The organism is Acutalibacter muris (assembly GCF_002201475.1).
GTDB lineage: Bacteria > Bacillota > Clostridia > Oscillospirales > Acutalibacteraceae > Acutalibacter > Acutalibacter muris.
Genome location: NZ_CP021422.1, coordinates 2,777,260 through 2,887,435, shown reverse-complemented (window position 1 = coordinate 2,887,435; position 110,176 = coordinate 2,777,260). Strand labels below are relative to the sequence as shown.

Here is a 110,176-nt window from a genome sequence, read left to right as displayed (position 1 = left end):
AAATCTCCAACGGCAAGTGGTGCTGGTTCTCGCGGGGGATCGGCGGCACGTCGGCGCTGGACTATCTGATAAAAGTGAAAGATGTACCCTTTCTGGAGGCGGTGGAGAGGATAACAGGGCAGGCGGCAATTCAGCCGCCTGTTTTTGCGTCCAGAACTAAGCAGGAAAAGCCAAAGGTGCTGCTGCTCCCCAAAGCCAGTCAGAACAGTGACCGTGTAATAGATTATCTGGCTGGGCGCGGGATAGACCAGGAACTTATCAGTTTCTGTGTACAGTCAGGGCGGCTCTATGAAAGTGAACCATACCACAATGCGATTTTTATTGGACTGGATAAAGACGGTAAGGCCCGGTATGCCAATCTGCGGGGTATCGGCTCAGACTTCATCGGCGATGCCAACGGCAGCGACAAGCGGTACTCCTTTGGGATTCCTGCCGCCGTTCAGAGCGACACCCTCCACCTGTTTGAATCGGCCATCGACCTGCTATCCTTCGGTACGCTCCTAAAGATGGAGGGTATCGACTGGCGGCGAGATAACTTGTTGTCGCTGGCCGGTGTATACAAGCCGCGAAACCGGGTAGAGGATAGCACCCTGCCCGCCGCGCTGAAACAGTACCTTTCAGACAATCCCCACATTCAAAGGGTGTTCCTGCGCATGGACAATGACCCTGCCGGACGGCTGGCGGCTCATACCATTCAGACGTTACTCGCAAAGCAGTATGGCCTTGCCAGCACGACCCGGTTCCCGCCCCGGGGCAAGGACTATAACGATTATCTCTGTATCCGGCGCGGCCTCGCCATCACCAAGCGCAAAGAGAGGAGGAAAGAGCGGTGAAAACCTATGAAGTTACCATCACGGAAACGCTGCAAAAGACCGTAGAGATCGAAGCGGGCTGCCATGCCGAAGCCGAAGGTTTAGTCAGAACAGCGTGGAAAAACGGCGTTCATGTGCTGGACGCGGACGCTTTTACCGGCGTGGATATCAAGTCGGTATTGAAGCCGCGCAGCCGGGGTCATGAACGCTGACCTCATTTTTCGGTCAGTGTCCCCCATGTTCGACCCCTCGGGGCGAACGGGATGTACTATACCAGCAAGCATCGCCTTTTGGGGACAAAAGGCAGCTTGTCAGGGGAAAATCCCCTGAAACCCCTTTGGAAAGGATGGTTAAATTTGAACAGCAGGAATATCGAAATCAAGGTGCGACTCAACCGCAAAGAAGCGGAATCGCTGAATAAGCGCGTCCGCAAAAGCCGCCTGTCCCGTGAAGCATATCTGCGCCACCTTATCAATGGCAGCGTCCCCCGCGACGCTCCCCCGCCTGATTACTTCTCAATGATGAGGGAACTGTACCGGGTAGGCAATAATCTGAATCAGATCGCGCAGAAGGCCCACACGCTGAATGTGCTGGACGTGCAGCGGTACGACGCCAGTGTGCGGGAGTTTGAATCAGCGGTGAAAAAGATCACGGAGGCTGTTGTCCTGCCCCGTCCCATGGAGTAGTCCATGGCTACCACTTCTATCTGGCGTGTCAAGGGCTGGCTGCTGGCGCTGGTGTTCTATCTTCACTACGAAGCGCCGCCCGACGAGCAGAACTTCCCCATGGTCATGGAAATGCTGCGGGCAGCGGAGGTGCGCGAGGACGACGACACCTATCAATCCCCGCTGGACGAGCTGTTTGAACGGCTGGAAATGCGCGACCCGGAGCATATCGCGGTGAAATATTATAAGGACTATCACTCCGGCAGCGCTAAGACCTTGAAATCCATCCAAATCACCCTGGCGGCAAGGTTGGAGAAATTCAACCTTCGCTCGCTTGCGGCACTGACCGCCACGGATGAACTGTACTTGCCCTCCCTGGGTGAGAAAAAGGTGGCGCTGTTTGCGCTCATTCCTGATAACGACACCAGCTTCAATTTCCTTGTTTCCATCCTATACACCCAGCTATTCCAACAACTGTTCTGGCTGGCAGATTACAAGTACGGCGGTAGCCTGCCCGTGCCGGTGCATTTCCTGATGGACGAGTTCCCCAATGTTTCGCTGCCGGATGATTTTGACAAGATTTTGGCAGTCATGCGTTCGAGAAATATAAGCGTATCCATCATCTTGCAAAATATCGCTCAGCTAAAGGCACTGTTTGAAAAGCAGTGGGAATCCATCATAGGGAATTGCGACGAGTTCCTTTATTTGGGCGGCAATGAGCAGTCCACCCACAAGTATGTGTCGGAGCTGCTGGGTAAGGAAACCATCGACATGAACACCTATGGCCAGTCCAAAGGGCACTCTGGCAGCTATTCCACCAACTGGCAGATCGCGGGCCGCGAGCTGCTGGATGCCGCCGAGGTGCGTATGTTGGATAACCGCTATGCGCTGTTGTTTATCCGCGGGGAGCGGCCTATTCTTGACGAGAAGTACGACATTCTAAAGCACCCTAACGTGACGCTTTCTGCGGATGGCAGAGCAAAGCCATATGAACATGGCAAAACTGATTACGTTATTGCCAGCATATCTTTTGCCGGAAATACGAGTAAGGATTTGCCGGAAATTGCAACTGAACAAACCGATTATGAGCTTCTGTCCGATGAGGACGTGGAAGCTCTATTTTTATGAAAAACGGAGGATTTTACTATGAAGAAAATTGCTAAAAACACTCAGACCACAAAACTGCCCATGCCCGGTAAGGTAAAGAGAGGCTTCCGCTTGTACTGCTCTATGGTGCTGGCTCTGGCCGTACTGCTGGGCTGCTCCATGACGGCCTTTGCCGCTGGCGACCCTATCGCCGTGGTGAACAACCTGTCCGATTTCATCTTCGGCCTGATCCGTGCCGTGGGCTTGATTCTGCTGGGTTGGGGTATTGTGCAGGTCGGGCTTTCCTTGCAGAGCCACGACCCCAGCCAGCGCTCCAATGGCTTTCTGACTTTGGCAGGCGGCATTGTCATTACTTTTGCGAAGGAAATTCTGACCCTTATCACGGGCTAAATGGAGGGGGATCACTATGGAAAAATGCGAGTGCTATATTCACTCTTTGAAGCAGGGCGAAACCCATGTTCTCGGCGAGGCAACCATTATTAAGAAGCTGGGCAACAATGATTATCTGGCGGAATACAACGGCACAAAATGCCATGCGATGTTCAATCCCTTTGCCGGGCGATATTTTGTGGATGATGTATATGGCGTGATCCGTAATGCGCCCGACCGGGACAGTAGATAGGCAGAATATGCAGCATACGGGCGGGCCGCGCTGGACGGCTCGGCCCTATATGCGCGAAAGGAGGAAATCTTTTGTCAGATAATTGGGTCGTACAGAATCTCGAAAACGCTCTGGAAACCTGGAACAGCAAGCTGGCCGAGATTTGGCAGTTAATCACGCAGTCGCCCGAAACCTTCAAGGGCGGCACGATATGGAATGTCATTGTCAATATCCACGGCGCGGTGCAGGCCATAGGGCTGGCGCTGCTGGTGCTGTTCTTTGTGGTCGGCGTGATGAAAACCTGCGGCAGCTTTGTGGAGGTCAAAAAGCCGGAACACGCCTTAAAGCTGTTTATCCGCTTTGCTTTGGCAAAAGGGCTTATCACTTACGGATTGGAGCTGATGATGGCGCTATTCCGAATCGTCCAGGGGATGATAGACACTATTATGGGTGCTGCCGGTTTTGGGGCTGCTTCACGGACGATACTGCCGGACGAAATCGTGACTGCCGTGGAGGACTGCGGTTTCTTTGAATCCATCCCGCTATGGGCGGTGACCCTGATCGGCGGTCTGTTCATTACCGTATTGTCTTTCGTAATGATTATGACCGTCTACGGAAGGTTTTTCAAGCTATATCTTTACACCGCTATCGCGCCGGTGCCACTCTCCACGTTCGCCGGGGAGCCGTCGCAGAATGTAGGCAAGAGCTTTATTAAGAGCTATGCCGCCGTCTGTTTGGAGGGCGCGGTCATTGTCCTGGCCTGCATTATCTTCTCCCTGTTCGCGTCCGCGCCACCAGTGGTAGACCCGGACGCTGCGGCGGTTTCCATGGTGTGGAGCTATATCGGAGAACTGGTGTTTAATATGCTCGTCCTCGTGGGCGCGGTCAAGATGGCCGACCGCGTGGTGCGGGAGATGATGGGATTATAAAGAAAGGAAGTTTTTCTATGGGTTACAATCATGCAATCAGCAGCGACGACCCCCAGGCCGTCGAGAAATTGACCGCAAAACTGGAAGCCTGCCAGAAACGGCAGGAATTTATGAAGTCTGTCAACAGTTTTTACCGCAAAAACGGCACGGCCCATGGGTGCCCCGGCGTATCCGAGGAAACCGCCGAGCGGATGGACGAAGCCGTGCGCACCGGGTATTCCTGGGTAACTGCGCCGTTTCCGTCCTATGAGCTGTCCAATAACAATGCTGAAATCCGCCGCTTGAAGCAGCGGATTGAGCAGCTTTCCGCAAGCCAGGAATTAGGCTATGTGGGCTGGAAGTTTGACGGCGGTGAAGCCGTAGCGAACACGGATAACAACCGTTTGCAGCTTCTCTTTGACGAAAAGCCCACCGAGGAACAACGCACCGCCTTGAAACGCAGCGGCTTCCACTGGTCGCCCAGCGAACAGGCGTGGCAGCGCCAGCTTAATGATAACGCTATCTATGCTGCCAGCCGGTTGGACCTTGTTCGCCCGGAGAGCGGCGAAAGCCCCACCCAGCTTCAGCCGAAAGCAAAACCGTCAAAGGAACAGGAGAGGTAGGTCAATATGGAAGTCAAAATTAACCGTGAGATTCGCAACTATACAGAGAGTATGTTTTTCGGCCTGAGTATGCGGCAGTTCATTTTCTCCATTTTGGCAATCGGCGTTGCCGTGGGGCTGTACTTCTTACTCAAGCCCTATATGGGTACAGAAACCGTGTCATGGGTGTGTATTCTCGGCGCGGCCCCATTTGCCGCACTGGGTTTCATCACCTACCACGGCATGACCGCCGAGCAGTTTATTTGGGCTTGGCTGAAATCGGAGTTGCTGGAACCCCGGCAGATACGGTTTGAAGCTAACAACATTTACTACGAAGCGCTGAAAGATACTCTGACAAAGGAGGAAAATAAGTGAGCATTAAGATCATTCAATCCATGTTAAAGCAGGACAAGGAGCGTTATAGCGTCCCCCGCAAGGTGCAGGATTTCATTCCCATCCGCCGCATTTGGAGCGACGGTATTTTCATGGTGGGCAGCAAGTTTTCCAAGGCATACCAGTTTACGGACATCAACTATCAGGTGGCCAGCCGGGAGGACAAGGAATCCATGTTCCTATCCTATTCTGAGCTGCTGAACAGCCTGGATTCTGGTGCAACTGCCAAGCTCACCATCAATAACCGCAGGCTGAACAAGGCCAATTTTGAGCAGTCCATTCTTATGCCCATGCGCGGCGACGAGCGGGACGTTTACCGCAAGGAGTACAATCAAATGCTGCTGGACAAGGCCACCGGCGCAAACGGTATCATGCAGGAGAAATATATCATTATTACCGTTGCCAAAAAGGATATCGAGGAGGCCCGCACCTACTTTTCCCGCGTAGGCGCTGACCTGATTTCCCACTTTGCGGCCCTCGGCTCCAAGTGCGTGGAGATGAATGCCACAGAGCGGCTGCGCGTTCTCCACGACTTCTACCGCGCCGGGGAAGAAGCGGCTTTCCACTTTGACGCGCATGACATGATGAAGAAAGGCCACGACTACCGCGATTATATCTGCCCGGATTCTATCGAAAAGAACAGCGATCACTTGAAACTCGGCGAGAAGTTTTGCCGGGTTATTTTTCTGAAAGATTACGCCAGTTATATCAAGGATATCATGGTGACGGAACTGACCGATTTTAACCGCAACATGATGCTGTCCATTGACGTTCTGCCCATTCCCACTGATGAAGCCGTGCGCGAGGTGGAGAACCGTCTGCTGGGTGTGGAAACCAACATCACCAACTGGCAGCGCAGGCAGAACGCCAACAACAACTTTTCCGCCGTTGTACCTTATGACATGGAACTCCAGCGCAAGGAAGCCAAGGAATTCCTGGACGACCTGACTACCCGCGACCAGCGTATGATGTTCGCAGTGATTACCATGGTGCTGACCGCCGACACCAAGGAGCAGCTCGACAGCGATACCGAAGCTGTCCTTGCCGTAGCCCGCAAGCATATGTGCCAACTCGCGGCACTGAAATTCCAGCAGCTTGATGGGCTGAATACGGTGCTGCCCATTGGGACAAGAAAAATCAACGCCTTCCGCACTTTGACCACCGAGAGCCTTGCGGTTTTCATGCCCTTTAAGGTGCAGGAGATTCAGGACAAAGGCGGCATTTATTTTGGGGAAAATGCGATTTCACACAATCTTATCATGTGCAACAAGGAAAATCTGCTGAACCAGTCGGCGTTTCTGCTGGGCGTACCCGGTTCTGGTAAGTCTTTCTCCGCAAAGGAACATATCACTTTCCTCATTCTGAATACCGAAGATGACATTCTCATTTGCGACCCCGAAGGCGAATTTGCCCCGCTGGTGCAGGCCATGGGGCCGGAAACCGGGAGCGTAATCCGTGTGGCGGCAGGAGGCAAAGACCGGCTCAATGCCATGTATATGGTGGACGGTTACGGCGAGAACAACCCCATTGTGGAGAAATCACAGTTTATCATGTCGTTGATTGAACAGATAGACAAGAATGGCGTTGGCCCGCAGCACAAGTCCATTATTGACCGCTGCACCGCCGCTGTGTATCAGGAGGCCGCGCGTAACGGCACGGTTCCCACTCTCTGCACTTTGCGGGAAATGCTGCTCAAACAGCCGGAGGAAAAAGCCAAGGAGATCGCACTGTCTTTGGAACTGTTCACCACAGGTTCCTTGGATGTGTTCGGCCACGCAAGCACCGTAGACTTGGACAAGCGGGTGTTGGTCTTTGATATCCACGACCTGGGGACGCAGCTCAAGCCCACGGGCCTGCTGGTCATTACTGATACCATTCTCAACCGCGTTACGCTGAACTGGAAGAAAGGCAAGCGCACTCATGTTTTTATAGATGAATTTCACGTTGTATTCGAGAACGAGTATAGCGGCGCTTTCTTTAACTCCGCATGGCGGCAATTCCGCAAGCGCAACGCATATCCCACAGCCATCACGCAAAACGTGGAATATCTGCTGGATTCTGTGCAGGCCAGCACCATGCTTTCTAACTCGGAGTTTATTGTCATGCTGAATCGGGCTGCAAGCGACCGGGAAAAGCTGGCACGGCTGCTGAATATTTTCGGCGAGCAGATGAGCTATATCACCAACGCCGATGCCGGGTGCGGGCTTATCAAGTACGGCTCGGCGCTGGTGCCGTTTGTCAACCGTTTTCCGAAAGATACAAAGCTATATCAGCTTATGACCACGAAGCCCGGTGAAGGCGTTTTTGGAGGTGAAAGTCGTGAGTGAAAAGCAGAAAATTATGATTGCAGGGGCGGCGCTTTTTGCCGCTCTTTTGCTTTTCTCGGGCGTTATGCTTTGCCGCGAAATAAAGGACAGTCAGCAGAGTGCGCAGGCGTTTGAAACTTTGGCGAAACTTGTGGTAGATAAACCCAAACTGGATATTCAGCTGGACGGTGAGGCTTCTCGACCAGAGGATAAGCCTTCTGCTGACGAGCCCGCGCCGGAAATCACTGCCGCCGAAAAATATGCGGCTATCCATGAGAAGAATAATGATTTTGTGGGCTGGCTCCGCATTGAGGACACGAACATCAATTACCCGGTCATGCAGTCCACTGACAACCCGAATTTTTATTTGAAACACAACTTTGATAAAGAGTATAGCAACTACGGCGTTCCCTATGTGCAGGAAAATTGCGAGTTGGGCGTTTCTGATAACACTATTATTTACGGACACCACATGGACGACGGCTCCATGTTCGCTGACCTGTGCAAGTATGAGAGCGAAGATTTTTACCGGGAGCATAAGACGATTCAGTTTGACACCATGGACGGTTTCGGCAAGTATGAGGTTGTCGCAGTTTTCAAGACGGTGGCTTATTCCAACGAGGGTTTCCCGTATTTCCTCTTTGTCAAGGCTGATAAGCCCGAAGATTTTGACGATTTTATAGCCAAGTGCAAAGAGCTTGCTTTATACGACACTGGCGTTACCGCCGAATACGGTGACAAGCTGATTACGCTCTCCACCTGCGAATATAGCCGCGATAATGGCCGGATGGTAATTGTAGCAAAGAAAACCGAATCGGCCCCGGAGGTGGGCGGCGATGCCTGACATCAAGACGCGGAACGTGGTGAAAGGCAAGGTCAAGGCCATTGACAAGTCCGCCACCGCCGCCCAGCGCATGAAGGACGCTTATATCCGCACAAAACGCAAGGCTGAAAATAGCGTTTGTTCTGCGGAGGATTCACCAAGCGAGTACGCAGCCGACCGTGTTTCAGAGGGTACAGGAACTGTGCTGCATGAAACATACCACCAGCTTCATCGGCAAGGACAAAAGGCGGTTAGCTCTGCCAAGGAGGATATCTCCAAAGCAAAATCACATTTTCATCGTGAGCGTATAACTGACCCGCTGAAAAAGGAAATAAACGTCCGCTCCTACCGCTCCTCAAAAGGAACTGTCAAGACCGTAGGCCATAGCAGGAAAGCCGCTAAGTCGGCGCGACGGTCAGTAAAAACAGCAGAGAAAACTGCCAAGACCACCATCAAAACCAGCCAACAGGCTGCAAAAGCTGCTCAGCGCACCGCCCAGACTGCGGCAAGAGCATCCCACCGGGCGGCACAGGCCGCTCGCGTTGCTGCGAAAGCTACTGTCACCGCGCTAAAAGCGGCAGTCAGGGCTACTGTTTCGGCAGTCAAGGCCATAATCGCCGCAACAAAGGCTTTAATTAGCGCCCTGATTGCTGGTGGCTGGGTGGCTGTTGTGGCGATCATCGTCATTTGCTTGATCGGCCTGCTGGTCGGTTCCTGCTTCGGGATATTTTTCTCCGGCGAGGACACCGGCACCGGGCAGACTATGCGGACAGCGGTGCAGGAAATCAATCAGGACTATGAAGCCCGGTTGGACACAATCAAATCCAGCACCCGGCATGATGTGCTGGAGATGTCCGGCTCCCGCGCTGTGTGGCCGGAGGTGCTTGCCGTGTATGCGGTCAAGACCACCACCGACCCGGACAATGCCCAGGAGGTAGCCTCCATGGATGATTCCAAGAAGGAGCTCCTAAAGGATATCTTTTGGCAGATGAACGAGATATCGTCCCGCGTGGAAACGTCCACAGATACGGTGGTGACTGAAACGGACGATGGGAACGGCCATATTGTTCAGACCACGACTACCACTAACAGGACAACGCTCTATATCCACATCAGCCACAAGACCGCCGATGAAATGGCAGATTATTTCCGTTTCAATGCTGACCAGCGCAAGCAGCTTGCCGAATTGTTGGCAGAGGGCAACCGCAGTATGTGGAGCGCTGTGCTTTATGGTATCGGCACCGGCGATGGCGAAATTGTTACGGTAGCGCTCTCCCAGCTTGGCAATGTGGGTGGTCAACCGTACTGGTCGTGGTACGGCTTCGGCTCCCGCGTGGAGTGGTGCGCCTGCTTTGTCAGTTGGTGTGCTAATGAGTGCGGGTATATCGACGCCGGTGTTATTCCCAAGTTTGCCGGGTGTGGCACCGGTGTCCAGTGGTTCAAGGATAGGGGCTTGTGGCAGGACAGAAACCATGAACCTCGGCCTGGGGATATCATCTTCTTTGACTGGAACGATGAAAATGGACAGGACGGTGATTCCGACCATGTGGGGATCGTGGAGAAAGTCGAGAACGGTGTCGTATACACTGTTGAGGGTAATTCCGGCGATATGTGCCAGGAGAACCGATACACCATAGGGTATTATGAGATTCTCGGATTTGGGACGCCAGCCTACTAGCCAGACAGCCGCCATGAGGCGGCTGCTACATACTTGCTTTTTTGCAGTTGAATCCCTGCCCCTTGTATGTTATAATTGATTTGTAAAGCATAAAAACATACAAGGCGGTGGTAACCATAGAACCCACAAACCTAAAAATCGGAGAAAAGCTGAAAACTCTCCGCACCACCCGCGCCCTCTCCCTGGATGAAGCTTCAGCCCTGACCAATGTGAGTAAGCCCATGCTGGGCCAAATCGAGCGAGGACAGTCCGTACCCACAGTGACGACCCTCTGGAAAATTGCCACCGGGCTGAAAGCGCCGCTGTCCTACTTTCTGGAGGCACCGCAGGCAGAATATACGGTTGTCGGCCCGGAGCCGTCTACGGTAATTCTAGGCGACAGCGGTAAAATGCGGGCATATCCGCTGTTCACCTACGACCCGGTGCGGAGTGTGGAAACCTTTTATATTGAGTTTGATCCAGGGTGCAGACATTCCTCAGAGAAGCATAATGACGGTGTGGAGGAACACATCTTTGTCCTGCGCGGGACACTTCGGCTTGAGCAAAAAGTGGGGTTCCAAGCCCGCGCTGGACGAGCATGGGAAACCGCTGCTGAACGCAAACGGGAAAACTGTGCTCCAAAAATCCTATTCCGTTCTGCAAAATGATTTCTTCGCTGCCATGCGAAAGGCAGGGTATGACGATGTGGAGCGAGGCGAACGCGGCAGCTCCGAGGAACATCTGACGGTGACGCAGTTCAAGGTGCAGCAGGAACAGGCGCGGCTGGCAGAATTCACAGAGCAGAACCGTCAGCAGGAAAAACAGGCAGCAACGCTTGGGAGCAAAATTGAAAAAATCCAGAATCAGCGGGTCGATGTGCGGTCTATCGAAAAAATCGTGGCAACGTCCATTCCCTTCTCATCCAAAGTTGCCGTGGAGCGTGAGGACTTTGACCGACTTTCCACTCTGGCAAAGAAGTATGTTACAGCAGAGAAAAAGGAATCCAAACTGAAAAAGGCGGTGGATGCGGCAAACAAACTGATTGCAAAGCTCAAGGCTGAGATTGACAGTTTGAAACAGGAAATTTCTGATTATAAATCTGTCCACAGCAAGCTCCGTGCGGCAGAATTGGAGCGTGAAAATACGGAGCTACGCGGGAAAGTCCGCAGCTATGAGGATGTAATTCAGCGTAATAATCTGTGGCGATTCTTCCATCCGCTCAGAGAAAAAGCGGTCACGAGGGACGAAGCTCGCTGATTCCTGTGTAGAGCCGGAAAAAACGCATTTTATCGAAGGGGAGCGCGTCGGACAGGGCAGACATCGTCCGGCGCGCTCCTGTTTGAAAATCGCCATTTTTCCCAAGTCAAGAGCCTAAGAAAATCCCCGAAAAACACCCCTATTGCGTGACAGAGCCGCAGAAAGGATAAGCCTATGAGAACAGGACCTACCAAGCAGGAAAAGACCACCGAAATCTATTTTGACGAGAAAGGCCCCACCATCTTCATCCGCACCCACAACACCGACCTCAAAAACAGGCTGACCGCATACAGCCGCAAACACCCTGCCGTCTGCAAGCTGACGGACGTAGACCCGGACACGGGCTGCAAGGAATTTGAGATTGAAAAGGGACGCTTCTCTTTCCGGCTGACCGCCCCATACAGAGAGGAACGCCGCAGGGCGGCAAGCGAAGCGGCGAAAAACGAATAAAAGGGTTTTAGGGCTTCGTTGATTGTTGCGTTGGCAACCCCACCGCAATGGTAGTGCCCTTCTCCGAACTTTTCTCTACCCAAACGGAGCCGCCGTGGAGGTCGGCGATCTCCCATACCAGTGAGAGCCCCAGTCCTGCGCCACCGTATTCCCGGCTGCGAGACTTGTCCACCCGGAAGAAGGGCTGGAAGATACTGCGCTGATACACCTCCGGGATGCCGCAGCCGGTGTCGGAGACGCGGAGCAGGAGCTTTTCCAACTCCTGAGTGACAGAAACCCGTACCGAGCCGCCCGGCCGGTTGTACTTGACAGCATTCTCCGTCAGGTTGAAGATCAGCCGGTAGATCAGTGCATCGCTGCCGGTCATAATGCCGTCGCCCTCCGCCGTCAGCGTGACGCCGAGCTTATCTGAGAGCGGCGCAAGATCTGTGAAGATCTCCTCGATCATGGGAGCGAGCTGGATCCGCTCGTTCCGCGCCACCTGCCGCAGATTGCTCATTTCCAGCAGTGTCCTGGTCATCTGTATCAGCCGTTCCGTCTGCTCACGCAAAAGCGTGAGGAACTCCGCCGTCTCCGGTCGCACATCAGGATGCTCCGCGGAAAACAGCTCCAACTGCGCCTGCATTAGTGCCAGTGGCGTGCGCAGCTCGTGGGCGGCGTTGCCGGTGAACTGCCGCTGGGCGGAAAAGGCGTTGTTCAGCCGCTCCAGCATCTGGTTGAACGAGCGGCTCAGCTGCCGGAACTCCGAAATAGCATCTTCATCGATCCTCATATCGGCAAGATTGTTCAGCTGCACCTGCTCCACCTGCGAGGTAAAGCTGCGCAGGGGCTTGAGAGCGCGTCCGCTGACGAAATAGGCGAGGATGCCGCTGAGCAGCGTTACCGCCGCCGTGATGTACCAGTTGGTGGTGCGGAAGTGCCCCTGCACCCCATCGATGACGATGGTCAACTCCTCGTTGGGCGCTATGAGCTGCGGGTCAAAGCTCGCCGCTCCGCCATCATTCAGGATCACCGTGCCGCCGCCTTGTAAACTGTCCGCAATGGTGTCCATATAGTACACACCGGAGGAGCACAGCAGCAAATTCATGGCCACGCAGGTGATGCCGATGAGCAGGACGGACATCAGCGTGATGCGCCACTGCAGGGAAAGCCGCTTCATTCCTCCTCGCCTCCCATCAGATAGCCCTCGCCGATGCGGTTGCGGATGGGGTCATAGCCCAGCACGGCGCGGAGCTTTTTGCGCAGGGCGGAGATGTGGACGCGAATGGAATTGCTGAAGCTGTCCACGCTATTGTCCCAAACGTGATCCATCAGCTCCTCCTGACTTACTGGCCTTCCTTGATGCACCATCAGGTATTCCAGGATTCCCGTTTCCTTCCGGGTGAGCGTCAGCGTCTGCCCGTTGACGGTGGCGGTACGGGAGCGGGTGTCAAAGGTCAGGCCTCCGCAGCTTAGCAGCACATCCTGCTGGATGAACTGCCGCAATGTCAGGCTGCGGATGCGGGCCTCCAGCTCCGCCAAGTGGAAGGGCTTCGCCAGATAGTCGTTCGCCCCGGCATCCAGCCCCTGCACCTTGTCCTCCACTTCGCTGCGGGCGGAGAGGATCAGCACCCGCGTCTCCCGGTCGGTCTGCCGCAGGGTGCGCAGCACCGCCATGCCGTCCTTTTTCGGCAGATTCAGATCAAGAAGCACCAGATCGTATCGTTCTACGCCCAGAAGCGCCAGCGCCTTTTCGCCGTCATAGCAGTAGTCCACGCTGTAGGCCAGCCGCCGCAGGCTGCGAACGATGGTCTCGCACAGGGCGCGTTCATCTTCAATTACTAAAAGGTGCATGAGAGCCCTCCTTTTTATTTCTTCGTTTTTGTGTTGCTTTCATTATAGCAAAAACAGATAAGGTTTGCGTTAAGTTTTCGTTTTTAACAGAGACTTTAACTCTCCCGCGCTATGATGGGGGCAGAAAATCGGAAAGGGTGATGAAAAATGAGCTGCGGGAAAAAGGCCGCGGCGCAGATCGTGCTGCTGATGGCCGGAGCCGCCATGCTGTGCTTTGGTGTCTGGCGGGGCGAGGCGGCGACAGTGCTGAGCAAAGCAATCAAATTATGTCTGGAGTGTGTGGGCATTGGGTAAAAAGTTTTCAGGCGTTTCACAGACCATGTCCCGCTTCCGGGGCTGGATTCAGGCGGGGGCGACGCTGCTGACCAACCTGCATCTGCCGAACTTTCTCAAGGGCGGACTGTATCAGGGGACGGGGAAGACCGTCTGCGTGCCGGGGCTGAACTGCTACTCCTGTCCGGCGGCGTCCGGGGCCTGCCCCATCGGGGCGTTTCAAGCGGTGGTGGGGTCTTCCAAGTTCAGCTTCTCCTACTATATCACAGGCTTCCTCATTCTGCTGGGCGTGCTGCTGGGGCGCTTTATCTGCGGCTTTCTATGCCCCTTCGGCTGGTTTCAGGAGCTGCTGCACAAAATCCCCACTAAGAAGCTTTCCACAAAAAGGCTGAAGCCGCTGACATACCTGAAATACGCTGTCCTGCTGGTGATGGTTTTCCTGCTACCGGCGTTCCTTGTGAACGATATTGGCATGGGAGACCCGTTCTTCTGCAAATACCTCTGCCCCCAAGGCGTGCTGGAGGGAGCCATCCCGCTGTCCCTTGCCAATTCCGGCATCCGGGCGGCGCTGGGCAAGCTGTTTACATGGAAATTCAGCATCCTGCTGTCGGTGATTGCGCTGAGCGTACTGTTCTACCGACCGTTCTGCAAGTGGCTCTGCCCGCTTGGCGCGTTCTACGCGCTGTTCAACCGGGTGTCCCTCTTCCAGATGAAGGTGGATAAGAATAAGTGCGTCTCCTGCGGGAAATGCGCCAGAGCCTGCAAGATGGATGTGGATGTGACGAAAACGCCCAACCATACCGAGTGCATCCGCTGCGGAATGTGCATCCGCGCCTGTCCGACGAAAGCCGTGTGCTTCCGCTACGGCTTCGGAGACGGTAAAGATAAGGCAAAAGCAGCGGAAACGCTACAGACAAACAACAATAACAGGGAGGAATAAAACGAATGAAGATAAATAGGACGAATACTGCCGGCAGAATTCTGGCGCTGCTGCTTACTGCACTGATGGTGCTCTCTCTGGCAGCCTGCGGCACAAAGGGCGGAGACAAAGTGGACGGAATGAGCAGCGAACCGAAGAATGCCGAGGAAGCGGTTGCCATGTACAAGGAGCTGATGGCGCAGGAAAATGCCATTCTCTCGGAGGACACAGCGCTTTGGGAAAAGGTTTTCATGGCGGCCGACAAGGGCATGACCATGCAGGAGGACGGCAAAAACTATGGTGAGTTCTTGTTGGACACCATCGAAGGTTCCAAAGATCAGTTTACGGAGGATGAGCTGAAGCTGCTCAAGGAGGCGGCGGAGAAGATCCGTGAGATTGAAAACAAGCTGACCATGATAGAGAAAAAGTACCCCGAGGCGGCACAGCAATCTACGGATGGCGCTATGAGCGTGCCCGCAGGCAGCGACATGACCACGCCGCCTGATGACGGCAGCATGCAGAAATTCCCCGCCTTTGAGGGCAAGGACCTGGATGGCAACACGGTGAAGAGCGACGAGCTGTTCTCCGCCAACGCCGTCACCGTGGTGAATTTCTGGTTCACCACCTGCAATCCCTGCGTGGGCGAGCTTTCCGAGCTGGACGCACTGAACAAGGAGCTTGCGAAGAAGGGCGGCGCACTCATCGGTGTCAACACCTTCACATTGGATGGCGATGAAGCGGCAATTTCCGAAGCAAAAGATGTACTGGCCAAGAAGGGCGTGACCTACCAGAATGTGTATTTCGCTTCCGACGGCGAGGCGGGAAAGTTCACTACAAACATTTTTGCCTACCCCACCACCTATGTGGTTGACCGCAACGGCAATATCGTGGGTGACCCCATCGTAGGCGCCATCACGGAAAAGAAGCAGGCGGAGACGCTGCAAAAGCTCATCGACCAGGCTCTTGCCGCCGATATGGGCTGACAAACGAATTTATCTTCTCAGAAAGCCTGCAAATAAAAAATCAAGCCCCCAAAGCAAAAAAGATGGGAGAAAGTGAAAGCAAAAAATGAGTACAGCAAACAGGCCGCCACCGAAAAGCAGCAACCAGAAGGCAAAGATTATTTGCGTCAGTCCATCAAAGGCTCGTCCCAGAGGCCCTTCTCTTTGAGGCAATCCCGGACTCTGCCGTAGTTAATACGCAGGAACTTGGTGCCGCCAGCAGTCATGTAAACGTAGAAAGGCTTGTTCTCGCCACGTTTCTTATCCAGGAATTGGTAAACAGGATCGTCCTCGGGTTTTAGCTGGAGCAGGATGGACATGATGACAAACAGAGTTTTGCGCAGATGAGGCGAGCCGCGTTTGCTGGTCCTGCCCTTGTTGGATTCCCTGGAACCTGAGTCATTTCTGCCAGGGTCAGTGCCGGCAAAGGCCACCAGGGACTTCTGGTGTGCAAAGCGCCGGAGGTCGCCGATCTCCGCCATGAGCTGGCAGAAGGGCCGACGCCCGTCATTTTCATGACGGTTTCGTATTCCGGCAGCTGGGCCGCCAAACGGTTCATTTCAGCGCGGAAGGCCTCGGCTGTGTGAGAAATCGTGTTGAGCTGCGTTATGGCCTCTTTTACCAGCAGTTTGGTGGTATCCGATTTGGGAACCAGCGGGAACAGCGTCCTGGCATTCTCGTGGATTTCGGCGGCTTTTGTCACGCTGAAATTATAGCCATGGCGCTTGCACCATTTTCGGTAACGCTCTGTGAAAGCGTTCAGACTGAGCTTGGCAACATAGTCCACGTGCCAGAAAGTGTTGGCAAAATCCACCCATTTCTGGCTGCCATCAAGCCGTACTGGGCTGTTAAATAAAGACCGCACCCCCGGGTATGACTGCTCCAGCAGGGCAATCAGGTTGTTGGAACAGGCAGTGCGGTTCTTGCTGGCCAGCTGGAACTGGCGGTTCAGGGTCTTGAGTTGATAGCGAATTGTATCCATAGGTGTATATTGCCGCAATTCTTCCCAGTTGTCAAGGGCATACCGGGCAATTTTCTTTGCGTCTGCTTTATCCGTCTTGACGTTACGCAGAGAATTGCCGCCATATTCCCGAATCAGCAGCGGGTTGACTGCCGAGACCCACAGGCCGCTCCTATACAGCACATTGGCGATGGACTCATAATAATTGCCGGTGTGCTCCATGACAACCTTAACTTCACCGTCCAGGACGCTCAATTTTTCCAGGAGACTGGTAAATCCCTGGCTGTTGTGTGCCACATTGAATGGACGGATCACAATATCCGTCTTCGACCGGAGCACCGCTACGGTGCTCCACCCGCAAGAAACATCCACTCCCACAGCGTACATTTCGGAATCCTCCCTGATACATTGATTACAACGGCAATCCATCCTTTTCTCATCACCGATTCCATCTGTTTGCTGACGCGAGTGAACCGTGTAGGCACTCTACCTGCACAAATCGAACGCTGCGAATGGGAGGATGGCTGGCGAACTTTCTTTCGAGCGCTTTGCTCTTGGAAGGATACGCCAGGCCATTGCCCTTCCATTCTAACAGCTTTGGCAACGAGATGTCCCGACACTGTGGCTGGCTGCCACCTTTTGGGGACAAATATATTGTAACAGGAGGGATACACCATGTATGTCGGTTTGTTCAAACAGGACGTTCAGCTTGCTGTTCAGAATCAGATCGGCATAAGCAAGCGGGTCGTTGTAGATCAGATAATCCAGCTCTGACCGCTGGAAGCGGTTATCGGCAACTTCGTTTTCAACGGCGGTGAAGTCAATGGAAATCTGGCTTCTATCGTCAAAAACCAATTCTACGCAGGCTGTGTCTATGTTGAATTGATAGGATATAAGTTTGCTCATGGTCATACCTCCAAGATGATTTTTGAGGTGAATCAGGCGGTCAATTTCCGGGTGATTATTGGCAGGAATCATACCGAAACCCGCTGCAAATCATTCAAAATAAGTCGTTGCGAACGGTTAGTACGTATAAAATAGCTGGCTACAAAACGGCTACAAAATTCGTAAGAAACCTATGTACAGCCCGAAATACGTGGATTATTTGGACAAAATGCGTATCGAGAGTGCATTTTATAACCCTAAATCAAAGCCCAAGACTTGATTATCTTTATGAGCACACTGTCCTGCCTGATTTTGCTGTCTGCCTGCAATAACAACGACAGCGGCAATGACGATAACGACGGGGCAAAATCCGTTGAAATTGATGATTCCGCATTGGAACCGGGTGGGGAGGACAGTTCGGATGTTCAATCGGATGGTGGATTTACCTATACACTGAAAGACCCGGATAATGCCGATGGTATCGTGATTACGCCCAGGGAATAACACATCATAAGCAAATGAAAGAAGGTCTTTTTATGATGGCAGAAACTCAATGGATACATTGCCCTGTCTGCGGCAATAAAACGCGGGTAAAGTTGCGGAAAGATTCAGTTCTGGTAAATTTTCCGCTTTTTTGTCCAAAGTGCAAGAATGAAAGCATTATTAAGGCCAATGGACTAAAGGTTGTCATTCAAAAGGAAAAATGAAAAAAGAGTGGACTATTCCTCCCCACCACTCGGCAGGTTATTATATCCCCAATTTTTCATGTAATCGATCACATCCATAAAACTCTTGCCCAGCTCCGTCAATGTGTATTCCACCCGCGGCGGCACCTCATGAAAATCATGCCGAATAAGGAACCCATCCGCCTCCAACTCCCGCAGCTGCTTTGTCAGCGAGGATTCCGTAATCTCCCCCAACTGCCGCCGCAGCGCGCCAAACCGCCGGATGTCGTGAAAGGCGATGTAGTAGAGGATCTCCAGTTTCCACTTACCGCCCAGGATTTTTTGCAGCGTGGACATGGTTTTGCAGCGCTCAACCGCTTGCTCGGTTTTTCTCATAGGGCAACACCTCTTTGCCAACATTATACCCCATAGCGCCGTATGAATCAAGGTACTACAAAAAAGTACCGTACTTGAATTAATCCCGTATCGGGTTATAATGGGTGCAAACGAAGGCGGTTTTCACCATGAAATTCACCGGAACTATCTGGCGTCCGCCCTATGAAGCGTCCTCGCTGCTGCTGGAAGTCACGGCGGGCTGCACACACCATAAGTGCAAATTCTGTACCCTCTACAATGACCTGCCGTTCAAATTCAGAATGTCGCCCATGGAGGACATCGAGTGCGACTTGCAGGAGGCGCAGCTTTGGCGTACAGATCCCATCGCCAAGCTGACCGCTCGTCTACAGGGCATTCCAGAACAAAAGGGGTTCCAGCGGGCCTTCCTCACCGGGGCAAATCCCTTTGTGCTTAAAGCCAAGCGCCTGCTGGCTATCGCTGAACTTGTCCGCAAATATGTGCCCACGGTGCAGACCATAGGCTGTTTTGCGCGGGTGACGGACATCACGTTAAAGTCCGACAGTGACCTTACCGCGCTGGCCCAAGGCGGGTATGACAGCCTGACCATCGGTATTGAAACCGGTGACGACGAGGCCCTGCGCTTTATGAACAAGGGTTACGCCGCTGCTGATATTGTGGAGCAGTGTACCCGGCTGGACAGGGCGGGTATCCGTTACAATTTCTTCTATCTGGTGAGCATTTCTGGTGCGGGCCGGGGTGAGATAGGCGCGAAGGCTACCGCCGCTGTCTGTAATCAGCTGCACCCTCAGTTAATTGGAGCAAATATGCTGACAATTTACCCGGATTCCGAGCTATATCAAGAAATCCAGCAGGGCAACTGGCAGGAGGAAAGCGAAGTGGAGAAGTACCGGGAAATCCGCACTTTGATCGAAAGCCTTGATATTCCCACGCAGTTTGCCGCGCTGGGAGTCACTAATGCGTTCCAGCTTCACGGCTTCTTGCCGGAGGATAGGGGCGCGCTGATTACGGCAATCAAAAAAATCATTGACACGGTGGGCGAGGAAAAATTGCGGGATTACCGCAGGAACCTCCGTCATCTGTAAGGGGGAATTTATATGCATTTCACTGGAAGAACATGGCGTCCGCCGTATGAATCGCAGTCTGCTATTTTGCAGGCGACTTCCGGCTGCACCCACAACAAATGTACCTTTTGCAGCCTCTACAAAGACGAGAAATTCCGAATGTCCCCCATGGATGAATTTGAGGAGGATTTAGCGGAAATCAAGAGCTATCAGCCCAATGCCCGGCGGGTGTTTCTTACTGGCGCGAACCCTTTTGCCATGAGTTACGATAACCTTAAACTGCGCGCCTTGACCGTCCGGGAATATCTCATCAAATGCCAGTCCATTGCCATGTTTGCCAGTATTCGGGACATTCGGGACAAAGAGGTTTGGCAGCTAAAGAAGCTCCGGGCCATGGGTATCAACGGGCTGAGTATTGGCACAGAAAGCGGTGACGATGAAACGCTCCGGCTGGCAAACAAGGGCTATACGTCCGCTGAAATTTTAGAGCAATGCCACAAGCTGGATGAGGCTGGTATCGAATACTACTTTGTCTATATGACCGGACTGGCAGGGAAAGGAAATGGGCAGCGCAATGCTATCAATTCCGCAAAAGTGTTCAGTCAGCTTAATCCATCCTCTTTATTGCCCCAAATGCAAGCAGGAAATTCTTATACAAGCTAAAGATTCGAAGATAGTAGTCATCAAAGAACCAGACGCATAAGACGCAGAGCCGATGAGTTTGTGAGTAATCACAAGTCGTCGGCTCTTTTGCTTCTTAGGGTTCTTGCCTGGGTGCGGTGTCAATCAAAGATTGGATAGTCGCTTTGGCTACCCTAATCGCACGCTCGTCGCAGGTCGCCAGCTTGCGGATCAAGGCGTCCACCTCGGAATCCTGCGTAGATTTCTCCGGGTAGAAAAGCAAGTCCGGCGATATTGCCAACTCCCGGATCAGCTTGTAAAGTAGGGCATACCCCGGCGTACTGCCATTGTTCTCAAGCCGGTATATGTACCTCTCACTAACTCCGATCCGTTCTGCCAAGGCTTCTACCGTAAGCCCAGCCTCCTGACGAGCAGCTTTCAGTACCGCTCCGAATATTTCAGCTTCATTCTGCACTATAGGTTCACCTCCTACAACCATTATAGAGATTTTGGGAGGTTTGATAATGGCATACAGGTTCAAATTATCATGAACTAATTGTTCTCTGATTTCCGAATTGAATATCTGCACTGACCCCGCCAAATAAAAAAACTTGGTTTTGGCGGGGCGATGTGCTATGCAGAGCCCTCCAAACCCAGGCTTTTGGGATTGGAGGGCTTTCTATGCGCTGGTATGGAGGTGGCCAGCCAAAAAAATCTATCGGCCGGCCCAGGGGCTTTTGCTCCTTGATTCTGAACTGTCAGTCCATATAATTTATGAAGTAAATGCACTTGTACAGCGGCCTGCGCCGCTATGCAGGTGCATTTTTATTTCCAGCGGCGTTTTCCGCTGCCGTGGCCCCCCGGTCAATCTGAACTTTCAAAATTTCAGATTGATTGGAGGAACAGACCTTGGATAAAAACTATCCGAAAAGAAGGAAAGACAAATATAACCCCTACACGATTTGCAAAAGGGACGGCAGGTATTATCTGGCGTTTTCCGATGGGCAAGGGGCTTGGCATGAGCTGGAAATCACTGCTGACTTGTATGGTGCGCTAGACCAGTTTGAGCTTGACGACCTTGCCGCCCTCAATGAGTGGGACAGGCATATTGAACACCTGGAGCAGACAGAGCAGGCCATAAATCGTCGCGCTGTCCACTACCCGGAATCTGTAGAGGATACTGTTTTGCAGAACCTGGAGTATGAGCAGTTACATAAGGCCATCAGTGAATTGCCTGAAACGCAACGGCGCAGGCTGACACTGTACTATTTCCAGGGGCTGACCTACGAACAGATATCCCGACTAGAGGGATGTACAATTATGCCAGTCAAACGCTCCATTGATTCAGCTTTGAAAAAAATCAAAAAAATATTGGCTTGAGGGGCTAAATTTCCCTTTTAAGTGAGGAAGTGGGCAGAGAGAACCGAAAACTCTCTGCCCACTTCCTGTTTTTGGCGGATGGGCCGACCTTTGACAACCGAATACCCATCCGTCAAATACTTTCCCATTACCTTTGTGACGAGCAAAAGCCACCATAGCGGCTGCGCCATGATCTGCCGGTGAAAAGCAACGAAGGGACACTACTTTTCTGACTTCTGTTGTTTCACCGCCAGGGAGCGATTACAGCCAAGCTATAACCATCTGGCGGCTCCCGGTGGGGCGATGACCGGTAATGGGGACAATGATACTCCCGTCCAGCCACAGCCCGAGCGTGATTAGCGATTTTCGGTCGTGAAGCCGTCGCAGGCAATGGGGGCGGTCGCGAGAGAACCTCGCGGGGGTGTGATTCCCGTGGAGCTGGTATGCTGCCAGCCGTTTGATGGGTTATAGAATAGAAATTCAGCCAAGCAGTAGGGCTTCTGCTGCTTGGCTTTACATAGGTGGCTTTGCGCCGCCTATAATCGCAAAGGAGGTCGTTTTTCATGCAAAGAACATACTCGCGCGGCGATATGTACTATGCCAATCTTGGCAAAGGTGTAGGCTCAGAGCAAGAGGGCTACCGCCCGGTGGTGATTATCCAGAACAACGTCGGCAACCGGTTCAGCCCTACGGTCATTATCGCTGCTATTACCAGCAAAGTGGGAGTGAAGCCCCGCCTGCCTACTCACTACTTTATAGATGGCGAGGACGGTCTGGAGCTGCCCTCTGTTATTTTGATGGAACAGCTTCGTACCATAGACAAGCACCGTTTAGGAAAGTACATCGGCCACCTACAACCGCAACACATCGACGGTATGAACCGTGCTCTGGCGGTCAGTATCAATCTTCGCTGTCCCCGTACTATTGGACAACCGGCAGCTCATATAGTGGAAGCGGGGGAGGTGTCCGCTGCTGAAACATAGAGAGTTTGTATATGCCGGCGCGCCAGTTCCGGAGCTGACAGAGCAGGAACACGCTGCGTTTCTGCTGAATGTCCAAAAGGCCGTGCTTCTTTCCTTGGAGCGGCGGGGACTGCTGACTTTATCCCAGCGGCAGCGCTGCATAGTTGAGCTTGAAAAGAGGAATATACAAAGCCAAAAAAACCAGCGCCGAGCATAGCTTGGCGTTTTTACATAGATTTCTTTCGCACATTTGACATAGTGCGGCGCTCAATTTACAATGGGAATAACGGCGGCAATGCCCGCTGGGAAAGGAGTAAAGCCATGAACCGGTATGAACTCATGAACCAGGAATATAAGCTGGTGGACAAGAAAAAGCGCGTAGCCGCTTACTGCCGCGTCTCCACGGACAACGAGGATCAGGCAAACTCATTTGAGAGCCAGCAGCGATATTTTCGCCAGTATATCGAGCGGAATCCTGACTGGGAACTTTATGAGGTTTTCGCGGACGAGGGTATCTCAGGCACGAACACCAAGAAGCGCAAAGAGTTTAACCGCATGATCGCCTGCGCCAAAAACGGCGATTTCGACCTGATCATCACCAAGGAAATCTCCCGCTTCGCCCGTAACACGCTGGACAGCATATTCTACACCCGCGACCTCAAAAAGCACGGTGTCGGCGTTATCTTTCTGAATGACAACATTAACACCCTGGACGGCGACGCGGAGTTACGCCTTGCCATTATGTCCTCCATCGCACAGGAGGAAAGCCGCAAGACCTCCGAGCGTGTGAAATGGGGACAGAAGCGCCAGATGGAGCAGGGCGTTGTGTTCGGGCGCAGTATGCTGGGCTACGATGTGAAGGACGGCAAAATGACCGTCAACGAGGAAGGCGCTAAGGTCGTGCGGCTTATCTTCCACAAGTTTGTCAACGAAGGCAAGGGCACCCATGTGATTGCCCGTGAGCTTCGGGAGGAAGGCGTCCGGCCCATGCGGGTGAAGGAGTGGCAGAACACCGTCATACTCCGGCTGCTGCGCAACGAAAAATACTGCGGCGACTTAGTACAGAAGAAAACCTTTACGCCAGACTTCCTATCCCACGAAAAGAAGTACAACCAAGGACAAGAGGAATTTGTCATCATCAAAGACCACCACGAACCCATCATCTCCCGGGAGCTGTTCGACGAGGCCAACCGCATTTTAGACGAGCGCTCACTCTCCCAGGAGGGCAAGGCCAAGCACAGCAACCGCTACCCTTTCTCCGGGAAAATCAAGTGCGGGTGCTGCGGGGCCAGCTATGTGGCCCGGTACAAGACCCGCAAGGACGGGAGCCGCTACAAGGCGTGGCGCTGCTATGAGGCCGCCACCCACGGCAGTCCTCATGTTGACAAGGCGGGCAATCAGGTGGGCTGCTCCGGGCCGAGCATCCGCAACGAGGACGCAGTTCATATCATGTGCCTTGTCACCAGGGAGTTAAAGCTGAACCGGCAGAAAATCACGGATAATCTGCTCTCCGTTATCAAGTCCATCATCGCCATGGACACCACCGGCACGGGCATGGAAAAACTGGAAACGCAGATAAAAGCCATCGAGGATAGGCGCACCAAGCTCATTGACCTCTATATGTCCGGGGATGTGACGAAAGAGGAATTTACCGCCGCGCGGGCAAAGTGCGACAGTGAAATTGACGGGCTACAATCGGTGATCGACAGCATTGAAAAACAGCAGGAGATGGTACGCCAGCAGCAGGAGCTGATTGCAGAAATTACGAAAGCTATTCAGGAAATCATAAACGGCGTGGAGGCCGAGGACGAGTTTTACACACATATCCTGGATAAGATGGTGGTACATGACCGGGATAACATAGACGTTTATCTGAACCTGCTCCCAATGAAATGGAGCTTTACGGTTGCGACAGTAGCAAAAAAAGCATTTGCCCCTGAAAATGCCTTACTTCGCAAAACGCCGCATTTCAGGGGCTTCACTACCTATATCCGTCAGTATAGCGCTAAGTTCCGGGTAGGGCATGGCGTACCTCTGGCTAAGATACCTTAGGGACGCGCCTATTTCACCGTGTGGCCCGCCATATGTCAAGACGTGATAGAAAAATTTTCCGGGTATTCTGCACCCTACACATAATATACCACCTCCACCTTCTTCATGGCCTTATAAAAAACCATATGGTCCACAAACCCGCGCAGCAGCAGATTCTTCTCCTGGCCAGTCAGTTCCCCCTCCTTCAGCGCCCTGGATACCTCTCTATGCTTTTCCGAGAAAGCAGCTGGGCCGGCACCGGCCGGCCGCTTGAGCTTCTCCAGAGCTTTCAGCACCTCCTGGGTGCGCTTACTGCTGGCGGCTTTATGCTCGCGGTACTCCTCCAGGCTGTCCACACCGGCGGCGTAGGCCTCTTTATAACGGCCAAGGACTGCCTCCTCGCGCCGTAACAGCTGCTCCAGGCGCTGGCGCTCTGCCTCCAGGTCAGTGCGCTGGCGGGGGATAATGTTTAACTTTAAACCGCTCATCTGGTCCTCAATAGAGCCGAGAGCAAGCTCCTCAAGCTTTTTCACCGTGATATAGTGGGACATTTTGCACTTGCCGTGGACATACCGCACGCAGTTCATGCCTGTGCCAGTGAAGCTGAGGGTGCCGCCGCAGGCGCTGCATTTCACCAGGCCCTGGAGCATATGGGAGACCTCCTGGCGCTGGGTCTTACGGGCCGTGCCCCTATAGCGCTTGAGATAGTCCTCCATTCGCCGCTGGGCCCGGTCAAATTCCTCCTGGGATATTATGGCCTCATGCTCGCCCTCCACGATCCTTGTACCCTCCAGAAGGGTGGAGCGGTGGTAATCGTTGGCGCCCTCGCTGCACCAGCGCACCTTGCCGGTATAGACTGGATTTGTCAGGATATACCGTACCGTGCGGTTCTCCCAGGGGCCGCCCCGCTTTGTACGAAGGCCCTGGCTGTTCAGCTTCTTGGCTATGGCTATAATGGGGACGCCGCTTAGAAAGTCGCGGTAGATGACCCGTACAGTGTCGGCCTCCTCGGGAATAACCACAAATGACTTATCTTTGTATGTATACCCCAGGGGGGCGGCGCTTACCGGCAGGCCCCGGCTGGCCCGCTCCGTCATGCCCCGGCGGACCTCCGCGCCAAGGTTCGCGCTGTAGAAGGCGTCGAACCACTCGATGATGCGCTCGATGAGTCCGCCGAAGGGGCCCTCTATCAGGGGCTCCGATATGCTGACCACATCGATGCCGTTTTCCTTTTTCAGAAGGGATTTGTACACGACGCTCTCCTCCTGGTTCCTGGCGAACCGGCTGAACTTCCAGACCAGGATAGTCTCAAAGGGCCGGGGTTTCTCCTTGGCGGCGGCTATCATCCGCATAAAGCCCGGGCGCTTCTCGGCGGTGCGCCCGCTTATGCCGTCGTCCTGGAAGATAAACTCCTCCGGCAGGGCATAGCCGTTCCTCCCGGCGTAATCCCTTATAAGCTTCAGCTGGCTGTCGGGGCTGTACTCCTCCTGGTCATGGGTGCTGACCCGGATATAGGCGGCGCAGATTTTCAGACTGCTCTCCATTTCGACCCGTCCTTTCCGCAGACGGACGCAAAAAAGCGCCCGCCGCTCCCTTATAATTAAACGCGCTTGAAAATGCGTTACTATATATAATAAGAGCAGCAGAGGGTTATGCTGATTATGCGCTGTATACAGAAAATTCTATTTATTGTCAATAGCTTGTTTGAAAATATAGGCTTTGTCCCTCCAGCAACCTGTACAACCCCCTCTGCATATACTATCACCGAAAGGAGCGAAGACAAATGGCGTTGGAGAAATGGACCAGCTACGGAGTTACTCAGGACGGCATTACATTTATGGAGACCACTCTTGTTTGGGACACTAGGCTGAAGAAAATCGTGGATAAGAGTTCAAAGCTGCTTATTCCCGAGGCTGAGCTTGAGCGCCGCAAGGCCGCCATGGAGCCGGTGCCCCTTTACCGATAGCAGAAGACAGCCTAGTGCCCGGAGGGCTTGCGGTCCAGCATATGGTGCTCCGTTCCCAAATCAGCACGGAGGAGCTTTGTAAGCACAATACCCATGGGAATCAGTGCAAGCCAGATTGCCTTTTCCTCTAGGATTGGGCAGAGATAAGTCAGCAGCGCGGCGCCCAGGAGGAAAGCCGAGACCATACCCGCGTGGATTATTCCCCGGCGCAGCGCCGTGCGGTCCTTCTTTCGGATCGCCTTGGCAAGGCCCACCCCGACCTGCCGGATATGATTGGTGCAAAAGGTGGTGGCCATGGGAATTCCCTCCGCCTGACGAAAGGTGTTGTACTGCATGGATGCGAGGAAGTTTACAAGGACCTGCACCACCTGATGGGGCACGGACAGCGGGAGGAAGCCCAGGAGAAACAGTACCGCGGCCTCAAAAATAGTAAGGTAGGTGTCCCAACGGAGAAATCCCAGCTTCTTCACCGGCGAGGGTAATATTTCCGATACAAACGCACCCAGCAGATAAGCAGAAATGGGTATCAGAAAGTATAGTCCGCCCAGCCAGTCGCCCCTCCCGAAGTTTATCGCCATGACCAACACATTGGCGGTCTGTGCGTTGCAGAACACGCCGCCCCGGAGGACATAGGTATAGGCTCCCATCATACCGGCGCTGGCCATGAGCAGCGTGTAGACCAGCTTCTGTTCGCATACCAGATAGTCTTTCTTAGGTTCAGAAATTTGCTTGGTATTCATGAGAATAGCTCCTTAACAGATTTAAAAAGGCAGCCGGCTGTGAAGCCGGCTGCCTTTTTTATTACTAAGCTAAGCACAACCTATAAACGCGGGCATAAGACCTGCCGCCCACAGTGCTCTAAGCTGCGCAAGTTGCCAGCGGGGGCACCCCGCTTACTTGCAGGCTTCCTTCAGCGCGGCCAGCTGCTCCTTGAGAGCCGCCGGGAGCTTGTCGCCGAACTGCTTGTAGAACTCCTCGATGCCCTCGGCCTCCTTGGCCCAGGCGGCCTTGTCCACCACCAGGATGTCCTTCAGAGTGTCGATGGAGAAGTCCTCCAGACCCTCCAGGTTGATGTCCTCGGCCTTGGGTACAAAGCCGATGGGGGTCTCCACGGCGTCCACCTTGCCCTCGCAGCGCTTGAGGATCCACTCGACAACGCGGAAGTTGTCGCCGAAGCCGGGCCAGATGAAGTGGCCGTCCGCGTCGGTACGGAACCAGTTGACGTTGAAGATCTTCGGGGCCTTGTCGCCCAGCTTCTCGCCCATCTCGATCCAGTGCTGGAAGTAGTCGCCCATATGGTAGCCGCAGAAGGGCAGCATGGCCATGGGGTCACGACGCACAACGCCTACGGCTCCCGCGGCGGCGGCGGTGGTCTCAGAGCCCACAACGGAGCCTACGAACACACCGGCGTCCCAGCTGCGGGACTGGTAGACCAGCGGCACGGTGTCGGGGCGGCGGCCGCCGAAGATGATGGCGGACACCGGCACGCCCTCGCCCTTGTCGAACTCAGGGCTGATGCAGGGGCAGTTCTTGGCGGGGGCGGTAAAGCGGCTGTTGGGATGGGCCAGCTTGTTGCCCTCGGCGATAAACTCGGGGCCGTTCACATCGGCGCCCTTCCACTCCTGGGCATTTACAGGCGGGTTCTTGTCAAGGCTCTCCCACCAGACGGTGTTGTCGTCCAGATTGCGGCCCACGTTGGTGAAGATGGTGCCCTTCTGGGTGGAAATAAGGGCGTTGGGGTTACTTTTCATATTGGTGCCGGGGGCCACGCCGAAGAAGCCGTTCTCAGGGTTGATGGCGTAGAGACGGCCGTCGGGGCCCTGGCGCATCCAGCTGATGTCGTCGCCAACGGTCCAGACCTTATAGCCCTTCTCACGGTAGCCCTCGGGGGGTATCATCATGGCGAGGTTCGTCTTGCCGCAGGCGGAGGGGAAGGCGGCGCAGACATACTTGACCTCACCCTGGGGATTCTCGATGCCCAGGATAAGCATATGCTCGGCCATCCAGCCCTCGTTCTTGGCCTGATAGGAGGCTATACGCAGGGCGAAGCACTTCTTGCCCAGCAGCACGTTGCCGCCGTAGCCGGAGTTGACGCTGATGATATAGTTGTCCTCGGGAAAGTGGCAGATGTAGCGCTTCTCCTCGTCAATGTCTACCTTGCAGTGCAGACCCTTCACCCAGTCGGTGCTGTCGCCCAGCACGTCCAGGACCTTCTGGCCGGTGCGGGTCATGATGGACATATTCAGCACCACGTAGATGGAGTCGGTGACCTCAACGCCTATCTTGGCGAGGGGGGAGCCGATGGGGCCCATGGAGTAGGGGATAACATACATGGTGCGGCCCTTATAGCTGCCACGGGCAATGTCAAAGAGCATCTTATAGGCCTTCTCGGGGTCCATCCAGTGGTTTGTCGGGCCCGCGTCCTCCTCCTTCTTGGAGCAGATGAAGGTGCGGCCCTCTACCCGGGCCACGTCGTTGACGGCGGTGCGGTGGTAGTAGCAGTCGGGGAGCTTCTCCTGGTTAAGCTTGATCATCTCGCCTGTTTCGCAGGCCTGACGGCGCAGGTCCTCGATCTGCTCCTCAGAGCCGTCGATCCACACCACATTGTCGGGCGTGACCAGCTCCTTCATTTCCTCAAGCCAGTTGAGGATGGTCTTGTTGTTGGTCATGATTGTATTGACTCCTTTCGCAAATGAAATTGTGTTAGGATAAATTGAAGCACATTTCTGATTTATATTTTATCACAGCACAAAGAAATAATCAATGGGGTTTTTCCAAATTTTGCAGTCTGTTCATTTACTGCTCCCAAAGGGCCACTTGGCCCCGGGCCCGGGTCTTTTCCATGTCGATGAGCCTTTGGTTGCCGCTGCCGCGAAAGTGCAGGTCCAGATCCTTCTGCTCCTCTATGAAAGGGCCGTCTACCAGAAGGTCCGTTTCGGACAGGAGGGCCTGTACGGCCGGATCCTCCGAAGCGGCCAGCTCCTCGTAGGTATAGCCGGTGTAAACCACAACGTCTTTACGGGCACTGTGGACGAGCCGGGCAAGCTCCGCAAGGGCTTCGGCTTGACAGAAGGGCTCGCCGCCGCTTAAAGTGACGCCCTTTAAAAGAGGGTTGCGTTTAAACCGGGCGAAGATATCCTCTACCGCCATTTCCGTGCCCCCCTTAAAGGGGTGGGTCTGGGGGTTATGGCAGCCGGGGCATTTATGGGGGCAGCCCTGAACAAAGACGGCGAGGCGTATGCCGGGGCCGTCCACTATGGATTCCGGCTCAAGGCCCGCCACCTGAAGCTTGGCGGCGCTCACTCCCATGGTATCGCCCTCCGGCCCTCTATGGGCTGCTGCAGGCTGTACCCCAGAGGGGTCAGGGTTATGTAGCCGTCATATAGCCGGTCATAGTCGTTGTCGGACCCAGGGCAGCGCTCCGGCGGGTGTGACGGCGGGTGGTAGAGGCTCTGTCCCTCAAAGCCGGGCTCCGGGTTGGGGCGCTTCTCATAGGCTCCCCGCCAGCGGTTATTACCCAGGGGCGTCCAGCAGATTCCCTTTACAGACGCCAGGGGCAGGGCCGGTATATTGATATTCAGCACCTCTGTAAAATCCTGCTCCAGGTCCAGCAGGTCGAAGATGCACAGGAAGGTCTCCACTGTGCGGTGGTCGTCCGCGTCTATGGGGGCCGACAGGGCGATAGCCTTTACACCCATCATGGCCGCTTCAAGGGCCGCGGCCACCGTGCCCGAGTACAGCAGGTCCTGGGAGAGATTGCAGCCCCGGTTTGGGCCGGCTATCACCAGATCCACAGGGCCCGGCGCGAAGTTCATAAGCCCCAGCCTTGTGCAGTCCGCAGGTGTCCCTGACACCGCCCAGGCCGGCACGCCGTGGGGGAAATCCTCCCGATGGGCGAAAAGGGGCGAATGGAGGGTCACGCCGTGACCGATGGCGCTGCAGTTATTGGCGGGCGCAACTACGGTGACGGCGTGCTCCCGGGACAGGCCCAGGGCCAGGGCCCAGAGGGCGGGGGAGTGGAGGCCGTCGTCGTTGACCAGCAGGAGGTTCATGGCGTCAGGCCTCCCGGTCGCAGGGGCAGCCCATGCCGTGCTTCACCCGGTCCTTCTCCTCGGCGCGCTTGGCGTTGTTCCAGCGGTCAATGGTGCCCACCAGGTACCCGGTGATGCGGCGGATGCGCTCGAACTCGCGGCCTTCGCCCACTAAAATCTCCTTGGTGCCAACGATGCCTGCTTCTTGTCTTGTAGTCATGATAGTTTCCTCCTAAGTTTTTATTATACGTAAATTAGTGATTTATTTGCGCGGTCAAGGGGCGTTAGGCCCCTTGCAGGGTGTGGGGCAGAGCCCCACGACCTTGCCGTAGGGCGCGGCCGAGAGTTCGCTGCGCGAACTGAAGGCTTTATATTACTTCAAAAAATCAGCTTATCAGCCCCGAGTAGTCCGGCACATCGTGGTACTTCTTTCTCAGCTCATCCAGCTTCTCCAGGGGCACCCCCTCGCCGGAGCGCCGCCCGCAGCGGGGGCACACGTCGTCTATTATGCCGTTGTACCCGCAGACCGGGTCCCGGTCCACCGGGTGGTTCACCGAGCCGTAGCCTATGCCCGCCTCCTTCATGCAGCGGATAATGCTCTCGAAGGCGTCCAGGTTCTTGCAAACGTCCCCGTCCAGCTCCACATAGCTGATATGCCCGGCGTTGGTCAGGGCGTGGAAGGGGGCCTCCTTCTGTATCTTCTCAAAGGCGGAAATGGGGTAGTACACTGGCACATGGAAGGAGTTGGTGTAGTAGTCCCGGTCGGTGATGCCCTTTATTATGCCGTACTTCTTCTTGTCTATCCGTGTAAAGGTGCCGGAGAGCCCTTCGGCCGGGGTGGCAAGCAGCGTAAAGTTCAGGCCGGTCTCCTTAGAGAGCTTATCCATACGCTTGCGCATATATGTTATAATCTCAAGGCCCAGCTTATAGCTCTCCTCGCTCTCCCCGTGGTGTTTGCCGGTAAGGGCCACCAAAGTCTCCGCAAGGCCGATGAAGCCCACGGACAATGTGCCGTGCTTCAGGACCTCGGCCACGGAGTCGTTGCGGTCCAGGTTGTCGGAGTCTATCCACACCCCCTGGCCCATTAGGAAGGGGTAGTTATAGGCCTTCTTGCTGCACTGTATCTTGAAGCGGTGAAGAAGCTGCTCCACGCACATATCTATGCGCTGGTCCAGTATCTCGTAGAATTTCTTTATGTCCTTATTGGCCTCGATGCCTATGCGGGGCAGGTTCACCGAGGTGAAGCTCAGATTCCCCCGGCCGCAGGTGGTCTCGTGCTTGCGGTCGTGGACGTTGCCCATGACCCTGGTGCGGCAGCCCATATAGGCTATCTCCGTGTCGTAGTCGCCCTTCTTGTAATATTGCAGGTTGAAGGGAGCGTCGATAAAGCTGAAGTTGGGGAAGAGCCGCTTTGCAGAGACCCTCATGGCCAGCTTGAACAGGTCGTAGTTGGGGTCCTCGGGGTTATAGTTTATACCCTCCTTCACCTTGAAGATCTGCACCGGGAAGATGGGAGTCTCTCCGTCCCCAAGGCCCGCTTCGGTGGCCAGCAGCAGATTCCTCATAACCATGCGTCCCTGCTCGCTTGTGTCCGTGCCGTAGTTTATGGAGGAGAAGGGCACCTGGGCCCCGGCCCGGGAATTCATGGTGTTAAGGTTGTGCACCAGGGCCTCCATGGCCTGATAGGTGGCCTTGTCCGTCTCCCGCCAGGCGGTCTCCTTGGCATAGGCGGCGGCGTCGCTGGCCTCCTCCCAGGTTATCTCCTCAAACCCGCACTCCTTCTGGTGCTGGGGCAGGAAGTCGGCAAAGGACTTGCCATATTTGTCCACATTCTTCATGGTGACCTTATAGTGCAGCTCCAGGGCCGCCCGGTCTATCATGGCCTCGGCCTGGCCGTGGGGCATATCCTTCCGAAGCTGGAAGAACTGTATAAGAGCTTTAAGATACTCCTTATGGTAGGTCTTGTCCACGCCCTGGGCCATGGAGTAGTCAAAGTTGGGCACACTCTGGCCGCCGTGCATCTCGTTTTGGTTGGCCTGTATGGCTATGCACGCCAGCGCCGCGTAGCTGCGGATATCCTTGGGCTCCCTAAGGTAGCCGTGGCCGGTGGAAAAGCCGTTTTTAAAGAGCTTTATCAGGTCTATCTGGCAGCAGGTCTCCGTAAGGGTGTAGAAGTCCTTGTCGTGGATGTGTATGTCGCCGTCCGCATCGGCCTTTGAAAGGTGGGGCGGGATAACGTACTTGTCATAGAAGCTCTTGGCCCCCTCGCTGCCGTACTTAAGCATGGTGCCCATGGCGGTGTCGGCGTTGATGTTGGCGTTCTCCCTTTTGAGGTCCACATCCTCTGCGGGCACGAAGGTCAGGGCCGAGTAGATCTTTACCAGCTCGTCGTCCATCTCCCTAAGGCGCTGGTGCTGGGCCCGGTACAGGATGTAGGCCTTGGCGGTCTTGGCGTAGTCGGCGGCGATGAGCTTCTCCTCCACAACGTCCTGGGTCTGCTCCACGGTGGGAGTGGACTCCATACTCTCAAGCTCCTCCACCACCTTGGCGGTCAGGTCGTCCAGGTCCCTGTCGCTGAAGCGCTCTGTGGCGATACGCACGTTGGCCTTGAAAATGGCCGCCCGTATCTTGGCCGCGTCGAAGCGGACCTGCTCGCCGTTGCGTTTGATAATTTTCTTTGGCATTTTGGAAACATTCTCCTTCCCACGGTGAACGTGGTAATAGCCCCTTTGGGGGGCAGCTTCTATTATATGCCAAACCGGCGAGAAAGTCAACTATATCTTGTGCATTATTTTAATTCATTTTCGGCAATACCCCAATATGTAGAGAACACTTAGGCCCCTAAGGTGGGGCCTAAGTGTGCGGTTTTCGTTGATATTCAGCCGTTTATCGGGATTTTTAATATCCTTCCTCCGCTTTTGTGACGGCTATATTTAGTTCCCGCAGCTGGCCCTCGGTGACAGCCGAGGGAGCTCCCATCATCACGTCCTGGGCGCTCTGGTTCATGGGGAAGGCGATGACCTCCCGGATGAAGGTCTCCCCCGTGAGGAGCATTATCAGCCGGTCCACTCCCGGGGCGGCCCCGGCATGGGGCGGCGCGCCATAGCAGAAGGCGTTGTACATAGCAGGGAACTTGCCCCGCACGTCCTCCTCAGAAAGCCCTACAAGCTCGAAGGCCTTCACCATTATCTCCGGGTCGTAGTTCCGCTCGGCCCCGCTGGCAAGCTCATAACCATTACACACCAGGTCATACTGGCAGGCCCTGATGTCCAGGGGGTCCAGCTCGCCCCGCTCGGCCTTCAGGAGGGCTTCTTTGCCGCCGTGGGGCATGGAGAAGGGGTTATGGCCGAACTGGAGCTCTCCGCTCTCCTCGCCTATCTCGTACATGGGGAAGTCCACTATCCAACATAGCGCGTATTGCTTTTCGTCCATATGCCCGGGGCAGGCTGCGCCTAAAAGCTTACGCGCCACGCCCGCCGTTTTCTGGGCCACAGCCTTTTTGCCCGCGGAGAGCATCACCAGAGAGCCGGGCTGTAAAGCCAGCTCGCTTTTCACTTTTTCGCAGAGGGCCGGGTCGGCGTTTATGAACTTGGCTATGCCCCCGGCGATCTCGCCCTTCTCGTCCAGTTTGAACCAGTAGGTCTTCTGGGCGGTCTGAACCTCCACTTCAGCGCAGAGCTTGTCGATGGCCTTGCGGGTCAGGTCGCAGCCGGAAACGGGTACGGCTTTTATCACGTTCCCCTCAAAGGGCCCAAAGCCGCAGCCGGAGAGGAGCTCTGTCACGTCCTTGATAAGTAAGTCTATGCGCAGGTCGGGCTTGTCGCTGCCGTAGTCCTCCATGGCCTGCAAAAAGGGTATACGTTTAAAGGGCCCCTCAGAGACACGCTGGCCGTATACGCCAAAGTCCCTGAATACCGGCGGCAGCACCGCCTCTATCACCCTGAACACGTCCTCCTGGCCCGCGAAGGCCATCTCCATGTCCAGCTGGTAGAACTCCCCGGGGGAGCGGTCGCCACGGGCGTCCTCGTCCCGGAAGCAGGGGGCTATCTGGAAATATTTGTCAAAGCCGGAGGCCATTAAAAGCTGCTTGAATTGCTGGGGGGCCTGGGGCAGGGCGTAGAATTTGCCGGGGTGCTTGCGGGAGGGCACCAGGTAGTCCCGGGCGCCCTCGGGTGAGGAGGCCGTCAGAATGGGGGTGGTTATCTCCAAAAAGCCCTCCTGCTCCATGGCCCGGCGCAGGGCAGAGACGACTTTGCTGCGCAGGACGATATTGCCCTTCACGTTGGGGTTGCGCAAATCTAAATAGCGGTATTTTAACCTCTGGGACTCGTCCGCGTCCCGGGAGAAGTTTATCTCGAAGGGCAGCTCGTTATACTGGCAGCGCCCCAACACCTCTAGCTTTGTGGGGGTTATCTCTATGTCCCCGGTGGGCTGCTTTGGGTTCTTGCTGGTGCGCTCCCGGACGGTGCCGGTGACGGAGATGGTGGTCTCCTTATTAAGGGCCTTTACCTGAGCCAGAAGCTCCGGGGTCTCAAGGACCACCTGGGTGGTGCCGAAAAAGTCCCGAAGCACCAGAAAGGCTATGCCGCCGCCCACCTCGCGCAGGTTCTCCAGCCAGCCGCAGAGGGTGACGGTTTCCCCGGCGTTCTCCAGACGGAGCTCGCCGCAGTTATGTGTTCTGAGCATATCAAATCACTCCAAATATTTAAAAACTGAGATCGTCCTGGGCTGTGGAGAAGGTCAGGTAGTCGTCCACAAAGCCCTCGCCGACGCGGACCTTTTTGGTCTCGCCGCTGGACATATCTTTAAGCGCGGCCATGCCGGAGGCCAGCTCGTCCTCCCCCAGCACCATGCTGAACTTCGCGCCAATTTTACCGGCATACTTCATCTGGGCTTTTAAGCCCCGGCCGCAGATATCGCAGTCGGCGGTTATGCCGCAGCGGTGAAGGGTGTCTGTGAGCGCCAGGGCCTTTACCTGGGCCTTATCGCCCATGGCGGCGATGTAGACCTCGCACTTATCCTCCTCCGGGAACTCCACCCTTCCCTCCTCCAGGGCCAGCATTATCCTGTCCATACCCAAGCCGAAGCCCAGCCCCGGCGTGGGGCTGCCGCCCATCTCCTCCACCAGGCCGTCGTAACGCCCGCCGCCGCCCAGAGCAAAGCCCAGGCTTTTTGAGGGGAACTCGAACACCGTGCGGGTGTAGTAGTCCAGGCCCCGCACCAGGCCTGGGTCCAGCTCGTATTCTATCCCCAGCGCCGTCAGATACTCCTGCACCTTGCCGAAGTGCTCCCGGCAGTCCGCGCAGAGGTAGTCGGTTATCACCGGGGCGTCCTTCGCAAGCTCCTTGCACTCCGGATTCTTGCAGTCCAGTATGCGCAGGGGGTTGCGGTCAAGCCTTGACAGGCAGGTATCGCAGAGCTTGTCCTTATTCGCCGTGAAATAGTCCTTTAAGGCCTTATGGTACTCCCTGCGGCACTCCGGGCAGCCGATGGAGTTTAGCTGCAACCCCACGTCCTCAAGGCCCAGGCGCTTGAAGGCCGACATGGCCATGGCGATTATCTGTGCGTCCGCTAGGGGCTCCGCCGCGCCGAAGACCTCCACGCCGAAGGTGCGGAACTCCCGCATACGCCCGGCCTGGGGCTTCTCGTACCTATAGCAGGGAAGGTTATAGTAGAGCTTCACCGGGTATCCGGCGTTATAGAGCCCGTTTTCCAGCATGGCCCGCACGGCTCCCGCCGTGCCCTCGGGCCGCAGGGTGACGGAGCGCCCCCCCTTGTCCTCGAAGGTGTACATCTGCTTTTCCACCACGTCGGTCACGTCGCCCATGCCCCGCTGGAACAGCTCCGTGTGCTCAAAGGCCGGGGTGCGTATCTCGCCGAAGCCGTTGAGCCGGGCCTCGCTTATGAGCACCTGCTCCGCCGCCTGCCATCGGCGGGTCTTTTCGGGGGTCAGGTCCTGGGTGCCCTTGGGGGCTTTGGTTATCAGGTTCATTTTTATAACTTCTTTCTATTGCATATTACTGTTAAATTATTCGGCCTTCTTCGGCCGGTACTTTTCGTCGCCGGTCTCTATCCACAGGATAAAGCCGGCTATCTCAGTGCCGGTCCAGCCCTTTTCGCGCAGACCGATTATGAGCCTGGAGCTCTCAGACATATTTATATTTAACGCTCCCTCGTTATTACGGCTTCACAAAGTCTCTCCAGTCCAGGTCCCCGCGCTCCAGCCCGTGGATAAGCACCTCGGCCGTGGCTATATTCGTCGCCACGGGGATGTTGTGCATATCGCACAGCCGCAGCAGGTTCAGCGCGCTGGGCTCGTTGGACTGGGGGTTCAAAGGGTCCCTAAAAAACAGCAGCAGGTCGATCTCGTCGCAGGATATCCTGGCCGCGATCTGCTGGTCGCCGCCCTGGGGCCCGCTTAAAAAGCGCTGCAATTTGAGCCCTGTGGCCTCAGAGACCATCTTACCGGTGGTGCCCGTCCCGCACAGCGAGTGGCGGCTGAGTATGCCGCAATAGGCAATGCAGAACTGTACCATCAGTTCCTTCTTTGCGTCGTGGGCAGTTAATGCAATGTGCATAATGAACTCCTCCCGGTTATAAAAAATACATATTTATATAAAAATATGCTAAAATTTGCCCTATCTCCTAGCCGAGATACCATGCGGGCATGGGCACGCTCTCCCCCTCAAGCCTTGCCGCCGCGCGGCTTAAAGCCAGCCTCCCCGGGGAACTCTCCGGCGCGGGTTTACCCCGCAGAAGGGCCGCCGCAAGGCTGTGGTCCAGGGGCACCAGGGCGCAGAGCTGTATGCCCGCCGCGTCGATAACGCCGTCCAGGTCGCTATAGGCCCCGGTCGCCCGGAAAAGGCCCCGATCGAACTGGTTGATTATAAGCCGCATATCCTTAATATCCAGTTGCTGCAAAAGCAGCCGCACCCTTGCCGCGCTGCGCACGGACACTGGGTCCGGACCACAGAGCACCAGGGCTCTGTCCGCGGCGCAGGCCGCCGACTGGAACCCCATGCCCACCCCTGCCGGGGAGTCCAGCAGCACATGGTCGTAGTATCGCTTTAAAAGGGGTATCAGCCGCCGCATCACCGGTGGACGCACCATATCCTCCACCCGGACCGGGGCCGGCAGCAGGAACAGCCCCCGGGAGTCGTCCTCCGGGTTCTCGGCCCTCCTGTCCCCGGCCTCCTGGCAGGGATAGATAGCCTGTGCGGGGGAGCACCGGCCAAAGACCACGTCGGAGATGTCGTATACCAGTTCGCTCTCCGTGCCCGACAGCCTGTCAAGGCCCCGAAGCCCCGCGTCACAGTCCACCAGAAGGACTCTGCGGCCCCGGGCGGCCAGCGCCCGGCCAAGGCCCACGGCGGCGGTGGATTTACCCACGCCGCCCTTTCCAGAGGTGATTACCGTTGCAATTCCCATGCTGAACACCGCCTTATCATACATCTTACCACATAGAACGTGATTTGTCAAAAACAAAACACGCTTTTTTGAAATTATATTCGCCCTGCACAAATTTGCGGGGCGAACTTTGTTAAATATTTTTTTGTGAGAGTTGGCCGTTAAGCCAACTCTTGTCTCTAGGAGCTGTCTCCTGATCCGTCTCCGTTGTCCCCGGAGCCGTCTCCGTCCTCGCCGCTGCCGTCGGGGGCGGGGGAGGGCGAGGGGGTCGGGGCCGCGCCGCCGGTATAGTAGGGCGTATCAAGGGCCGGCGTCGGGGCCGGCTCGGGGGAGCTGCCCTCCTCCGGGTTATCTGCGGGCACAGAGCCGCCGGTAAAGATATGGTCCGGGATATCGCTGCCGCGCTTGGGAGCGGGTGTGGGCGTGGGTTCGGTCTCTCCGGTCCCCTTGTTATCGCCGCCCTCAGGGCCCTCCGTGGGGGTGGGGGAGGGGCTGGCCTTAGCCTTATCAAGCTCCTCCTTGGTCTTTATTATCTTGCCCTCGTCGTCCACCTGATTGCCCTCCTGGTCGAACTTATTGCCCTCCTTGTCCCAGGTGTAGAACCCGAAGTAGTAGTCCAGCATATCTTTTGCCACGTTCATGGCGTAGGAGCCGGAGCGGCCGTGCTCCAGCACCACGGCCACGGCTATCTTTGGGTCCTCGGCCGGGGCGTAGGCGATGAAGCTGATGTTCTCCTCGGTGCCGCCGTCCTCCCAGTCAAGGCCGGAGGTCTGGGCCGTGCCGGTCTTGCAGGCCACGGCCACCGGGTAGTCTGAGAAGACCCGGCGGGCCGTGCCGGTGAGGGAGGTCTGTATCATGGCCTGGCGCACCACCCCGAGGGCCTCGGGGGAGAGCATGGCGTCGTAGAGCACTTCGGGCTCGTACCGGCGCACCAGATCCTGGCGGGAATAGTCGGTGACCTCCTCCAGGAAGTGGGCCTTCATGCGCACGCCGTTGTTGGCGATAGTGGCCGTATAGGCGGCCAGCTGCATGGTGGTAAACCAGTTGTCCGCCTGACCGATGGCCGCCTGGGCGGTGTTGCCGTCGGTCCATTCATCGCCGCGCTCGCTGTGTATCTGCTGATAGCTCTGGGGGCTGGTCATATTGCCCACGGACTCGGAGAGCTCCACCCCGGTCAGGGACCCAAGGCCGAAATAGTTGGCGTAGGCGTCAAGACGCTTTATGCCCAGGTCCAGGCCCAGCTTGGCAAAGTAGCAGTTGCAGGACCCGGCGATGGCCTCGTACAGGTTGGCCCAGCCGTGCTTGTCGGTACAGTGCAGCTTCAGGTCATGGTACTCGAACACGCCCACAAGGCCCGGGCCGTCGCAGTCATAGAGACCGTCGCCGTCGCTCATGACTCCCTCCTGAAGCCCCGCGATGGCCACCATGGGCTTGAACACCGAGCCGGGGGCGTATACGCCGTTGAGGGCCCGGCAGAAAAGGGACTGGTCCTCGTCCATGAGGGCGGCTGTGCGGTAGTCGCTGTCCGTAAGGTACAGGTTCTCGTCATAACTGGGGTAGGAGGAGCAGGCCAGCACCCCGAAGTCCTCAAGGTCGATGGCCACCGCCGCCCCCGCCCGGCAGTCGTGGGCCCGGTCGTCGCCCTTCAGGCCGGTGTTCTTGTTGGCCTTTATGTTCTGCTCCAGGGAGCGGTTCGTCACCCGCTGCATATTGGAGTCCAGGGTCAGCCGGACGGTGTGGCCCTGCTCGGGCTGCTCCTTGATGGCGGTGGTCACCACGTCGCCGTTCTCGTCGGTGAACACGGCCCTAAGACCCCTGGTGCCCCGCAGGTCCTCCTCGAAAGCGGCCTCGGCCCCCACGGAGCCTATCTTCTCGTCGGGCTTGTACCCGGCCACGTTTTTTTCGCTGTCGTATATCCGGCCGTTCTTCTCCATCTCCTCATAGGTCTTGTCGTCTATAGTCCAGGTATAGCCGATGATATGGGGGGCGATGGTGCCGTCGGGATAGTACCGCTCCACGCTTACCCGGGTCTCTATGCCCTGCCAGCGGTCCTGGTACTCCCCGAAAACCCCCACCGTCTCCGGGGACACGCCGGAGGCTATGACAAAGGGCTCGTATATGGAGAAGTTCTCGGAGGTCATGCAGTACCTTACGGAGGCCACCGTGCGGGTGTCCTCCTTGGAGTGGCCCTGGTAGTGGTAGCGCTTTGAGAGCTCCTCCATGCAGTCGTCGGCGGTGGCGTAGTCCGCCAGGTTCAGGAAGGTTTTCAGGTCTCCGACCTCGTCGTCCTCCTCGCTGCCGTCCTCCTTAAAGCGGTAGTTCCCCTCCTCGTCCAGCTCTATGGGCAGGAGGTCCCGCCAGGATTCCCCCCGCTCCTCCAGAAGGTCGGTGACCTCCAGAATAGTGGAGTTGCGCTGGGAGTCGTCCATATAAAGGGCGTTATAGATGACCTCGTATACCGTGTGGTTTCCGGCCAGCACATTGCCGTCCCGGTCCAGTATCTCGCCCCGGGCGGCGCTTATCTCCACCGCGTCCGTGCGGTTGCTCATGGCCTCCTGAAGATACAGATTGCCGTTTATAAGCTGCCAGTTGGCCAGCTGTAACACATAAATGAAAAAGAAAACGCATACAAACAGGATACAGGCGCCGGTGCGCCCTATCCTTATCCTGGGCAGCTTCAAAGCGCCCACCTCCTTCTATGGCAGCAACTCCTCCCCGGGCAGGGCCTCCGCCAGGGCCCTGTTCAACAGGTACAAGAGCGGCACAAAGATCAAAGTATACAGGTACTTGGGCAGATAGTGCATACGCAGGGCATAGCCCGGCGAGGAATAGTGGAAATAGTAGAAGAAAAGCCACTGGGCCCCAAAGGCGAGCCCCAGGGCCACAATGCCCGTCAGCATAGCCGTCACGGGGTTGACCTGTAGGAAGGTCCTTACAAGCAGGCTTATGAAAAAGCACAGCACACCCATCACCAGGGCGTGAAAGCCCAGAACGCCGGAGTAGCCGAAATCGCAGAAAAGCCCGGCCGCTACGCCGAAGGCCATAGCCCGGGTCTCCTCCTCAAACATGGCTATAACGGCCGCGGCGGGCAGCACCAGCACAGGCCGGGCCCCATACACGTGGGGCAGAAGGCCCGGCGTCTCCTGCAGCATAAACAGCACCAAAAGCTCCAGCACGAAGGCCAAGCTGCGCACGATACGGTTAAGGTCCCTCATTCCGCGTCCTCCTCGCTGTCCCCCGGGTCCGGCTGGGTAACGGTATCGTCCTCCCCCTGGCCGGGGAAGGAGATTATGACCTGCACCTCTTTGACAGAGGCCAGGTCCTCAAAGGGCCGCACCACCGCGTATTTGGACACGTCGGTCTCGGATTTCTCCACGCTCTCCACAACGCCTATCTTCAGGTCCGCGGGGTACACTCCGCCCTCGCCGGAGGTGGTGATTATGTCGCCCTGTGTGAGGGCGGTTTCCCCGGTAAGGTAGTCAAGGCGCAGAAGTCCGGAGCTCGCCATGGTTATGTTGCAGCCGATGAGCCCGCTCTCCCGCTTGTCGATGGAGACGGCGGCCACGTTCACGTTCTCGCTCAGTAAGCACTCCACCTTGCTGGTGGTGGCATAGGCGCTGGTGACCACGCCCACAAGCCCCTTGTCGGTTATCACCGGGTCCCCCTCGCTGACTCCTGAGAGGGTGCCGATACCGATAGAGAACCCGGAGAAGGGGTCGTTGGGGTCCCGGCCTATGACGGCGGCGGAGCGCATCTCGTTTTCGGGCCGCTGCTCGCTTATATGCAGCTGCACCTTCAGGCGCTCATTCTCCTGCTCCATCTGGGTGTAGTCGATGAGCTTGTCATAAAGCTGGCTGTTCTCCTCCTGAAGGGCGGCCACCAGAGCCTTGAGCTCGTCCTTTGTAAGGCCGTCTATGTCTAAAAACTCCGTGACCCCGTCGGTAAGGTCCGTGGCCACGGACTGCATCGGCGTGGACACAAAGCCCAGTATGCTGGCGATAAGGGAGCCGCCGGCCGAGGCGGTGTAGATAATAAGCCCCAAGAGCACCACCACCGTGATGATGAGCACCTTGAAGGAGCCGGCCTTAAGAAAATCTCTCACGGCTTATTTTCTCCGGCTGGTGCGGTAATAGGACTTGGGCAGCTCGATCTCAAGGCTCTTGCCCGTGCCCTCCACCACGCAGTCCAGGGGTCGCTCCGCCACGTGGACGGGTATGCCCGTCTCCTGGCTCACAAGCCTGTCCAGGCCCTTTAAAAGCGCGCCGCCGCCGGTGAGCATAATGCCCCGGTCGATAATGTCCGCGGCAAGCTCGGGCGGGGTCTGCTCCAGGGTCTCCTTTATGGCGTCCACCACCACCATCACGCTGTCCGCAAGGGCCTCTCGGACCTCGTCGGCGTGTATGGTCACGTTCTTGGGAAGTCCGTCCACCAGGTTCCGGCCCTTTATCTCCACAAAGGCGTTGATGGTCTCCTCGGTGGGGAAGGCGGAGCCTATGCGCATTTTGATCTCCTCGGCGGTGCGCTCGCCTATAAGCAGGTTGTACTTCTTCTTCACGTAGGTGACGATGGCCTCGTCAAACTTGTCCCCGGCCATGCGCACGGACACGGCCGTGACAATATCCCCAAGGGATATTACAGCCACTTCAGAGGTGCCGCCGCCGATGTCCACCACCATGCTGCCGGTGGCCTCGGCCACGGGTAAGCCCGCGCCCACGGCGGCGGCCATGGGCTCCTCCATCAGGTCCACGTTGTTGGAGCCCGCCTGGCGCGCAGCGTCCTCAACGGCCCGGCGCTCCACCTCCGTCACCCCGGAGGGGATGCAGATTATTATCCTGGGCCGGGCCAGGGCGCCCGAGCGTAGGGCCTTTTTGATAAAATACTTGAGCATGGCGGCGGTCACGTCGAAGTCCGCGATAACACCGTCCTTCAGGGGCCGCACGGCCACTATTGAGCCAGGTGTGCGCCCCAGCATCTCCTTGGCCTGCTTGCCCACGGCCAGCACCTCGTCGGTGCGCACGTCAACCGCCACCACCGAGGGCTCGCGCATGACTATGCCCTTGCCGCGCATGAACACCAGGGTGTTCGCCGTGCCAAGGTCTATGCCGATATCCTTTGAAAACATGGAAAACATAGAGAGAAAGCTGGAAAATCCTGCCATAAATGACCTGCCTTTCCCCGGCCGGGCCGGTAGCAAATGTAAAGTCGCGCCTACTAAAGTGTTCCCAGGAAATGCCTGGATATTTCAAAATACAACCCATAACTAAACCCATTATACCGCATTTCACCCGGATTCTCAACAAAAAACTTCCAAAGCCCCCTCAAAATCCGGGAATAACCGAAGATGTATAGCTTTTTGGAAGAGATTGGCACAAGATATCCCGCCGTGTTAACAGCCGGTGCTGCCAAATCCCCCTTGGCCTCTTTTGGTGCCGGAAAGTTCCCCGGTCTCCACAAATTCCCCCGGAGCCGCGGGCAGGAACACCACCTGGGCTATGCGCTCCCCGGGCTCTATCACGTAGTCCGCTGTCCCAAGGTTCCGAAGGGGCACCAGCCATTCCCCCCGGTAGTCGCTGTCTATTACGCCCACCCCCTGGGCCACCACAACGCCCCTTTTGGAGCCCAGGCCGCTCCTTGAAAAGACAAAGCCCGCATACCCCTGGGGTATCTCAGCGGCAAAGCCCAGGGGGACCAGGAACACCTCCCCGGGGCGCAGGACCTGGGGGCCGGGTATACAGGCGCAAAGGTCACAGCCCGCGCTGCCGGCCGTCTGGCGGCTGGGCGTAAGGCAGCCCGGCTTTAGTTTGACAAAAGGTATCTCCATGTAAAAGCCTCCAGTTTTCCACATTTCTTGTAAAGCGGCGGTACTTTATCAACATTTTCCACCGGGTTTTCCACATTAAAGCACACCCCGGCGGAAAAGTCCCCGGGTATAGGCGGCGTTTAGGCTTATCCCGCCCCGGAACGCCCGGAAGATTTCCCCACATTCCACAGAGTTTTCCACAGAAAAACGCAGTACCGCAAAGTCGCAGGCCAGCTCCTCCTGCATATCCCCCAGCCAAATTGGCACGCTGTTCAAAAGCTCAACACCGTATTTTCCCCGCTCCCGGCACGTGATAGGAAAGGTTTTCCCCTTGCGGTCGGTGAGACAGCCTGGGGCTTTACACCCCAGGCACCCCTTGGGAGAATTACAGAGGGGGCAGTTCCTGGTGAGCATTAAAGCCTGCCGCCCATAGGCGGTCACGCCCCGCCGGAGCCCCGCCCCAAGGCCGGCAATCTCCCGCCCGGAGAGCTCAAGGCTTACCTCGGCGCTCTCAAGGCCCAGGCTTTCAAAGGCCATAAGGGCGGGGGTGTTGGCGACGTTCAGGGAGAAGCTCCCATGGGCTGTGACGCCCAGCTCCCGGCAGAGCTCAAGGGCCCCCAGGTTCCCGCAGAGGTACTCTGTGAAGCCCTGATCTTTACGCTGCTCCATGAGCTCGCGCAGCTCCCGCTCCCGGCCGAACATGGCCCGGGGCAGGTCCAGTATGAGCCGCAGGCCCATAGCGCGTAAAGCCGAGAGCTTTTCGGGGGCGGTCTCAAGGGGCAGGCAGACCGCCTCGCACTCCCGCATTTCCGGGCAAAACTGCCCTGGGTCCCGCAGGACGGCACGTATGGGGAGGGGGCCCTTAGGCCTTTTGAAGGGGCCGGGGGAGGGAAGGGGCGCATCAGTAAAGGGTATGGGCTTTCTACGCCCCCGGGCCTCCAGCAGGGCCTCAAGGGCCTCCCGGCGCAGCCGGTTCAGCTCTGACACAGGGAGGGGCACGCCCTCCTCCGGCACGGTGACGCTGCGGGCAGTAAAGGGCGTGCCGCCGGTTTTTTGCAGCTGACTTATACAGCGCTCTTTGGGTATACTATTATATATAGGGGCGTTCTGCTGAAGTTTGCCGGCGGCAAACACAGTATGCCCGGCGCAGGAGGCCCCAAGGGTTATCTGGCCGCCCTCAAAGCTTAGAGCCAGGTCCACGGGCACGCTCTGCCGCTCCTTCCTGTAGAGCTCCCGAAGGCCGGAGAGCACCTTTTCCGTGGCGGCGGTCACGTCCTCCTTTGTCCGGGTGCCGAACATCTCCCGGCCCCGCCGGGCGTTGATATAGCCGTCCGTAAAGCCCGAGCGGGAGAACACGGCCCCAAGGGCAGAGGAGAGCTCCTCCGGCACGGGCCGGCCCTCCGCCGCCAGCCGGCAGGCCGCCGTGGCCGCCGCCACATACTCCGGGCGCTTCATGCGGCCCTCTATCTTTGCCGAGCAGACCCCGGCCTTCTGAAGCTCTCCTATACTATTTATATAGCTCAGATCTTTAAGAGACAGATCGTGCCCGGTGCCGCCCGGGGCCCCGAAGGGCAGACGGCAGGGCTGGGCGCACTGGCCCCGGTTGCCGGAGCGTCCACCCAGCAGGGCGCTGAGATAGCACTGGCCGGAGACGCACATACAAAGGGCCCCGTGGACGAAGCCCTCCAGCTCGATATCGCAGCCTTCGGATATCTCCTTTATCTCCGAAAGGCTCAGTTCTCTTGCCAGCACCGCCCTCTTTGCACCCAGCGCCTTCAGGAGCCGCACCCCTGCCGGGGTGTGCAGGCTCATCTGGGTGGAGGCGTGAACAGTAAGGCCCGGGGCCCGCTCCCTTATAAGATGCAGCAGGCCCATGTCCTGGACCAGCACCGCGTCCACCGATATGGAGCAGAGGAATTTCACAAGGTCCAGGGCCTCTGGCAGCTCACTGTCCTTTATAAGGGTGTTCACGGTCACATGGACCCGCACCCCGCGCTGATGGCAGTATCTTACCGCCTCCGAAAGCTCCTCCCGGGAGAAGTTCTGCGCCCCGGCCCTGGCCCCGAACTGGGGCCCACCCAGGTATACCGCCTGCGCCCCGGCCCGCACTGCGGCCTCAAGAGCCGGCCAGCCCCCCGCGGGGGACAGCACCTCTATGGGCTTACTCATCGGCCCGGGTCTCGAAGAAGCTGACCATGCCCTCCTGCTCCATGTCGGGCTCCTGGCGCAGGGGGTTGCCACGGCGGCGTTTTACCGGGGACTTTGGTGCGGCGGGCTTTGACTCAGGCTCCTTGCCCGCCTGGGCCAAGCGCTCCTCCAGAGCGGCCAGTCTGCTGGTAAGCTCCCGGTTCTGGGCCTCCAGATCACCCTCCCTCCGGGAGGGCCCAGAGGCGGCAATAGCGCTCTGGCGCAGGGCGGCGTTCTCGTCCTCCAGGGCCAGGGCCCGGGTCTCGAACTCCTTCAGGCGCTGGATATGCTCCTCAAGGCGGGTGTTCTCCGTCTCCAGCCGGCTGGCCTTTTCAGAGAGGCGCGCGGCCTTCTCGGCCAGCTGCGCGTCCTTCTGGGTGTCCACGGCGGATTTTAGGAGTTCCACCTTCTCCTCCTGCCATAGCTCCGCCTCCACCTCCAGCTCTTCACACCGTTCCCGAAGCTTCGCCGCCAGCTCCGCGTTTTTGTGGCAGTCGTCGCAGATGCTCAGAGCGGCCGTAAGGGCGGCGGCCTCCCTGGTGATAAAGGGGGAGGCGTCCATGACCTGCTTCATCAGGTCGCCCACCTCGTCGGCCAGGGTCTGCATATATTCCTCGCTCTCGCCTGTGATAAGCCCGCAGACCACGCCGTTTATATTCAGACGGACCCGTCGTTTATCCATAAAAGAATCAAATCCTTTCCCCAAGATATATTGGCTATATTTATATTATAGAGCAAAACTAAGCGGGAGAAAAGGGCTTTTTGACAAAAATTTTCTTTCTCTGCGCCCAAATTCCATATTGCGGTTGCATTTTCCGCTAATTTAGTGTATAATCCATATATTACACTTGAGCAGCAAGGCAAGAGGACCTTCCTTTCCCACATATTATACATAATACATATATATTTTATAAGATGGAGGAATGTTGTAATGAATTACTCTTTATCGGTCTTACAGATCAAGGAGGCCATACGGGATAAGCTGTCCCACACCTTTGGCGTATCGCTTCAGAACGCCACCAATGAGGAATATTATAAAGCCGTGGCCTTGATAGTCCGGGAGCTGATGGCCAAGGGCCGCGCGGAGTTCCAGCAGAACGCCGTGCGTACGGAGACAAAGCGTATCTATTATCTGTGCATGGAATTTTTGCTTGGGCGCTCGCTGAAGAATAACCTTTATAACCTGGGCCTTGAGGACAATATGCGTGAGGCCCTCTCGGAGTTTGGTATAAAGCTCGACCACCTGTACGACCAGGAGCCTGACGCGGGCCTTGGAAACGGCGGTCTGGGCCGGCTTGCCGCCTGCTTTCTGGACGGCCTTGCCACCCAGGGGTACCCGGCCATGGGCTATTCCCTTCGGTATGAGTACGGCCTTTTCAAGCAGAAGCTGGTGGACGGCTGGCAGACGGAGCTGCCGGATTTCTGGCTGCCGGGCGGGGCTGTCTGGATGCAGGCCGTGCCTGACAACTCCGTAGAGGTGCACTTTGACGGGCATATCGAGGAGAAGTGGAACGACCAGTACCACTCTGTAAAGCATAAGGACTATACCACCGTCACGGCCGTGCCCTATGATCTGTACGTTTCCGGCAAGGACGGACGGGGAATAAGCCTTCTGCGGGTGTGGAAGGCGGAGAACAACGCCTTTGACATGAACCTCTTTGGGGGCGGCAACTATATGCGCGCCATGGAGCAGCAGACCATGGCCGAGGTGATAACCAAGGTCCTCTACCCCGAGGACGACCACGCCGAGGGGAAGCTGCTGCGCCTGACCCAGCAGTATTTCCTGGTGTCGGCCTCGGTGCAGGATATAATAAGAAGGCACCTCTTTGCCCACAGCAACCTGGACGACCTGCCGAAGCTGGTGGCAATACACCTTAACGATACCCACCCGGTCCTGGCCATACCTGAGATGATGCGGGTCATGCTGGACGAGTGCGGCTATGACTGGGAGTCGGCCTGGGGGATAGTAAAGGAGACTGTGGCCTATACCAACCACACCGTCATGAGCGAGGCCCTGGAGACCTGGAAGTGCGACCTTGTGAAGATGCGCCTGCCCCGTATTTACCAGATAATCGAGGAGATAAACCGCCGGTTCTGGGAGGAGATGAAGTATAAGGGTGTGGACTACGGCAAGATCGCCCGCATGGCGCCAATAAGCGACGGCTTTGTGAGAATGGCGAACCTGGCCGTTATCGGCTCCCACAGCGTAAACGGCGTGTCCGCCCTGCACAGCGATATACTAAAGGAGGACCTGTTCCACGACTTCTACGTGGAGGAGCCCGCAAAGTTCACCAACGTCACCAACGGCATAGCCCACCGCCGGTGGCTCTGCCAGTCCAACCCGAAGCTGTCCGGGCTTATCACCGAGCTTATTGGGACGGACTATATATACGACGCGGATAAGCTCTCCGACCTTTTAAAGTATCAGGACGACAGCTCTGTGCTGGAGCGCCTTGAGAGGATAAAGCACGAGAATAAGGAGCGGCTTGCGGAGCACCTGAAGCGCACCCAGGGTCTGGTGGTGGACCCGGACTCCATCTTCGACGTGCAGGTGAAGCGCCTGCACGAGTATAAGCGCCAGCACATGAACGCCCTGTCCATACTTGCCACATATCAGTGGCTTCTTGACAACCCCAACGCGGACTTTGCCCCCCGCACCTGGTTCTTCGGGGCCAAGGCCGCGCCCGGGTACTATTTCGCCAAACAGATCATACAGTTTATCAGCGCCCTTGCGGACACGATAAATAACGACCAGCGGGTAAACAGCAAGATGAAGGTGGTTTTCGTTGAGAACTATTGCGTCACCTGGGCCGAGACCCTTATACCCGCCGCCGAGATAAGCGAGCAGATCTCCCTTGCGGGCACAGAGGCCTCAGGCACCAGCAATATGAAGTTCATGATAAACGGCGCCGTTACCCTTGGCACCCTGGACGGGGCCAACGTGGAGATACACGAGACCGTGGGGGACGAGAATATCCTGCTCTTCGGCATGACCGCCAGCCAGGTGGAGGAGGTCAAGCGCTCGGGATATAATCCAATGCAGCACTATCAGCACGACCAGCAGATCCGCCGGGCCCTGGACGCTCTGAACCAGGGCATAAAGGGCAAGAACTTCCATGATATCTACCGGGCCATAATCCAGCAGGACCGCTATATGGCCTTGGCGGACTTCCAGTCCTATAGGGCGGCCCAGGACCGGGCCGTGGCTTTGTACCACGACAAGAGGCTTTGGAACCGTATGTCCCTTATAAATATAGCCGGGGCCGGGCGGTTTGCCGCCGACCGGGCCATCCGGGACTACGCCGGGAACATCTGGCACGGCTCTCCGGTGCCGCCGGAGAAGAATTTGGCGGCGAAGATGAGCCTTTAAAATCTCACGGGAAAAATTCACACAACAGGGGAGGGGACTTGTGCCCCTCCCGGCTTATATGCGTGCGCGGCCAAACGGGCTGCCTTTAGGAGGAGTTAAGATGCTGTTCAATTCACGGGATCCGCAGTACCGCTTTCCCACCGGCGCGGTGGAGGCCGGAGGGGTCATACATTTTAGGGTGACCCTGCCAAGGGAGCTGTCCTGCTCCGCCGCTCGGCTCATAGTGGAGCCGGAAAACGAACCTGCCATACTCTGTGATATGTTCTGGTGCGGCATGAACGGAGAGGATAGGGAGTGGTGGGAGTGCGACTTTACCCCGGACCATAAGGGGCTGTACTTCTACCTGTTCGAGGCCAGCACCTGCCGGGGAGTGCAGAGACTCTCCAGAGGGGATCACGGTAAGGCCATCTTCGGCGGCACATACCGCTGGCAGCTGACGGTGTATCAGCAGGGCTTTAAGACCCCGGACTGGCTTGAGGGGGGCGTGATGTACCAGATATTCCCCGACAGGTTCTATAAGGCCGGGGGGGACAAGGGGGAGCTGCCCGCGGGCCGGACCTATCACGAGGACTGGTATGAGCAGCCGGACTGGCGGCCCAACCACGAGGGGCGCATTACCAACACGGACTTCTACGGCGGGGACTTAAAGGGCGTTGAGGCGAAGCTCCCATACCTCAAGGAGCTGGGGGTAACCTGTATTTACTTGAACCCCGTGTTCGAGAGCCACTCCAACCACCGATATGACACGGCGGACTATATGAAGATAGACCCCCTGCTGGGCACGGAGCAGGACTTTAAGGACCTGTGCCAAAGCGCCGGGGAGATGGGCATACGCGTGATGATAGACGGCGTGTTCAGCCATACCGGCAGCGACAGCGTGTACTTCAACCGGGAGGGCCGGTATGAGGGCCCGGGGGCCTATAATTCCATGGAGTCGCCCTACTATAGGTGGTACGATTTCAGAAATTGGCCAAACGAATACAACAGCTGGTGGGGCTTCGATACCCTTCCCAACGTGAACGAGACCGAGGAGAGCTATAACGAGTTTATAAATGGCGAAAACGGTATTGTGCGCAGGTGGCTTCGTACCGGGGCCTCGGGCTGGCGGCTGGACGTGGCCGACGAGCTGCCAGACCTGTTCATCGACAGGCTTTCCGAGGCGGCTAAAGCCGAGGATCCAGACGCCATGGTGCTGGGGGAGGTCTGGGAGGACGCCTCCAACAAGTCGGCCTACGGGGTGCGCAGGCGGTATCTTCTGGGGGGCCAGCTGGACAGCGTGATGAACTATCCCTTCCGGGACGCGATTTTGGGCTTTCTGCTGGGGGGCGACCCGGCGGCCTTCGGGGAGGCAGTGGAGAATATTGTGGAAAACTACCCGCGGCCCTGCCTTCGGCTTCTGATGAACCATATCGGCACCCACGACACCGAGCGGGCCATTACGGTGCTTGGGGGCGAGCCCGCAAACGGCAGGGGCCGGGAGTGGCAGAGCTCCCAAAAGCTGGACCCCAGGCAGCGAGAGGTGGGTGTGCAGCGCCTGAAGCTGGCCGCGGCGATGCAGTATATCCTGCCTGGTGTGCCCTGCATATATTACGGCGACGAGGCGGGCCTTGAGGGTTATAGGGACCCCTTTAACCGGGCCTGCTACCCCTGGGGGCGGGAGGACAAAGAGCTGCTGGATTGGTACAAAAAGCTGGGCAAAATGCGCCGTGAGCACCGGGACATACTGGCCCGGGGCGGCTGCCGGATACCGGCGGCAGAGGGTAATCTGCTGGTCATGGAGCGTTTTGTAGTGCGCGGCGCCGAGGGGGAGGACTGCGCTTTTAGAGAGAGCCTTCTGCTGATAGTCAACCGCAGTGAGCGGCCCCAGAGCATCCTATCTCTGGCGCTGGATCTGTCGAACGCAAAGCCGGTGCTGGGCGAAAATCTCGAGGGCGTGCGGGTCCTGCGTCCATATAGCTGTGCGCTGCTGAAATTCTGCAAAGAAATCAAAACTTCCCCTTGACAAACCGAGTAAAAGGCGCTATAATTGAGAAGTTGAGACAAGCGCCAGTAGCTCAGCTGGATAGAGTGTTTGGCTACGAACCAAAAGGTCGGGGGTTCGAATCCCTTCTGGCGTGCCAGGAATTTCCCTAGAAACTATGCGGTTTCTGGGGATTTTTCTTTTTCCTGGAACCCCCTAATTTCCCCCGCTGACTACTTTTTAAAAAATCGCCCCCAGCCTGACTACCGCCGGAGAGGTACCGCTCCAACTGAATGACGGAAGCGGCTGCGTCCTCCTTTTCTATGTGGGTGTATATGTTGGCGGTCATCTGGATAGTGGTATGGCCCAAGAGATACTGTGCTGTTTTCAGGTCAATGCCCACCCGGTAGAGATTGGTCGCGTAGCTGTGCCGTTACGGTATAATAAGGACAAATCGGAAAACCCATTATTACCAAGGTTGCTCAGGTGTTGTAAAGCGCGCATATGACACTAAATACAGAAACAAATAATGTATACAATACTATATGTTGTTGTTTTCTGAAAGCAAAGAAATCCATGAGCAATCTTAATCAGAGAGGATTTTCGGATTTGCCACCATTCTTTTTCCATTACAATACGCCCTTTGGTGGGGGCAGACTGGGAGGTGATAAGGAACCATTTCACATAAAGGACAAACGGGCAGCAACCCGGTAATACCGATTTTAATTCATATCAGCCGCACAGTAACTGACGGATGTTCAGCTACTGTGCGGCTTTTTTGTTTATAGATAACTCTGCCCTGGTGACGTAGATCGCCAGGGCTTTTTTCATTTAGACAGGAGGCTTTCAAAATGCCGGAAACTTTGAATCTGAATTACTACTACGGGAATGAAGCCGACCAGTACAGCTTCTACCGTATCCCCAAAATCCTATTGACCGACCGCCGCTACAAAGGCGTGTCGCTGGAAGCAAAGGTGCTGTACGGCCTGCTGCTTGACCGCATGGGGCTGTCCGCCCGCAATGGCTGGCTGGACGATAACGGGCGCGTGTTCCTCTACTTCACCCAGGAAGAAGCTATGGCCATGCTGGACTGCGGCAAGGACAAGGCGACAAAGCTGTTCCGCGAATTGGAGGGCATCGGTCTGATAGAACGGAAAAAGCAGGGCCAGGGACACCCAGCCCGGATTTGCGTCAAGAATTTCATTCTGGAGCCGGAACACTCTGCGCCGGTTCAGACTGCGGAAAACCAGCAGTCAAGACTGCTGAAAAACCGCAGTCTGCACCCCTGAAAACCAGCGGTCAAGAGTGCGGAATATCCGCCCCTAATAAAACTGATATAAATAAAACTGAAAATGGAAATCCTGCGTTTCAACAACGAGCTCCTGCGCTCCATCGACCACACCGAAGAGGAATTTATTGAGGTGCTGGCCGAGATCGACGCATATGAGCGCTTCTGCGAGGACCACCCGGACTATCCCAACAACCGGGCCGTGCTGGCCATCGAGAATATCCGGGAGAACTACAGGGAACGGCTTAAGAAACATGATTTTTTGCAGGAAGGGGGCCAGTGAGAATGGTAAAAAATATTAAGAAGCTCTGCCCGCCGGAGAGGTACGCGATAAAATGTCCGTACACCCGAAGGCCCAGCCGAGTGGTGGTGCATAACACCGGCAACGACGCGCCGGCAGAGAACGAGGTCAGTTACATGATAAACCGCGACGATGAGATATCCTTTCACTACGCGGTGGACGGCCAAAAGGCCGTGCAGGGGCTGCCCGAAAACCGCAACGCCTGGGCCAGCGGGGACGGCACCGGCAAGGGAAACATGGAGGGCATACATATTGAAATATGCTATTCTCTCAGCGGCGGCCCGCGCTTTGCGAAGGCCGAGGACAACGCCGCCCAGCTTACAGCAGATATTCTCAGGCGGTACGGCTGGGGCCTTGCCCAGGTGACGAAGCACCAGGACTATGACGGCAAATACTGCCCCCACAGGACCCTTGACCTGGGCTGGGAGCGGTTCAAAAAGATGGTGGAAAAATATTTGAAGGAGGACGATGACATGACAGCAGCAGAGGTTAAAGAGATCATCAGGAAGGAAAACCCCACCTACAACACCCTTGACGAGGTGCCCAGCTACTGGCGAGCTGACATCAAGGAACTGGTGGACAAAGGTATTATTTCTGGCACTGGCGGCGGTAAGCTGGGCCTGACCAAGAGCGACTGCAAGGCCGCTGTGCTTGCCAAGCGCATCAGGGAGAAGCTGTGATGGCCGCCCACATGAAGGAGCAGGTGGTCAAGACCAAGACCCGGCCGGACTTCTCCAAGAAGCTTATTTCGGACATACGCTGGCTTTTGTGGGCTGTTACTCTGGGCGGGCTTTTGTTGGCGGCGTACTGTATCCACAACGGATATGTGGGCTCCCTACCCTGGCTTTCGGCGATGGTGGGCCTGCCCTGGACGGCCCACGGCGTGGTGTGTTCGTTCTACCTGAACATGGCCAAGTCTGACCATAAGGAGGGCGGTATCACCTTTGAAGCCGCAAAAAACGCTGATTTTGATTATAACGGCGGGGACGCCCCCGCCATTTAGGAGGTTACTATCATGAATGAGTTTATAGCGATACTTTTGCAGGCCGTTCTGGTGGCCGCCGTGCCTGTATGCGCGGCGATAATCGGCAATGGCATTAAGGCTCTGGCCGACTACCTGGCCCAGAAGTCTGAGAGTGACGAGGCGAAAAGGTTTCTGGTGGCTGTGGCCGACGCGGTGAGTACCGCTGTCACCTATACCAGCCAGACCTATGTGGACGCGCTGAAGAAGTCCGGCGAGTTCACAAAAGAGAACCAGGAAGGGGCGCTAAAGGTTGCTATAGCCAAAGCTAAGACCCTGCTGACCGAGGAGGCTATAAAATACTTGGAAGGTGCGTATGGCAGTCTGGAGCGTTACCTGGAGGGCAGGATTGAGGCGGAAGTAAGGAATCAGAAGATGGGGGTAATTACTCTCGGTAAAATTTAAGGATATTTGAAAGCCCCGGCTTCTCTCTTTTTCGAGGGAGGGCCGGGGCTTTTTTTATTTTTGAACAACTCTTGACCTTTTGGGCATAGTATGAGATAATAAAGATATAAAAAGTGAAGGGAGACTATCAGTATATGTATACAGCTGTTGATTTATCAAAGTACATCGTAAACAAATGTGTTGCTGATGGCCATCCTATCAGCAACCTACAGCTACAGAAAATCTTATATTATATACAGGTAGAATTCTTAAAGCAAGGTAAAACTGCGTTTACGGATCAGATCGAGGCTTGGCAGTTTGGGCCTGTAGTTCCCAATGCGTACTACTATTTCTGCGGCTTTGGGGCCATGCGCATCACAGAGCAATATGACGGAGCAGCTCAACCGTTAGCGGAAGATATAGATAGCATTGATAACATTGTCCAGGAAAAGTCCACTATGAACCCCTGGCAGGTCGTTGCTGACACTCATAGGCCCGGCGGAGCTTGGGAAAGTATCTATCGAGACGGCGAAGGGAATCATCAGGTCATTCCGTTGGCAGTCATGAGAAAGCTGGGTTAATGGATAAAATGAACGAAGAAACGCAACGACAGACATTTAGAGAGATCTTGTTCTTGCTGGCTTGTCCTAAGGCGAATTTGGCAGATGAGAACTTTCGTACCGATATCTATAAGCAATTAGAGTGTTTGTACATTCCAAAAGAAGGACAGCCTGCTTTTCGACATTTCTATTCCGACATTTTTACTGTGCTCACCATGCTTCAGCGAGGGGATAAACCTGGAACGATAGATACCCTTGGAGAAAACCTTTTCCTTCTTCGCGATATGTACCGCGAAGAAAAGCCTGATACAAAAGACTGCGACATAAGCGATCCACTTCGTAAGCTCTATGACCATGTTAGCTTAGACATTGCCAGAATCAACTATTCAGACCGTGCGGATCGGGAACTGTCCGGCAAAGAGGCGATTTCTGATATTGCGGCAAAAGTGGATAGATTAAATAGTGAGATGGAAAGCGCACATGATGAACAGGAGAATTTGAATTCTGACATCTCTAGTATGAAGGAACGCCTGGACGATGCCAAGAGACTTTCTGACGAGTTTATATCTATCCAGCAGGAAACGAATATATTAAAAGAAAAGTTATCAGATGCACAAAAAGAATACATCTCTATTCTAGGTATATTTGCCGCTGTTGTTTTAGCTTTTGTGGGCGGCAGCATGTTTTCCTCGTCTGTCCTCGAAAGCATGAGTAGCACGAACATTTACCGCATGATTTTTGTTGTAGATTTTTTGGCGTTTGTAGTGGTAAGTCTGGTTTATCTTTTGGTCTCCTTCATTATGGCGATCAATGGAACGCCTAAAACAAAACCAGTCACACGCGCAAAAATCATGCGCTGGTGGAGGAAGAAACGAGGAAAAGCCGAAACAGAAAAGGTTAAAAAATTCTTTCCGATCACAACTATTTACTTAGTCTGTCTTCTGGTGGCCATACTGGACATTGTCGCTTGGGCGGTCGATTTGCGCGGCCTGGTAGACTACTTGACCAGATCCCTACCCTGGCTTAACTAAAGTTAAGCAAAAAGCCCAGGCTTCTCTCTCTTTTTTGAGGGAGGACCGGGGCTTTTTTGTTTTCCGCATTATGCCAGCCGAGCCTCCTCTACATAGACCCTGGCGGCGCTCGGGGTATCGAACCAGTCTAGGTAGATATCTTTCATCCTGGTGCTCTTGAACGTGTTCCCGGGCCTGCTAGAGGCCTCTACGATGTCCACGATGTTGGAACCCCCCGGCTCCCGTCATCGAAAGAAGTGCATACGCAGTAATACGTTTTACCGACTGGGCGCTGGAGCAAAGCCTCTGGCCCTCCTGGGTGACGGAGTTCCTATAGGACTGGCTGCGTATCCATAAATTAGAGTACGCCGGAGACGGCAGGCAGCCCTTTGGCAGGAGCTCCAAAATGTCCACGACATCACCCAGGCAATTATGCTGCTCAAGCGCTGCTGCGGATTTTTGTCCAGGCTTTCATACCGCCCGGAGATACGTAAGACAGTGGAGATGATCCTGGAGGATTACTTTTAGTGGACGGTATGCGCCCCGACGCCATGAAGGACATCTCGGAGGCCAAAGCCATGATGGACCGCTCTGCCTTTACTCTCTGTGCCCGGACGGTCATGCCCTCGGTAACGCTTCCCTGCCATATGTAGCTGTTCCACAGCGTGGAGCCCCAGCGTCACGGCATCACCACCAACACCTACGTCCCCCAGGTGCGGCCAGTGAAGGGGCTGTGCGAGGTACTGTCGGCGGCGGGCAGACGGTGCGCCTTCTTCTACAACTGGGAGCAGCTGCGGGACCTGTCCCGGCCGGACTCTTTGGCCTTTTCCTATTTCTGCCAGGGCGCGGATTTTGGCTATGAGGAGAGCAACAACATGGTGGCGAAGGCCGCGGCTGAGTTTTTGAAAGAGCCTCCGATGGAGTTCGCCTTTGTCTATCTGGGCAATGTGGATGCGGTGGGTCACAAATACGGCTGGATGAGTGCGGAGTACATGGACGCAGTAGAGAAAAGCTGGAAAAATATAGCGGATCTGACCGCCGCCCTCCCCGAGTATACAACGATAGTCACCGCCGACCATGGCGGGCATGAGCGCTCCCACGGCTGCGATACGCCCGAGGACATGACAATTCCACTGCTCATTCAAGGAGAGGGCTTTGCCCCCGGGACACAGCTGGGCAGCGCAAGTATTTTGGACATCGCCCCCACCATAACCAAGCTGCTGGGCGTTCCGGCGGACAGGGAGTGGGAGGGGAAAAGCCTGATTGATAGTTAATGCTGTTCAAAAGAGGTATTCCTCTTTTGAACCAGGCGGCAAAGCCGCCTAGCTTTGAAATCGGTATTTACCGATTTCAAAGTGCATTTACTATAACAGGCCGAACAAGCGGCGGGGGGCCAGACACTATGAAAGAGAAACGGTCAGTTACATACACGATCCTGCTCCTATCTTCAGTTTATTTCGTCAGCTATCTGACACGCAACAGCTATAACGTGGTGATAGCCCAGCTGGTGCGGGAAACCGGCCTGGGGCAGTCCACCCTGGCCCTGAGCGCCACCGGCAGTCTGGTGGCCTACGGCGCGGGGCAGCTTTTGAGCGGCTGCTTCGGCGACCGGCTCCAGCCGAAGGGGCTGCTCATCATGGGCCTCGGGGTCACGTCCGTGATGAACCTGCTGATGGCCTTCTGCCGCCAGCCCGCGCTGATGCTGGGAAACTGGTGCGTAAACGGCCTTGCCCAGGCATTTTTGTGGCCTCCGCTGGTGCGGCTGATGTCGGAGCTTTTCTCCGGCGAGCTGTACGAGAAGGCGGTGATCGGGGCGTGGCCGGTCATAGCGGTCCTGGGGGCAGCAGTGTGCTTGGCGTGTGTCAGGCCGTGGAGAAGGTTTGAATGAAACATTTTATAGTTACCCGTATGGCCTACGGTACGCTGCCTGTGGCCCTCGAAGTATACGGGGCACTCCGTGAAAAACTCGCCCGGCAGTCCGAGTGGGCGGTAGTGCCCGGCGAGCTCTGCAAATATGCCGAGGTCCAGCCCGAACCCAGCCGGACAGCCCCTATGAAACCGAGCTGGCCCAGGGCCGCCGCGGGAGCGTATGAATGATTATACAATTAGCGAGAGGAAAGAGATTGTTGCGCCATTGCGCACAAATATGGCGTAGAGCGGATCTTCCTGTTTGGCTCTCGTGCAAGGGGATTTGCTTTAGGCGGTTTGTATGAGGACTTATCCGAGGCGTTTCACGTAAATTTGGATCTGCTCACCACCGGCAGCCTGGACGAGGATGTCCTCCAGAAAACCAGACAGGAGGAGGTGCTGCTCTATGACCAGCAGGGAATGTGAAATCGGGAAATAAACGAAACTGTTGCCAGATTTGGGGATTCTCTTGCATTGCTACAGGCAGACTTGGATTACAGGAATGGACTGCCTGTTTGACAGCATTGGCAGAGGGGGAATTCGTGGGGGCAAATCAATAAAAAAACCCCCGGAATCTCTCCGGGGGCCTATCATATTGCGTTACCATCCAAGCGCATCTTTGGTTGCTTTGAAACCAATCTTGCAGTTCGTACACATATTACTGCGATTGATACTTCGTTTATTGCTGTTACCGGTGTAGGTCTTATGGCAACTGGGGCAGGTGACTGTAGTGACCCCGGGCATACTGTGGCTGTCCACATTGGCGCGCAGCTTATTCTTACGGAGCTTGGAGCCTATCTGGAGCATACCTATACCATATATAAGAAGGGCGCCGATGCTACTAAACTGCGGGAATAATCCGTAGATATCCATCTGCAGGAGAAAGATATCCCGGTAAAGCGTCAACCCAAAGTCTATAAGTAAGGCCGACCCCATAATAAAACACAAGAGTCTGATAGTATTAGTAGCCGGTTTATCTTTTGCTATGTGCAGGAAAAGCAGCACCAGCAGGATAATAGGTATCACGGTGGTGGCTACATTTACAAGGAACTGTAGAATACCAAATAAACCCGCCGCTTAAAAAGGAACTGGTGAAGAGGCCCAATACCCGGCGATAGTTTACCACAATATGCGCTGCCAGCAGTAGCACGGACAGGGGAATAACTTTCTTTTTCACAGTAGGGTTTTCGCTCCATTGCTTACTGCAAATTTCCCTATACTGGCCCCCTCTTTGCCCGGGGCGGAAAGGGGACGTTCAGCCTCCGCCCGCTGGAACGTGAACTCCTCCAAGGCTTTCCTCCCGGGTGGACACCTAGGGCGTGGTGCTGCGTGAGGATATGCCACGGCTGTTCGGGGAGAAGGTCGACCAGCTGAATGTGACCGCCACCATCAATCTGACCTATACCGGCGGCAATCGGGACGTAATATGCAGGCCCTTGCTGAAAAAAGTACCGGGGCCTCCTCCGGGTCCGTGCTGGAAAAGACAAAGCGACGGAATTTGAAAATGAAATGGCCGCATAGGCTATATTTAATACAGGGCACCGGCCAAACGCAGACGCTCCTTGTCCCATTTCTCTCTTGCATTCCCGCCGCGAAAGTGCTACAATTAGGCTGACAAAATAAATCATTTTATGAAATGAAACGATAGCGCACCATAAAGAAATCCCTTCGCCTGATGGCTATCCTCTTAGCCCTCATCACCGTCCTGTCCGTCCTCCCTATGTCCGCGCTCGCGGCAAACTCCAGCTTCACCGATGTGCCCGAGAACGCCTGGTTCTACAAGCCCGTCACCTACATGGCCGAGAACGGCTACATGTCCGGCACCAGCGGCAGTAAGTTCAGCCCCCACCAGACCACTACCCGCGCCATGTTCGTCACGGTCCTGGGCCGCGGAGAACAAGCTTGTCAACGGCCTTGGCGACAACAAATTCGGCCCCAACAACTACGTCACCCGCGAACAGGCCGCCCTTATTCTGTTCAACTATCTCAAGAGGGACTACACGCTGACGGCAAGCGACGAGCTCCTGAACAAGGCCCCTGGCAAGGCCAGCGTCAGCTCCTGGGCCCTCGAGGCTATGAAGTGGGCCACCAGCGCGGCCCTGATGCGCGGTGACGGGGGCGGCGCCCTGCGTCCCAGATACTCCGCCACCCGCGCCAAGATTGCTACCATTTTCAAGCGCTTTATCGAGATTAAAGACGACCTGGAGGCCAATAAGCCCGATGGACCCTTGGGCTGCGACCATGTGTGGGAGACGACGGAGACTAAGCGGGTTAACGTTTTTTCTGAAGAGAACGTAGAAACCTGGGTTCTTATGAAGGATATGAATCCCATGTCAACCTGCAATGGTTGCGGGATGGATACCTATCAATGGTGTGTCGACAATCGTGATAACTATAAAACTGTAGCTGACGCAACTACCGCGCTCAGCTTTCTTGCCGATGAAACAGGTTGTCCGGCTGGTCATGTTGCACTGAATAACTTTCACGATCTTGACCAAGTCATACCCATCATTGAAACAAAAACTTATGCCGCTGAACTGCCCGTCAGAAAAAAATGCACCCTTTGTGGTACTACTAAACATTGGTCCATCGAGGACATTTCCAACAGAAACATCTGGATAGAACACACCAAGGAAGTTGTTGTTTGTGAGGCATGGGATGAGGAACTTTATATTAAAGAAGACAGCTACAAATATGATGAAAACAACCATGAGATATTCGTTCCTGCTGGCTCTCTGATTGATACTATCCATCATCCTCGTTATATCAACAATGAAGTTGAATACCTTGAAAATATTAACACTGGCGAGAAAATCTATGTCGAAGTGTCTAGTTGTAAACATCCAAAATTTGACCGCAATTATAATGACGAAAGAGGAAATTGTTGCGTTGAATGTAATGCTCGTGTTTTATCAATTAACGAACTTTTTCAATAACTTATAATATTCATGATATATACCGTCCTTTCAAAAACACCCCATCTCAGAAATGTGATGGGGTGCTTTTTTCACTTTCATGTCCGTATGTTGGGGGGCATAATGAAGCTCTCTTTTTTCCCGTTTCTAATGTCTGTCCTTTGCGGCACTATTTTATAGATTCGCCAAATTCTCCATCTGCTTTTGCAGTTCGTCCACAATCTCCTCATTTGTGGACATTCCCCGGGCAATCCCAGTCATATCCTCAACCAGGTTTTGGGTCTGTCCTGCCGCGCTATGCACGCCCTCCGCTGCGCCGCCGATGGCGTCGGAAATATTGGCGATGGAGCCGGCTACCTCCTCCATCGCCTCCCGCAGACGCTCTACCCGGCTATTGAAGGCTTCAATACTTCCCTCTACATAAATTGCATCGTCGCGGTACTGCTTGCCAGACTCCGCCGAACGCTGGAACTGCTCAAGCACTTCATGGCCCAAATACTCAAGCAGCTCCCGGGCGCTGCTTGAAAGATAATCCACCGCCCCGGTGACTACGCCGTTCACCCGCTGGATGTGTCCAGCGGTTTCCGCACAGGAATCAGCCAGGGTGCGTATCTCCCGGGCTACCATGGCAAAGCCCTTGCCGGCCTCTCCCGCCCGGGCCGCTTCAATGGACGCATTGACTGCAATCAGGTCTGTTGATGAGGAAATAGAGAGAATGTCTTCGGTTAAGCTGCTGATTTCCTCAACGCTTTTGCTCTTTTCGATAGCCGTGCCCAACTGGGATATGATTTCCTCTGTCCGCGCTCTAACCGATTCCATATTGTTGCGGGCGGTTTCCTCCACCTTCTCGGCCCTCCCCCGCATTTCCACCGAATATGCTGTGATTTCGGCACACTCCTCTGCCATGTCCTGGGCATCCGCTCGGGTTCCGGCGGCGCTTCCGCTGATAGCTCCGGTGCTTCCGGAGACCTCCTCCAGAGCGGCGGAGAGCTGAGAGGTCAGGCTGGAAAGCGCCTGCACACTGTCGCTGGAGCTATGTATGCGGTCATGTACCTGCCCCACCACTCCGCCCAGCCGCTGGGAGCTGTTCTGCAGTGTTCCTATAGCCTGACGGATTGGGGCAATAACATATTTCTTTACGATGCGGAAGGCAGCCACCACCAAGATGATACCCGCCGTCAGGGTGCAGGCGCTGATTATCAGCGAGGTAAGGTATACGATAAACAGTCTGTCCCGGGCCTCACCTGCCTGGGCGCTGGCTGATGCGTACAATTCGTCTATCCGCTTCTCTGCTGAACTGCCGTAAGACGCCACGTCTCCATTTGCCATGGCATAAGCCTCCTGGGTTTTGCTGTCAGCGCTGGCGCATACCAGCCTTACCAGGGCGTGCTTGAAGGCGTCATAGTCCTCTAAAAGCGCCTGATATGTCCCGCTCTCCTCCTCGGGGACAAAGCTTTCATAGGCCTCCAGCCTTTCGTCCAGTGCCGCCTGCTCGTCTTTGATTTCCTGCACCAGCTGGATCATAGTGGTGTGGTCCGCCGCGACGATATGCGATAGGGCCAGCCGGTGTATTCCCATCATCGACCGCCGTATCTCCTCCAGCTTGGTCTCGCTTGCCATATAGGTATCAACTATGGTGCCTGCGTTGCCATTGACATTGTTGATGCCGAATACAGCCAGTATGTTGGAAAGCAGCGCCACAAGTCCAAGCAGAACAATAGGCAGTATCAGGCGCTGCTGCAGGGTAAGCTTGCCTTTCATTAAATCCCCTCCGAGAAATATTTAGAAATATTTATAGGATATATGCTGCAGTGTAGAACTCTCTATCGTGCCGTAACTCCCTCCACCAGCTTGTCCAGCTGTTCCTGCAACGGAACTTCGGTGGGGTTTCCCTGGGCCATATTTCCGGCGAACTCGGTAACCGGGTCCCAGAATTTTCCTCCCACCCGCTGCAGCTGGGAAAACTCAGACTGGGCCAGCAGTGCTGCGATTGCCGGGGAGCCCTGCACTTCAGGGGAATTTGCCGCTTTTATGTTGGAGGGTCCCTGTCCCCGCACCGCAAAGCGGCGGGACTGCCCTCTCTCGTTGGTAATCCATTCAGCCAGCCGGGAAGCCCACTCAACCTCGGGCGAATAGGCGTTGACTCCAATCAGCTTGCACCCGGAGAAGGAGGCCATCTGGATTTGCTGCCCGGCGCAATCAAAGGTGGGCAGCTTTGCCGCGCCGGCGTTTTCTCCCCAGGCCTCCTCCACCGCCACCGCGTTCCACACGCCGCTGACACCGGCCGCCACCGAGCCCTCCTGCACCCCTGCAAGAAAATCCGTGTCCAGCCGGCTGGCAAATCCCGGGCTGGCGGCAATATCCAACATAGCCTGCGCCACGTCAACCCCGCGGATAGGCCCTTCGGTACTATTCCAGGTACAGCTGTTGGTAATACCGTCGTCGTTTATCCGCACCTCCATGCCGGTATTGCCAAAAAAGGCATACACATACCAGGCAGAGGACCAGTCCATGGTCACCACTTTCCCGGCCTTTGCCGCCGCATCTACCAGACGGTTAAAGCTCTGTACGTCCTCGTCTGTAAAATAAGCTTTATTATAATATAAAAAGTATCCGTTGTCCGCGGTAAGCGGATATGCATACAGCTTGCCGTCCACGCTTGCCGCCTCCACCGCGGCGGGCAGATTTGCGCTGCCGATGCCTGCCGTGTCCTCAGGAGGCTCCAGGGCCCCGGCTGCAGCCAGTGCCGCCAACTGGTCGTCCGCAAACGCGAACACGTCCGGCCCACCCTCCAGGTCAGCCAACAGGGCATCTTTGCAGCCAGATTCGCTCTGTGCCTGATAGGTAAACTCAAAATCAGCCTGTCCGGCATACTGTTTTTGGAAGGAGCTGAAAAGCTCTCTAAGTAATTCCTCATCTTCCTGAGCTCCCCACACTGTCAGGGCCACCGTCTCTGACGCAGGCTCAGCCTCCTGCTGCAGGGGTTCCCGGCTTGTACAGGCTGACAGCAAAAGCAGTACGCCGGCCATCAGTAAAAAGAAACTCTTTCGGACCATAAATCATCATGCCTTTCTATGACTTTTGACAGCAGCGCCAGACGGTTGCCGCAAAGCGCAGTTTTCGTATATTATACCATATTATGACTTGTCTGGCAACCCTTTTGGCGTCTTTGCCTCCAAGTGTGTATGCCGTTCCTGCGTGCAAGGTCCGCTTGGGTCCACCTCTTTTACCTGTGACTCCAAGCCCCTGACTTACAAGGACAAGTGATATGTGACACAATACGGACATGAAAGTGAAATAGAAACACCCCATCACATTTCTGAGATGGGGTGCAACTGAAAGGATAACAATTAAACGATGAATATTACTGATAGAGTTCACTGGGTGACGGCTGTAATACATCGCATTCAACACAACGAATCCTACCATCAGATGAATAGAGATCGTCGAATCGTGGATGTTTACAACTGGATACTGTAACATAAATTTTCTCGCCAGTTTTGGTATTCTCAAGGTACTCGACTTCATTGTTGACATAACGGGGAGGATGGAGGGTGTCAATTAAAGAACCAGCAGGAACAGGGATTTCATTGTAGTTCTCATCAAGTTTTGTACTATCTTCGTCAATATAAAGCTCCTCATCCCAAGCCTCATGGACAACAACTTCCTTAGTGTGTTCTATCCAGATGTTTCTGTTGGAAATGTCCTCGATGGACCAAGGTTTAGTAGTACCACAAAGGGTGCATTTTTTTCTGACGGGCAGTTCAGCGGCATAAGTTTTTGTTTCAATGATGGGTATGACTTGGTCAAGATCGTGAAAGTTATTCAGTGCAACATGACCAGCCGGACAACCTGTTTCATCGCCAAGAAAGTCGAGTGCAAGTTCTGCATCAGCTTTGGTTTCGTAATTATCACGATTATCTACATACCATTGGTAGATATTCAGGCCACAACCATTGCAGATTGTCATAGAGTTTACGTCTTTCAGAAAAACGTAGTTTTCTTCATTCTCATGCACAACAACATCAACCATCGCAGTCTCCGTCGTCTCCCACACATGGTCGCAGTCCAAGGGTCCATCGGGCTTATTGGCCTCCAGGTCGTCTTTAATCTCGATAAAGCGCTTGAAAATGGTAGCAATCTTGGCGCGGGTGGCGGAGTATCTGGGACGCAGGGCACCATTGGCATCGCCGCGCATCAGGGCCGCGCCGGTGACCCACTTCATAGCCTCGAGGGCCCGGGAGCTGATGCTGGCCTTGTCAGGGGCCTTGTTCAGGAGCTCGTCGCTTACCGTCAGCGTGTAGTCCCTCTTGAGATAGTTGAACAGGATAAGGGCGGCCTGTTCGCGGGTGACGTAGTTGTTGGGGCCGAATTTGTTGTCGCCAAGGCCGTTGACAAGCTTGTTCTCCGCGGCCCAGGACCGTGACGAGCATGGCGCGGGTAGTGGTCTGGTGGGGGCTGAACTTACTGCCGCTGGTGCCGGACATATAGCCGTTTTCGGCCATGTAGGTGATGGGCTTGTAGAACCAAGCGTTCTCGGGCACATCGGTGAAGCTGGAGTTTGCCGCGAGCGCGGACATATGAAGGACGTACAGGACGGTGATGAGGGCTAAGAGCCTGTTTAATATCTTCTGATGAGGATGGCAATGAGGGCGAAAGTAAGAATCTGAGCAGAAATAACGAGTTTACGCTCACAATTTTTCCAAAGCCTGCGGAATTTGTCCAGCCAGCCGAAAAGGCGCTCTACCACCCAACGACGCGGCAGCACAACAAATCTGTGTAATTCGTTACGCTTTACAACTTCGACCTGAGCATTGCAAATCTCCTTGACCTGATTGGCAAAGCGCTCACCAGTGTATCCTCCATCCACTAGAAATTTCTTTACACAGGAAAGACTGTCCAGGTTAACAAGGATCATCTGAATGGCCCCATCCCGGTCCGTAACATCAGCGGTCGTTACAGCTATGGCATGAGGCAGCCCCATCGTATCTACGACAACGTGGCGTTTGATTCCGGATACTTTTTTCCTGCGTCATAACCTTTTTCTTCCGCTGTGTCAGCATTCTGCACACTTTGCGCATCAACGATTCCAAAGGTGGTCTTATCCCGTCTCAGGTCTTCATTCCGTATCTGCTTGACCAGTTTGTGCAGCACCTTATCCAGAATACTGACGCCCGTTTCATCTTTTTCGGACCATACCCGGAAATAGTAGTAAACGCTTTGCCATTTGGGATAATCGCTGGGCAGCATTCGCCATTGTATTCCACCCTGCACCACATATAGCACCGCACAAAATACGTCGTACAAATCGTACTCTCTGGGGCGCGTCTTTTTCCTTGCTCCTTCTAAATCCTCTCGTATCTCTTCATACTCTTCCCGGCTGATATCGCTTGGATATTGACGCATTCGCCATCATCTCCTCCCTGTTTTCCCTTATTATCTGCTTTTCCTCCTCGTTTGTCAAAAGATTTTAAACAGGCTCTAAGAGAATAGCCATCAGGCGAAGGGATTTTTTCATGGTGTGCTATCGTTTCATTTCATAAAATGATTTATTTTGTCAGCCTAATTGTAGCACTTTCGCGGCGGGAATGCAAGAGAGAAATGGGAAAAGGAGGGTCTGCGTTTGGCAAGGCCGCAGAGTTCCTTGGTCCGGGATATGGCAAGATTGCTGACATGGAGGCCATACCGCTCCTTGACCCATGCCTGGAGGTCCTTATAGGTGGCGCGTTTTGTCTGTAAACGCGTTTCGCCCTCATAGCCGTCTATCTCGACTATAAGGGCGAACACGTTACGATACACCGCCAACCTGATTCTTGACGTGGTGTTCGTATACTTGATGTTTGTGAACTCACGACAAAAAAGATATTTTTACCCAATTGGTGGGTGTATCTGAACTCTCACAGACGTGCTACTGAGGAAAACCGATACTTTAGCATGGAAAGTCCTTCTTATCTGAGACACTTATAATTCATCTAGTATAGAGGAAACTTTTTTCTTTTGTCCAATGCCGCTTTCTTTATTGCGTTCTAAAATAGATACAATAAAAGCAATTTGATTGTCAAACCACTTCAATGCCTCTAATAAATTGTTATCACTGACATATTTTAAGGCAGTATCAAATGGAACAGTTTCCCCCATCACTATTCCATTTTTCTTAAACGAATCAAAAACCTTTTCTTCGGCTTCAGCGTTTGCTGGTGGAAAGCCATATCCATTGAGAATACAAGTCAACTTTAAAGTATAACATTTCTGTTTATCCTTTATTGCAAGAGACAGAGATTTTCGCATCCCACCATCGTGCCGATATGTTTTAAGAATCACTCCGTGGAAAAGTGATTTCAAAAAAACTATGGTAAATCCCAAATCAGTATACTTCTTTTTTATTTGTCCCAAAATTGGAGCAAAGACTATTTTATTTACTTTTTCGGATTGCATATTAAATAGCATATTAAAATATAAATCTGTGATAACGGTGTCAGATTCTTTAAGCCAGTTTGATAAAAGTTTGGACTGTATATTGTCTGTCAATTTACAGGTGTACCATGCAGCAAAATATTCTTGGAAAGAGCGATGCGCAAAATGATAGTGCAGTCCATCTTTGATAATCATGCATACTGACGAGACGAGATCATCAAGGAATTCATCCACAGTAAATCTAAATTGGCTATATTTTTCCTTTGCCATAGAAATATATTCTCTCATTCGCATCTCAGTAAATTCGTATTCCGAATAGAAATATGATTTAAAGCAGATATAAGAAAAAACTAATTTAAAATCATCACATCCAAGCTGAGTTCTTATGTCTCTAACATATGCATCTTTAGTCGCGTCATGCATATTGAAAAGGGTCGCAAAGGCCTGATCGTAAAAATCATTCAATTTATCTGGAATAGCAGCATTGTTATTAAAAGTAAGCAACATAATATTAAGCAACAGAGGATTTTCTGAGAATGATTTATATTTGTCAAACAAAACATTTTCCAACTCTTTGCAAAAAATTGCTTTTACGGATTCGTCAAAATCAATTTTATCAACTAAACTAATTGCTTGTTGTTTGCTTAGCGGTTTAGTTTCAGTTTCCAGAAAGTCATTCCACCCAATAAACTGTTCAGATGGTCTAGAAGAGATCAGATAACAATTTTCACGATATTTATCTGATAAGCTTTTTATTTCAGAAGAAAGTCTTGTGGATTTATCTCTATTAAGTTCGTCAAACCCATCTAATAAAATGACATATCCACCTTCTCTCATGCTGTATTCATAGTATTCACGTTCTAGAGGAAATCCATTCTCTACTAGTGTATTATAAATGGTTTCTTCTATAGCCCCAGATTTGATTTCAAAGGAATTAAAACTTCTGAGTTCAATCATAACAGGAATATATCCTGTTGACATAATTGTATCCAAATATAGATGCTTGAAAAGAATTGATTTCCCAGTTCCTCCGGTTCCGGTAATAATTATTTTTTTCCCGATTTCTAAGAGGTTATTAATGGTGCTAGTATCAATAGTTTTTCCCTCATACCGTACGCCTATGCATTCATAAAAGTCATATAAATTTCTAGGAGAACGACGATAGATTATTGTCTTGATTTTGCTATATTTTCGATATGTATTATCCAAATACTGCTCATAGGCATCGCCATATCGCACGGAATCCTTAGCATCTATATCCTTAAACCATTTCTTAACCTTTTCCCATGAACATTTGATTGCGTCTTCTATTAAACCTGTAGCAACTTTAGTCACAATTTCAGTATTGTTAATATCCATATTTTCTCCTTAATTCTACCAATTATGCGGGTGCATCATTTTGTAGTTCAATTATAGTTTTTTAATACTTAATTACTCCCAGAATCTTGATTTGGGTTTCTGCACCGACTCGATTTTATTTCCTCTACAGCAAAGTAAATAGCGTGGTCGATAATGCCAAACGTGTACTTATAATTGTTTAACAGCTTGTTCAGCACGTCACGGCTCCACATCGCTCTTCCAGATGGAGAAGGAATACCTTGCTTGCGTAAATGCTCCTGGATTTTTTCCAAACTGTTTCCTGACAGGCATAGGCAAAATATCTCCCGCACGATTTCGGCCTCATGCTCAACTATTTCTATCCGCTTGTTCTTGTCACGCCGAAAGCCATAACATACCTTGCCAAAAATTTTTGATTCCAATGGGGACAACTTCACGGGTATCTTCCTTTCTTACATTATAGTGGGTTGCTCGAGTGTTTTCAAGTAGAACCTACAAGTTAGTGGAATTACTTTTGTTTTATTCCGCCACTAAACACGATTATTAGTGACTTATCAAGCATTCCCTTTTTGATAAGAACACAAAAAGCGTGGATTATGATGTTATCCCACGCTTTTTGGTTCATCTATAGAATTTTGGAGCATAAAAAAGGAGACAAAAGCCTCTAAAATGCTTTTGTCTCCTTTTGGTGGACCATCAGGGACTCGAACCCCGGACCGACCGGTTATGAGCCGGTTGCTCTAACCAACTGAGCTAATGGTCCTCAGTGCTTATATATAATAACACATCCGGACGAAATTGGCAAGTCTTTTTTTTAAGAAAGTTTCACGTAGAAAATGCGGGCAAACATTTGACAATCCCACAGGATATGATATAATAGAAAGACATATTGATTTTTGGAGTTGATCTCATTTGGATTTTAACCCTTTCCAGCTGATACAGACCGCCCTCGGGGCGGAGCTTGCAAATCAGGGCTTTAAAGAGCCGGAGCCCCTTGAGGATCCCGAGGGTCAGGCCGCCATCTTTGCCGCGGAGCAGGTGGCCTACAGCCTTTTGTACGACAGGAAAAAGAAGAGCTTTCTTCTGCGCTCCACAAACCTTGGGGAGGACGGCAAGCCCGGCGATTGGCGGACCCTGTCCACCTGGCTTTTCGACGCGGACTCCGGCGACCGCTCCGACGCGGAGAGCATAATAAACGACTTTCTGGAGATTATCCGGGGCCCAAAGCGGGTGGAGATGGTCCAGCAGCAGCGCAAGCGCGCAAAGGGCGAGGACCGCAACGTGGACCCCATGTTCTTCGTCAACCGGCTTGTGAGCCTGTTCCCGGACCTTAAAGGGCCGCTGAATGAAGAAAAAATAGTGTACGGCCGGGTGCGGTACATTACATTTATAAAGCAGCACGCCCTGCCGGAGATGGAGTCCCTGATAAGGGATTATCCCGACAGCGAGCCCGCCAAAAAGTTGGTGGAGCTTTTGGAGGATATGTATAAGAGCGGCGACCTGGACCTTCGGTCCATTGTGACCTATGTGGTGATAGACGGCCTGTCAAAGGAGAGCTTTGACAAGCTTTTCACCCTGATGGGGGAGGAGCTTAAAAAGGTGGCAAAGCCCGCCAGAAGACTTATCGGGAGGAACATCAAGCCCGAGAAGAAAAAGAAGCCGGGCAAGAAGGTGGAGGCAAGGCTGGGCAAATAAAACCGCCCTTTGGGGTTGACATTCCCGGGGGAAGGTGGTATACTGGATATACCTCGGAGTGGGGGCTTTTGTTTTTGTGCCCGCTTATGAGGGAGGCAAATACGTTGGGGCCGAAGGCTCCAAGTATCGCCCTTTATGCCTTGCGGCCTAAAGGGCCCGGTGTGGGCAGAGAGCGCTTTGCCCGATTAAAATAATATGGAGGTGCCGATAAAATGCGAGTGAAGATCGTGCTGGCCTGCACAGAGTGCAAGCAGAGAAACTATCTTACTAAGAAGAACAAGAAGAACGATCCCGACAGGCTGGAGATGAACAAATACTGCCGGTTCTGCCGGAAGCATACCCTGCACAGGGAAACCAAGTAAGGAGCGGGACAGATGGCTGATAACGAGAAGGGCAAGAAGCCCGAAGCAAAGCAGAACCCCAAGTCCATCGCCGCTTTCGGCCGCAAGGTCACAAAGTTTGTAAAGGACTGCCGGGGCGAGATCAAGAAGATAGTATGGCCCAGCCCCAAGGCCACCTTTAAGAACACCGGCGTGGTGCTGGTGACGATTATCGTGCTGGGCCTGTTCGTGTTTTTACTGGATACGGCTTTCATGAACCTTTTGGGGCTCGTGATGAACGTGGCCGCTTAAATGCGCGAGATGCGTTTGGACTTTTTAAGCTTTCACGAGAATATTTCCAGGAGGGGAACCCATGGCGGACGAAGCAAGATGGTATGTGGTGCATACCTACTCGGGATATGAGAACAAGGTGGCGTCCAACCTGAAGACAACGGTGGAGAACCGCCAGATGGAGGACCTGATACAGGAAATCCGGGTGCCCACGGAGATGGTGACGGAGATCACCGACGACGGCCGGCGCAAGGAGGTCGAGCGCAAGATATTCCCGGGCTATGTGATAGTGAAGATGGTGATGACCGACGAGAGCTGGTACGCCGTGCGGAACATCCGGGGCTGTACCGGGTTCGTTGGGCCGTCCAGCAAGCCGGTGCCTCTTACGGACCAGGAGGTCGCCAATCTGGGCATAGAGAAGCACGAGATCGAGGTCAGCTATAAGGTGGGCGACGCGGTGAGCATCGTGGGCGGCCCATTAGAGGGCTTTATCGGCGTTGTCGAGGAGCTGGAGCTGGACAAGAACCGCGTGCGGGTGATGGTGTCCATGTTCGGGCGCGACACCCCGGTGGAGTTGGAGCTGGACCAGGCGGAGCTGGTGTAAGGTGAAAGTTTTGTCCACCTTTTCAAGAGGCGGAATAGTTGTGCTTCGCAATAACTATGGGTGTGGGAGCAGTTGACGTTCGCTGCGCGAAGTCGCCCCACGACCTTGCCGAAGGCTAAAAATGTACTACAAAGCAAATAAAGGTTTTCCAGAGGAAAACCTTTACGAAAGTGGGAGGTATCAGTAAATCTTTTATGCTGACACCGCTTGCACCACAATATTGGAGGTTATAAGACAATGGCACAAAAGGTAACGGGCTTTATAAAGCTCCAGATCCCCGCCGGAAAAGCCACTCCGGCCCCCCCTGTGGGCCCGGCTCTGGGCCAGCACGGCGTGAACATTATGGCATTCACCAAGGAGTTCAACGAGCGCACCAAGAACGACGTGGGCATGATAATCCCCGTGGTCATCACCGTGTACGCCGACCGCTCCTTCACCTTCATCACCAAGACTCCCCCCGCCGCGGTGCTTATCAAGAAGGCCGCCGGCATTGAGACCGCCTCGGGCGAGCCCAACAAGAAGAAGGTCGCCAAGATCACAAAAGAGCAGGTCCAGAAGATAGCCGAGACCAAGATGCCCGACCTGAACGCGGGCTCTCTTGAGGCCGCAATGAGCATGATAGCCGGCACCGCCCGCAGCATGGGCGTTGAAGTGGAAGACTAAGGGAAGGGGGAAGCGGAAATGAAACATGGTAAGAAGTATAGAGAGAGCGCGAAGCTCATAGACCGTCAGAAGCTGTACGATACCGCCGAGGCCCTGGACCTCTGCGTAAAGACCGGCACCACCAAGTTCGACGAGACCGTTGAGCTGCATGTGAAGCTGGGCGTTGACGGCCGTCACGCCGACCAGCAGGTGCGCGGGGCAGTGGTGCTGCCCAACGGCACCGGCAAGAACGTGCGTGTTCTGGCCATCTGCAAGGGCGACAACATCGAGGCCGCCCAAGCCGCCGGAGCCGACTACGTCGGTGCGGAGGAGATGGTGCAGAAGATACAGTCCGAGGGCTGGATGGACTTCGACGTGGTAGTCACCTCCCCCGACATGATGGGCCTTGTGGGCCGTCTTGGCCGAGTGCTGGGCCCCAGGGGCCTTATGCCCAACCCTAAGGCGGGCACTGTGACCCCCGACATCGCCAAGGCCGTGCAGGACGCAAAGGCCGGTAAGATAGAGTACCGCCTTGATAAGACCAACATCATCCACTGCCCCATCGGCAAGGTGAGCTTTGGTGCCGAGAAGCTGACGGAAAACTTTGACGCGCTGATGGACGCCATAGTTAAGGCCAAGCCCGCCGCAGCCAAGGGCCAGTATGTGCGTAGCTGCACTGTGGCCGCCACTATGGGGCCTGGGGTTAAGATCAATCCGGCAAAGTTTGTCTGAGAAAAATCATCTGGTTAATAAAAGGACGCTCTCGGCTGGAGAGCGTCCTTTTTGATGGGGCGGAGCTATAGGTTCGGCCGGGACGATTTATTGGAAAGCATACCTGATACGCCGCGAATACCCCCATAGACCAGCCAGGCCAGCACGGAGCCCAGCAGTATCAGCAGACCAATACCCATGGCCAGAAGGACCTCAAAGCCCACATCGTGTCTCACTGCGAATAGGGAAGTGTAGGAGGCCCCAACTATCAGCGGCCCCAGGAACAGTGGGAGAAGCTTGAAAATAACGCGCTTTGCCTTAAAGCAGAGCAGGAGCTGCACCCCAAAGGTAAGAAGCACCGGCAGCACAAAATAGCAGAAACCGATGAGGTCGGTGAAGATGTACCTTACAAAAGACCAAGTGTCCAGCAGCATTTGCGGCCGCCCCCTTTTTCTTTTAGTATAGCAGCAGGGGCGGGGGGAGGTCAAGGTGGGGTGGGGTGGGGAGATTTAAGGAAATTGTAAGGCGTACAATTTTGGTGTTGACAACCCCCACAGCTTGTGCTATAATATTAAGGCTGTCAGACCAAAGACAGCAGGTGCGCCCGGGGATCGGGCGCTGAAACGGAGGTTTCCGGCCTGCCGAGGAAAGATTGGCGTTTGATTTTCGGCATTTTTGTGCCCCTTATCCAGCGTTTTATGCCTTTCCGCGGCCTTTCCCCGGAAAGGCATTTTTTATTCTATACGTTCGGAGGTGAAAGAATTTGCCCAGCGAGAAGATTTTAGAGCAGAAAAAGCAGCAGGTGGCCGAGCTCTGCGAGGCCTTCAAGGCGGCCAACGTTGGCGTGCTGGTGGACTATACCGGCATAAGCGTTGAGAAGGACACCAAGCTCCGCAAGCAGCTTAGAGAGGCTGGCTGCGAGTACAAGGTGGTGAAGAACACCCTGCTGTCCCGCGCCTTTAAGGACGCGGGCATCGACGGCCTGGACGAGGTTTTAAACGGCGCCACGGCCATTGCCTACAGCGACAAGGGTTATACCGACGCCCCCAAGATTTTCGCCGATTACATCAAGCAGAACCCCACCGGCAAGGTTGCCGTGAAGGGCGGCTTTATCGACGGAGCGGCTGTGGACGCGGCGAGCATCGACCGGCTTGCGAAGCTCCCCCCCAAGGAGGTGCTGGTGGCCCAGGTGCTCGGCGGCCTGAACGGACCCATACAGGGCTTTGCCAATGTGTGCAGCGGCGTTATGCGCAGCCTGGTCATCGCGCTGAACGCTATTGCGGAGAAGCAGAGTGCATAAACTTTGCACGTGAATTTCTGCAAGTCAGACGAAGAATTTGTTTGAGTAACTAAAATATTATATTTAAAATTGGAGGAAATTGCAATGTCTGAGAAAGTAACCAACCTGATTGAAGAAGTCAAGGCTCTTACCGTCCTGGAGCTTTCCGAGCTGGTAAAGGCTCTTGAGGAGGAGTTCGGCGTGTCCGCTGCCGCTCCCGCCGCCGTTGCCGTGGCTGCCGCCCCTGCCGGCGACGCTCCCGCCGCCGAGGAGAAGACCGAGTTCGACGTTATCCTGAAGGCCCCCGGTGCCAACAAGATCAATGTCATCAAGATCGTCAAGGAGGTCAGCGGCCTGGGCCTGAAGGAGGCCAAGGAGCTGGTGGACGGCGCTCCCAAGGCTGTTAAGGAGGGCATCTCCAAGGACGACGCCGAGGCTCTGAAGGCCAAGCTGGCCGAGGCCGGCGCCGAGGTGGAGCTGAAGTAAAAATTTGGCCGGGTCCAAGGGCTTGCCGTAGGCAAGCAATACAGTATATAGTAGCAGGCAGGTTGCAAAAACACAACCCGCCTGTTCTATTTTCCCATAGTTGTGAACATATTGTGAACATTTCAAATTTCACTTGCAATTTAGAAAAAAACGCGCTATAATGTAACCAATTTGTAACCCTTGAAATGAAAATGTAATTTTCGATAGACATAATCGAAGCTGTGAAGGCCGCCCTTCGGGCGGCGGGAGGGACATATGGGTAAGAAGGCTAAATTCGCGGTCACGTTTATTCTGGTCTTGGCGGGCACTATGATTCTGGTGGCGGTGCTCAGCGCCATGACTCAGGACAGCCCTCAGGCGGCCGCCGACAGGTATATACAGGAGCTGCACAGCGCCCAGCAGGCTAAGGAGCTTTCGGCCCCGGCCACGGGCCAGCAGGGGATATCCCTTTTTGCAAGCCTTACAGGTTTTATGTGCATAATCGCCACACCCCTTGTGGGCTGGCTCATGATAGCAAAGGCAAGGCGCAACAGCCAGCGCGCCCGGGAGCGGCGCATCAACCGCAGGTTACAGCGGGCTGTGACGGCGGCCCAGGGGCCGTCCTCCTTCGGGCCGGTGTCACCGAAATCACGCGTATAAGGGTTTTCGTCCTTTCATATTTTACCTCGAATTGGGCCGGCGTTATCGCCGGCTCGATTTTTTGGTTTACTTTTTGGCCTCCGGGGGCTTTGCCCCCAAGATCCCCACCACCTTTGAAAAGGTGGACGAAACTTTTAAATTTCTCTTGACAATTTTCGGGTTTTTTCGTATAGTATAGGGAGTGCGTTTGCATCTGTAAAAGGCCGTGCGTTCAGGAGGTCACGGCCATAAAAGCGGCCCGGTTTACGCTGCTCCGGCCTGCCCCGGTTTCGGGGAGGACCTAAAATCCTTTGCGGGAGGCAGCGGGCGACCGTCCGGGCCGGGTTATGTTGTGAATAACGAAAGACACGCAACTAATTTTTTCGCAAAGGGGATGCACCCAATGAACAATCCTAACAGTACGATCATTTCCCTTAAAGACATCACCGTTTCCTACGACGGCGAGCAGGTGCTTAAAGGCTTTTGCCTTGACATCCGCGACGGCGAGTTCCTTACCCTTCTGGGGCCCTCCGGCTGCGGCAAAACTACCGTGCTTCGCACCATCGGCGGCTTTATCAGGCCGGACGCGGGTGAGGTCTTTTTTAATGGGAAAAACATCACCGCCCTGCCCCCGCATAAGCGGGAGGTGAACACCATCTTTCAGAAGTACGCCCTTTTTCCCCATCTCAACGTCTATGACAACATCGCCTTCGGCATGAGGTTAAAGGGCAAGAGCGAGGGGGAGGTGAAGGACGCCGTACACAAAATGCTGGCCCTGGTGAACCTCTCGGGCTACGCCCACAGGGGTATCGGCCAGCTCTCCGGCGGGCAGCAGCAGCGAGTGGCCATGGCAAGGGCCCTTGCCAACGAGCCCAAGGTCCTGCTTCTGGACGAGCCGCTGTCCGCTTTGGACCTGAAGCTCAGGAAGGATATGCAGGTGGAGCTCAAGAAGCTTCAGCAGCAGACGGGGATAACCTTCGTTTTCGTCACCCACGACCAGGAGGAGGCTCTGTCCATGTCCGACCGGGTGGTGGTGATGGACGGCGGCGATATCCAGCAGATAGGCAGCCCCACCGATATATATAATGAGCCGGAAAATGCCTTTGTGGCTGACTTTATCGGTGAATCCAACATCCTGGATGGTCTGATGGTCCGGGACTTCGAGGTGAAGTTTGCCGGGCATAGGTTCAAGTGTCTTGACAAGGGCTTCGGGGACAACATACCAGTTGACGTGGTAATACGCCCGGAGGATATAGATGTGGTGGAGCCGGACTCCACACATATCACCGGCGAGGTGACAAACGTCACCTTTAAGGGGGTCCACTATGAGATTATTGTGGATGTGGCCGGGTTCAAGTGGATGATACAGTCCACGGACTATCGGGCGGTGGGGGACCGGATAGGCCTGTCCCTGACCCCGGACGACATACATGTTATGGCAAAGTCCCAGTATTCCGGTATGTTCGGCGACTACAGCACCTTCTCCGACGAGATGGAGGAGGACATAAACCAGACGGCGGAGCAGGAGGGCGGCGACGATGAAAACTAACTCCAAGCTCCTGTCGGCCCCCTATACCGTGTGGATGACTATCTTTATTGTACTTCCCATGGTGCTCGTAGCGTATTTTGCCTTTACAGACAAGCAGGGCAGCTTTACGCTTGAAAATATACTCAGCGTGGGCCAATACTCCAACGTGTTCCTGCGTTCCATCTGGCTGGGGGCGGTGGCAACGGCCATATGCCTTGTGCTGGGGTACCCCCTGGCGTACATAATCGCGAAGCTTCCGGCAAAGCGCCAGAGCGTTATGGTGATGCTGGTGATGCTGCCCATGTGGATGAACTTTTTGCTTCGCACCTACGCCTGGATGACCCTTTTGGAGGATAACGGGCTGATAAACGCGGCCCTCTCCGCCATAGGGCTCCCGAGGGCGCACATGATAAACACCGCCGGGGCGGTGGTGCTGGGGATGGTGTACAACTATATACCCTATATGGTGCTGCCCCTTTACAGCGTGCTGACAAAGATAGACGAGAGCGTTATCGAGGCCGCCCAGGACTTGGGGGCCAGCGACAGCAAGGTGTTCTTAAAGGTGGTCGTACCCATGAGTATGCCCGGGGTCATAAGCGGGGTGACCATGGTGTTCGTGCCTGCCGTGTCCACCTTCATCATCTCCAAGATGCTGGGGGGCGGGGGGAACCTGCTTATTGGCGACCTTATCGATATGCAGTTTTTGGGCAGCGCCTATAACCCCAACCTGGGCTCTGCCATCTCCCTGGTGCTGATGGTGATAATACTTATCTGCATGGGGATAATGAACCAGTTTGACGAGGCCGAGGACCAGGGGAAGGGGGGTATCATGCTGTGAGCCGTACAGTAGGAAAGCTTTACACCTTTTTGATATTCCTCTTTTTGTACGCGCCAATTTTGGTGCTTATTGTCTTCTCCTTTAACGACACTGAGACCGCCAGCCGCACGGTATTCGGCGGGTTCAGTCTCCGCTGGTACGAGAAGCTCTTTGAGGACCGGCTGATACTGGAGGCCCTCAGAAATACGCTGATAATAGCCGTGGCCGCTGCGGCGGCTTCAACCGTGCTGGGGACTATGGCGGCCATCGGCATAAACTCCATGAAACGGCTGCCAAAGCGCATAATGATGAACATCACCAACTTCCCCATGGTGAACCCGGAGATAGTCACAGGCGTGTCTATGATGCTGCTGTTCGTGTTCGCGGTGGGGGTGTTCGGGGGGCGGAGCCTTGGTATGGGGTCCATCATCGCGGCCCATATCACCTTCTGCCTGCCCTATGTGATACTCCAGGTGCTGCCAAAGCTCCGGCAGATGGACCCGGCGCTTTATGAGGCGGCACAGGACCTGGGGTGCCCGCCTGTAAAGGCTTTCCTCAAGGTGGTGCTGCCGGAGATAATGCCGGGGATAGTCACCGGGATGATAATGGCCTTTACCCTGTCCATCGACGACTTTGTCATAAGCTACTTTACCAGTGGCACCACCCAGACCCTGCCCATCTACATCTACTCCATGACCAGGAAAAGGGTGAGCCCGGAGATAAACGCACTTAGTACAGTGCTCTTTGCGGCGGTGATGGCGCTGCTTATCCTCGTGAACGTGCGCTCCTCAAACAGCGGGCAGAGGGCTGAGAAGGGGGGCGAGCGGGGATGAAAAGGTTTTTTGCTTTACTGCTGGCGCTGTTCCTTACAGCGCCCCTGTTCCCGGCCGTGCCCGCTGTGAGGGCCCGGGCGGCTGTGGATTACGACCCGGAGGCGACCATCAACGTCTACAGCTGGGGGGAGTACATCGCCAACGGCACGGACGGCTCCCTGGACATAAACGCGGAGTTTACAAAGCGCACGGGGATAAAGGTGAACTATACCACCTTCGACAGCAACGAGTCCCTGTACTCAAAGCTGGTGGGGGGCGGCGCGGATTATGACGTTATTGTGCCCTCGGACTATATGGTATCGCGGCTCATAAACGAGGATATGCTGCTCCCGCTGGACTTTGAGAATATCCCCAACTATCAGTATATTGACGGTCAGTTCAGAAGCCCCGGCTACGACCCGGAGAACAAATACTCCGTGCCGTACACCTGGGGCGTGGTGGGGGTATTCTACAACACCCAGTACATCGATGAAGTTACCAGCTGGGACAGCCTTTGGAACGATGAATACGCCGGGAAGATACTCATGTTCGACAACCCCCGGGACAGCTTTGCCATCGCCCAGTTCAGGCTGGGCCAGGACGTGAACACCACGGACCCGGAGGACTGGCGGGCGGCGGCGGACCTTCTAAAGGACCAGAAGCCGTTGATACAGGCCTATGTGATGGACCAGATATTTGACAAGATGGAGAGCGGCGAGGCCTGGATAGCGCCCTATTACGCCGGGGACGCGGCCATATTGGTGGACAACTCCGAGGACATCGCCTTTGCCGTGCCAGAGGAGGGGACCAACTTCTTCGTGGACGCCATGTGCGTGCCAAAGACCGCCAGCCATAAACGGGAGGCGGAGGAGTACATCAACTTCCTCTGCGACCCGGAGATAGCCGGGGCCAATATGGACTATGTGGGCTACTCCACCCCGGAGAGCTTGGCCAAGGAGTACCTGGACCCGGAGGTGGCCGAGAGCCCCCTGCACTATCCCAGCCAGGAGACCCTTTCAAGGACCCAGATCTTTGTGAACCTGCCCGAGGAGACCTCCCGGGAGGTGGACCGGCTCTGGGCCGAGGTGAAGATGGGCGGGCCCGGGGAGTCGGCGGTGCTGGTGGCCATAATCCTGGGGTTCCTGGGGGTATATATAGCGATAATTATTTATAAGCGCCGCAAGAGGAAGCGGGAGCTGGCGTGATACAAAATATTGCATGAACTGACAGGATATGCTATAATATGTTTGCTTGCCGACCGCCCTGGCAATGGGAGGAGGTGAAGCATTGTGAACATAGTGAACGACTTCTTAGTGTCTCTCTTAGCGGGTCTTGTCTTCCACTGCATGATCAAGTGGCTCCAGGACCATGGGCACGACGGCAAGTAAGCAAAAGAAAACCCCCGGAAGGGCCTCCGGGGGTTTTCTTTTGGTGAATTAGTGAACATAGTGAGTATACTTGTATTATAGCACGTGTCTCATCTAAATGCAAGCCCTTATTTCAGCAATCTCTCCCCGTCGAACACCAGCACACCCAGGGCGCTGCCGTTTTTACCGCCGGACAGCAGGTGCTTCTTGAAGACCCGCTGCATACTTGTGTCCTCCGGCAGCTGCTCCGTGGGACCCTCGGCGGCGGGGCCGAAAACCCGCCAGGCGTCCTGGAACGCGCCGTCGTCTATCTCAAGGATAGTGAAGTCGTCCTGGAAGCTGATGATATTCGAGCTGTCCCCCAGCACCCGGCGGTACTCCGGGTACAGGAGCCAGGAGTGGCATACGCACACAAGGGGGCCCTCCCCCCGCAGGTCCTTAAAGAAGTCATAGGCCAGTTTATAGGACTGGAGCCGGGCGTTAAGGTCGAAGGGCTCGCCGCTGGAGGGGATATGTATATTAAGGACCTTTTGGCCGGGCCGAAGGGTGATACCCGCCACCTCACGGGCGGGGTGGTCATAGGTGATGGTCTCGTACTCCAGCCGCCCCAGCTTTACGATGTCGCAGCGGTAGAAGATGGGGTACCAGAACTGGACGAAGGTGCCGAAGACTCCCTTGTTCGTCATGCATTCCACGGTTTTATAGCGCAGGTCGGCGAAGGTGTCGAAGAAGACCTGCTCGCTGATACCGGCGGCTATGTAGTCCTTATGGGCCCGCTCGGCGGCGAAGGCCAGAAACAGGCCCCAGACCGTGTGGACGCTTACGCCGGAGCTCTCCGCCATCTCGTCGATAAGCGGGGTTACAAGGCCGATGTCGAAGTCGTTCTCATAGAAGAACTCGATAGCGCCGTCCATGGCCGCCGGGTCCAGCTTGTCCGCGTCCCGGTTATAGGCAGCTTTTGCCTCGTCGGGAAAGCCGGTGCGGTCCATTAGCAGCTGTAAAAAGTCCTTGTTCATGTTGTACCTCCTAGTTTTTCAGTGTCGAGAATAATGGTCACAGGGCCGTCATTATCCACCGGCACCCGCATATCCGCGCCAAACTCCCCGGTGACCACCGGGACCCCAAGTTCTCCAAGCCGGTCCGCGAAGTACAGGAACAGCTCCCGGGCCCGGTCCGGGGGCGCGGCCAGGTCGAAGGAGGGCCTGCGGCCCTTTTTGCAGTCGGTGCCCAGGGTGAAGTTGGGGATAAGCAGCACCTGCCCGCCCGCGTCGGAGAGGGAGAGGTTCATCTTGTCCGCCTCGTCGGAGAAGACCCGCAGGCCGCTGAGTTTGCCGGCAAGTACATCGGCTTCACGCTCTGTGTCGCCCTTCACGACCCCCAGGAATACGGCAAGCCCCCGGCCGATGGAGCGGGTCTCTCCGCCGTTTATTGTCACCGAAGCGGACAGGGCTCGCTGAACTACCGCGCGCATAATAGCACCCCCATAGTTGATATCGTATATAGTCTAGCACAAAACCGGCAAAAGGTAAAGGGGAAGATTTATAAGAGGGGCTTTTTGGCTTGCAACCCGGGGGGGATTTTGCTATAATATGAAAAAATCACCCGGGAAAGGGGCGGCAGCATGATATACGAGATAAGCAATCAGTTCTTTACCGCGAAGATAGACAGCCTGGGGGCACAGCTCATATCCCTGAAGGGCTGCGGCGGGCACGAGTACCTGTGGGTGGGGAACCCGGAATACTGGCGGGAGCACGCGCCGGTGCTGTTCCCTATTGTGGGAGCCCTTAGGGAGAACCGCACGCGGATAGACGGCCGGTGGTACGAGATGAACCGCCACGGCTTTGCAAAGAGCAGGGAGTTCACCCTAAAGGAGCGGGGAGAGGACTGGCTGGCCCTGTCGCTGGAGTCAGGTGTGGAGACAAAGGCCATGTACCCCTTCGACTTTGAGCTCCTTGTAACATACTCGCTGACAGATGGGGGCATCGCCACCCGCTTCACCGTGAAGAATACCGGGGAGAGGCCCTTGCCCTACTCGGTGGGCGGGCACCCGGGCTTCAACCTGCCGGTGGACGAGGAGGCAGAGTTCGAGGACTATACCCTCCAGTTCCAGCAGCCCGAGAGTCAGGCCTGCCCGGAGATCGACCTTGGGACCGGCCTTATCCACGGAGAGAGAAAGGGCTTCCGGCTTGAGGGAAAGGAGATACCTTTACAGCACTCCCTGTTTTATCAGGACGCGCTGGTGTTCGAGCACCTAAACTCCCAGACGGTGCGGATAGTGAACAAGAAGTCCGGGAGGGGCATTGAGATGGACTTTGCCGGGTTCCCAATGCTGGGGGTATGGTCCGCGGTGAACGACGGGCCCTATGTGTGCCTTGAGCCCTGGACCGGCTGCGCCACCCTGACCACCGAGGGGGACGAGTTCAGGGAGAAGAAGGGCATGACAGAGCTCGCCCCCGGCGGGCAGGCAGAGCACAGCTTCACCGTCCGGGTGCTGGGCCGTTTGGAGGACTGAGCATGGGTGTAAAGCTTATCGCCTTTGACCTGGACGGCACGGCTATTGTAAAGCATAAATACTTGCCGGAGTGCAACCGCTCGGCACTGCTGGAGGCCCACAGCCTTGGGGCGATACTTGTGCCCGCCACCGGGAGAATGAGGGATTTCCTGCCGGAGTGCGTAAAGGAGCTGCCCATAGGGTACGCCATCACCTCTAACGGCGGGGTGGTGTACGATATGGGCACAGGCCGCGCGGTTATAGAGAACTTGATACCCAACGGCGCCGCCAGGGCCGTGCAGAAGATACTGGACGGTTATGACGTGTACCTGGAATACTACACCGGGGGCGGAGCCATTACCCGCCGGGATATGCCTGGGCGGGCCCGGAGCCACTATGGGCTGCCGGAGAGCAAGCGGCATTTTGTGGAAGACAAGGTATATAGCTTTACAGACGACTTTGGCGCTATGCTGCGGGAGACGGGGCTCTGCCCGGAGAAGATAAACCTGCCGTACCTGCCGGAGGGCCTGCGGGAGGAGATATGGGAGCGGCTCTCGGAGGTAGAGGGGCTGCGGCTCACGTCCTCCATACCCGACAATATCGAGATAAACAGCGCGGAGGCCCACAAGGGCGGGGCGCTGGGGGCCCTCTGCGGGCGGCTGGGGATACCCATGGGAGAGGTGCTGGCCCTGGGGGATAACGGCAACGATGTGACTATGCTTAGAGCTGCGGGGATATCGGCCGCCATGGGGGACGGCAGCGGGGACGCGAAAGCGGCGGCAACCTTCGTTACCGCCGCCCATGATGAGTGTGGGTTGGCGCAAGCAGTCCGCAAGGTATTTGAGGAATAAAGGGGACCGGTCCAGCTGACTTCGCTTTGCGAAGTCACAGAGTTTGCTTTGCAAACTCTTCGGTCTCCAGGCCGGGGGGGTCTGGGGGCGAGGAGCCCCCAGGGGTAAAGCCAAAGGCTTTACAGCAACTTCATCGGCTCCCCCCACTTACCCAGCTCCTGCCCGAAGAAGCTGACGTAGGTCTCCTCTGCCACAGTGCTCACCGCCTGGGACAGCTTCATGCGCTCGATAACCGGCATGGAACTGTCACAAAGCCGCTCGTCGAGGGTGACGTTCACCACCTCGCAGAGGAACAGGGTGGTGGCCTTATCGGGGCTTGCGTCCTCTGTCAAGGCTTCTTCCTTTACAACCCTTAACTCAAAGCTCACCGGGCTCTCGGCGATGGTGGGTACCTTCAGTGCCTGTCCCCGCTCCACCGTGGGCAGGCGCTTCATCTTGTCCGGGGTGTCCTGGCCGCTCACACAGCCGTAGTAGTCGGCCAGGGGCAGCAGTGGTTCGCTGACAAGGTTTGCCGAGAGCATACCTGTTTTGCGGATAAGGTCCTTGGTGCGCTTTTCGCCGCCGACGCAGACCATCGCGCCCAATTTGCCCTGCCCTTCGCCCAGCCAGCACCAGCCGTACCAGCAGAACAGGCCGAAGTGGGGGGTCACGCCGTCCTCCTCGTAGTTGCCGTAGAGGTAGAGGGACTGGGGGCAGAAGTTGTTGCTTATATCGCCTTTTATCTTTGCCATTTTGACTTCTCCTTTTCGAGTGTGTAAAGCGGAAGGGCTTTATAGGAGCTCCTGCAGGTTTGCCAGCACCCTATCCAGAAGCGCGTCCAGGGCGTAGGCCTCCTCCTGGGTCATGCCCTTATAGAACAGGCTGTTCATGCGCTGTGATACCTGGTCATACTTTTCCTCCAGCCCCCGGGCCCTGGGGGTCAGCTTTATTATAACCTGGCGGCCGTCCTGTTCGCCGGGGCAGCGGGTTATGAGCCCAGACGATTCCATGCGGGAGAGCATGGCCGTCAGGGTGCTCTTTGCAAGGCCGGTCTCACGGACAAGCTTGGCAATAGGCACGCCGTCCTGCTGCCAGAGCACGTAGAGTATACGCCCCTGGGGGCCGTTGAACTCCTCAACGCCGCTTTCTGTCAGCAGCCGCTGGAACACCCGCCCCTGAAGCTGCTTTATCTGGGTTATGAGAAAACCTGTCCTAGTCTCCATAGGCTCTCCTTTCAAAAACATAGTACCATATAAAACTATCCATGTCAAGTACCATATAGAACTTTTTTCTCTGGGAATACCCGCTATAATTATATACCGCGCCCGGGCCCTGCCGTGGGGAGCACATAAAACATTTTGTGGCATAGTATAAGGTAGAATCCCAAAAGGAGGAGATATCATGCCAGAAATGGAAGGCGTCCACGAGCCTATGGGTCGGGATTGCTTTAGTGAGACGGTCTGTATCGACGCGATGAGGATATATGATTCTTGTAGCGACAAAGACTGTCTTGAGGACATACGTGTGCTGTTCCCCCCCGCGCGGCAGCCCATGATTGACAGCGCCACCAACGTGCGCATTAAGGAGGTAAGCGTCATCACCGTGTACCTGGACCTTCAGCCTATACCCTTTAACAAGGGCTTCTACTCGGTGGATATGACCTTTTTCTTCGACGTGGCCGTGGAGCTGTTCAGCGGGTCGGCGTCGGTGCCGGTGCCGGTGAACGGCGTGGCCGTGTTCAACAAGAAGGTGGTGCTCTACGGCAGCGAGGGCAATGTGAAGGTGTTCTCCTCTGAGGCCTCCGCCGACGAGGTGAGCATAATAGGCGACTCCCGGGCCCTGCCCACGGCATATGTACAGGTGGCGGAGCCGGTGGCCCTGTCGGCGAAGCTCTGCGGCGGCGGGTGCAGCTGCGAGCCCTACTACCGCATACCCGAGGCCATCAGCCAGCTCTACGGCGGCGAGCTGGACCCGGCGCCCCAGCGCAACAACGTGTACGTGACCATCGGCCTTTTCACCATCGTGCAGATAGTGCGCAGCGTGCCCATGACCGTCCCGGCCAGCGAGTTCTGCGTGCCGGAGAAGGAGTGCGTGCCCACCAGCGACAACCCCTGCGAGCTCTTCAGGCGCATAGACTTCCCCGTGGGCGAGTTTTTCCCGCCCAGGGCCGGGGACTGCGATTGCGGCTGCTCAGCAGATAGAGCCCGCTGATGCGGGCGCTATCTGCCCGAGTTTTGCGAAGCAAAACTCTTGGCGGGTAACTTTAGGGGTTAGTGCAAAGCCCCCCGGGGGAGGAGTCCTCCGGGGGGCTTTTGTGTTCAGTCCTGGTCCTTCGCCAGCGCCAGTCTGTCCAGCAGCTCCAGGATCTCCTGACGCGAAAAGTTTTCCTGTTCGCCGGTGCTGAATATGAGCCGAAGGTCATACAGCAGGGCTTTTTGCGTGTCCCGGCGTTCCTTCTCTGTACCCATAAACCTGCGCTCCTTTCTGTGGGTCAGTCCTGGTCCTTGGCGTCCGCGATGGTGTCGAACCAATCGCAGAGCTCCTCTTTTGTGTAGGTCTGCTTTTCGTTGTTCTTGATAAGTCTGCGCAGCTCATACAGCAGAGCCGCGCGGGTGTCCCGGCGTTCCTTCTCAGTACCCATAATCTGCGCTCCTTTCTTGGGAGGTCACGCCTCCACGCTTGTAATATAAGCGTCCGGTATCTGTCGGAGCTCTTGCAGAGTGCAGGTTCTGTCAGGCTCCTTTTCGAGGAGCCGCCTGATGTCGTATACCGTGGCTTTTTGAAGCAGGACGATTTCTTTTTCGGCCGGCATGGCAAGGCCCCCTTTGTATTATTCTAATAGTATTCTACAATATCGGGGGGCCCTTGTCAAGTCATTCTATCCCCACCACCTCATAATCCTGCTCCTCCACGGCCTTCCTCAGCTCGCCGTCGCTGATATCCCCGTTAAGGGTCACCACCGCCGTGCCGCTCTCGTGGCTAACCTCTGCGCTCTCCACCTGTGAGAGGGCCTCCAGGGCCTTCTTAACCCTTGCCTCGCAGTGGCCGCACATCATTCCCTTGATCTTCATGGTCTTTGTCATAGTATTCGTCTCCTTTATAATAGTATTATTTTTAACACGCTTTTTAAAGCGGTGGTCGTGCCTTGGGTCATAGAGCTTAAAGAGGTTCAGCCTCAGGGCGTTGCTCACCACACAGAAGCTGGAAAGGCTCATGGCAGCCGCGCCGAACATGGGGTTCAGGGTCAGGCCCAGGGGGATAAAGACCCCCATGGCCAGGGGTATGCCGATGGTGTTGTAGAAGAACGCCCAGAAGAGGTTCTCGTGGATGTTCCGAAGGGTGGCCCGGCTCAGCCGCAGCGCGGCGGGCACGTCCCGAAGGGAACTCTTCATCAGCACCACGTCCGCCGCGTCCAGGGCCACGTCCGTCCCCGCGCCGATGGCTATGCCTGTGTCGGCCCTTGTCAGAGCCGGGGCGTCGTTTATGCCGTCGCCCACCATGGCCACCTTGCCCTGGGTCCGAAGCTTTCGTATGACGGCCTCCTTGCCCTCGGGCAGCACCCCGGCTATCACCTCGTCCACCCCGGCCTGGGCCCCGATGGCCCGGGCGGTGCGCTCGTTGTCGCCGGTAAGCATCACCACTTTAAGGCCCATATTTTGCAGCTCCTTAATGGCCTGCGGGCTGTCCTCCTTAACCGTGTCCGCTACGGCGATAAGCCCCAACACCTGCTTTTCGGTTTCGTTGGCGAAGAACATGGGGGTTTTCCCCTCGCCGGAGAGTCTGGCGGCGGCTTCGGAGAGCTCCAACCCGCCTATGCCGCTCTCCTCCAGCATGGGAAGGTTCCCCGCAATATAGGTCCCACCCTTCAGTACGGCCCGGACTCCCCGGCCATGTATGGCCGTAAAGCCCTCTACCGGCTGCAGGGGTATCTCCCTTGTCTCCGCCTCCCGGACGATGGCAGCGCCCAGGGGGTGCTGGGAGGGGTTCTCCAGGGCCGCCGCCAGACTCAAAAGCTCCGGCTCGGAGATGCCCCCGGCGGGGAGGATGTCGGTGACCTTCGGCTCCCCGGTGGTGATGGTGCCGGTCTTGTCAAGGACCACAATCTCCGTGCGCCCGGCGGCTTCAAGGGAGACGGCGGTTTTAAAGAGTATGCCGTTTTTGGCCCCCAGGCCGCTGCCCACCATTATGGCCACGGGAGTGGCCAGGCCCAGGGCGCAGGGACAGCTTATCACCAGCACCGAGATACCCCGGGCCAGCGCGTACCCGGCCCCGTGGCCCAGCAGGAGCCATACCAGGGTGGTGACCGCCGCCAGGGCTATGACCGTGGGCACGAAGATCCCCGACACCCTGTCGGCAACCTTGGCGATGGGGGCCTTTGTGGCCGCCGCGTCGCTTACCATCTGGATTATCTGGCTCAGAGTGGTGTCCTGCCCGACCCTGGTGGCCCGGCATTTCAGGTAGCCGGACTTATTCAGCGTCGCCGCCGAGACCGGGTCCCCGGGGGCCTTGTCAACAGGCACGCTCTCCCCGGTAAGGGCGCTCTCGTCCAGGGCCGCCGTGCCCTCCAGCACCACCCCGTCCACAGGGACGCTCTCCCCGGGGCGCACGGCGAAGATATCCCCGGCCATGACCTGCTCAATGGGCGTTTCCACCTCGTGGCCGTCCCTTATGAGCGTAGCGGTCTTGGGGGCCAGCTTCATCAGGCTCTTTAGGGCGTCGGTGGTGCGGCCCTTGGAGCGGGCCTCTAAAAGCTTGCCCAGGGTGATAAGAGTCAGTATCATACCCGCCGACTCGAAGTAGAGCTCCATCATGTAGTCCATGACGGCGGCGCCGTCCCCTCGGAGCTGCGCGCCGGTCATGGCGAACAGGGCATAGGTACTGTATCCAAAGGCCGCCGCAGCCCCCAGGGCCACCAGGGTGTCCATATTGGGGGAACGGTGCCATAGGCTTTTAAAGCCGCTTATAAAGAAGCGCTGGTTTATCACCATGATAATGCCGGTGAGCAAAAGCTGGATAAGCCCCACGGCTATGTGGTTGCCAACGAGAGCCCCCGGCAGAGGCCAGCCCCACATCATGTGGCCCATGGAGAAGTACATTAGCACCACAAGAAAGCCCAGGGACCAGAACAGGCGCTTCTTTAAAAGCGGGGTCTCCCTATCCTTCAGGCTGGCTTCGTCCCCCGGGGCGGCGTTTGTGCCGGCGCTCTGCCGGCCCTTCTGGGCCGCGCCGTAGCCCGCAGACTCCACGGCGGCGATTATTTCTGAGGGCGCGGCTGTGCCCTCAACGCCCATGGAGTTTGTGAGAAGGCTCACGGAGCAGCTTGTCACGCCGGGGACCTTGCCCACGGCCTTTTCCACCCGGGCGCTGCACGCCGCGCAGGTCATGCCGGTGACGTTGTACTGGTTCATACTATCTCCCTCCCGTAAATAAAAGGCTTATTGTGTAGAATTTACTTTAACAGCTTCTGCAAGGCGGCGGTCAGCTCGTCGACCTTGCTGTCGTCCCCATGTCTCAGTCCCTCCGCCACACAGGTGCGAAGGTGCTGGCTCAGCAGCTCCCGGGAGAAGGCGTTCAAGGCCGCCCCCACCGCCGCCGTCTGGGCAAGTATGTCGATGCAGTAAGCGTCCTTCTCCAGCATACCGCGTATGCCCCGCACCTGCCCCTCGATACGGTTAAGGCGGTTTATCAGGCGCTTGTACTCCTCCTCAGAGCGCTCTCTGGTCTTATGGCAGTCTTCGCACATAGTATGGCCTTCCTTTCGATAATATACCCACAGGGGGTATATTTATTATATACCGGGGCGGGGTATTTGTCAAGGGTAAATTGCAAAATTATTCTGGGCAAAAAGTATTTGACATAATATGGGAAATGCTGTAAAATAAAAAAGCCCCCAGTAGCGACCGCTACATAAGGGACGGGGAGCCGGACAAGTTGATATTTAGTACGGTGGACGGTTGGCCAGCAAGTAGGTGTGAGACATACGCGGGTACACGAGACGCGAATCCACACTGAAAGGAGGCCATGCTTATGACGGCATATGAGATTGTGGCAGTCATGGTGATGTTTCTTCACATCATTGTGGACTTGCTGATTGCCCTCGATGCAAAAAATAAGTAACCGCCCCCGGCCAAAGGTAAGCGGTTACTTATAAAGTGACAAACCAGGCCAACCGTTCAAGGTATCAAACCCCTCCGGCTCCTTTTTATTATATTATAATATAGCTGTGTTCATTTGTCAACACAAAAAGAAGGAGACCAGTCCCCTTCCGGCGGCTCACCACCGCTTCATATTCCTCTCGTGCTTCTCCCGGTACACCTTCTCAAGCTCCTCCGGCGTGATATTGTAGCACAGCAGCACGTCGTTGAAGTACATCATCACGTCGCACATTTCTTCGATAAAGTGCTTTCGCTGGGGTGTGTCGGCGAGGAGGTCCTCGGTGGAGACCTTTTTCAGCACCTGTGCGGCCTCGCCGGCTTCACAGAGCATCCAGAGCATCATCCGCACGGCCTTCTCCGGGTACAGCCCGCCCCACTTGTCGAAGTATTTTTCCTGAAGCTCCTTCTGTATGGCCTGCATATCGTCAAAGCTGAAATTTGCCATTCTCCTCACTCCTATAGCATATTATTCAGTTCCCTGATTTTATACCCCACGTCCTCGGGACAATGGGCGTCGGACGAGGTGATTATCGTCACGTTGTGCTTTTTTAAAGTTCCAAGCAGCTCAGTGTCCATGCCAAGGGACGCCGTTTCCGGACATCTTCTTTCCGCGCCGCTGTTATGGTCCGCATACATGCCGCTTTTTGCAAGCTCAGCGGCCAAACTCTCATAGAAGCCCGACAGCGGATACGAAGGCTTATGGCCGAACAGCTTTATCGCGTCCGGGTGGCCGATGCCGTCAAATATCCCGCTTCTTGCCAATGAGAAGGAAGCCTCAAAATACCGGCGGTATATCCTGTCAACGTCAAGCCCGGCCCAGTGTTCGGGCTTATGGTCGAAGGCAAAGTCATCGACAAAATGGATGCTTCCCAACAGAAAATCAAAGCCTTTGTCCTTTGTGAGTTCATGAATAAAGCCCTCAAACTCCTTGAAATAGCATATTTCAAGTCCGAACTTGACCTCTATGGGAAACTGATGGCTCCTGGCAAGGCCGATAAGCTCCAAATAGTCCGCCAGCTTGTGCTTACCCGCGCTTCTCTGAAACCATGCGTCCACATATTCGCTGTACGCCCGCACGGAATCATACATCGGGGAGAATTCCTCAAATATATAGTTGTGCTCCAGCAGGCGTATTTCATCGAGCCCCATTTCAACCGCCCTGTTTACAAATTGATCTATCCACTCAAGGGTGTAGGGGCCGCGCTCAATATGGATATGTCCGTCTGTCATTTTTGCACTCCCTTTCAAATTCCGTATGCTTTGGGAAACTTAGTCTATGACCCGCACCCGGATATTTGCCTCAAGGGTAGCCAGCTCCCGGGCGGCGGGGGCGATGTCCGCGCCGGTCACGTCCAAAACGGTATAGGCGTAGTCCCCCCGGGACTTACTCTGCATATTCTCGATGTTTATCCCCGCTTTGCCGCAGACGCTTGTAAAGTCCGCGATGGCCCCGGGGACGTTTTTGTGTATAACGCAGATACGGCGGGTGCCCGGCTCCCGGGCCATACTGAGGTTCGGCAGGTTCACGGAGTTTATTATATTGCCGTTCTCGATATACTCCTTTATCTGGTCCACCGCCATCTGGGCGCAGTTGTCCTCGCTCTCGGGAGTGGAGGCGCCCAGGTGGGGCAGGGGTATCACGTTCTCTATACCCAGCATCTCGTCGGCGGGGAAGTCCGTGGCATAGGCCGCGCATTTGCCGCTTTCAAGGGCGCTGAGCAGGGCGGCGGTGTCCACCAGCTCCCCCCGGGCGAAGTTCATAAGCCGCACGCCCTCCTTCATCTTCCCCAGGGTCTCGGCGTTTATCATGCCCTTGGTGTCCTTGGTGGCGGGCAGGTGCAGGGTGATATAGTCGCAGCTTTGGTATATCTCGTCAAGGCTCATGGAGCGATGCACCGACCGGGACAGCCGCCAGGCCGCGTCCACGGAGAGGTACGGGTCATAGCCGTAGACCTCCATGCCCAAAGAGTGGGCGGCGTTGGCCACAAGTATGCCGATGGCCCCAAGGCCCACCACGCCCAGGGACTTGCCCTGAATCTCGGGCCCGGCGAACTGGCCCTTGCCCTTCTCCACAAGCTTTGAGACCTCGGCCCCCTGACCCTTTAGGGTCTTCACCCAGTCCATGGCGGCGGGTATCTTACGGGAGCTGAGCAGCAGCGCGCAGAGCACCAGCTCCTTCACGGCGTTGGCGTTGGCCCCGGGAGTGTTGAACACGGCCACGCCCTTTTTGGCGCAGTCCTCAGAGGGGATATTGTTGGTCCCGGCCCCGGCCCGGGCGATGGCCAGAAGGCTCTCGGGCAGGTCCATATCGTGCATGGAGGCCGAGCGCACCAGTATGCCCTCGGGGTCCTTCATCTCCGGGGAGAAGGTATAGCTTTCGCCGAAGCGCTTGGTGCCGGTGGGGCTTATCTTGTTAAGGCAGAGTATTTTGTACATGGTTATCTTCCTTTCAAAGGTTGTTGGGGGTATTGACATGGGGACAAAATGTGGTATAATATAGATAAAGAGGCGCCGGCGGGGTATCTCGGACGGTTAGCCAAAATTTAGTTACACAAAAAGTAACCGGCGACTTTGGCGAGAGGCGGTTACTTTTTTGTGCCGTTATGAAGGGCTATCAGCAGGTCGGCGATGATATGAAGTACCATCACCATGACCACTAATGCTTCGTAAGCACTCATAAGTACGACCCCCTTTCAGTGTGGATTCGCGTCTCGCGTGCCCGCGTATGCCGTACACCTACTCGTCGGCCAACCGTCCTCCGTACTCGATATTCCTTTCAGCGCCCCGCCCCTTTAGGGGGGCGCTTCTATTTTACAACGCTCTCCAGATTATGTCAATATATTTCTCGAGATGCATCTCGGAATCAGCCGTTCCTGCTCTCGAACTCCTGCATAAACTCCACCAGCTTATCCACGCCCTCGGGCGGCATGGCGTTATAGATGGAGGCCCGCATACCGCCCACGCTTCTGTGGCCCTTCAGGTTCACAAAGCCCGCGGCGGCGGACTCCTTCACAAACTTCGCGTCCAGATCCTTGTCGCCGGTTATAAAGGTGACGTTCATTATAGAGCGGCTGTCCTTCTCTGCACAGGGCTTGAAAAGCCTTGAATTGTCAAGGAAATCGTAGAGCACACCGGCCTTTTTCTCGTTGCGCTCCTTCATCTTGTCAAGGCCGCCGACGTCGTTCTTTATCCACTCCAGCACCAGCTTGCACATATAGATGGGCCAGCAGGGCGGGGTGTTGTACATGGAGTCGTTGTCGGCCATCACCTTATAGTCGAACATGGTGGGGGTGCCCGGCAGAGTCTCGCCTATAAGGTCCTCCCGGACGAGGACGAGGGTGAGCCCGGCGGGGGCCACGTTCTTCTGGGCTCCGGCATACAGTAAACCAAACCTGGTTATGTCAATCGGCTGGCTCAGTATGCAGGAGGAGATATCCGCCACCAGGGGCACGTCGCCGCTGTCGGGCAGCGTGTGCCAGAAGGTGCCGTAGATGGTGTTGTTCATGCAGATATGCAGGTAGTCCGCGTCCGGGCGCAGCTGGCTCTTGTCTATCGCTGGTATATGGCTGAAATTGTCGTCTTTAGATGAAGCCACGGTCTTGCAGTCGCCGTAGCGGCAGGCCTCCTTATAGGCCTTGGTGGAGAACTGGCCGGAGAGCACATAGTCGGCCTTGCGGTTCTTTGTCATCAGGTTCATGGGCACGGCGGCAAACTGGCTGGACGCGCCCCCCTGCAGAAACAGCACCTTATAGTTGTCGGGAATGCCCATGACCTCCCTTATAAGGACCTGGGTCTCATTGATGATGGGCTCGAAGGCGGCGGAGCGGTGGGACATCTCCATTACGGACTGGCCGGTTTCGCCGTACTCCAAAAGCTCCCCGGCGGCTTTCTCCAAGACAGGCACCGGCAGCATGGAGGGGCCGGCGGAAAAATTGTAGACTCGTGACATGGGTCCTGACCTCCTAATTGTTTATCAGAGTAATATAATAAAGAAGTATGCTTTTCAATATTATAGCGTCAGGCGGGCCAAAATGCAAGAAAAAACGGGCCCTAATTCATTTCCCAGGAAAAATGCGGCGAATTTCATAAAATGTTTGCCCTCGTGAATAATTTATGATATAATGTTGGGTATAGACCCTAAGCGAATATTAGGAGGTAAAACTATGCAGGTAAAAGACATTGTGGACATACTTAAATGCCAGATACTGGTGGAGGGGGACCTTGAGCAGGAGGTCAAGACCGCCTGCGGCAGCGACATGATGAGCGACGTGCTGGCCTTTGTAAAGGACCAGTCTGTGCTGCTGACGGGGCTTATGAACCCACAGGTGGTGCGCACGGCGGAGATGATGGATATGCACTGCATCGTTTTCGTCCGGGGCAAGCCCGTGAACCAGCAGGTGCTGGACCTTGCAGAGATGAAGGACATGACGGTTTTAAGCTCGCCTTACCGTATGTTCACCGCCTGCGGGCTGCTGTTTGAGAACGGCCTGAGAGGGGGCTGCGACATATCATGAGTATGCTGCATTTGGAATACCAGGTGCCCGGCGACGACTTCACCCGGGCGGGCGAGGCCTCCGGCGACGTGAAGCACAAGCTTAAAAAGCTGGGCTATGAGCCCGACGCCATACGACGCATCGCTATAGCAATGTATGAGGGGGAGATAAACCTTGTGATACACGGCGGCGGCGGCGAGGCCATAGTGGACGTGGACCCGGACAGGGTGGACATCGCCCTTATCGACCAGGGACCCGGCATACCCGACGTGGAGCAGGCCATGCAGGCCGGCTGGTCCACGGCCCCGGACAATGTGCGGGCCCTGGGCTTCGGCGCGGGGATGGGCCTGCCCAACATGAAAAAATACACCGATGAAATGACTATCGATTCCACGGTAGGGGTGGGCACTACTGTCAAGATGACCGTCATTCCCGGGAGGAAGTAGGAGCAAAGCCAATGGCGGAGTTTTTCCATTCTGTTACATTAAAAGAAGACAAGTGCGTGGGCTGCACCAACTGCGTGAAGCGCTGCCCCACCGAGGCCATACGCATAAGAAACGGCAAGGCCTTTATCGCTTCCGAGCGCTGCATAGACTGCGGCGAGTGCATACGCATCTGCCCCCACCACGCCAAAAGGGCCAGGTATACCCATATGGAGGACCTGGGCAAGTTCAAGTATAACATAGCCCTGCCCGCGCCGAGCCTTTACGGCCAGTTCAACAATCTGGACGACATAGATTACGTGCTGACGGGCCTTAAAAAGATGGGCTTCGACCAGGTGTACGAGGTCTCAAGGGCCGCGGAGCTGGTCAGCGAAGCCACCCGAAAGCTCATGTATAACCCCGAGACCGGCATGAGCCTTCCACGGCCGGTGATAAGCTCGGCCTGCCCGGCGGTGGTGCGGCTCATAAGGGTGCGCTTTCCCGACCTCTGCGACCATGTGCTGCCTCTGAAGTCCCCTATGGAGACGGCGGCGGGCATGGCAAAGCGGGAGGCCGTGGAGAGAACCGGCCTTCCCGAGAGGGACATAGGCTGCTTTTTCATCACCCCCTGTCCGGCCAAGGTCACGGACATACAGATGCCCCTGGGGATAGACAGGTCCAAGGTAGACGGGGCCATCGCCATCAGCGAGGTTTTCCCCACTCTAAGCCACACCATGGATAGGCTTGAGAGCATAGAGCCCATCGCAAACTCGGGAATTATCGGCGTGGGCTGGAGCACAAGCGGCGGGGAGTCCGCGGCGTTACTTAACGAGAAGTACCTTGCCGCCGACGGCATAGAGAACGTGATACGCGTGCTGGAGGAGGTGGAGGACGAGCGCATAGGGGAGCTGGACTTTATCGAGCTCAATGCCTGCGCCGGGGGCTGCGTGGGGGGCGTGCTCTGCGTTGAGAACCCCTACGTGGCCAAGGCCAGGATACAGCGCCTTAGAAAGTACCTGCCCGTAAGCCAGAACCACCTGGCAGGGGGGCCTGTGCCCACAGATATGGAGTGGGAGGGGGAGCTGGAGTTTTCCAACGTTATGACCCTCTCGGCCGATTTGTCGGAGGCTATGCGCATGATGGTGGAGATAGACAATATAGAGGAGGAGCTGCCCGGCCTTGACTGCGGGGCCTGCGGCGCACCCACCTGCCGGGCCTTCGCCGAGGACGTGGTGAAGGGCGCGTGCAGGAAGACCGACTGCGTGTTCGTCTACCGCAAGCAGATGCAGAAGGTGGCGAGCACCCTCTCGGAGCTTGAGGGGGGCCTTGGCTGGCACCCGGGCGGCATCAATAACGACGGCAAGGAGGAGAGGGAATGACTGTAAAGGAAATGGCCGGTGCCCTGGGCTGGAGGCTTCTGGCCGGGGAGGACGGAGAGGACAACGTGATAGACGGCTGCTACGTGGGAGACCTCCTCAGCTGGGTCATGGGCCGGGCCCAGGCGGGGAACGTCTGGCTGACGGTGATGGGGAACCTTAACGCCATCGCCGTGGCGGCCCTGGCGGATACCAGCTGCATAGTTCTCTGTGAGGACTCGGCCCTGGACGCGGACGCGAAGAAGCGGGCCGATATGCAGGGCATACCTGTGTACGGCTGCGGGCCGAACCTGTATGACACCGCCGTGGCGGTCCACGGGCTGCTGCAATGAGCGCGTACCCCTATGACCTGCATATCCACTCCTGCCTGTCCCCCTGCGGGGACAACGACATGACCCCCAACAATATCGTGGGCATGGCACAGATCTCCGGCCTTGAGATAATAGCCGTCACCGACCACAACACCTGCAAGAACGCCCCGGCGGTGCTTAAAGCAGCACAGGAGGCGGGCATAGTGGCGATACCCGGCATGGAGCTCTGCACCAGCGAGGAGGCCCACGTGGTCTGCCTTTTTGAGAGCTTAGAGGGTGCTATGGAGTTCGACAGGTACATATATGATAATATGCCCCATATAAAGAATAAGCCGGAGATCTTCGGCGAGCAGCGCGTTCTGAACGAGAACGACGAGCTGGTGGGGACTCTCCCTGACCTGCTGCTGGTGGCTTCGTATATCGGCGCGGACCAGGTAAAGGCCCTATGTGAGCAGTACGGCGGCACGGCCTTCCCGGCCCATGTGGACAGGGACTCCTACAGCATAACCGCTGCCCTTGGCAGCATACCCCCGGAGGGGGGGTATACCTTTGCCGAGGTCACAAGGGACGCGGACCTGGAGGAGGTGAAGAGAAGGTACCCGGAGCTTTGCTCCATGGGCATAGTCCGGGACTCGGACAGCCATTATCTGGACACCTTGGCGGCCTCTGTGCCAAACAGTATGGAGCTGCCGGAAAAAAGTGTCAGGGCGGTGCTTAAAGTGCTTTTGGGAATGTGATATCGATATATTATATCGATATTTTGGTAACTATAACCAGGGATATCGATAAAAAATGGTGGAAATTGTTGTTCTTTTGGGCTTAATTCTTTTGTGGAATTATAAATGCCCGTCAATTTGATATATTTAAATCACGATGCAAGAAGAAAGGAAGATGGTCGAATTATGCAAAAACGTATCAGCACTCTGCCCTTCCATGATACTCCCGAGCAGGCAAAGAAGCTCGACGAGGTCATCGCGGGCCTTAAGGGCCAGGCCGGGGCCGTTATGCCCGCCCTGCACCAGGCCCAGGACATCTACGGGTATCTCCCCATGGAGGTGCAGAAAAAGATTGCCGACGGCCTTGGGGTCTCCCTTGAGGAGGTCTACGGTGTGTCCACGTTCTACTCACAGTTCAGCCTTACGCCCAAGGGGCGCAACCACATTTCCGTGTGCCTTGGCACGGCCTGCTATGTAAAGGGCTCCGACAAGGTGCTGGACAGAATAGTTGAAAAGCTGCACATCCAGCCCGAGGAGTGCACCGAGGACGGCCTGTTCAGCTTGACCGCCTGCCGCTGCATAGGCGCCTGCGGTCTGGCGCCCGTCATGATGATAAACGAGGACGTGTACGGCCGCCTGGCCCCCGAGGACGTGGACGGCATTCTGGAGAAGTACGCGGAGTAAAGCCCATGCGTGAGCTTTCACTGAACGTAATGGACATCGCCCAGAACTCCATCTCCGCCGGGGCAAGCCTTATCACCATAACGGTGGAGGAGGACGCGGAGCTTGACGAGCTCTCCATCTCTATCGGCGACAACGGCCGGGGCATGACCCCCGAGCAGGTGGAGCGCGTGACGGACCCGTTCTTTACCACCCGGACTACGCGCAGCGTGGGCCTGGGGGTGCCCCTGTTCAAGATGGAGGCGGAGATGACCGGCGGGCGGTTCTCCATCGAGTCCACCCTTGGGGTGGGCACCACCACCACCGCCGTCTTTAAACCCTCCAGCGTGGACATGATACCCCTTGGGGACATCAACGGCACCGTCAGTATGCTGGTGATGATGAACCCGGACCTGGACTTTCTCTATACCAGAAGCTATAAGCCCATGGAGGGGGAGCGGCGGGAGTTCGCCCTGGACACCAGGGAGCTTCGCACGGTCCTTGGGGAGGACGTGCCCCTGAACCTGCCGGACGTGACGGGGTGGGTCAACGAATTTCTCAGCGAGAACACAGACGAGCTTTTAAACGGTTCACAAAATCAGGAAGGAGCGACAGATATATGAAATCATTAGCGGAACTTCAGGCTATCCGGGACAAGGCCCGGGCCTCTGTAAACCTTCGGGAAAACGCCGAGGCCGAGACCCGCGTTCTGGTGGGCATGGCCACCTGCGGCATCGCCGCCGGGGCGCGGCCGGTGCTCAACGCCTTTGTGGAGGAGGTCAACAAGCGGGGCCTTAAAGACACCATGGTGACCCAGACCGGCTGCATAGGCATCTGCCAGTACGAGCCCGTGGTGGAGATAATCACCCCCGGCAAGGAGAAGGTCACCTATGTGAAGATGACCGCCGAGAAGGCCGTGCGGGTGGTCAATGACCACCTGGTAAACGGCAACGTGGTAACAGAGTACACCATCGGCGCCAACGCTATCGGCGCGAAGTAAGAAATCATTATAATTGGAGGTTTCAACTATGTTTCGATCCAACGTGCTGGTTTGCGGCGGCACCGGCTGCACCTCCTCAAACAGTGAGCAGATAATCGAGAAGCTCAACGAGGAGATAAAGGCCCAGGGCCTGGATAAGGAAGTAAACGTCATCCGCACCGGCTGCTTCGGCCTGTGCGCACTGGGCCCCATCATGGTGGTGTATCCCGAGGGCGCGTTCTACAGCCGCGTCACCCCCGAGGACGTGCCGGAGATAGTCTCCGAGCATCTCTTAAAGGGCCGTATCGTCACCCGGCTCCTGTATCAGGAGACGGTGGTGGACGAGAATACCACCAAGTCCCTTAACGAGACCACCTTCTACGCAAAGCAGATGCGCATAGCTCTTCGCAACTGCGGCGTTATAAACCCCGAGCTTATAGACGAATACATCGCCCAGGACGGCTACGCGGCCCTTGGCAAGGTGCTCACCGAGATGACCCCCCAGCAGGTTATAGACACCATGCTGGCCTCCGGCCTTCGCGGCCGCGGCGGCGCGGGCTTCCCCACGGGTCTTAAGTGGAAGTTTGCGGCGGCCAATCAGGCCGACCAGAAGTACGCCTGCTGCAACGCCGACGAGGGCGACCCGGGCGCGTTCATGGACCGCTCGGTACTGGAGGGCGACCCCCACAGCGTGCTGGAGGCCATGGCCATCGCGGGCTATGCCATCGGCGCCTCCCAGGGCTATATCTACATCCGCGCCGAGTACCCCATCGCGGTAAAGCGCCTGCAGATAGCCATCAACCAGGCCAGGGAGTACGGCCTGCTGGGCAAGAACATCTTTGACTCCGGCTTTGACTTTGATATCGACCTCCGTCTGGGCGCGGGCGCGTTCGTCTGCGGCGAGGAGACGGCGCTGATGACCTCCATTGAGGGCAAGCGCGGCGAGCCCAGGGTGCGGCCCCCGTTCCCTGCCTTAAAGGGCCTGTTCGGCAAGCCCACGGTGCTCAACAACGTGGAGACCTATGCCAATATCCCCCAGATAATCTTAAAGGGCGCCGACTGGTTCAAGTCCATCGGCACTGAGAAGTCCCCGGGCACCAAGGTCTTTGCTCTGGGCGGCAAGATAACCAACACCGGCCTTGTGGAGGTGCCCATGGGCACCACCCTTAGGGAGGTCGTGGAGGACATCGGCGGCGGCGTGCCCGGCGACCACACCTTTAAGGCGGCCCAGACCGGCGGCCCCTCCGGCGGCTGCATACCCGCCAGCCTTATCGACACCCCCATCGACTACGACAACCTTATCGCCATCGGCTCCATGATGGGCTCCGGCGGACTGATAGTCATGGACGAGACCACCTGTATGGTGGACATCGCCAAGTTCTTCCTGGAGTTCACCGTTGACGAGAGCTGCGGCAAGTGCACTCCCTGCCGGGTGGGCACAAAGCGCCTTCTGGAGATCCTCGACAAGATAACCTCCGGCAAGGGCACCCTTGAGGACATAGACAAGCTGGAGGAGCTGTGCTACTACATCAAGGAGAACTCCCTGTGCGGCCTGGGCCAGACGGCCCCGAACCCGGTGCTCTCCACCCTGAAGTATTTTAGGGACGAGTATGTGGCCCACGTCACCGAGCACCGCTGCCCCGCCGGGGCCTGCAAGGCTCTGACGAACTTCCATATCGAGGCCGACAAGTGCCGGGGCTGCACCCTCTGCGCGCGCAACTGCCCGGTGGGCGCCATCTCCGGCAAGGTCAAGGAGCCCCATGTTATCGACACCAGCAAGTGCATAAAGTGCGGCGTATGTATGGAGAAGTGCAAGTTTAACGCCGTCGTCAAGGCCTAATAAGGAGGAAACCGAATTATGGATATGGTCAACGTAAAGATAAACGGCGTGGACTATCAGGTGCCCAAGGATTCAACTATACTTGAGGCCGCCCGGTATGCCGGGGTGGACATCCCCACGCTGTGCTATTTGAAGGATATAAACCAGATCGGCGCCTGCCGTATGTGCATGGTGGAGGTGAAGGGGGCCCGCTCTCTCTGCGCCGCCTGCGTGTACCCGGTGAACGAGGGCATGGAGGTCTTCACCAACTCCCCCAAGGTCCAGGAGTCCAGGAAAATGACCCTGGAGCTGCTGCTCAGCGTACACGAGCGCAAGTGCCTGACCTGTGAGCGCAGCGGCAACTGTGAGCTGCAGAAGCTCTGTAACGACATGGGCATTGAGGAGGACAGCCGCTTCGAGGGGGCCCTGCCCGCGGGGAGCAAGGACTTTTCCACCGAGTACCTGGAGCGCAACAACGCAAAGTGCGTGCTCTGCCGCCGGTGCGTGGCCGCCTGCCAGAACCAGCACGTTTCCGTTATCGGCGCCAACAACCGGGGCTTTGACACCGAGATAGGCTGCGCCTTTGAGCAGCCCCTGAGCAGCGTCTCCTGCGTGGCCTGCGGCCAGTGCATCGTCAGCTGCCCCACCGGCGCTCTCACCGAGCGGGACAACACCCAGGACGTTATCGACGCCATAAACGACCCGGAGAAGATAGTGATAGTACAGACCGCCCCCGCCGTGCGCGCGGCCCTGGGCGAGGAGTTCGGCCTGCCCATTGGCACCAATGTGGAGGGCAAGATGGCCGCGGCCCTTAGAAGGCTGGGCTTTGACAAGGTGTTCGACACCGACTTCGGCGCGGATATGACCATCATGGAGGAGGCCCACGAGTTCATCGGCAGGGTGAAGAACGGCGGCGTGCTGCCCATGATAACCTCCTGCTCTCCGGGCTGGATAAAGTTCTGCGAGCACTACTATCCAGACCTCATCGAGCACCTGTCCAGCTGCAAGTCCCCACAGAACATGACCGGCGCCCTTATCAAGACCTGGTATGCCGAGAAGGAGGGCATCGACCCCCAAAAGATTGTCTCCGTGTCCGTCATGCCCTGTGTGGCGAAGAAGTTCGAGATACAGCGTGACGACGAGGATGCGGCGGGTATGCCCGACGTGGACATAAGCATAACCACCAGGGAGCTGGCCAGGCTCATAAAGAAGGCCCAGCTGAACTTCAACGCCCTGCCCGACGAGAAATTCGACGAGCAGATGGGAGAGTCCACCGGCGCGGCGGTCATCTTCGGAGCCACCGGCGGCGTTATGGAGGCGGCCCTGCGCACAGCGGCGGACGTGCTCACCGGGGAGAGCCTTGACTCCGTCGAGTACCACGAGATACGCGGCACCAAGGGCATTAAGGAGGCCGTGTACAACGTGGCGGGCATGGACGTGAAGGTGGCCGTTGCCAGCGGCCTGAAGAACGCCAACGAGATACTGGAGAAGGTCCGCGCGGGCGAGGCCGACTACCAGTTCATCGAGATAATGTGCTGCCCGGGCGGCTGCGTGAACGGCGGCGGACAGCCTGTGCGGAGCGCCAACGAGTGGGCGTATAACGACATCAAGGCCCTTCGCGCCAAGGCCCTCTATGACCAGGACGCGAATATGCCGCTGAGGAAGTCCCACGACAACCCGGTGGTGAAGAAGTGCTATGCGGAGTACCTGGGCGAGCCGGGAAGCCACAAGGCCCACGAGGTACTGCACACCACTTACGTGAAGCGCGGCAACAAGTTCTAAAGCAAGCAGAGCGAGAAAGCGCGTCGACGCGGTCCAGGTGCGTTAGGCACCTAGCAGGGGCTTCGGGGGCAGCGCCCCTGAGACCTTGCCGTAAGGCCAAAAAGTGCAAAAAGGAGTGCCGGTCCAAAAGGGCCGGCACTTTTATTTGTGCTTAAACGGTTGCGAAATCCGACTTTCTATAGTATAATAGCACTGACTAAACATAAGAAATGAGTTGATACCCATGAGCAACAAGCTTTCCCTTGCGGTAATCTTCGGCGGGCAGTCCTCTGAGCACGAGGTCTCGCTGATGTCGGCCGCTTCAATACTTGCGAATTTAGACCGGGAGAAGTACAATATACACCAGGTGGGCATAACCAAGGAGGGACGCTGGCTCCTCTATGAGGGTCCGGCGGAGGGTCTTTCCGACGGCCGCTGGCTCAGGGAGTCCACCCCGGCGTTTCTGGCCCCGGACCCCACGGTGCACGGCCTTGTGACCCTTTCAGAGGGCGGCGCGCGCACGGTGCATATAGACTGCGTGTTTCCGGCCCTGCACGGCAAGAACGGCGAGGACGGCTCTATACAGGGGCTCTTTGAGCTCTCGGGCATACCCTATGTGGGGTGCCGGGTGACCAGCTCCGCAGTATGTATGGATAAGGCCATAGCTCATACTCTTCTGTCAAACACCGACATAAACCAGGCCCACTACCTGTGGTTCTACGCCGACAGATACCGTGCCAACAGCGAAACGGTGCTCAATAAGATACAGGCGAGGCTGGACTTCCCGGTGTTTGTGAAGCCCGCCAACGCCGGCTCCTCGGTGGGGGTAAGCAAGGTGGAGCGCCCCGAGGACCTGCCCGCCGCCATAGAGAAGGCCGCAAACGAGGACGGCAAGATAATTGTGGAGCAGGGCATAGACGGCCAGGAGGTGGAGGTGGCCGTGCTGGGCACCCGCCCGGGGGCCGAGGCCTCCTGCGTGGGGGAGATAGGCGCCAGCGCCCAGTTCTACGACTACGACGATAAGTATATAAACGGCACCAGCCAGCTCTTTATCCCCGCCCGCTTAGAGGAGGACGTGGCCCAGAAGGTGCGGGAGACCGCTGTAAAGGCCTATAGGCTCCTGGGCTGCACGGGCCTTGCGAGGGTGGATTTCTTCGTGACGCGTGAGGACCACCGGGTGGTGCTCAACGAGATAAACACCCTGCCCGGCTTCACCTCTATCAGTATGTACCCCAAGCTCTGGAGGCACGGGGGCCTGACCTACGCCCAGCTGCTGGATAGGCTTATAGAGCTGGCTTTTGAGGAGGCCCGGAATGGATAACCGTCCTATAGGGGTCTTCGACTCGGGGCTGGGCGGACTTACCGCCGTGAAGGAGCTGGAGAAGGTCCTGCCCGGGGAGAGCCTTGTGTACTTCGGGGACACGGGCCGGGTGCCCTACGGCACACGCAGCCGGGAGGTCATCCGCCGCTATGCAAAGCAGGATATGGATTTTCTTCTAAGGCACAAGGTGAAGGCGGTGCTGGCCGCCTGCGGTACGGTGAGCTCGGCGGCGGCGGATATCGGGGCAAGGCTCCCGGTGCCATACTTCGACGTGGTGGCCCCCACCGCCCGGGCGGCGGCGCTGGCCACTAAAAACAGGCGCATAGGGGTGCTGGGCACCAGCGCCACTATTCATAGCGGTTCGTACACAAAGGCAATACAACAGATAGATGAAAGCCTTGAGGTGTTCCCCCAGGCCTGTCCGCTGTTCGTGCCGCTTACTGAGAACGGCTTTATCTCCCCCGAGGAGGAGCTGGTGCGGATAGTGGTGGAGCGGTATTTAGAGCCGGTGCGGGGGGCCGGGGTGGACACGGTGATACTGGGCTGCACTCATTATCCCCTGCTGAGCGAGGCCATAGGCCGGGCCATGGGTCCCGGGGTGACACTTATAAACAGCGGCGAGGAGGCCGCTCTGGCCCTGGCCGGGGCTCTGGAGAAGACAGGGGCGCTCTGTGCCCCCGGGCAGGGGCGAAGCGCGGAGTTCTATGTGACGGACGCGCCGGAAAATTTCTCCACTGTGGCGGAGCTGTTCCTGGGCCACAGCGTGGAGGGGACCAGGGTGGACATAACCTTCGACTGAGAGCCGAAAGGAGGACGCGCATGAAAGAGGACTACGCCATAACCATCAGGGGCCGGCAGGTGTACGAGGACGAGGACCAGGGGGAGATATGCCTTTCGGCCCTGGGCACCTACCGGGAGAAGGACGGTACACGGTTCATACTCTACAAGGAGTATGACGAGGACAACGCCAGCGCCTACCGCACGGCGCTTTTAAAGGTGGAGCCGGGCATGGTGACCATGAGCCGCTCGGGGTCACCCACAAGGCTGATACTGGAAAAGGGCAGAAGGCACCTGTGCCTGTACGACACGGGGCTGGGCTCCCTGACGGTGGGCATTTACACCAGCCAGCTGGACGTGGACCTGAACGAGACCGGGGGGACTTTGGAGATAGCCTATACCCTGGACGTGGACTCCAATCTGTCCAGCCAGAACCTGCTGCACGTGGAGGTCACGCCCGTGCCGGAGCCGCCGGAGCTATAGAAAAGCATAGTATATGTAAAAAAGGAAAGGAACGATAATAAATGTCTCAGCTTGTAGAAACAGCGCGGCAGCAGCTGCGGGGGGCGGTGCTGGCCGCCATAGAGGGGGCCATAGCCGCCGGGGAGCTGCCAAAGGCCCCTGTGCCGGAGTTTGCCCTGGAGGTGCCCGGAGACCGGGCCCACGGGGACTGGGCCTGCAACGCGGCCATGGCCGGGGCCAGGGCCTTCCACGCCGCCCCCAGGAAAATCGCCGAGGCCCTCACGGCCCATCTGAACCTTGAGGGCACCTTCTTCACAAAATGCGAGATCGCCGGACCGGGGTTTCTGAACTTCACCTATGACCCGGCCTTCTACGGAAGGGTGCTTATGGACATAGAAAGCCTGGGGGACGGGTACGGCAGGAGCGACGTGGGGAAGGGCAAAAGGGTGCTGGTGGAGTACGTCTCCGCCAACCCCACCGGGCCCATGCACATCGGCAACGCCCGGGGTGGCGTGCTGGGGGACGCGCTTTCGGCGGTGCTCGAAGCGGCGGGGTATCAGGTGGAGCGGGAGTTCTACGTCAACGACGCGGGCAACCAGGTGAACCGCTACGGCCTGTCCATAGAAGCGAGATATATGCAGCATTTTGAGCCCGGCTTCCCCTTCCCGGAGGACGGCTATAAGGGCAAAGATGTGACTGCCAACGCCGAGGCCTTCATAGAGGAGCACGGCGACGAGTATGTGGACAGGCCCTCTGAGGAGCGCAGACAGGCCCTTATCTCTTTCGCCATTCCCAGGAATATCCAGGGGCTCCACGACGACCTCAAGCGCTATAGGGTGGAGTACGACACTTGGTTCCACGAGTCCGGCCTGCATGAGAGCGGCGCGGTGGACCGGGTGGTGGAGCTGATGAGGGAGAAGGGGCTGACCTATGAGAAGGAGGGGGCCACGTGGTTTCGGGGCAGCGAGTACGGGTCCGAGGACTTCGTGTTGCTGCGCTCCAACGGCGTGCCCACCTATGTGGTGCCGGACATCGCCTACCACTACAACAAGCTGGTGACAAGGGGCTTTGACACGGCCATAAACGTGCTGGGCGCGGACCATCACGGCTATGTGCCCCGCTTAAAGGCCGCCATCGCCGCCCTGGGCATTGACCCGGAGCGCCTTAAAGTGGTGCTCATGCAGATGGTCACCCTTATGCGGGACGGCAAGCCCGAGAAGATGAGCAAGCGCAGCGGCGAGGCCATCACCATGGCGAACCTTCTGGAGGAGGTGCCGGTGGACGCGGCCCGGTTCCTCTTTAACTCCTACGAGCCCAACACACGCATAGACTTCGATTTGGACCTGGCGGTTAAGGAGGACTCCCAGAACCCGGTGTACTACGTCCAGTACGCCCACGCACGGATATGCAGTATCCTGCGCAATTTAGCCGAGGACGGCATAACCCCCCGGCCCTGTACAAGCGGGGAGCTGGCCCTGCTGACGGCCCCGGAGGAGATAGAGCTCATAAGGCTGCTGTCCAACTTCACCGACGAGATAGCCGGGGCGGCCAGGGCCATGGACCCGGCCAGGATAACCCGGTACGTGCTGAACGTGGGCACACTGTTCCACAAGTTCTATAACGCCTGCCGGGTGAAGGGCGTGGAGCCGGAGCTGACGGCGGCGAGGCTATGTCTCTGCACGGCGGCCAAGACGGTGCTGGAGAACGGGCTGGCGCTGTTTAAGGTCAGCGCGCCGGAGAGGATGTAAACGGAAAACAACAAACCCGCAGGATAAAACCTGCGGGTCTTTGTGTTATTAGCTGTATTATACCGGGTTCTTATTTTGAGGTATAGGTCTTGTGGACCAGCTCGGTGCCGTCGGCCTTGGCGTAGATGACCTCTACCTTCACGGCGTCCAGGGGTACCAGGCTCTTTACAGAGGCGGCGATGTCCTCAAAGGTAGTGGTAAAGTCCTCGGCGTCAACGCCCTCTTGAAGGGCATCGATAAGGGCCTTCTCGTCAACCCCCTCCATGGCGCTGTCGGTAAACACGAACTTGTAGATAAGGCTGTCGTCGGTAGAATCCAGAGATATCTCCATCTGGTCCTGGTCGCCTGCCATGCTCTCGATGGCCGCGCTGACGGTGGACCTGTTGTCCTCCAGAAATTCGCTGACAGTGGCGTATGTGCCGCTGGCGGCGGCAGAGCTCTCGGAACTCTCGGGGGAGGATTCCGGGGCGGACTCGGGAGTGGACTCAGAGGAGACCGCAGAAGAAACCTCAGAAGAGACCTCGGAGGACGAGGAGCTGGAGGAGGACTGGGACCCGGAATCATCGTTGCCACAGGCCCCGAGGGAGAACACCAGGATAAGGGCCATAACTGCGGATAGAACACGTAAAACTGTATTATTCATAATATAATATCACCTTTCTATGGTTTGCTATTTTGCCTTCGGTTTGTTATTTTGCCTTCGCGGTGTACTCCCTGCTGGCAAGCTCGGTGCCGTCGGCCTTGGCGTAGATAACCTTCACCTTTACGTTCTCGGCCTTGACCACTTCAGAGACAGAAGAGGCTATATTCTCGAAGGTGGACACAAAGGTGGACTCCTCCAGCCCGGAGACCAGGGAGGCCTTCAGGGTCTCCTCGTCAACACCGGCCATGGTGTCGTCGCTGAACTTGAAGTTATAGATCAGGGTGTCGTCGGTGCCCTCAAGAGTTACATCCATGGTATCGTTGACCATGCTGGCGATGGACTTATCCAGTTCAGCCTTGGTGTCGGGGTCCTCAAGGAAAGCCTTGACGGTGTCGAATTTGCCGCCCCCGCAGGCGGCCAGGGAGACCACCATTACAAGGACCAGCAGAGCGGACAGGATTCGAAGAGCGTTCTTTTTCATGTACTATCACCTTTCTTGAAAAAAGTTTTATGATACGGCCCATATATATGAAAGCCACTATGCATTATACAACTATATCCGCTCAAAGTCAAGATTTCCAATATTACAATATATTAAAAATTTCTTACTTGTCCCCGGGGGCGGGGCCGGTGCTGCTCCTGAGCACAAGGCTTGCGGGCAGCTCATAGCGGAGCCAGGGCTCCTCGCCCAGGTCCTTAAGGCGCAGAAGGTTCTCAAGCATCAGCACGCACTGGCGGCCCATAAGCTGGGGGGAGTTGCGTATGGTAGTGATGGCGGGCTCCACGGAGGTGCAGACGGGGCTGTCGTCAAAGCCCACCACCGACACGTCCTCGGGCACCCTGAGCCCCATCTGCTGCAAGGTCCTGATGGCTTTTATGGCCTGAAGGTCCCCTTCGCATATCAGGGCCGTGGGCGCGGCCCCACCGGCCTTGAAGGCCTCGGCAAGGCCGGAGCCGGTGGGCCTGAACTCGTCGCCGCCTACGAAAAGGTCCCCGGGGTCAAATTTAAGGTCCAGTTCTTTCATGGCCTCAATAAAGCAGCGGTGGCGCTCTAAGTTCAGGTTGGACCTCCAGCCGCTGGACACATAGCCTATCCGCCTGTGTCCAAGGGATTTCAGGTGCTCGACGGCCCGGTGCATACCCTGGCTGTTGCTGATACAGACCGAGGGTGGCTGCCAAGTGGAGTCGGTATAGGCGTCCATGAACACGCAGGGCACCGGCAGGGCCCTTGCGGTCTCGGCCATTTGTTCATTAAGGGTGCAGGGGTGCACGATGACTCCCACAACGTTCCCCGCCCGGCGCAGCTGCTCCTCTACGGTGGCCTTTTTGTACCGGCCGGCATGGAGCATAATAAGGCAGTAGTCATGCTCCCAGGCCTCGGCCTCTATGCCCTCGAGGACCCCGGAGAAAAAGTTATAGGGGTCGTTCATGTCCTCAAGATAGTCGTGCTCGTGGTATATCAGGTAGGCGATGGACTTGCAGGCACAGCCGCCCCCATAGGGCTCCGGGGCCTTTGGGGCGGGCTGCTGCCCGGGGGCCGCCCCCTCCCGGCAGGACTCGCAGAGCATCTGCCCATACCCCAGGTCCTGTATCTGCCGGAGCAGGGACTTTCTGAGGGTGTCGCTGATACCGGGCTTATTGTTGAGCACCAGGGATATGGTCGCGGGGGAGACCCCCAGCTTTTTGGCAAGATCTTTTGCTTTCATGTGAAAAACACCACCAGCGTTTTTATAAACTCTTTATAAAGTATTATAAACCATGGGCGTGAAAAAAGCAATACCAAATTTAAGCGAAAAGCTCCGCCCACTTGACAAAAGCACAGACATAGGTTAGAATATTAACGAAAAATGAAGAGCAGGGGAGCTGTTGACGTTCATGAAGCTTCGCTTCATGAAGTCACCGAGTTTTGCGAAGCAAAACTCTTACTGCTATTATGCAGTGAGAGGACTTGGGAACGCTGAGAGGAGCCAAGAGCTTAAACCCTATGAACCTGAGGCGGATAATACCGACGGAGGAAGCATCTCATTTTCCCAGTATACCTGCATATTCTGCATATTTTGGGAGCTTCTGCGCCGTTTCGGAAATTTTTCCGGGCGGCGCTTTTCATTTTTCAAAAATAAACTTTTTGAGAAAGGGAAATGCTAAATGAACGAAAACAGTCAAACACGCACGCCCTCGAAGAACGTGGAGAATCTGGTGCTGGCCGGGGTGCTTATCGCCCTGGGCACGGCGCTGTCCTTTGTGAAGGTCTTCGACCTGCCCTACGGCGGGTCCATAACCCTGTGCAGTATGCTGCCGGTGATGCTGTTCTCATATCGGGCCGGGATAAAGTGGGGCCTTGGGGCAGGGTTCACCTTCAGCGTATTGCAGCTCTTATTCGGCCTGGACGCATTGAAGGGCATATCCGGCGCTACGGTTGTAGGCTCTATATTCCTTGACTACTTACTGGCCTTCACCGTCCTGGGCTTGGCCGGGATGTTCCGGGGGAGGATAAAAAACCACCCGGCGGCCTTTACCCTGGGGTGTCTTGTAGCGGGGCTTTTGCGGTATGTCTGCTCCTTTTTATCCGGGTGGATACTCTGGGGAGAGTTTGCCGATGTGAACTTCTCGCCCGTGCTGGCGGGCATGAGCGGCCAGCAGCTGGCCTGCTTCTACTCCCTGGTGTATAACGGCAGCTATATGATACCCGAGATACTTGTGACCTGCGTCGCGGCCTTTGTGGTCCTGCAGTTTTTGGGCAGGTTTATTTTGAAAGATTAAGTCCGCGCGCTTGCTTTGCCCGGCAAATTCTGGTATGATTATAGGCGGGATATCAGAAAAGGAGTTGATTCTCTATGCCAGGCAGACACCATGCGGATAACCGCCCGAGCCTGTGGCACATTATAGCGATAATAATAATTTTAGCCGGGCTTCTGGCCGCGGGCATACTGCTTGTCCGGGAATTTGGCCCAGGGTCCAAGGAGCCGGAGCCCAAGGGGCCGGAAATCTCCGAACGGCAACCTTTACCTATAACAATACAGGACCCCACGCCCACGCCGGAGCCCACGCCGTCGCCCACCCCAGAGCCCACGCCCACTCCCGCCCCCATACCCGACAACGGCGAGGACGGCTATCTCTCGGAGGGGATATATATCTGGAACAACATGGCCTTCGAGCTGTTCTACGGCTATGACGAGGCCTCGGACCCATACGCAAAGGCCATCGACAGCTTTGCCCGGGACCTGCCCGCAGAGGTGAAGGTATATAATATGATAGTGCCCAACCACAGCGAGTTCGGCCTGCCGGAGCGGCTTCGGGACAGCATGGGCTGCAACTCCCAGCGGGACAATATCCGCTATATCTACGGCACCTATAAGTACGCCAAGGGCGTGGACGTGTGCGACACCCTGGACCAGCACAAGGGGGAGTACCTCTACTTCAACACCGACACCCACTGGACGGCCAGGGGGGCGTACTACGCCTATGAGGAGTTCTGTAAAATTGCCGAAGTTCCTTGCTCGGCCCTGGAGCAGTTTGGGCTGACGGCCCATGAGCGGGACTTTTACGGATATCTTGCGGAGGCGACCGGAGAGGACTGCCTGTACGGCAACCCGGACCATATAGAGACCTTTGAGCCGGGATACCCCTATACCGCCGCTATGAGCTATGACGG

At 55.9% G+C, this 110,176-nt stretch carries 122 protein-coding genes, 2 tRNA genes, 7 pseudogenes and 1 other annotated feature (2 of these 132 running past the window's edge); of the genes and pseudogenes, 78 read left to right on the top strand and 53 right to left on the bottom strand.

What is annotated here, in order from left to right:
* The 15 genes and pseudogenes from ADH66_RS14655 to ADH66_RS14585 form a co-directional block, all read left to right on the top strand.
* Positions 1 to 833: the 3' portion of a DUF3991 and TOPRIM domain-containing protein gene (locus ADH66_RS14655; protein WP_066539242.1), read on the top strand. The gene continues 136 nt to the left of window position 1, outside the view; only the last 833 of its 969 coding nucleotides appear in the window; its start codon lies off the left edge, out of view; it ends in the stop codon at positions 831 to 833.
* On the top strand, positions 830 to 1,024 hold the full coding sequence (locus ADH66_RS14650; protein ID WP_066539244.1) for a DpnD/PcfM family protein: 195 nt from the start codon (positions 830 to 832) through the stop codon (positions 1,022 to 1,024). Before ADH66_RS14655 ends, ADH66_RS14650 begins: the two co-directional genes overlap by 4 nt.
* Before the next feature lie 144 nt (positions 1,025 to 1,168).
* Entirely contained in the window at positions 1,169 to 1,498 is a 330-nt protein-coding gene (locus ADH66_RS14645) for a plasmid mobilization protein (RefSeq protein ID WP_066539246.1), read from the top strand.
* A 39-nt stretch (positions 1,499 to 1,537) separates the two neighbouring features.
* A pseudogene (locus ADH66_RS14640) lies at positions 1,538 to 2,605 on the top strand (VirD4-like conjugal transfer protein, CD1115 family); the annotation flags it as partial.
* A gap of 18 nt (positions 2,606 to 2,623) precedes the next feature.
* Positions 2,624 to 2,974 carry a glutamyl-tRNA amidotransferase gene (locus tag ADH66_RS14635; protein ID WP_066539248.1) on the top strand — a complete coding sequence of 117 codons (351 nt, stop codon included), beginning with the start codon at positions 2,624 to 2,626 and terminating at the stop codon, positions 2,972 to 2,974.
* 16 nt (positions 2,975 to 2,990) lie between these two features.
* Positions 2,991 to 3,206 (top strand): hypothetical protein, encoded by a 216-nt coding sequence (locus ADH66_RS14630; protein ID WP_066539249.1) that lies wholly within the window; start codon positions 2,991 to 2,993, stop codon positions 3,204 to 3,206.
* A gap of 71 nt (positions 3,207 to 3,277) precedes the next feature.
* The gene (locus tag ADH66_RS14625) at positions 3,278 to 4,114 is read left to right on the top strand and encodes a hypothetical protein (RefSeq protein WP_066539251.1); all 837 of its coding nucleotides are present in this window, start codon (positions 3,278 to 3,280) and stop codon (positions 4,112 to 4,114) included.
* A gap of 17 nt (positions 4,115 to 4,131) precedes the next feature.
* Complete coding sequence (locus tag ADH66_RS14620) at positions 4,132 to 4,716, top strand: hypothetical protein (RefSeq protein ID WP_066539253.1); 585 nt, start codon at positions 4,132 to 4,134, stop codon at positions 4,714 to 4,716.
* 6 nt (positions 4,717 to 4,722) lie between these two features.
* Positions 4,723 to 5,070: a PrgI family protein gene (locus ADH66_RS14615; RefSeq protein ID WP_066539254.1), complete on the top strand. Its 348-nt coding sequence runs from the start codon at positions 4,723 to 4,725 to the stop codon at positions 5,068 to 5,070.
* A 20-nt stretch (positions 5,071 to 5,090) separates the two neighbouring features.
* Positions 5,091 to 7,415, top strand: coding sequence for a VirB4-like conjugal transfer ATPase, CD1110 family (locus ADH66_RS14610; protein ID WP_066541907.1), 2,325 nt, complete (start codon positions 5,091 to 5,093; stop codon positions 7,413 to 7,415).
* Positions 7,408 to 8,238 (top strand): class B sortase, encoded by an 831-nt coding sequence (srtB, locus tag ADH66_RS14605; RefSeq protein ID WP_236757062.1) that lies wholly within the window; start codon positions 7,408 to 7,410, stop codon positions 8,236 to 8,238. The genes ADH66_RS14610 and srtB overlap by 8 nt, the downstream gene beginning before the upstream one ends.
* Positions 8,231 to 9,895, top strand: a complete 1,665-nt coding sequence (locus tag ADH66_RS14600; protein ID WP_066539255.1) for a CHAP domain-containing protein — start codon at positions 8,231 to 8,233, stop codon at positions 9,893 to 9,895. Before srtB ends, ADH66_RS14600 begins: the two co-directional genes overlap by 8 nt.
* A gap of 107 nt (positions 9,896 to 10,002) precedes the next feature.
* Positions 10,003 to 10,542 (top strand): XRE family transcriptional regulator, encoded by a 540-nt coding sequence (locus tag ADH66_RS14595; protein ID WP_236757059.1) that lies wholly within the window; start codon positions 10,003 to 10,005, stop codon positions 10,540 to 10,542.
* A pseudogene (locus ADH66_RS14590) lies at positions 10,436 to 11,131 on the top strand (plasmid recombination protein); the annotation flags it as partial. The gene ADH66_RS14595 and the pseudogene ADH66_RS14590, both read left to right, overlap by 107 nt.
* A gap of 174 nt (positions 11,132 to 11,305) precedes the next feature.
* Positions 11,306 to 11,581, top strand: a complete 276-nt coding sequence (locus ADH66_RS14585) for a hypothetical protein (RefSeq protein WP_066539256.1) — start codon at positions 11,306 to 11,308, stop codon at positions 11,579 to 11,581.
* A gap of 7 nt (positions 11,582 to 11,588) precedes the next feature.
* Here the strand turns inward: ADH66_RS14585 and ADH66_RS14580 are convergent, their stop codons facing one another.
* On the bottom strand, positions 11,589 to 12,740 hold the full coding sequence (locus ADH66_RS14580; protein WP_066539258.1) for a sensor histidine kinase: 1,152 nt from the start codon (positions 12,738 to 12,740) through the stop codon (positions 11,589 to 11,591).
* Positions 12,737 to 13,414, bottom strand: a complete 678-nt coding sequence (locus ADH66_RS14575; RefSeq protein WP_066539259.1) for a response regulator transcription factor — start codon at positions 13,412 to 13,414, stop codon at positions 12,737 to 12,739. The genes ADH66_RS14580 and ADH66_RS14575 overlap by 4 nt, the downstream gene beginning before the upstream one ends.
* Positions 13,415 to 13,561: 147 nt before the next feature.
* Here ADH66_RS14575 and ADH66_RS20460 point away from each other — a divergent pair, with 147 nt between their 5' ends.
* The 3 genes from ADH66_RS20460 to ADH66_RS14565 are packed head-to-tail and all read left to right on the top strand — an operon-like array spanning position 13,562 to position 15,589.
* Positions 13,562 to 13,708: a CD1871A family CXXC motif-containing protein gene (locus ADH66_RS20460; protein WP_165643166.1), complete on the top strand. Its 147-nt coding sequence runs from the start codon at positions 13,562 to 13,564 to the stop codon at positions 13,706 to 13,708.
* Between the two features lie 25 nt (positions 13,709 to 13,733).
* On the top strand, positions 13,734 to 14,627 hold the full coding sequence (locus tag ADH66_RS14570) for a 4Fe-4S binding protein (protein ID WP_201448091.1): 894 nt from the start codon (positions 13,734 to 13,736) through the stop codon (positions 14,625 to 14,627).
* A gap of 5 nt (positions 14,628 to 14,632) precedes the next feature.
* Positions 14,633 to 15,589, top strand: coding sequence for a TlpA disulfide reductase family protein (locus tag ADH66_RS14565; protein ID WP_066539264.1), 957 nt, complete (start codon positions 14,633 to 14,635; stop codon positions 15,587 to 15,589).
* Between the two features lie 146 nt (positions 15,590 to 15,735).
* On the opposite strand, the pseudogene ADH66_RS14560 reads toward ADH66_RS14565, so the two are convergent.
* Both ADH66_RS14560 and ADH66_RS14555 read right to left on the bottom strand, forming a co-directional pair.
* Positions 15,736 to 16,955 (bottom strand): annotated as a pseudogene (locus tag ADH66_RS14560) (IS110 family RNA-guided transposase).
* Between the two features lie 327 nt (positions 16,956 to 17,282).
* Positions 17,283 to 17,474, bottom strand: a pseudogene (locus tag ADH66_RS14555) (DUF6061 family protein); the annotation flags it as partial.
* Positions 17,475 to 17,741: 267 nt separating this feature from the next.
* On the opposite strand from ADH66_RS14555, the gene ADH66_RS14550 reads away from it, so the two are divergent.
* Together ADH66_RS14550 and ADH66_RS14545 are read left to right on the top strand one after the other, a co-directional pair.
* A complete protein-coding gene (locus tag ADH66_RS14550) occupies positions 17,742 to 17,957 on the top strand; it encodes a hypothetical protein (protein WP_157130673.1) in 216 nt (71 codons plus the stop codon).
* 14 nt (positions 17,958 to 17,971) lie between these two features.
* On the top strand, positions 17,972 to 18,160 hold the full coding sequence (locus tag ADH66_RS14545; RefSeq protein WP_456236485.1) for a cysteine-rich KTR domain-containing protein: 189 nt from the start codon (positions 17,972 to 17,974) through the stop codon (positions 18,158 to 18,160).
* 12 nt (positions 18,161 to 18,172) lie between these two features.
* On the opposite strand, the gene ADH66_RS14540 is transcribed toward ADH66_RS14545, so the two are convergent.
* Entirely contained in the window at positions 18,173 to 18,514 is a 342-nt protein-coding gene (locus ADH66_RS14540; RefSeq protein ID WP_066539267.1) for a winged helix-turn-helix transcriptional regulator, read from the bottom strand.
* Between the two features lie 128 nt (positions 18,515 to 18,642).
* On the opposite strand from ADH66_RS14540, the gene ADH66_RS14535 reads away from it, so the two are divergent.
* From ADH66_RS14535 to ADH66_RS22010, 3 genes are read left to right on the top strand one after another with little or no spacing between them, the layout of a single operon-like run.
* A complete protein-coding gene (locus tag ADH66_RS14535) occupies positions 18,643 to 19,578 on the top strand; it encodes a radical SAM protein (RefSeq protein ID WP_066539269.1) in 936 nt (311 codons plus the stop codon).
* 12 nt (positions 19,579 to 19,590) lie between these two features.
* Entirely contained in the window at positions 19,591 to 20,220 is a 630-nt protein-coding gene (locus ADH66_RS14530; RefSeq protein ID WP_236757056.1) for a radical SAM protein, read from the top strand.
* Positions 20,204 to 20,260: a hypothetical protein gene (locus ADH66_RS22010; protein WP_456236493.1), complete on the top strand. Its 57-nt coding sequence runs from the start codon at positions 20,204 to 20,206 to the stop codon at positions 20,258 to 20,260. The genes ADH66_RS14530 and ADH66_RS22010 overlap by 17 nt, the downstream gene beginning before the upstream one ends.
* 54 nt (positions 20,261 to 20,314) lie before the next feature.
* Here ADH66_RS22010 and ADH66_RS14520 read toward each other — a convergent pair whose 3' ends face one another.
* Positions 20,315 to 20,767: a helix-turn-helix domain-containing protein gene (locus ADH66_RS14520; RefSeq protein ID WP_236757052.1), complete on the bottom strand. Its 453-nt coding sequence runs from the start codon at positions 20,765 to 20,767 to the stop codon at positions 20,315 to 20,317.
* A gap of 320 nt (positions 20,768 to 21,087) precedes the next feature.
* Here ADH66_RS14520 and ADH66_RS14515 point away from each other — a divergent pair, with 320 nt between their 5' ends.
* The 3 genes from ADH66_RS14515 to ADH66_RS14505 all read left to right on the top strand — a co-directional run bounded on the left by ADH66_RS14515 (position 21,088) and on the right by ADH66_RS14505 (position 24,551).
* Entirely contained in the window at positions 21,088 to 21,558 is a 471-nt protein-coding gene (locus tag ADH66_RS14515) for an RNA polymerase sigma factor (RefSeq protein ID WP_066539271.1), read from the top strand.
* A 542-nt stretch (positions 21,559 to 22,100) separates the two neighbouring features.
* Positions 22,101 to 22,520 carry a type II toxin-antitoxin system PemK/MazF family toxin gene (locus tag ADH66_RS14510; RefSeq protein WP_084384455.1) on the top strand — a complete coding sequence of 140 codons (420 nt, stop codon included), beginning with the start codon at positions 22,101 to 22,103 and terminating at the stop codon, positions 22,518 to 22,520.
* A gap of 300 nt (positions 22,521 to 22,820) precedes the next feature.
* Complete coding sequence (locus ADH66_RS14505; RefSeq protein ID WP_088364454.1) at positions 22,821 to 24,551, top strand: recombinase family protein; 1,731 nt, start codon at positions 22,821 to 22,823, stop codon at positions 24,549 to 24,551.
* A gap of 74 nt (positions 24,552 to 24,625) precedes the next feature.
* On the opposite strand, the gene ADH66_RS14500 is transcribed toward ADH66_RS14505, so the two are convergent.
* Positions 24,626 to 26,074, bottom strand: coding sequence for a recombinase family protein (locus ADH66_RS14500; protein WP_066539273.1), 1,449 nt, complete (start codon positions 26,072 to 26,074; stop codon positions 24,626 to 24,628).
* 239 nt (positions 26,075 to 26,313) lie between these two features.
* Here ADH66_RS14500 and ADH66_RS14495 point away from each other — a divergent pair, with 239 nt between their 5' ends.
* Positions 26,314 to 26,496, top strand: coding sequence for a hypothetical protein (locus ADH66_RS14495; RefSeq protein WP_066539275.1), 183 nt, complete (start codon positions 26,314 to 26,316; stop codon positions 26,494 to 26,496).
* Between the two features lie 11 nt (positions 26,497 to 26,507).
* Here ADH66_RS14495 and ADH66_RS14490 read toward each other — a convergent pair whose 3' ends face one another.
* From ADH66_RS14490 to zapA, 18 genes are all read right to left on the bottom strand, one after another.
* Positions 26,508 to 27,236: a YoaK family protein gene (locus ADH66_RS14490; RefSeq protein WP_066539278.1), complete on the bottom strand. Its 729-nt coding sequence runs from the start codon at positions 27,234 to 27,236 to the stop codon at positions 26,508 to 26,510.
* Positions 27,237 to 27,389: 153 nt separating this feature from the next.
* Positions 27,390 to 29,165: a phosphoenolpyruvate carboxykinase (GTP) gene (locus ADH66_RS14485; protein ID WP_066539279.1), complete on the bottom strand. Its 1,776-nt coding sequence runs from the start codon at positions 29,163 to 29,165 to the stop codon at positions 27,390 to 27,392.
* Between the two features lie 127 nt (positions 29,166 to 29,292).
* Positions 29,293 to 29,805 (bottom strand): anaerobic ribonucleoside-triphosphate reductase activating protein, encoded by a 513-nt coding sequence (gene nrdG, locus ADH66_RS14480; protein WP_066539281.1) that lies wholly within the window; start codon positions 29,803 to 29,805, stop codon positions 29,293 to 29,295.
* Positions 29,796 to 30,548 (bottom strand): 5'/3'-nucleotidase SurE, encoded by a 753-nt coding sequence (gene surE / locus ADH66_RS14475; RefSeq protein WP_066539286.1) that lies wholly within the window; start codon positions 30,546 to 30,548, stop codon positions 29,796 to 29,798. Before surE ends, nrdG begins: the two co-directional genes overlap by 10 nt.
* 4 nt (positions 30,549 to 30,552) lie before the next feature.
* Positions 30,553 to 30,747 carry an anaerobic ribonucleoside-triphosphate reductase gene (nrdD, locus tag ADH66_RS14470; protein ID WP_066539287.1) on the bottom strand — a complete coding sequence of 65 codons (195 nt, stop codon included), beginning with the start codon at positions 30,745 to 30,747 and terminating at the stop codon, positions 30,553 to 30,555.
* 166 nt (positions 30,748 to 30,913) lie between these two features.
* Positions 30,914 to 33,211, bottom strand: coding sequence for an anaerobic ribonucleoside triphosphate reductase (locus ADH66_RS14465; protein ID WP_066539288.1), 2,298 nt, complete (start codon positions 33,209 to 33,211; stop codon positions 30,914 to 30,916).
* Positions 33,212 to 33,425: 214 nt separating this feature from the next.
* Positions 33,426 to 35,213 carry an aspartate--tRNA ligase gene (aspS, locus tag ADH66_RS14460; protein WP_066539289.1) on the bottom strand — a complete coding sequence of 596 codons (1,788 nt, stop codon included), beginning with the start codon at positions 35,211 to 35,213 and terminating at the stop codon, positions 33,426 to 33,428.
* A 19-nt stretch (positions 35,214 to 35,232) separates the two neighbouring features.
* Positions 35,233 to 36,519, bottom strand: a complete 1,287-nt coding sequence (gene hisS / locus ADH66_RS14455; protein WP_066539298.1) for a histidine--tRNA ligase — start codon at positions 36,517 to 36,519, stop codon at positions 35,233 to 35,235.
* Positions 36,520 to 36,555: 36 nt separating this feature from the next.
* Positions 36,556 to 36,681, bottom strand: coding sequence for a hypothetical protein (locus ADH66_RS21365; protein ID WP_257789533.1), 126 nt, complete (start codon positions 36,679 to 36,681; stop codon positions 36,556 to 36,558).
* Positions 36,682 to 36,706: 25 nt separating this feature from the next.
* Positions 36,707 to 37,105: a methylglyoxal synthase gene (locus tag ADH66_RS14450; protein ID WP_066539303.1), complete on the bottom strand. Its 399-nt coding sequence runs from the start codon at positions 37,103 to 37,105 to the stop codon at positions 36,707 to 36,709.
* Between the two features lie 67 nt (positions 37,106 to 37,172).
* On the bottom strand, positions 37,173 to 37,955 hold the full coding sequence (locus ADH66_RS14445) for a nucleotide-binding protein (protein ID WP_066539305.1): 783 nt from the start codon (positions 37,953 to 37,955) through the stop codon (positions 37,173 to 37,175).
* A gap of 158 nt (positions 37,956 to 38,113) precedes the next feature.
* Complete coding sequence (locus ADH66_RS14440) at positions 38,114 to 40,615, bottom strand: penicillin-binding transpeptidase domain-containing protein (protein ID WP_066539307.1); 2,502 nt, start codon at positions 40,613 to 40,615, stop codon at positions 38,114 to 38,116.
* Positions 40,616 to 40,630: 15 nt separating this feature from the next.
* Positions 40,631 to 41,149, bottom strand: a complete 519-nt coding sequence (mreD, locus tag ADH66_RS14435) for a rod shape-determining protein MreD (protein WP_066539309.1) — start codon at positions 41,147 to 41,149, stop codon at positions 40,631 to 40,633.
* Positions 41,146 to 42,036 carry a rod shape-determining protein MreC gene (mreC, locus tag ADH66_RS14430; protein ID WP_066539311.1) on the bottom strand — a complete coding sequence of 297 codons (891 nt, stop codon included), beginning with the start codon at positions 42,034 to 42,036 and terminating at the stop codon, positions 41,146 to 41,148. The genes mreD and mreC overlap by 4 nt, the downstream gene beginning before the upstream one ends.
* Before the next feature lie 3 nt (positions 42,037 to 42,039).
* Positions 42,040 to 43,056, bottom strand: a complete 1,017-nt coding sequence (locus ADH66_RS14425) for a rod shape-determining protein (RefSeq protein WP_066541915.1) — start codon at positions 43,054 to 43,056, stop codon at positions 42,040 to 42,042.
* A gap of 264 nt (positions 43,057 to 43,320) precedes the next feature.
* Positions 43,321 to 43,755: a dUTP diphosphatase gene (gene dut / locus ADH66_RS14420; protein ID WP_066539313.1), complete on the bottom strand. Its 435-nt coding sequence runs from the start codon at positions 43,753 to 43,755 to the stop codon at positions 43,321 to 43,323.
* Positions 43,756 to 43,830: 75 nt separating this feature from the next.
* The gene (locus ADH66_RS14415; protein WP_066539316.1) at positions 43,831 to 45,903 is read right to left on the bottom strand and encodes a U32 family peptidase; all 2,073 of its coding nucleotides are present in this window, start codon (positions 45,901 to 45,903) and stop codon (positions 43,831 to 43,833) included.
* Positions 45,896 to 46,603 carry a cell division protein ZapA gene (zapA, locus tag ADH66_RS14410; RefSeq protein ID WP_066539318.1) on the bottom strand — a complete coding sequence of 236 codons (708 nt, stop codon included), beginning with the start codon at positions 46,601 to 46,603 and terminating at the stop codon, positions 45,896 to 45,898. The genes ADH66_RS14415 and zapA overlap by 8 nt, the downstream gene beginning before the upstream one ends.
* A 249-nt stretch (positions 46,604 to 46,852) precedes the next feature.
* Here zapA and ADH66_RS14405 point away from each other — a divergent pair, with 249 nt between their 5' ends.
* The 3 genes from ADH66_RS14405 to ADH66_RS14395 all read left to right on the top strand — a co-directional run bounded on the left by ADH66_RS14405 (position 46,853) and on the right by ADH66_RS14395 (position 51,411).
* Positions 46,853 to 49,291: a glycogen/starch/alpha-glucan phosphorylase gene (locus ADH66_RS14405; protein WP_066539320.1), complete on the top strand. Its 2,439-nt coding sequence runs from the start codon at positions 46,853 to 46,855 to the stop codon at positions 49,289 to 49,291.
* Positions 49,292 to 49,391: 100 nt separating this feature from the next.
* Positions 49,392 to 51,293 carry a glycoside hydrolase family 13 protein gene (locus tag ADH66_RS14400; RefSeq protein ID WP_236757050.1) on the top strand — a complete coding sequence of 634 codons (1,902 nt, stop codon included), beginning with the start codon at positions 49,392 to 49,394 and terminating at the stop codon, positions 51,291 to 51,293.
* 41 nt (positions 51,294 to 51,334) lie between these two features.
* Positions 51,335 to 51,411: transfer RNA gene (locus tag ADH66_RS14395), tRNA-Arg, on the top strand.
* Positions 51,412 to 51,420: 9 nt separating this feature from the next.
* Here ADH66_RS14395 and ADH66_RS21845 read toward each other — a convergent pair.
* Positions 51,421 to 51,672, bottom strand: a pseudogene (locus ADH66_RS21845) (tyrosine-type recombinase/integrase); the annotation flags it as partial.
* A 430-nt stretch (positions 51,673 to 52,102) separates the two neighbouring features.
* Between ADH66_RS21845 and ADH66_RS14385 the strand changes: the two are divergent.
* The 7 genes from ADH66_RS14385 (at position 52,103) to ADH66_RS14360 (ending at position 55,836) form a co-directional block, all read left to right on the top strand.
* The gene (locus ADH66_RS14385; protein ID WP_236757049.1) at positions 52,103 to 52,540 is read left to right on the top strand and encodes a replication initiator protein A; all 438 of its coding nucleotides are present in this window, start codon (positions 52,103 to 52,105) and stop codon (positions 52,538 to 52,540) included.
* A 63-nt stretch (positions 52,541 to 52,603) separates the two neighbouring features.
* Positions 52,604 to 52,822 carry a hypothetical protein gene (locus ADH66_RS20155; protein ID WP_157767219.1) on the top strand — a complete coding sequence of 73 codons (219 nt, stop codon included), beginning with the start codon at positions 52,604 to 52,606 and terminating at the stop codon, positions 52,820 to 52,822.
* 2 nt (positions 52,823 to 52,824) lie between these two features.
* Complete coding sequence (locus tag ADH66_RS14380) at positions 52,825 to 53,520, top strand: peptidoglycan recognition protein family protein (RefSeq protein ID WP_066539322.1); 696 nt, start codon at positions 52,825 to 52,827, stop codon at positions 53,518 to 53,520.
* Positions 53,520 to 53,843: a hypothetical protein gene (locus ADH66_RS14375; protein ID WP_066539324.1), complete on the top strand. Its 324-nt coding sequence runs from the start codon at positions 53,520 to 53,522 to the stop codon at positions 53,841 to 53,843. Before ADH66_RS14380 ends, ADH66_RS14375 begins: the two co-directional genes overlap by 1 nt.
* A 12-nt stretch (positions 53,844 to 53,855) precedes the next feature.
* On the top strand, positions 53,856 to 54,266 hold the full coding sequence (locus ADH66_RS14370; RefSeq protein WP_066539326.1) for a hypothetical protein: 411 nt from the start codon (positions 53,856 to 53,858) through the stop codon (positions 54,264 to 54,266).
* 134 nt (positions 54,267 to 54,400) lie between these two features.
* Positions 54,401 to 54,826 carry a Panacea domain-containing protein gene (locus tag ADH66_RS14365; protein ID WP_066539328.1) on the top strand — a complete coding sequence of 142 codons (426 nt, stop codon included), beginning with the start codon at positions 54,401 to 54,403 and terminating at the stop codon, positions 54,824 to 54,826.
* Entirely contained in the window at positions 54,826 to 55,836 is a 1,011-nt protein-coding gene (locus tag ADH66_RS14360; protein WP_066539330.1) for a hypothetical protein, read from the top strand. Before ADH66_RS14365 ends, ADH66_RS14360 begins: the two co-directional genes overlap by 1 nt.
* 68 nt (positions 55,837 to 55,904) lie before the next feature.
* Here the strand turns inward: ADH66_RS14360 and ADH66_RS21360 are convergent, their stop codons facing one another.
* Entirely contained in the window at positions 55,905 to 56,036 is a 132-nt protein-coding gene (locus tag ADH66_RS21360; RefSeq protein ID WP_257789532.1) for a hypothetical protein, read from the bottom strand.
* A 306-nt stretch (positions 56,037 to 56,342) separates the two neighbouring features.
* On the opposite strand from ADH66_RS21360, the gene ADH66_RS21355 reads away from it, so the two are divergent.
* The 9 genes and pseudogenes from ADH66_RS21355 (at position 56,343) to ADH66_RS14320 (ending at position 60,659) form a co-directional block, all read left to right on the top strand.
* Positions 56,343 to 56,468, top strand: a complete 126-nt coding sequence (locus ADH66_RS21355; protein ID WP_257789531.1) for a hypothetical protein — start codon at positions 56,343 to 56,345, stop codon at positions 56,466 to 56,468.
* Positions 56,469 to 56,480: 12 nt separating this feature from the next.
* Positions 56,481 to 57,089: an alkaline phosphatase family protein gene (locus tag ADH66_RS14355; RefSeq protein WP_066539332.1), complete on the top strand. Its 609-nt coding sequence runs from the start codon at positions 56,481 to 56,483 to the stop codon at positions 57,087 to 57,089.
* A 128-nt stretch (positions 57,090 to 57,217) separates the two neighbouring features.
* Positions 57,218 to 57,703, top strand: coding sequence for an MFS transporter (locus ADH66_RS14350; RefSeq protein ID WP_066539334.1), 486 nt, complete (start codon positions 57,218 to 57,220; stop codon positions 57,701 to 57,703).
* Positions 57,700 to 57,912 (top strand): hypothetical protein, encoded by a 213-nt coding sequence (locus ADH66_RS14345; protein ID WP_066539336.1) that lies wholly within the window; start codon positions 57,700 to 57,702, stop codon positions 57,910 to 57,912. Before ADH66_RS14350 ends, ADH66_RS14345 begins: the two co-directional genes overlap by 4 nt.
* Before the next feature lie 108 nt (positions 57,913 to 58,020).
* Positions 58,021 to 58,149, top strand: coding sequence for a hypothetical protein (locus tag ADH66_RS21350; protein WP_257789530.1), 129 nt, complete (start codon positions 58,021 to 58,023; stop codon positions 58,147 to 58,149).
* A gap of 279 nt (positions 58,150 to 58,428) precedes the next feature.
* On the top strand, positions 58,429 to 58,581 hold the full coding sequence (locus ADH66_RS20150; protein WP_157130675.1) for a hypothetical protein: 153 nt from the start codon (positions 58,429 to 58,431) through the stop codon (positions 58,579 to 58,581).
* Positions 58,582 to 59,042: 461 nt separating this feature from the next.
* Positions 59,043 to 59,225, top strand: coding sequence for a hypothetical protein (locus ADH66_RS14330; protein WP_066539340.1), 183 nt, complete (start codon positions 59,043 to 59,045; stop codon positions 59,223 to 59,225).
* Between the two features lie 173 nt (positions 59,226 to 59,398).
* A pseudogene (locus ADH66_RS21840) lies at positions 59,399 to 59,533 on the top strand (hypothetical protein); the annotation flags it as partial.
* The gene (locus ADH66_RS14320; RefSeq protein WP_084384458.1) at positions 59,478 to 60,659 is read left to right on the top strand and encodes an S-layer homology domain-containing protein; all 1,182 of its coding nucleotides are present in this window, start codon (positions 59,478 to 59,480) and stop codon (positions 60,657 to 60,659) included. The pseudogene ADH66_RS21840 and the gene ADH66_RS14320, both read left to right, overlap by 56 nt.
* A gap of 153 nt (positions 60,660 to 60,812) precedes the next feature.
* Here the strand turns inward: ADH66_RS14320 and ADH66_RS14315 are convergent, their stop codons facing one another.
* The 9 genes and pseudogenes from ADH66_RS14315 to ADH66_RS14280 form a co-directional block, all read right to left on the bottom strand.
* Positions 60,813 to 62,399: a methyl-accepting chemotaxis protein gene (locus ADH66_RS14315; RefSeq protein ID WP_066539350.1), complete on the bottom strand. Its 1,587-nt coding sequence runs from the start codon at positions 62,397 to 62,399 to the stop codon at positions 60,813 to 60,815.
* Positions 62,400 to 62,461: 62 nt separating this feature from the next.
* Positions 62,462 to 63,694, bottom strand: a complete 1,233-nt coding sequence (locus ADH66_RS14310) for an extracellular solute-binding protein (protein WP_066539354.1) — start codon at positions 63,692 to 63,694, stop codon at positions 62,462 to 62,464.
* Between the two features lie 308 nt (positions 63,695 to 64,002).
* Entirely contained in the window at positions 64,003 to 65,184 is a 1,182-nt protein-coding gene (locus ADH66_RS20365; RefSeq protein ID WP_084384459.1) for an S-layer homology domain-containing protein, read from the bottom strand.
* Positions 65,168 to 65,218 (bottom strand): annotated as a pseudogene (locus tag ADH66_RS21835) (hypothetical protein); the annotation flags it as partial. The pseudogene ADH66_RS21835 and the gene ADH66_RS20365, both read right to left, overlap by 17 nt.
* A gap of 41 nt (positions 65,219 to 65,259) precedes the next feature.
* A protein-coding gene (locus tag ADH66_RS14300) for an IS5 family transposase (RefSeq protein ID WP_088364424.1) occupies positions 65,260 to 66,044 on the bottom strand; the annotation gives its coding sequence in 2 pieces (ribosomal slippage) (positions 65,260 to 65,657 and positions 65,657 to 66,044; 786 coding nt in all).
* 156 nt (positions 66,045 to 66,200) lie between these two features.
* A complete protein-coding gene (locus ADH66_RS14295) occupies positions 66,201 to 66,443 on the bottom strand; it encodes a hypothetical protein (protein ID WP_157767217.1) in 243 nt (80 codons plus the stop codon).
* Between the two features lie 156 nt (positions 66,444 to 66,599).
* On the bottom strand, positions 66,600 to 68,411 hold the full coding sequence (locus ADH66_RS14290) for an NACHT domain-containing protein (protein WP_066539362.1): 1,812 nt from the start codon (positions 68,409 to 68,411) through the stop codon (positions 66,600 to 66,602).
* A gap of 68 nt (positions 68,412 to 68,479) precedes the next feature.
* Positions 68,480 to 68,812 (bottom strand): recombinase family protein, encoded by a 333-nt coding sequence (locus ADH66_RS14285; protein ID WP_207652995.1) that lies wholly within the window; start codon positions 68,810 to 68,812, stop codon positions 68,480 to 68,482.
* A gap of 264 nt (positions 68,813 to 69,076) precedes the next feature.
* A tRNA-Ile gene (locus tag ADH66_RS14280) sits at positions 69,077 to 69,153 on the bottom strand.
* A gap of 149 nt (positions 69,154 to 69,302) precedes the next feature.
* Here ADH66_RS14280 and ADH66_RS14275 point away from each other — a divergent pair.
* From ADH66_RS14275 to rplA, 6 genes are all read left to right on the top strand, one after another.
* Positions 69,303 to 70,085, top strand: a complete 783-nt coding sequence (locus ADH66_RS14275) for a DUF7674 family protein (protein WP_066539366.1) — start codon at positions 69,303 to 69,305, stop codon at positions 70,083 to 70,085.
* Between the two features lie 212 nt (positions 70,086 to 70,297).
* On the top strand, positions 70,298 to 70,447 hold the full coding sequence (gene rpmG, locus ADH66_RS14270; RefSeq protein ID WP_066539368.1) for a 50S ribosomal protein L33: 150 nt from the start codon (positions 70,298 to 70,300) through the stop codon (positions 70,445 to 70,447).
* A 12-nt stretch (positions 70,448 to 70,459) separates the two neighbouring features.
* A complete protein-coding gene (gene secE / locus ADH66_RS14265) occupies positions 70,460 to 70,717 on the top strand; it encodes a preprotein translocase subunit SecE (RefSeq protein WP_066539370.1) in 258 nt (85 codons plus the stop codon).
* Between the two features lie 61 nt (positions 70,718 to 70,778).
* Positions 70,779 to 71,300 carry a transcription termination/antitermination protein NusG gene (nusG, locus tag ADH66_RS14260; protein ID WP_066539372.1) on the top strand — a complete coding sequence of 174 codons (522 nt, stop codon included), beginning with the start codon at positions 70,779 to 70,781 and terminating at the stop codon, positions 71,298 to 71,300.
* 237 nt (positions 71,301 to 71,537) lie between these two features.
* The gene (gene rplK / locus ADH66_RS14255; RefSeq protein ID WP_066539374.1) at positions 71,538 to 71,963 is read left to right on the top strand and encodes a 50S ribosomal protein L11; all 426 of its coding nucleotides are present in this window, start codon (positions 71,538 to 71,540) and stop codon (positions 71,961 to 71,963) included.
* A gap of 18 nt (positions 71,964 to 71,981) precedes the next feature.
* Complete coding sequence (rplA, locus tag ADH66_RS14250; protein ID WP_066539376.1) at positions 71,982 to 72,674, top strand: 50S ribosomal protein L1; 693 nt, start codon at positions 71,982 to 71,984, stop codon at positions 72,672 to 72,674.
* Between the two features lie 65 nt (positions 72,675 to 72,739).
* Here rplA and ADH66_RS14245 read toward each other — a convergent pair whose 3' ends face one another.
* On the bottom strand, positions 72,740 to 73,087 hold the full coding sequence (locus ADH66_RS14245; protein ID WP_066539381.1) for a hypothetical protein: 348 nt from the start codon (positions 73,085 to 73,087) through the stop codon (positions 72,740 to 72,742).
* A gap of 133 nt (positions 73,088 to 73,220) precedes the next feature.
* Positions 73,221 to 73,398 (top strand) — a sequence feature (ribosomal protein L10 leader region).
* A gap of 18 nt (positions 73,399 to 73,416) precedes the next feature.
* Here ADH66_RS14245 and rplJ point away from each other — a divergent pair.
* The 7 genes from rplJ to ADH66_RS14210 all read left to right on the top strand — a co-directional run bounded on the left by rplJ (position 73,417) and on the right by ADH66_RS14210 (position 79,398).
* Positions 73,417 to 73,953, top strand: a complete 537-nt coding sequence (gene rplJ / locus ADH66_RS14240; RefSeq protein WP_066539382.1) for a 50S ribosomal protein L10 — start codon at positions 73,417 to 73,419, stop codon at positions 73,951 to 73,953.
* 84 nt (positions 73,954 to 74,037) lie between these two features.
* Complete coding sequence (gene rplL, locus ADH66_RS14235; protein WP_066539384.1) at positions 74,038 to 74,418, top strand: 50S ribosomal protein L7/L12; 381 nt, start codon at positions 74,038 to 74,040, stop codon at positions 74,416 to 74,418.
* A 255-nt stretch (positions 74,419 to 74,673) separates the two neighbouring features.
* Positions 74,674 to 75,057, top strand: a complete 384-nt coding sequence (locus tag ADH66_RS14230) for a hypothetical protein (protein ID WP_066539386.1) — start codon at positions 74,674 to 74,676, stop codon at positions 75,055 to 75,057.
* A gap of 382 nt (positions 75,058 to 75,439) precedes the next feature.
* Positions 75,440 to 76,585 carry a spermidine/putrescine ABC transporter ATP-binding protein gene (gene potA / locus ADH66_RS14225; protein WP_066539388.1) on the top strand — a complete coding sequence of 382 codons (1,146 nt, stop codon included), beginning with the start codon at positions 75,440 to 75,442 and terminating at the stop codon, positions 76,583 to 76,585.
* Positions 76,575 to 77,402, top strand: coding sequence for an ABC transporter permease (locus ADH66_RS14220; RefSeq protein WP_066539390.1), 828 nt, complete (start codon positions 76,575 to 76,577; stop codon positions 77,400 to 77,402). Before potA ends, ADH66_RS14220 begins: the two co-directional genes overlap by 11 nt.
* On the top strand, positions 77,399 to 78,214 hold the full coding sequence (locus tag ADH66_RS14215) for an ABC transporter permease (protein ID WP_066539391.1): 816 nt from the start codon (positions 77,399 to 77,401) through the stop codon (positions 78,212 to 78,214). Before ADH66_RS14220 ends, ADH66_RS14215 begins: the two co-directional genes overlap by 4 nt.
* Positions 78,211 to 79,398 (top strand): ABC transporter substrate-binding protein, encoded by a 1,188-nt coding sequence (locus ADH66_RS14210; RefSeq protein WP_066539392.1) that lies wholly within the window; start codon positions 78,211 to 78,213, stop codon positions 79,396 to 79,398. Before ADH66_RS14215 ends, ADH66_RS14210 begins: the two co-directional genes overlap by 4 nt.
* Positions 79,399 to 79,688: 290 nt before the next feature.
* Here the strand turns inward: ADH66_RS14210 and ADH66_RS14205 are convergent, their stop codons facing one another.
* Both ADH66_RS14205 and dtd read right to left on the bottom strand, forming a co-directional pair.
* Positions 79,689 to 80,576, bottom strand: coding sequence for an acyltransferase domain-containing protein (locus tag ADH66_RS14205; protein WP_066539393.1), 888 nt, complete (start codon positions 80,574 to 80,576; stop codon positions 79,689 to 79,691).
* Positions 80,573 to 81,031: a D-aminoacyl-tRNA deacylase gene (dtd, locus tag ADH66_RS14200; RefSeq protein ID WP_066539395.1), complete on the bottom strand. Its 459-nt coding sequence runs from the start codon at positions 81,029 to 81,031 to the stop codon at positions 80,573 to 80,575. The genes ADH66_RS14205 and dtd overlap by 4 nt, the downstream gene beginning before the upstream one ends.
* 150 nt (positions 81,032 to 81,181) lie before the next feature.
* On the opposite strand from dtd, the gene ADH66_RS14195 reads away from it, so the two are divergent.
* Together ADH66_RS14195 and ADH66_RS14190 are read left to right on the top strand one after the other, a co-directional pair.
* Positions 81,182 to 82,072: an aldose 1-epimerase family protein gene (locus ADH66_RS14195; RefSeq protein WP_066539396.1), complete on the top strand. Its 891-nt coding sequence runs from the start codon at positions 81,182 to 81,184 to the stop codon at positions 82,070 to 82,072.
* A gap of 2 nt (positions 82,073 to 82,074) precedes the next feature.
* Positions 82,075 to 82,902, top strand: coding sequence for an HAD-IIB family hydrolase (locus tag ADH66_RS14190; protein ID WP_066539398.1), 828 nt, complete (start codon positions 82,075 to 82,077; stop codon positions 82,900 to 82,902).
* 119 nt (positions 82,903 to 83,021) lie between these two features.
* Here the strand turns inward: ADH66_RS14190 and ADH66_RS14185 are convergent, their stop codons facing one another.
* Both ADH66_RS14185 and ADH66_RS14180 read right to left on the bottom strand, forming a co-directional pair.
* The gene (locus ADH66_RS14185) at positions 83,022 to 83,633 is read right to left on the bottom strand and encodes a flavin reductase family protein (RefSeq protein WP_066539399.1); all 612 of its coding nucleotides are present in this window, start codon (positions 83,631 to 83,633) and stop codon (positions 83,022 to 83,024) included.
* A 39-nt stretch (positions 83,634 to 83,672) separates the two neighbouring features.
* Positions 83,673 to 84,104, bottom strand: coding sequence for a MarR family transcriptional regulator (locus ADH66_RS14180; protein ID WP_066539400.1), 432 nt, complete (start codon positions 84,102 to 84,104; stop codon positions 83,673 to 83,675).
* A 178-nt stretch (positions 84,105 to 84,282) separates the two neighbouring features.
* Here ADH66_RS14180 and ADH66_RS14175 point away from each other — a divergent pair, with 178 nt between their 5' ends.
* Positions 84,283 to 85,092, top strand: coding sequence for a hypothetical protein (locus tag ADH66_RS14175; protein ID WP_236757045.1), 810 nt, complete (start codon positions 84,283 to 84,285; stop codon positions 85,090 to 85,092).
* A gap of 107 nt (positions 85,093 to 85,199) precedes the next feature.
* On the opposite strand, the gene ADH66_RS20455 is transcribed toward ADH66_RS14175, so the two are convergent.
* The 9 genes from ADH66_RS20455 to serC form a co-directional block, all read right to left on the bottom strand.
* Positions 85,200 to 85,349, bottom strand: a complete 150-nt coding sequence (locus tag ADH66_RS20455; protein ID WP_169714853.1) for a hypothetical protein — start codon at positions 85,347 to 85,349, stop codon at positions 85,200 to 85,202.
* 23 nt (positions 85,350 to 85,372) lie between these two features.
* Positions 85,373 to 85,522, bottom strand: coding sequence for a hypothetical protein (locus ADH66_RS20450; RefSeq protein WP_169714852.1), 150 nt, complete (start codon positions 85,520 to 85,522; stop codon positions 85,373 to 85,375).
* 24 nt (positions 85,523 to 85,546) lie between these two features.
* Positions 85,547 to 85,693 (bottom strand): hypothetical protein, encoded by a 147-nt coding sequence (locus ADH66_RS20140; protein WP_157130677.1) that lies wholly within the window; start codon positions 85,691 to 85,693, stop codon positions 85,547 to 85,549.
* 61 nt (positions 85,694 to 85,754) lie between these two features.
* Positions 85,755 to 88,289, bottom strand: a complete 2,535-nt coding sequence (locus tag ADH66_RS14170; RefSeq protein ID WP_066539402.1) for a heavy metal translocating P-type ATPase — start codon at positions 88,287 to 88,289, stop codon at positions 85,755 to 85,757.
* 41 nt (positions 88,290 to 88,330) lie between these two features.
* A complete protein-coding gene (locus ADH66_RS14165; protein WP_066539406.1) occupies positions 88,331 to 88,624 on the bottom strand; it encodes a metal-sensing transcriptional repressor in 294 nt (97 codons plus the stop codon).
* 530 nt (positions 88,625 to 89,154) lie between these two features.
* Positions 89,155 to 89,481 (bottom strand): nucleotide pyrophosphohydrolase, encoded by a 327-nt coding sequence (locus tag ADH66_RS14160; RefSeq protein ID WP_066539408.1) that lies wholly within the window; start codon positions 89,479 to 89,481, stop codon positions 89,155 to 89,157.
* 11 nt (positions 89,482 to 89,492) lie between these two features.
* Positions 89,493 to 90,266, bottom strand: a complete 774-nt coding sequence (locus tag ADH66_RS14155) for a PHP domain-containing protein (protein WP_066539410.1) — start codon at positions 90,264 to 90,266, stop codon at positions 89,493 to 89,495.
* Positions 90,267 to 90,305: 39 nt separating this feature from the next.
* The gene (locus tag ADH66_RS14150) at positions 90,306 to 91,472 is read right to left on the bottom strand and encodes a phosphoglycerate dehydrogenase (RefSeq protein WP_066539412.1); all 1,167 of its coding nucleotides are present in this window, start codon (positions 91,470 to 91,472) and stop codon (positions 90,306 to 90,308) included.
* Between the two features lie 427 nt (positions 91,473 to 91,899).
* Entirely contained in the window at positions 91,900 to 92,985 is a 1,086-nt protein-coding gene (serC, locus tag ADH66_RS14145; RefSeq protein ID WP_066539414.1) for a 3-phosphoserine/phosphohydroxythreonine transaminase, read from the bottom strand.
* Positions 92,986 to 93,199: 214 nt separating this feature from the next.
* On the opposite strand from serC, the gene ADH66_RS14140 reads away from it, so the two are divergent.
* The 14 genes from ADH66_RS14140 to argS all read left to right on the top strand — a co-directional run bounded on the left by ADH66_RS14140 (position 93,200) and on the right by argS (position 105,881).
* Positions 93,200 to 93,550, top strand: coding sequence for a DRTGG domain-containing protein (locus ADH66_RS14140; protein ID WP_066539416.1), 351 nt, complete (start codon positions 93,200 to 93,202; stop codon positions 93,548 to 93,550).
* Positions 93,547 to 93,975: an ATP-binding protein gene (locus ADH66_RS14135; RefSeq protein ID WP_066539417.1), complete on the top strand. Its 429-nt coding sequence runs from the start codon at positions 93,547 to 93,549 to the stop codon at positions 93,973 to 93,975. The genes ADH66_RS14140 and ADH66_RS14135 overlap by 4 nt, the downstream gene beginning before the upstream one ends.
* An 11-nt stretch (positions 93,976 to 93,986) precedes the next feature.
* A complete protein-coding gene (locus ADH66_RS14130) occupies positions 93,987 to 95,330 on the top strand; it encodes a [Fe-Fe] hydrogenase large subunit C-terminal domain-containing protein (RefSeq protein WP_066539418.1) in 1,344 nt (447 codons plus the stop codon).
* Positions 95,327 to 95,659 carry a hypothetical protein gene (locus tag ADH66_RS14125; RefSeq protein WP_066539420.1) on the top strand — a complete coding sequence of 111 codons (333 nt, stop codon included), beginning with the start codon at positions 95,327 to 95,329 and terminating at the stop codon, positions 95,657 to 95,659. The genes ADH66_RS14130 and ADH66_RS14125 overlap by 4 nt, the downstream gene beginning before the upstream one ends.
* The gene (locus tag ADH66_RS14120) at positions 95,656 to 96,375 is read left to right on the top strand and encodes a PHP domain-containing protein (RefSeq protein ID WP_066539422.1); all 720 of its coding nucleotides are present in this window, start codon (positions 95,656 to 95,658) and stop codon (positions 96,373 to 96,375) included. The genes ADH66_RS14125 and ADH66_RS14120 overlap by 4 nt, the downstream gene beginning before the upstream one ends.
* A 165-nt stretch (positions 96,376 to 96,540) precedes the next feature.
* Positions 96,541 to 97,038 carry an NADH-quinone oxidoreductase subunit NuoE gene (gene nuoE, locus ADH66_RS14115; RefSeq protein WP_066539424.1) on the top strand — a complete coding sequence of 166 codons (498 nt, stop codon included), beginning with the start codon at positions 96,541 to 96,543 and terminating at the stop codon, positions 97,036 to 97,038.
* 5 nt (positions 97,039 to 97,043) lie between these two features.
* Complete coding sequence (locus tag ADH66_RS14110) at positions 97,044 to 97,637, top strand: ATP-binding protein (protein WP_066539426.1); 594 nt, start codon at positions 97,044 to 97,046, stop codon at positions 97,635 to 97,637.
* A complete protein-coding gene (locus tag ADH66_RS14105) occupies positions 97,634 to 98,014 on the top strand; it encodes a (2Fe-2S) ferredoxin domain-containing protein (protein WP_066539432.1) in 381 nt (126 codons plus the stop codon). The genes ADH66_RS14110 and ADH66_RS14105 overlap by 4 nt, the downstream gene beginning before the upstream one ends.
* Before the next feature lie 28 nt (positions 98,015 to 98,042).
* The gene (gene nuoF / locus ADH66_RS14100; RefSeq protein WP_066539434.1) at positions 98,043 to 99,833 is read left to right on the top strand and encodes an NADH-quinone oxidoreductase subunit NuoF; all 1,791 of its coding nucleotides are present in this window, start codon (positions 98,043 to 98,045) and stop codon (positions 99,831 to 99,833) included.
* Between the two features lie 18 nt (positions 99,834 to 99,851).
* Entirely contained in the window at positions 99,852 to 101,594 is a 1,743-nt protein-coding gene (locus ADH66_RS14095; protein ID WP_066539436.1) for an NADH-dependent [FeFe] hydrogenase, group A6, read from the top strand.
* 223 nt (positions 101,595 to 101,817) lie between these two features.
* A complete protein-coding gene (locus tag ADH66_RS14090; protein ID WP_066539438.1) occupies positions 101,818 to 102,894 on the top strand; it encodes a D-alanine--D-alanine ligase family protein in 1,077 nt (358 codons plus the stop codon).
* On the top strand, positions 102,887 to 103,693 hold the full coding sequence (gene murI / locus ADH66_RS14085) for a glutamate racemase (RefSeq protein WP_066539440.1): 807 nt from the start codon (positions 102,887 to 102,889) through the stop codon (positions 103,691 to 103,693). Before ADH66_RS14090 ends, murI begins: the two co-directional genes overlap by 8 nt.
* 20 nt (positions 103,694 to 103,713) lie before the next feature.
* Complete coding sequence (locus ADH66_RS14080; RefSeq protein WP_066539443.1) at positions 103,714 to 104,154, top strand: DUF1934 domain-containing protein; 441 nt, start codon at positions 103,714 to 103,716, stop codon at positions 104,152 to 104,154.
* A gap of 41 nt (positions 104,155 to 104,195) precedes the next feature.
* Positions 104,196 to 105,881: an arginine--tRNA ligase gene (gene argS / locus ADH66_RS14075; RefSeq protein ID WP_066539445.1), complete on the top strand. Its 1,686-nt coding sequence runs from the start codon at positions 104,196 to 104,198 to the stop codon at positions 105,879 to 105,881.
* A gap of 70 nt (positions 105,882 to 105,951) precedes the next feature.
* Here the strand turns inward: argS and ADH66_RS14070 are convergent, their stop codons facing one another.
* The 3 genes from ADH66_RS14070 to ADH66_RS14060 all read right to left on the bottom strand — a co-directional run bounded on the left by ADH66_RS14070 (position 105,952) and on the right by ADH66_RS14060 (position 108,230).
* Positions 105,952 to 106,524 (bottom strand): DUF4854 domain-containing protein, encoded by a 573-nt coding sequence (locus ADH66_RS14070; RefSeq protein ID WP_066539447.1) that lies wholly within the window; start codon positions 106,522 to 106,524, stop codon positions 105,952 to 105,954.
* Positions 106,525 to 106,570: 46 nt separating this feature from the next.
* Positions 106,571 to 107,005, bottom strand: coding sequence for a DUF4854 domain-containing protein (locus tag ADH66_RS14065; protein WP_066539449.1), 435 nt, complete (start codon positions 107,003 to 107,005; stop codon positions 106,571 to 106,573).
* A 124-nt stretch (positions 107,006 to 107,129) separates the two neighbouring features.
* Positions 107,130 to 108,230 (bottom strand): LacI family DNA-binding transcriptional regulator, encoded by a 1,101-nt coding sequence (locus ADH66_RS14060; protein ID WP_066539451.1) that lies wholly within the window; start codon positions 108,228 to 108,230, stop codon positions 107,130 to 107,132.
* Positions 108,231 to 108,669: 439 nt separating this feature from the next.
* Between ADH66_RS14060 and ADH66_RS14055 the strand changes: the two genes are divergently transcribed.
* Together ADH66_RS14055 and ADH66_RS14050 are read left to right on the top strand one after the other, a co-directional pair.
* On the top strand, positions 108,670 to 109,284 hold the full coding sequence (locus ADH66_RS14055; protein WP_066539453.1) for an energy-coupled thiamine transporter ThiT: 615 nt from the start codon (positions 108,670 to 108,672) through the stop codon (positions 109,282 to 109,284).
* 74 nt (positions 109,285 to 109,358) lie between these two features.
* A protein-coding gene (locus tag ADH66_RS14050; protein WP_066539454.1) for a DHHW family protein crosses the window boundary here: on the top strand, positions 109,359 to 110,176 show its 5' portion. It continues 343 nt past the right edge of the window; 818 of the gene's 1,161 nt are visible here — the first part of the coding sequence; it begins with the start codon at positions 109,359 to 109,361; its stop codon lies off the right edge, out of view.

Excerpts from the sequence above, each read along its gene's own strand:
- nrdG (WP_066539281.1), bottom strand. The coding sequence starts at position 29,805 with ATGGGAGTGAGCGCCGCCAAGCTTCAGGTGGCGGGCCTTGAGCCGGAA.
- ADH66_RS14360 (WP_066539330.1), top strand. The coding sequence starts at position 54,826 with ATGGATAAAATGAACGAAGAAACGCAACGACAGACATTTAGAGAGATC.
- ADH66_RS14405 (WP_066539320.1), top strand. The coding sequence starts at position 46,853 with ATGAATTACTCTTTATCGGTCTTACAGATCAAGGAGGCCATACGGGAT.
- ADH66_RS20450 (WP_169714852.1), bottom strand. The coding sequence starts at position 85,522 with ATGGGTACTGAGAAGGAACGCCGGGACACCCGCGCGGCTCTGCTGTAT.
- ADH66_RS14585 (WP_066539256.1), top strand. The coding sequence starts at position 11,306 with ATGAGAACAGGACCTACCAAGCAGGAAAAGACCACCGAAATCTATTTT.
- ADH66_RS14190 (WP_066539398.1), top strand. The coding sequence starts at position 82,075 with ATGGGTGTAAAGCTTATCGCCTTTGACCTGGACGGCACGGCTATTGTA.
- ADH66_RS14425 (WP_066541915.1), bottom strand. The coding sequence starts at position 43,056 with ATGTTTTCAAAGGATATCGGCATAGACCTTGGCACGGCGAACACCCTG.
- ADH66_RS20365 (WP_084384459.1), bottom strand. The coding sequence starts at position 65,184 with ATGTGCCCGAGAACGCTTGGTTCTACAAGCCCATCACCTACATGGCCG.
- surE (WP_066539286.1), bottom strand. The coding sequence starts at position 30,548 with ATGAACCTCCTGCTGGTCAACGACGACGGCCTCCACTCCCCCGCCCTC.
- ADH66_RS14245 (WP_066539381.1), bottom strand. The coding sequence starts at position 73,087 with ATGCTGCTGGACACTTGGTCTTTTGTAAGGTACATCTTCACCGACCTC.
- ADH66_RS14510 (WP_084384455.1), top strand. The coding sequence starts at position 22,101 with ATGCAAAGAACATACTCGCGCGGCGATATGTACTATGCCAATCTTGGC.
- ADH66_RS14610 (WP_066541907.1), top strand. The coding sequence starts at position 5,091 with ATGTTAAAGCAGGACAAGGAGCGTTATAGCGTCCCCCGCAAGGTGCAG.
- ADH66_RS14080 (WP_066539443.1), top strand. The coding sequence starts at position 103,714 with ATGAAAGAGGACTACGCCATAACCATCAGGGGCCGGCAGGTGTACGAG.
- ADH66_RS20140 (WP_157130677.1), bottom strand. The coding sequence starts at position 85,693 with ATGCCGGCCGAAAAAGAAATCGTCCTGCTTCAAAAAGCCACGGTATAC.
- dtd (WP_066539395.1), bottom strand. The coding sequence starts at position 81,031 with ATGCGCGCGGTAGTTCAGCGAGCCCTGTCCGCTTCGGTGACAATAAAC.
- argS (WP_066539445.1), top strand. The coding sequence starts at position 104,196 with ATGTCTCAGCTTGTAGAAACAGCGCGGCAGCAGCTGCGGGGGGCGGTG.
- rpmG (WP_066539368.1), top strand. The coding sequence starts at position 70,298 with ATGCGAGTGAAGATCGTGCTGGCCTGCACAGAGTGCAAGCAGAGAAAC.
- ADH66_RS14415 (WP_066539316.1), bottom strand. The coding sequence starts at position 45,903 with ATGAGTAAGCCCATAGAGGTGCTGTCCCCCGCGGGGGGCTGGCCGGCT.
- ADH66_RS14490 (WP_066539278.1), bottom strand. The coding sequence starts at position 27,236 with ATGAATACCAAGCAAATTTCTGAACCTAAGAAAGACTATCTGGTATGC.
- ADH66_RS14385 (WP_236757049.1), top strand. The coding sequence starts at position 52,103 with ATGCCGGAAACTTTGAATCTGAATTACTACTACGGGAATGAAGCCGAC.
- ADH66_RS14180 (WP_066539400.1), bottom strand. The coding sequence starts at position 84,104 with ATGGAGACTAGGACAGGTTTTCTCATAACCCAGATAAAGCAGCTTCAG.
- ADH66_RS14090 (WP_066539438.1), top strand. The coding sequence starts at position 101,818 with ATGAGCAACAAGCTTTCCCTTGCGGTAATCTTCGGCGGGCAGTCCTCT.
- potA (WP_066539388.1), top strand. The coding sequence starts at position 75,440 with ATGAACAATCCTAACAGTACGATCATTTCCCTTAAAGACATCACCGTT.
- ADH66_RS14500 (WP_066539273.1), bottom strand. The coding sequence starts at position 26,074 with ATGGAGAGCAGTCTGAAAATCTGCGCCGCCTATATCCGGGTCAGCACC.
- ADH66_RS14155 (WP_066539410.1), bottom strand. The coding sequence starts at position 90,266 with ATGACAGACGGACATATCCATATTGAGCGCGGCCCCTACACCCTTGAG.
- ADH66_RS14290 (WP_066539362.1), bottom strand. The coding sequence starts at position 68,411 with ATGGATATTAACAATACTGAAATTGTGACTAAAGTTGCTACAGGTTTA.
- ADH66_RS14120 (WP_066539422.1), top strand. The coding sequence starts at position 95,656 with ATGAGCGCGTACCCCTATGACCTGCATATCCACTCCTGCCTGTCCCCC.
- secE (WP_066539370.1), top strand. The coding sequence starts at position 70,460 with ATGGCTGATAACGAGAAGGGCAAGAAGCCCGAAGCAAAGCAGAACCCC.
- dut (WP_066539313.1), bottom strand. The coding sequence starts at position 43,755 with ATGGAGATACCTTTTGTCAAACTAAAGCCGGGCTGCCTTACGCCCAGC.
- ADH66_RS14140 (WP_066539416.1), top strand. The coding sequence starts at position 93,200 with ATGCAGGTAAAAGACATTGTGGACATACTTAAATGCCAGATACTGGTG.
- ADH66_RS14320 (WP_084384458.1), top strand. The coding sequence starts at position 59,478 with ATGTGCCCGAGAACGCCTGGTTCTACAAGCCCGTCACCTACATGGCCG.
- ADH66_RS14345 (WP_066539336.1), top strand. The coding sequence starts at position 57,700 with ATGAAACATTTTATAGTTACCCGTATGGCCTACGGTACGCTGCCTGTG.
- aspS (WP_066539289.1), bottom strand. The coding sequence starts at position 35,213 with ATGCTCAGAACACATAACTGCGGCGAGCTCCGTCTGGAGAACGCCGGG.
- ADH66_RS21365 (WP_257789533.1), bottom strand. The coding sequence starts at position 36,681 with ATGTCTGAGAGCTCCAGGCTCATAATCGGTCTGCGCGAAAAGGGCTGG.
- ADH66_RS14465 (WP_066539288.1), bottom strand. The coding sequence starts at position 33,211 with ATGCCAAAGAAAATTATCAAACGCAACGGCGAGCAGGTCCGCTTCGAC.
- ADH66_RS14495 (WP_066539275.1), top strand. The coding sequence starts at position 26,314 with ATGGCGTTGGAGAAATGGACCAGCTACGGAGTTACTCAGGACGGCATT.
- ADH66_RS14350 (WP_066539334.1), top strand. The coding sequence starts at position 57,218 with ATGAAAGAGAAACGGTCAGTTACATACACGATCCTGCTCCTATCTTCA.
- ADH66_RS14450 (WP_066539303.1), bottom strand. The coding sequence starts at position 37,105 with ATGCACATTGCATTAACTGCCCACGACGCAAAGAAGGAACTGATGGTA.
- zapA (WP_066539318.1), bottom strand. The coding sequence starts at position 46,603 with ATGGATAAACGACGGGTCCGTCTGAATATAAACGGCGTGGTCTGCGGG.
- ADH66_RS14505 (WP_088364454.1), top strand. The coding sequence starts at position 22,821 with ATGAACCGGTATGAACTCATGAACCAGGAATATAAGCTGGTGGACAAG.
- ADH66_RS14380 (WP_066539322.1), top strand. The coding sequence starts at position 52,825 with ATGGTAAAAAATATTAAGAAGCTCTGCCCGCCGGAGAGGTACGCGATA.
- hisS (WP_066539298.1), bottom strand. The coding sequence starts at position 36,519 with ATGAACCTGATAACCAAAGCCCCCAAGGGCACCCAGGACCTGACCCCC.
- ADH66_RS14565 (WP_066539264.1), top strand. The coding sequence starts at position 14,633 with ATGAAGATAAATAGGACGAATACTGCCGGCAGAATTCTGGCGCTGCTG.
- rplA (WP_066539376.1), top strand. The coding sequence starts at position 71,982 with ATGAAACATGGTAAGAAGTATAGAGAGAGCGCGAAGCTCATAGACCGT.
- ADH66_RS14570 (WP_201448091.1), top strand. The coding sequence starts at position 13,734 with ATGTCCCGCTTCCGGGGCTGGATTCAGGCGGGGGCGACGCTGCTGACC.
- ADH66_RS14575 (WP_066539259.1), bottom strand. The coding sequence starts at position 13,414 with ATGCACCTTTTAGTAATTGAAGATGAACGCGCCCTGTGCGAGACCATC.
- ADH66_RS14540 (WP_066539267.1), bottom strand. The coding sequence starts at position 18,514 with ATGAGAAAAACCGAGCAAGCGGTTGAGCGCTGCAAAACCATGTCCACG.
- ADH66_RS14485 (WP_066539279.1), bottom strand. The coding sequence starts at position 29,165 with ATGACCAACAACAAGACCATCCTCAACTGGCTTGAGGAAATGAAGGAG.
- ADH66_RS14065 (WP_066539449.1), bottom strand. The coding sequence starts at position 107,005 with ATGAAAAAGAACGCTCTTCGAATCCTGTCCGCTCTGCTGGTCCTTGTA.
- ADH66_RS14205 (WP_066539393.1), bottom strand. The coding sequence starts at position 80,576 with ATGAACAAGGACTTTTTACAGCTGCTAATGGACCGCACCGGCTTTCCC.
- ADH66_RS14130 (WP_066539418.1), top strand. The coding sequence starts at position 93,987 with ATGGCGGAGTTTTTCCATTCTGTTACATTAAAAGAAGACAAGTGCGTG.
- ADH66_RS14365 (WP_066539328.1), top strand. The coding sequence starts at position 54,401 with ATGTATACAGCTGTTGATTTATCAAAGTACATCGTAAACAAATGTGTT.
- ADH66_RS14615 (WP_066539254.1), top strand. The coding sequence starts at position 4,723 with ATGGAAGTCAAAATTAACCGTGAGATTCGCAACTATACAGAGAGTATG.
- serC (WP_066539414.1), bottom strand. The coding sequence starts at position 92,985 with ATGTCACGAGTCTACAATTTTTCCGCCGGCCCCTCCATGCTGCCGGTG.
- ADH66_RS14600 (WP_066539255.1), top strand. The coding sequence starts at position 8,231 with ATGCCTGACATCAAGACGCGGAACGTGGTGAAAGGCAAGGTCAAGGCC.
- ADH66_RS14315 (WP_066539350.1), bottom strand. The coding sequence starts at position 62,399 with ATGAAAGGCAAGCTTACCCTGCAGCAGCGCCTGATACTGCCTATTGTT.
- ADH66_RS14135 (WP_066539417.1), top strand. The coding sequence starts at position 93,547 with ATGAGTATGCTGCATTTGGAATACCAGGTGCCCGGCGACGACTTCACC.
- ADH66_RS14310 (WP_066539354.1), bottom strand. The coding sequence starts at position 63,694 with ATGGTCCGAAAGAGTTTCTTTTTACTGATGGCCGGCGTACTGCTTTTG.
- murI (WP_066539440.1), top strand. The coding sequence starts at position 102,887 with ATGGATAACCGTCCTATAGGGGTCTTCGACTCGGGGCTGGGCGGACTT.
- ADH66_RS14370 (WP_066539326.1), top strand. The coding sequence starts at position 53,856 with ATGAATGAGTTTATAGCGATACTTTTGCAGGCCGTTCTGGTGGCCGCC.
- ADH66_RS14545 (WP_456236485.1), top strand. The coding sequence starts at position 17,972 with ATGAAAGAAGGTCTTTTTATGATGGCAGAAACTCAATGGATACATTGC.
- ADH66_RS14550 (WP_157130673.1), top strand. The coding sequence starts at position 17,742 with ATGAGCACACTGTCCTGCCTGATTTTGCTGTCTGCCTGCAATAACAAC.
- ADH66_RS14055 (WP_066539453.1), top strand. The coding sequence starts at position 108,670 with ATGAACGAAAACAGTCAAACACGCACGCCCTCGAAGAACGTGGAGAAT.
- rplK (WP_066539374.1), top strand. The coding sequence starts at position 71,538 with ATGGCACAAAAGGTAACGGGCTTTATAAAGCTCCAGATCCCCGCCGGA.
- ADH66_RS14530 (WP_236757056.1), top strand. The coding sequence starts at position 19,591 with ATGCATTTCACTGGAAGAACATGGCGTCCGCCGTATGAATCGCAGTCT.
- ADH66_RS14070 (WP_066539447.1), bottom strand. The coding sequence starts at position 106,524 with ATGAATAATACAGTTTTACGTGTTCTATCCGCAGTTATGGCCCTTATC.
- ADH66_RS14630 (WP_066539249.1), top strand. The coding sequence starts at position 2,991 with ATGGAAAAATGCGAGTGCTATATTCACTCTTTGAAGCAGGGCGAAACC.
- ADH66_RS14210 (WP_066539392.1), top strand. The coding sequence starts at position 78,211 with ATGAAAAGGTTTTTTGCTTTACTGCTGGCGCTGTTCCTTACAGCGCCC.
- ADH66_RS20460 (WP_165643166.1), top strand. The coding sequence starts at position 13,562 with ATGAGCTGCGGGAAAAAGGCCGCGGCGCAGATCGTGCTGCTGATGGCC.
- ADH66_RS14580 (WP_066539258.1), bottom strand. The coding sequence starts at position 12,740 with ATGAAGCGGCTTTCCCTGCAGTGGCGCATCACGCTGATGTCCGTCCTG.
- ADH66_RS14165 (WP_066539406.1), bottom strand. The coding sequence starts at position 88,624 with ATGTGCGAAGACTGCCATAAGACCAGAGAGCGCTCTGAGGAGGAGTAC.
- ADH66_RS14635 (WP_066539248.1), top strand. The coding sequence starts at position 2,624 with ATGAAGAAAATTGCTAAAAACACTCAGACCACAAAACTGCCCATGCCC.
- ADH66_RS14160 (WP_066539408.1), bottom strand. The coding sequence starts at position 89,481 with ATGGCAAATTTCAGCTTTGACGATATGCAGGCCATACAGAAGGAGCTT.
- nuoF (WP_066539434.1), top strand. The coding sequence starts at position 98,043 with ATGTTTCGATCCAACGTGCTGGTTTGCGGCGGCACCGGCTGCACCTCC.
- ADH66_RS14195 (WP_066539396.1), top strand. The coding sequence starts at position 81,182 with ATGATATACGAGATAAGCAATCAGTTCTTTACCGCGAAGATAGACAGC.
- ADH66_RS14185 (WP_066539399.1), bottom strand. The coding sequence starts at position 83,633 with ATGGCAAAGATAAAAGGCGATATAAGCAACAACTTCTGCCCCCAGTCC.
- nuoE (WP_066539424.1), top strand. The coding sequence starts at position 96,541 with ATGCAAAAACGTATCAGCACTCTGCCCTTCCATGATACTCCCGAGCAG.
- ADH66_RS14125 (WP_066539420.1), top strand. The coding sequence starts at position 95,327 with ATGACTGTAAAGGAAATGGCCGGTGCCCTGGGCTGGAGGCTTCTGGCC.
- ADH66_RS14150 (WP_066539412.1), bottom strand. The coding sequence starts at position 91,472 with ATGTACAAAATACTCTGCCTTAACAAGATAAGCCCCACCGGCACCAAG.
- ADH66_RS14110 (WP_066539426.1), top strand. The coding sequence starts at position 97,044 with ATGCGTGAGCTTTCACTGAACGTAATGGACATCGCCCAGAACTCCATC.
- nrdD (WP_066539287.1), bottom strand. The coding sequence starts at position 30,747 with ATGACTACAAGACAAGAAGCAGGCATCGTTGGCACCAAGGAGATTTTA.
- ADH66_RS14535 (WP_066539269.1), top strand. The coding sequence starts at position 18,643 with ATGAAATTCACCGGAACTATCTGGCGTCCGCCCTATGAAGCGTCCTCG.
- ADH66_RS20155 (WP_157767219.1), top strand. The coding sequence starts at position 52,604 with ATGGAAATCCTGCGTTTCAACAACGAGCTCCTGCGCTCCATCGACCAC.
- ADH66_RS14400 (WP_236757050.1), top strand. The coding sequence starts at position 49,392 with ATGCTGTTCAATTCACGGGATCCGCAGTACCGCTTTCCCACCGGCGCG.
- ADH66_RS14175 (WP_236757045.1), top strand. The coding sequence starts at position 84,283 with ATGCCAGAAATGGAAGGCGTCCACGAGCCTATGGGTCGGGATTGCTTT.
- ADH66_RS14375 (WP_066539324.1), top strand. The coding sequence starts at position 53,520 with ATGGCCGCCCACATGAAGGAGCAGGTGGTCAAGACCAAGACCCGGCCG.
- mreD (WP_066539309.1), bottom strand. The coding sequence starts at position 41,149 with ATGAGGGACCTTAACCGTATCGTGCGCAGCTTGGCCTTCGTGCTGGAG.
- ADH66_RS14060 (WP_066539451.1), bottom strand. The coding sequence starts at position 108,230 with ATGAAAGCAAAAGATCTTGCCAAAAAGCTGGGGGTCTCCCCCGCGACC.
- ADH66_RS14105 (WP_066539432.1), top strand. The coding sequence starts at position 97,634 with ATGAAATCATTAGCGGAACTTCAGGCTATCCGGGACAAGGCCCGGGCC.
- ADH66_RS14230 (WP_066539386.1), top strand. The coding sequence starts at position 74,674 with ATGGGTAAGAAGGCTAAATTCGCGGTCACGTTTATTCTGGTCTTGGCG.
- ADH66_RS14170 (WP_066539402.1), bottom strand. The coding sequence starts at position 88,289 with ATGAACCAGTACAACGTCACCGGCATGACCTGCGCGGCGTGCAGCGCC.
- ADH66_RS20455 (WP_169714853.1), bottom strand. The coding sequence starts at position 85,349 with ATGGGTACAGAGAAGGAACGCCGGGACACGCAAAAAGCCCTGCTGTAT.
- ADH66_RS14095 (WP_066539436.1), top strand. The coding sequence starts at position 99,852 with ATGGATATGGTCAACGTAAAGATAAACGGCGTGGACTATCAGGTGCCC.
- nusG (WP_066539372.1), top strand. The coding sequence starts at position 70,779 with ATGGCGGACGAAGCAAGATGGTATGTGGTGCATACCTACTCGGGATAT.
- ADH66_RS14445 (WP_066539305.1), bottom strand. The coding sequence starts at position 37,955 with ATGGGAATTGCAACGGTAATCACCTCTGGAAAGGGCGGCGTGGGTAAA.
- ADH66_RS20150 (WP_157130675.1), top strand. The coding sequence starts at position 58,429 with ATGGCAACTGGGGCAGGTGACTGTAGTGACCCCGGGCATACTGTGGCT.
- ADH66_RS14220 (WP_066539390.1), top strand. The coding sequence starts at position 76,575 with ATGAAAACTAACTCCAAGCTCCTGTCGGCCCCCTATACCGTGTGGATG.
- ADH66_RS14620 (WP_066539253.1), top strand. The coding sequence starts at position 4,132 with ATGGGTTACAATCATGCAATCAGCAGCGACGACCCCCAGGCCGTCGAG.
- rplL (WP_066539384.1), top strand. The coding sequence starts at position 74,038 with ATGTCTGAGAAAGTAACCAACCTGATTGAAGAAGTCAAGGCTCTTACC.